The organism is Streptomyces sp. CNH287, from assembly GCF_000424825.1.
The window spans coordinates 1-112067 of the sequence record NZ_AUKQ01000006.1; the positions used below are offsets into that span (position 1 = coordinate 1).

General features: G+C 72.5%; 107 protein-coding genes, 3 tRNA genes, 1 other RNA gene and 6 pseudogenes (1 of these 117 running past the window's edge). 65 read left to right on the forward strand and 52 right to left on the reverse strand.

The window, feature by feature from the left end; genetic code table 11:
- From H299_RS40345 to H299_RS37485, 3 genes are all read left to right on the forward strand, one after another.
- Positions 1-158, forward strand: a 158-nt coding sequence (locus H299_RS40345) for a DUF6415 family natural product biosynthesis protein (RefSeq protein ID WP_486587234.1), incomplete at its 5' end; no start/stop codon positions are given.
- Positions 155-592 carry a DUF7848 domain-containing protein gene (locus H299_RS40350; protein WP_486587211.1) on the forward strand — a complete coding sequence of 146 codons (438 nt, stop codon included), beginning with the start codon at positions 155-157 and terminating at the stop codon, positions 590-592. The genes H299_RS40345 and H299_RS40350, both read left to right, overlap by 4 nt.
- Positions 589-999 carry an NUDIX domain-containing protein gene (locus H299_RS37485; RefSeq protein ID WP_051262276.1) on the forward strand — a complete coding sequence of 137 codons (411 nt, stop codon included), beginning with the start codon at positions 589-591 and terminating at the stop codon, positions 997-999. The genes H299_RS40350 and H299_RS37485 overlap by 4 nt, the downstream gene beginning before the upstream one ends.
- Positions 1000-1501: 502 nt before the next feature.
- On the opposite strand, the gene H299_RS0109305 is transcribed toward H299_RS37485, so the two are convergent.
- A complete protein-coding gene (locus H299_RS0109305; RefSeq protein ID WP_158692307.1) occupies positions 1502-2551 on the reverse strand; it encodes a hypothetical protein in 1050 nt (349 codons plus the stop codon).
- 434 nt (positions 2552-2985) lie between these two features.
- On the opposite strand from H299_RS0109305, the gene H299_RS0109310 reads away from it, so the two are divergent.
- Positions 2986-3477, forward strand: coding sequence for a DinB family protein (locus tag H299_RS0109310; protein WP_027748198.1), 492 nt, complete (start codon positions 2986-2988; stop codon positions 3475-3477).
- A 4-nt stretch (positions 3478-3481) separates the two neighbouring features.
- Here the strand turns inward: H299_RS0109310 and H299_RS0109315 are convergent, their stop codons facing one another.
- Complete coding sequence (locus H299_RS0109315) at positions 3482-4426, reverse strand: LysR family transcriptional regulator (protein ID WP_027748199.1); 945 nt, start codon at positions 4424-4426, stop codon at positions 3482-3484.
- Positions 4427-4578: 152 nt separating this feature from the next.
- Between H299_RS0109315 and H299_RS33075 the strand changes: the two genes are divergently transcribed.
- The 4 genes from H299_RS33075 (at position 4579) to H299_RS0109335 (ending at position 8795) form a co-directional block, all read left to right on the forward strand.
- Complete coding sequence (locus H299_RS33075; RefSeq protein WP_078512638.1) at positions 4579-6075, forward strand: MFS transporter; 1497 nt, start codon at positions 4579-4581, stop codon at positions 6073-6075.
- Between the two features lie 52 nt (positions 6076-6127).
- Entirely contained in the window at positions 6128-6673 is a 546-nt protein-coding gene (locus tag H299_RS33080) for a pyridoxamine 5'-phosphate oxidase family protein (RefSeq protein ID WP_051262277.1), read from the forward strand.
- A 114-nt stretch (positions 6674-6787) separates the two neighbouring features.
- Entirely contained in the window at positions 6788-7846 is a 1059-nt protein-coding gene (locus H299_RS0109330; protein WP_027748200.1) for an aldo/keto reductase, read from the forward strand.
- An 82-nt stretch (positions 7847-7928) separates the two neighbouring features.
- A complete protein-coding gene (locus tag H299_RS0109335; RefSeq protein ID WP_486587212.1) occupies positions 7929-8795 on the forward strand; it encodes a sulfurtransferase in 867 nt (288 codons plus the stop codon).
- Positions 8796-8847: 52 nt separating this feature from the next.
- On the opposite strand, the gene H299_RS33085 is transcribed toward H299_RS0109335, so the two are convergent.
- The 5 genes and pseudogenes from H299_RS33085 to H299_RS40355 all read right to left on the reverse strand — a co-directional run.
- Positions 8848-9507, reverse strand: coding sequence for a beta-eliminating lyase-related protein (locus H299_RS33085; protein ID WP_051262278.1), 660 nt, complete (start codon positions 9505-9507; stop codon positions 8848-8850).
- On the reverse strand, positions 9504-11024 hold the full coding sequence (locus tag H299_RS33090) for an aldehyde dehydrogenase family protein (protein ID WP_051262279.1): 1521 nt from the start codon (positions 11022-11024) through the stop codon (positions 9504-9506). Before H299_RS33090 ends, H299_RS33085 begins: the two co-directional genes overlap by 4 nt.
- Positions 11021-12166, reverse strand: a complete 1146-nt coding sequence (locus H299_RS39560) for a hypothetical protein (protein ID WP_027748202.1) — start codon at positions 12164-12166, stop codon at positions 11021-11023. The genes H299_RS33090 and H299_RS39560 overlap by 4 nt, the downstream gene beginning before the upstream one ends.
- Before the next feature lie 11 nt (positions 12167-12177).
- Complete coding sequence (locus H299_RS0109355) at positions 12178-13293, reverse strand: asparagine synthase C-terminal domain-containing protein (RefSeq protein WP_078512596.1); 1116 nt, start codon at positions 13291-13293, stop codon at positions 12178-12180.
- A 17-nt stretch (positions 13294-13310) separates the two neighbouring features.
- Positions 13311-13637: pseudogene (locus H299_RS40355) on the reverse strand (DUF5753 domain-containing protein); the annotation flags it as partial.
- A 313-nt stretch (positions 13638-13950) separates the two neighbouring features.
- On the opposite strand from H299_RS40355, the gene H299_RS0109360 reads away from it, so the two are divergent.
- From H299_RS0109360 to phzG, 6 genes are all read left to right on the forward strand, one after another.
- Entirely contained in the window at positions 13951-14505 is a 555-nt protein-coding gene (locus H299_RS0109360; RefSeq protein WP_027748204.1) for a hypothetical protein, read from the forward strand.
- 520 nt (positions 14506-15025) lie between these two features.
- Positions 15026-16192, forward strand: a complete 1167-nt coding sequence (locus H299_RS33095) for a streptomycin biosynthesis protein (protein WP_486587213.1) — start codon at positions 15026-15028, stop codon at positions 16190-16192.
- 12 nt (positions 16193-16204) lie between these two features.
- Positions 16205-16828 (forward strand): isochorismatase family protein, encoded by a 624-nt coding sequence (locus H299_RS0109370; protein ID WP_027748205.1) that lies wholly within the window; start codon positions 16205-16207, stop codon positions 16826-16828.
- Positions 16825-18858, forward strand: coding sequence for an anthranilate synthase family protein (locus tag H299_RS0109375; protein ID WP_078512597.1), 2034 nt, complete (start codon positions 16825-16827; stop codon positions 18856-18858). Before H299_RS0109370 ends, H299_RS0109375 begins: the two co-directional genes overlap by 4 nt.
- Entirely contained in the window at positions 18855-19190 is a 336-nt protein-coding gene (locus tag H299_RS0109380; RefSeq protein ID WP_027748207.1) for a hypothetical protein, read from the forward strand. The genes H299_RS0109375 and H299_RS0109380 overlap by 4 nt, the downstream gene beginning before the upstream one ends.
- 6 nt (positions 19191-19196) lie before the next feature.
- Positions 19197-19856, forward strand: a complete 660-nt coding sequence (gene phzG / locus H299_RS0109385) for a phenazine biosynthesis FMN-dependent oxidase PhzG (protein ID WP_027748208.1) — start codon at positions 19197-19199, stop codon at positions 19854-19856.
- Between the two features lie 254 nt (positions 19857-20110).
- Here phzG and H299_RS0109390 read toward each other — a convergent pair whose 3' ends face one another.
- A complete protein-coding gene (locus H299_RS0109390) occupies positions 20111-20950 on the reverse strand; it encodes a PhzF family phenazine biosynthesis protein (RefSeq protein ID WP_027748209.1) in 840 nt (279 codons plus the stop codon).
- 179 nt (positions 20951-21129) lie between these two features.
- On the opposite strand from H299_RS0109390, the gene H299_RS0109395 reads away from it, so the two are divergent.
- From H299_RS0109395 to H299_RS39010, 7 genes are all read left to right on the forward strand, one after another.
- Positions 21130-21621 carry a PhzA/PhzB family protein gene (locus H299_RS0109395; RefSeq protein WP_027748210.1) on the forward strand — a complete coding sequence of 164 codons (492 nt, stop codon included), beginning with the start codon at positions 21130-21132 and terminating at the stop codon, positions 21619-21621.
- Positions 21618-22631 carry a methyltransferase gene (locus H299_RS0109400; protein ID WP_027748211.1) on the forward strand — a complete coding sequence of 338 codons (1014 nt, stop codon included), beginning with the start codon at positions 21618-21620 and terminating at the stop codon, positions 22629-22631. Before H299_RS0109395 ends, H299_RS0109400 begins: the two co-directional genes overlap by 4 nt.
- 477 nt (positions 22632-23108) lie before the next feature.
- Positions 23109-24542: a family 2B encapsulin nanocompartment shell protein gene (locus H299_RS0109405; protein ID WP_051262280.1), complete on the forward strand. Its 1434-nt coding sequence runs from the start codon at positions 23109-23111 to the stop codon at positions 24540-24542.
- Positions 24543-24592: 50 nt separating this feature from the next.
- On the forward strand, positions 24593-25939 hold the full coding sequence (locus tag H299_RS0109410) for a family 2 encapsulin nanocompartment cargo protein terpene cyclase (protein WP_027748213.1): 1347 nt from the start codon (positions 24593-24595) through the stop codon (positions 25937-25939).
- 113 nt (positions 25940-26052) lie between these two features.
- The gene (locus tag H299_RS0109415; RefSeq protein ID WP_027748214.1) at positions 26053-26913 is read left to right on the forward strand and encodes a geranyl diphosphate 2-C-methyltransferase; all 861 of its coding nucleotides are present in this window, start codon (positions 26053-26055) and stop codon (positions 26911-26913) included.
- A gap of 133 nt (positions 26914-27046) precedes the next feature.
- On the forward strand, positions 27047-27529 hold the full coding sequence (locus H299_RS0109420) for a VOC family protein (RefSeq protein WP_027748215.1): 483 nt from the start codon (positions 27047-27049) through the stop codon (positions 27527-27529).
- Between the two features lie 189 nt (positions 27530-27718).
- Positions 27719-28120 (forward strand): ArsR/SmtB family transcription factor, encoded by a 402-nt coding sequence (locus H299_RS39010; RefSeq protein WP_486587214.1) that lies wholly within the window; start codon positions 27719-27721, stop codon positions 28118-28120.
- A 210-nt stretch (positions 28121-28330) separates the two neighbouring features.
- On the opposite strand, the pseudogene H299_RS39015 reads toward H299_RS39010, so the two are convergent.
- Both H299_RS39015 and H299_RS33100 read right to left on the reverse strand, forming a co-directional pair.
- Positions 28331-28984, reverse strand: a pseudogene (locus H299_RS39015) (isocitrate lyase/PEP mutase family protein); the annotation flags it as partial.
- Entirely contained in the window at positions 28981-29925 is a 945-nt protein-coding gene (locus tag H299_RS33100; protein ID WP_051262281.1) for a cytochrome P450, read from the reverse strand. The gene H299_RS33100 and the pseudogene H299_RS39015, both read right to left, overlap by 4 nt.
- A 165-nt stretch (positions 29926-30090) precedes the next feature.
- Here H299_RS33100 and H299_RS33105 point away from each other — a divergent pair, with 165 nt between their 5' ends.
- Positions 30091-31389 carry an APC family permease gene (locus tag H299_RS33105; protein WP_051262339.1) on the forward strand — a complete coding sequence of 433 codons (1299 nt, stop codon included), beginning with the start codon at positions 30091-30093 and terminating at the stop codon, positions 31387-31389.
- Positions 31390-31409: 20 nt separating this feature from the next.
- Here H299_RS33105 and H299_RS0109445 read toward each other — a convergent pair whose 3' ends face one another.
- Positions 31410-31778 (reverse strand): DUF4180 domain-containing protein, encoded by a 369-nt coding sequence (locus tag H299_RS0109445; RefSeq protein ID WP_027748217.1) that lies wholly within the window; start codon positions 31776-31778, stop codon positions 31410-31412.
- A 217-nt stretch (positions 31779-31995) separates the two neighbouring features.
- Between H299_RS0109445 and H299_RS0109450 the strand changes: the two genes are divergently transcribed.
- Entirely contained in the window at positions 31996-32847 is an 852-nt protein-coding gene (locus tag H299_RS0109450; RefSeq protein ID WP_027748218.1) for an NAD(P)H-binding protein, read from the forward strand.
- A 620-nt stretch (positions 32848-33467) separates the two neighbouring features.
- On the opposite strand, the gene H299_RS0109455 is transcribed toward H299_RS0109450, so the two are convergent.
- From H299_RS0109455 to H299_RS0109465, 3 genes are all read right to left on the reverse strand, one after another.
- The gene (locus H299_RS0109455) at positions 33468-33971 is read right to left on the reverse strand and encodes a potassium channel family protein (RefSeq protein ID WP_486587235.1); all 504 of its coding nucleotides are present in this window, start codon (positions 33969-33971) and stop codon (positions 33468-33470) included.
- A gap of 199 nt (positions 33972-34170) precedes the next feature.
- Complete coding sequence (locus tag H299_RS0109460; RefSeq protein ID WP_027748220.1) at positions 34171-34887, reverse strand: sensor domain-containing protein; 717 nt, start codon at positions 34885-34887, stop codon at positions 34171-34173.
- A 175-nt stretch (positions 34888-35062) separates the two neighbouring features.
- Positions 35063-35677: a helix-turn-helix domain-containing protein gene (locus H299_RS0109465; RefSeq protein WP_037758434.1), complete on the reverse strand. Its 615-nt coding sequence runs from the start codon at positions 35675-35677 to the stop codon at positions 35063-35065.
- Between the two features lie 82 nt (positions 35678-35759).
- Between H299_RS0109465 and H299_RS0109470 the strand changes: the two genes are divergently transcribed.
- On the forward strand, positions 35760-36725 hold the full coding sequence (locus H299_RS0109470; RefSeq protein WP_027748222.1) for an NAD(P)/FAD-dependent oxidoreductase: 966 nt from the start codon (positions 35760-35762) through the stop codon (positions 36723-36725).
- Positions 36726-36760: 35 nt separating this feature from the next.
- Here the strand turns inward: H299_RS0109470 and H299_RS0109475 are convergent, their stop codons facing one another.
- The 3 genes from H299_RS0109475 to H299_RS40360 are packed head-to-tail and all read right to left on the reverse strand — an operon-like array spanning position 36761 to position 39104.
- Entirely contained in the window at positions 36761-37486 is a 726-nt protein-coding gene (locus H299_RS0109475; protein ID WP_027748223.1) for a maltokinase N-terminal cap-like domain-containing protein, read from the reverse strand.
- Positions 37474-38139, reverse strand: a complete 666-nt coding sequence (locus H299_RS33110; protein WP_078512640.1) for a TetR/AcrR family transcriptional regulator — start codon at positions 38137-38139, stop codon at positions 37474-37476. The genes H299_RS0109475 and H299_RS33110 overlap by 13 nt, the downstream gene beginning before the upstream one ends.
- The gene (locus H299_RS40360; protein ID WP_486587215.1) at positions 38049-39104 is read right to left on the reverse strand and encodes a nitroreductase/quinone reductase family protein; all 1056 of its coding nucleotides are present in this window, start codon (positions 39102-39104) and stop codon (positions 38049-38051) included. The genes H299_RS33110 and H299_RS40360 overlap by 91 nt, the downstream gene beginning before the upstream one ends.
- On the opposite strand from H299_RS40360, the gene H299_RS0109490 reads away from it, so the two are divergent.
- Entirely contained in the window at positions 39103-41502 is a 2400-nt protein-coding gene (locus tag H299_RS0109490; protein ID WP_027748225.1) for an excinuclease ABC subunit UvrA, read from the forward strand. The genes H299_RS40360 and H299_RS0109490 overlap by 2 nt on opposite strands.
- A 47-nt stretch (positions 41503-41549) precedes the next feature.
- Here the strand turns inward: H299_RS0109490 and H299_RS0109495 are convergent, their stop codons facing one another.
- Positions 41550-42071: a DinB family protein gene (locus H299_RS0109495; RefSeq protein WP_051262282.1), complete on the reverse strand. Its 522-nt coding sequence runs from the start codon at positions 42069-42071 to the stop codon at positions 41550-41552.
- Between the two features lie 168 nt (positions 42072-42239).
- Entirely contained in the window at positions 42240-42698 is a 459-nt protein-coding gene (locus tag H299_RS0109500; RefSeq protein WP_051262283.1) for an Lrp/AsnC family transcriptional regulator, read from the reverse strand.
- 272 nt (positions 42699-42970) lie between these two features.
- Here H299_RS0109500 and H299_RS33115 point away from each other — a divergent pair, with 272 nt between their 5' ends.
- The 3 genes from H299_RS33115 to H299_RS0109510 all read left to right on the forward strand — a co-directional run bounded on the left by H299_RS33115 (position 42971) and on the right by H299_RS0109510 (position 44616).
- The gene (locus H299_RS33115; protein WP_027748228.1) at positions 42971-43480 is read left to right on the forward strand and encodes a stealth conserved region 3 domain-containing protein; all 510 of its coding nucleotides are present in this window, start codon (positions 42971-42973) and stop codon (positions 43478-43480) included.
- A 265-nt stretch (positions 43481-43745) separates the two neighbouring features.
- Complete coding sequence (locus tag H299_RS39565; RefSeq protein ID WP_158692308.1) at positions 43746-44276, forward strand: hypothetical protein; 531 nt, start codon at positions 43746-43748, stop codon at positions 44274-44276.
- The gene (locus H299_RS0109510) at positions 44254-44616 is read left to right on the forward strand and encodes an antibiotic biosynthesis monooxygenase family protein (RefSeq protein ID WP_037758436.1); all 363 of its coding nucleotides are present in this window, start codon (positions 44254-44256) and stop codon (positions 44614-44616) included. Before H299_RS39565 ends, H299_RS0109510 begins: the two co-directional genes overlap by 23 nt.
- Positions 44617-44669: 53 nt before the next feature.
- Here H299_RS0109510 and H299_RS33120 read toward each other — a convergent pair.
- Positions 44670-45412, reverse strand: a pseudogene (locus H299_RS33120) (IS256 family transposase); the annotation flags it as partial.
- On the opposite strand from H299_RS33120, the pseudogene H299_RS38200 reads away from it, so the two are divergent.
- Positions 45407-45622: pseudogene (locus H299_RS38200) on the forward strand (site-specific integrase); the annotation flags it as partial. The pseudogenes H299_RS33120 and H299_RS38200 overlap by 6 nt on opposite strands.
- A gap of 66 nt (positions 45623-45688) precedes the next feature.
- Here the strand turns inward: H299_RS38200 and H299_RS0109525 are convergent.
- Positions 45689-45773, reverse strand: a tRNA-Ser gene (locus H299_RS0109525).
- Positions 45774-45846: 73 nt separating this feature from the next.
- On the opposite strand from H299_RS0109525, the gene ffs reads away from it, so the two are divergent.
- From ffs to H299_RS0109545, 5 genes are all read left to right on the forward strand, one after another.
- Positions 45847-45941, forward strand: an RNA gene (ffs, locus tag H299_RS38205) — signal recognition particle sRNA small type.
- Between the two features lie 68 nt (positions 45942-46009).
- Positions 46010-48391: a DNA polymerase III subunit gamma and tau gene (locus tag H299_RS0109530; RefSeq protein ID WP_027748230.1), complete on the forward strand. Its 2382-nt coding sequence runs from the start codon at positions 46010-46012 to the stop codon at positions 48389-48391.
- A 266-nt stretch (positions 48392-48657) separates the two neighbouring features.
- Positions 48658-49011, forward strand: a complete 354-nt coding sequence (locus tag H299_RS0109535; protein ID WP_078512599.1) for a YbaB/EbfC family nucleoid-associated protein — start codon at positions 48658-48660, stop codon at positions 49009-49011.
- Between the two features lie 84 nt (positions 49012-49095).
- Positions 49096-49695 (forward strand): recombination mediator RecR, encoded by a 600-nt coding sequence (gene recR / locus H299_RS0109540; protein WP_027748232.1) that lies wholly within the window; start codon positions 49096-49098, stop codon positions 49693-49695.
- Positions 49688-50365 carry a DUF5063 domain-containing protein gene (locus tag H299_RS0109545; RefSeq protein WP_027748233.1) on the forward strand — a complete coding sequence of 226 codons (678 nt, stop codon included), beginning with the start codon at positions 49688-49690 and terminating at the stop codon, positions 50363-50365. The genes recR and H299_RS0109545 overlap by 8 nt, the downstream gene beginning before the upstream one ends.
- Before the next feature lie 116 nt (positions 50366-50481).
- Here the strand turns inward: H299_RS0109545 and H299_RS33125 are convergent, their stop codons facing one another.
- Positions 50482-51816, reverse strand: a complete 1335-nt coding sequence (locus H299_RS33125; RefSeq protein ID WP_078512600.1) for an ROK family protein — start codon at positions 51814-51816, stop codon at positions 50482-50484.
- A gap of 42 nt (positions 51817-51858) precedes the next feature.
- Here H299_RS33125 and H299_RS33130 point away from each other — a divergent pair, with 42 nt between their 5' ends.
- Entirely contained in the window at positions 51859-53214 is a 1356-nt protein-coding gene (locus H299_RS33130) for an MFS transporter (protein ID WP_199782420.1), read from the forward strand.
- Positions 53215-53269: 55 nt separating this feature from the next.
- Here the strand turns inward: H299_RS33130 and H299_RS0109560 are convergent, their stop codons facing one another.
- Complete coding sequence (locus tag H299_RS0109560; protein WP_027748234.1) at positions 53270-54133, reverse strand: MmyB family transcriptional regulator; 864 nt, start codon at positions 54131-54133, stop codon at positions 53270-53272.
- A gap of 141 nt (positions 54134-54274) precedes the next feature.
- Between H299_RS0109560 and H299_RS0109565 the strand changes: the two genes are divergently transcribed.
- Positions 54275-54898, forward strand: a complete 624-nt coding sequence (locus H299_RS0109565; RefSeq protein WP_027748235.1) for an NAD(P)H-dependent oxidoreductase — start codon at positions 54275-54277, stop codon at positions 54896-54898.
- Between the two features lie 13 nt (positions 54899-54911).
- A complete protein-coding gene (locus tag H299_RS0109570) occupies positions 54912-55913 on the forward strand; it encodes an aldo/keto reductase (protein ID WP_027748236.1) in 1002 nt (333 codons plus the stop codon).
- A gap of 79 nt (positions 55914-55992) precedes the next feature.
- Here the strand turns inward: H299_RS0109570 and H299_RS0109575 are convergent, their stop codons facing one another.
- Positions 55993-56949 (reverse strand): oxidoreductase, encoded by a 957-nt coding sequence (locus H299_RS0109575; RefSeq protein WP_051262284.1) that lies wholly within the window; start codon positions 56947-56949, stop codon positions 55993-55995.
- A 120-nt stretch (positions 56950-57069) separates the two neighbouring features.
- On the opposite strand from H299_RS0109575, the gene H299_RS0109585 reads away from it, so the two are divergent.
- The 3 genes from H299_RS0109585 (at position 57070) to pspAB (ending at position 59468) form a co-directional block, all read left to right on the forward strand.
- On the forward strand, positions 57070-57795 hold the full coding sequence (locus H299_RS0109585) for a helix-turn-helix transcriptional regulator (RefSeq protein ID WP_486587216.1): 726 nt from the start codon (positions 57070-57072) through the stop codon (positions 57793-57795).
- 137 nt (positions 57796-57932) lie between these two features.
- Positions 57933-58847 (forward strand): zinc metalloprotease HtpX, encoded by a 915-nt coding sequence (gene htpX, locus H299_RS0109590; protein ID WP_027748239.1) that lies wholly within the window; start codon positions 57933-57935, stop codon positions 58845-58847.
- A 33-nt stretch (positions 58848-58880) separates the two neighbouring features.
- Positions 58881-59468 carry a PspA-associated protein PspAB gene (gene pspAB / locus H299_RS0109595; protein WP_027748240.1) on the forward strand — a complete coding sequence of 196 codons (588 nt, stop codon included), beginning with the start codon at positions 58881-58883 and terminating at the stop codon, positions 59466-59468.
- A gap of 28 nt (positions 59469-59496) precedes the next feature.
- Here pspAB and H299_RS0109600 read toward each other — a convergent pair whose 3' ends face one another.
- A complete protein-coding gene (locus H299_RS0109600) occupies positions 59497-59802 on the reverse strand; it encodes a hypothetical protein (protein ID WP_027748241.1) in 306 nt (101 codons plus the stop codon).
- A gap of 470 nt (positions 59803-60272) precedes the next feature.
- Here H299_RS0109600 and H299_RS39570 point away from each other — a divergent pair, with 470 nt between their 5' ends.
- The 11 genes from H299_RS39570 to H299_RS0109655 all read left to right on the forward strand — a co-directional run bounded on the left by H299_RS39570 (position 60273) and on the right by H299_RS0109655 (position 69546).
- The gene (locus H299_RS39570; RefSeq protein WP_027748242.1) at positions 60273-60695 is read left to right on the forward strand and encodes a hypothetical protein; all 423 of its coding nucleotides are present in this window, start codon (positions 60273-60275) and stop codon (positions 60693-60695) included.
- Between the two features lie 251 nt (positions 60696-60946).
- Positions 60947-61219, forward strand: coding sequence for a hypothetical protein (locus H299_RS0109610; protein WP_027748243.1), 273 nt, complete (start codon positions 60947-60949; stop codon positions 61217-61219).
- Positions 61220-61475: 256 nt separating this feature from the next.
- Entirely contained in the window at positions 61476-61694 is a 219-nt protein-coding gene (locus H299_RS0109615) for a hypothetical protein (protein ID WP_027748244.1), read from the forward strand.
- Positions 61695-62020: 326 nt separating this feature from the next.
- On the forward strand, positions 62021-62299 hold the full coding sequence (locus tag H299_RS0109620) for a hypothetical protein (RefSeq protein ID WP_486587217.1): 279 nt from the start codon (positions 62021-62023) through the stop codon (positions 62297-62299).
- Between the two features lie 96 nt (positions 62300-62395).
- Complete coding sequence (locus H299_RS0109625; RefSeq protein WP_027748246.1) at positions 62396-62701, forward strand: hypothetical protein; 306 nt, start codon at positions 62396-62398, stop codon at positions 62699-62701.
- Positions 62702-62974: 273 nt separating this feature from the next.
- Positions 62975-63514 carry a Uma2 family endonuclease gene (locus H299_RS33135; RefSeq protein WP_037758439.1) on the forward strand — a complete coding sequence of 180 codons (540 nt, stop codon included), beginning with the start codon at positions 62975-62977 and terminating at the stop codon, positions 63512-63514.
- Between the two features lie 364 nt (positions 63515-63878).
- Positions 63879-65168: an aspartate kinase gene (locus H299_RS0109635; protein WP_027748247.1), complete on the forward strand. Its 1290-nt coding sequence runs from the start codon at positions 63879-63881 to the stop codon at positions 65166-65168.
- The gene (locus tag H299_RS0109640; protein WP_027748248.1) at positions 65165-66217 is read left to right on the forward strand and encodes an aspartate-semialdehyde dehydrogenase; all 1053 of its coding nucleotides are present in this window, start codon (positions 65165-65167) and stop codon (positions 66215-66217) included. The genes H299_RS0109635 and H299_RS0109640 overlap by 4 nt, the downstream gene beginning before the upstream one ends.
- 391 nt (positions 66218-66608) lie before the next feature.
- Entirely contained in the window at positions 66609-67211 is a 603-nt protein-coding gene (locus H299_RS0109645) for a SigE family RNA polymerase sigma factor (protein ID WP_027748249.1), read from the forward strand.
- Positions 67208-68593, forward strand: coding sequence for a hypothetical protein (locus H299_RS33140; protein ID WP_158692309.1), 1386 nt, complete (start codon positions 67208-67210; stop codon positions 68591-68593). Before H299_RS0109645 ends, H299_RS33140 begins: the two co-directional genes overlap by 4 nt.
- Before the next feature lie 122 nt (positions 68594-68715).
- Positions 68716-69546: an SURF1 family protein gene (locus tag H299_RS0109655; RefSeq protein WP_027748250.1), complete on the forward strand. Its 831-nt coding sequence runs from the start codon at positions 68716-68718 to the stop codon at positions 69544-69546.
- Here the strand turns inward: H299_RS0109655 and H299_RS33145 are convergent.
- Positions 69467-71344: a prolyl oligopeptidase family serine peptidase gene (locus H299_RS33145; RefSeq protein WP_051262287.1), complete on the reverse strand. Its 1878-nt coding sequence runs from the start codon at positions 71342-71344 to the stop codon at positions 69467-69469. The two genes, H299_RS0109655 and H299_RS33145, sit on opposite strands and share 80 nt — an antisense overlap.
- A 519-nt stretch (positions 71345-71863) precedes the next feature.
- On the opposite strand from H299_RS33145, the gene H299_RS0109670 reads away from it, so the two are divergent.
- Positions 71864-72319: a carboxymuconolactone decarboxylase family protein gene (locus tag H299_RS0109670; RefSeq protein ID WP_027748251.1), complete on the forward strand. Its 456-nt coding sequence runs from the start codon at positions 71864-71866 to the stop codon at positions 72317-72319.
- An 83-nt stretch (positions 72320-72402) separates the two neighbouring features.
- Here the strand turns inward: H299_RS0109670 and H299_RS0109675 are convergent, their stop codons facing one another.
- Complete coding sequence (locus H299_RS0109675) at positions 72403-73566, reverse strand: ROK family transcriptional regulator (protein WP_027748252.1); 1164 nt, start codon at positions 73564-73566, stop codon at positions 72403-72405.
- Between the two features lie 120 nt (positions 73567-73686).
- Here H299_RS0109675 and H299_RS33150 point away from each other — a divergent pair, with 120 nt between their 5' ends.
- Entirely contained in the window at positions 73687-74958 is a 1272-nt protein-coding gene (locus H299_RS33150; RefSeq protein ID WP_078512601.1) for an MFS transporter, read from the forward strand.
- Between the two features lie 97 nt (positions 74959-75055).
- Here the strand turns inward: H299_RS33150 and argG are convergent, their stop codons facing one another.
- Complete coding sequence (gene argG / locus H299_RS0109685; protein WP_027748253.1) at positions 75056-76501, reverse strand: argininosuccinate synthase; 1446 nt, start codon at positions 76499-76501, stop codon at positions 75056-75058.
- Positions 76502-76588: 87 nt separating this feature from the next.
- Positions 76589-77521: an RNA polymerase sigma factor SigJ gene (gene sigJ, locus H299_RS0109690; protein ID WP_027748254.1), complete on the reverse strand. Its 933-nt coding sequence runs from the start codon at positions 77519-77521 to the stop codon at positions 76589-76591.
- Between the two features lie 275 nt (positions 77522-77796).
- Between sigJ and H299_RS38210 the strand changes: the two genes are divergently transcribed.
- On the forward strand, positions 77797-78921 hold the full coding sequence (locus H299_RS38210; RefSeq protein ID WP_078512602.1) for an LUD domain-containing protein: 1125 nt from the start codon (positions 77797-77799) through the stop codon (positions 78919-78921).
- 124 nt (positions 78922-79045) lie between these two features.
- Here H299_RS38210 and H299_RS0109705 read toward each other — a convergent pair whose 3' ends face one another.
- Together H299_RS0109705 and H299_RS33160 are read right to left on the reverse strand one after the other, a co-directional pair.
- The gene (locus H299_RS0109705; protein WP_486587218.1) at positions 79046-79927 is read right to left on the reverse strand and encodes an aminoglycoside phosphotransferase family protein; all 882 of its coding nucleotides are present in this window, start codon (positions 79925-79927) and stop codon (positions 79046-79048) included.
- A gap of 225 nt (positions 79928-80152) precedes the next feature.
- Complete coding sequence (locus H299_RS33160) at positions 80153-80581, reverse strand: hypothetical protein (RefSeq protein WP_051262340.1); 429 nt, start codon at positions 80579-80581, stop codon at positions 80153-80155.
- 158 nt (positions 80582-80739) lie between these two features.
- Here H299_RS33160 and H299_RS0109715 point away from each other — a divergent pair, with 158 nt between their 5' ends.
- Positions 80740-81501, forward strand: coding sequence for an alpha/beta hydrolase (locus H299_RS0109715; RefSeq protein ID WP_027748256.1), 762 nt, complete (start codon positions 80740-80742; stop codon positions 81499-81501).
- A 17-nt stretch (positions 81502-81518) separates the two neighbouring features.
- On the opposite strand, the gene H299_RS0109720 is transcribed toward H299_RS0109715, so the two are convergent.
- The 5 genes from H299_RS0109720 to H299_RS0109740 all read right to left on the reverse strand — a co-directional run bounded on the left by H299_RS0109720 (position 81519) and on the right by H299_RS0109740 (position 87739).
- Positions 81519-82415, reverse strand: coding sequence for an RNA polymerase sigma-70 factor (locus tag H299_RS0109720; protein ID WP_027748257.1), 897 nt, complete (start codon positions 82413-82415; stop codon positions 81519-81521).
- A gap of 206 nt (positions 82416-82621) precedes the next feature.
- Entirely contained in the window at positions 82622-83842 is a 1221-nt protein-coding gene (locus H299_RS33165; protein WP_051262288.1) for an FAD-dependent oxidoreductase, read from the reverse strand.
- Positions 83843-83948: 106 nt separating this feature from the next.
- Positions 83949-86186, reverse strand: coding sequence for a DUF6571 family protein (locus tag H299_RS0109730; RefSeq protein WP_027748258.1), 2238 nt, complete (start codon positions 86184-86186; stop codon positions 83949-83951).
- A gap of 11 nt (positions 86187-86197) precedes the next feature.
- The gene (locus tag H299_RS0109735; protein WP_027748259.1) at positions 86198-86680 is read right to left on the reverse strand and encodes a hypothetical protein; all 483 of its coding nucleotides are present in this window, start codon (positions 86678-86680) and stop codon (positions 86198-86200) included.
- Positions 86681-86845: 165 nt separating this feature from the next.
- Positions 86846-87739, reverse strand: a complete 894-nt coding sequence (locus H299_RS0109740; RefSeq protein WP_078512603.1) for a hypothetical protein — start codon at positions 87737-87739, stop codon at positions 86846-86848.
- 122 nt (positions 87740-87861) lie between these two features.
- Between H299_RS0109740 and H299_RS0109745 the strand changes: the two genes are divergently transcribed.
- The 6 genes from H299_RS0109745 (at position 87862) to H299_RS0109770 (ending at position 96267) form a co-directional block, all read left to right on the forward strand.
- Complete coding sequence (locus H299_RS0109745) at positions 87862-89031, forward strand: CapA family protein (protein WP_027748261.1); 1170 nt, start codon at positions 87862-87864, stop codon at positions 89029-89031.
- A gap of 208 nt (positions 89032-89239) precedes the next feature.
- Positions 89240-91501 carry a HAMP domain-containing protein gene (locus H299_RS0109750; RefSeq protein WP_027748262.1) on the forward strand — a complete coding sequence of 754 codons (2262 nt, stop codon included), beginning with the start codon at positions 89240-89242 and terminating at the stop codon, positions 91499-91501.
- A gap of 6 nt (positions 91502-91507) precedes the next feature.
- On the forward strand, positions 91508-93022 hold the full coding sequence (gene pgsB / locus H299_RS0109755) for a poly-gamma-glutamate synthase PgsB (RefSeq protein ID WP_027748263.1): 1515 nt from the start codon (positions 91508-91510) through the stop codon (positions 93020-93022).
- Positions 93019-93501 (forward strand): poly-gamma-glutamate biosynthesis protein PgsC/CapC, encoded by a 483-nt coding sequence (locus H299_RS0109760; RefSeq protein ID WP_027748264.1) that lies wholly within the window; start codon positions 93019-93021, stop codon positions 93499-93501. The genes pgsB and H299_RS0109760 overlap by 4 nt, the downstream gene beginning before the upstream one ends.
- A 46-nt stretch (positions 93502-93547) precedes the next feature.
- Positions 93548-94615: an NlpC/P60 family protein gene (locus H299_RS0109765; RefSeq protein WP_027748265.1), complete on the forward strand. Its 1068-nt coding sequence runs from the start codon at positions 93548-93550 to the stop codon at positions 94613-94615.
- A gap of 395 nt (positions 94616-95010) precedes the next feature.
- Positions 95011-96267, forward strand: coding sequence for a Cmx/CmrA family chloramphenicol efflux MFS transporter (locus tag H299_RS0109770; RefSeq protein WP_027748266.1), 1257 nt, complete (start codon positions 95011-95013; stop codon positions 96265-96267).
- Positions 96268-96438: 171 nt separating this feature from the next.
- On the opposite strand, the gene H299_RS0109775 is transcribed toward H299_RS0109770, so the two are convergent.
- The 9 genes and pseudogenes from H299_RS0109775 to H299_RS0109815 form a co-directional block, all read right to left on the reverse strand.
- Complete coding sequence (locus tag H299_RS0109775; protein ID WP_027748267.1) at positions 96439-96912, reverse strand: hypothetical protein; 474 nt, start codon at positions 96910-96912, stop codon at positions 96439-96441.
- Positions 96913-97289: 377 nt separating this feature from the next.
- Positions 97290-97521: pseudogene (locus H299_RS40365) on the reverse strand (NUDIX hydrolase).
- A 405-nt stretch (positions 97522-97926) separates the two neighbouring features.
- Positions 97927-98544: an NAD(P)H-dependent oxidoreductase gene (locus tag H299_RS0109785; protein ID WP_027748269.1), complete on the reverse strand. Its 618-nt coding sequence runs from the start codon at positions 98542-98544 to the stop codon at positions 97927-97929.
- A 584-nt stretch (positions 98545-99128) separates the two neighbouring features.
- A complete protein-coding gene (locus H299_RS0109790; RefSeq protein ID WP_486587219.1) occupies positions 99129-99752 on the reverse strand; it encodes a TetR/AcrR family transcriptional regulator in 624 nt (207 codons plus the stop codon).
- A 148-nt stretch (positions 99753-99900) separates the two neighbouring features.
- Positions 99901-100251, reverse strand: a complete 351-nt coding sequence (locus H299_RS0109795) for a DoxX family protein (RefSeq protein ID WP_027748271.1) — start codon at positions 100249-100251, stop codon at positions 99901-99903.
- A gap of 87 nt (positions 100252-100338) precedes the next feature.
- Positions 100339-101256: an aldo/keto reductase gene (locus tag H299_RS0109800; RefSeq protein ID WP_027748272.1), complete on the reverse strand. Its 918-nt coding sequence runs from the start codon at positions 101254-101256 to the stop codon at positions 100339-100341.
- A 5-nt stretch (positions 101257-101261) separates the two neighbouring features.
- Positions 101262-102815 carry an MFS transporter gene (locus tag H299_RS0109805; protein ID WP_027748273.1) on the reverse strand — a complete coding sequence of 518 codons (1554 nt, stop codon included), beginning with the start codon at positions 102813-102815 and terminating at the stop codon, positions 101262-101264.
- A gap of 748 nt (positions 102816-103563) precedes the next feature.
- A tRNA-Ile gene (locus tag H299_RS0109810) sits at positions 103564-103637 on the reverse strand.
- 166 nt (positions 103638-103803) lie between these two features.
- A tRNA-Asn gene (locus H299_RS0109815) sits at positions 103804-103876 on the reverse strand.
- A gap of 142 nt (positions 103877-104018) precedes the next feature.
- Between H299_RS0109815 and H299_RS0109820 the strand changes: the two genes are divergently transcribed.
- Positions 104019-104318 carry a YtxH domain-containing protein gene (locus tag H299_RS0109820; RefSeq protein WP_027748274.1) on the forward strand — a complete coding sequence of 100 codons (300 nt, stop codon included), beginning with the start codon at positions 104019-104021 and terminating at the stop codon, positions 104316-104318.
- A 15-nt stretch (positions 104319-104333) separates the two neighbouring features.
- Here H299_RS0109820 and ligD read toward each other — a convergent pair whose 3' ends face one another.
- A complete protein-coding gene (gene ligD, locus H299_RS0109825) occupies positions 104334-105221 on the reverse strand; it encodes a non-homologous end-joining DNA ligase (protein ID WP_027748275.1) in 888 nt (295 codons plus the stop codon).
- A gap of 30 nt (positions 105222-105251) precedes the next feature.
- Here ligD and ku point away from each other — a divergent pair, with 30 nt between their 5' ends.
- On the forward strand, positions 105252-106397 hold the full coding sequence (gene ku, locus H299_RS0109830) for a non-homologous end joining protein Ku (protein WP_027748276.1): 1146 nt from the start codon (positions 105252-105254) through the stop codon (positions 106395-106397).
- 202 nt (positions 106398-106599) lie between these two features.
- Here ku and H299_RS33170 read toward each other — a convergent pair.
- A pseudogene (locus tag H299_RS33170) lies at positions 106600-107429 on the reverse strand (hypothetical protein).
- 129 nt (positions 107430-107558) lie between these two features.
- Positions 107559-107996, reverse strand: coding sequence for an Rrf2 family transcriptional regulator (locus tag H299_RS33175; RefSeq protein WP_037758445.1), 438 nt, complete (start codon positions 107994-107996; stop codon positions 107559-107561).
- A 194-nt stretch (positions 107997-108190) separates the two neighbouring features.
- On the opposite strand from H299_RS33175, the gene H299_RS0109845 reads away from it, so the two are divergent.
- A complete protein-coding gene (locus H299_RS0109845; RefSeq protein ID WP_027748277.1) occupies positions 108191-108568 on the forward strand; it encodes a nuclear transport factor 2 family protein in 378 nt (125 codons plus the stop codon).
- Positions 108569-108630: 62 nt separating this feature from the next.
- Positions 108631-108876, forward strand: coding sequence for a hypothetical protein (locus H299_RS39910; protein ID WP_037758447.1), 246 nt, complete (start codon positions 108631-108633; stop codon positions 108874-108876).
- A gap of 26 nt (positions 108877-108902) precedes the next feature.
- Here the strand turns inward: H299_RS39910 and H299_RS0109855 are convergent, their stop codons facing one another.
- The 4 genes in view from H299_RS0109855 to H299_RS0109870 are tightly spaced (at most 40 nt apart) and all read right to left on the reverse strand, a layout consistent with a single transcriptional unit that may run on beyond the window.
- The gene (locus H299_RS0109855) at positions 108903-109667 is read right to left on the reverse strand and encodes an FkbM family methyltransferase (protein WP_027748278.1); all 765 of its coding nucleotides are present in this window, start codon (positions 109665-109667) and stop codon (positions 108903-108905) included.
- A complete protein-coding gene (locus H299_RS0109860) occupies positions 109664-109891 on the reverse strand; it encodes a Trm112 family protein (protein WP_027748279.1) in 228 nt (75 codons plus the stop codon). Before H299_RS0109860 ends, H299_RS0109855 begins: the two co-directional genes overlap by 4 nt.
- Complete coding sequence (locus H299_RS33185) at positions 109878-111188, reverse strand: DMT family transporter (protein ID WP_078512604.1); 1311 nt, start codon at positions 111186-111188, stop codon at positions 109878-109880. Before H299_RS33185 ends, H299_RS0109860 begins: the two co-directional genes overlap by 14 nt.
- A 40-nt stretch (positions 111189-111228) precedes the next feature.
- Positions 111229-112067, reverse strand: partial view of a class I SAM-dependent methyltransferase gene (locus tag H299_RS0109870; protein ID WP_078512605.1) — the 3' portion only. 16 nt of this gene lie beyond the right edge of the window; only the last 839 of its 855 coding nucleotides appear in the window; its start codon lies off the right edge, out of view — the gene reads right to left on this strand; it ends in the stop codon at positions 111229-111231.

Consider the following 112067-nt stretch of genomic DNA (forward strand, 5'->3'; position numbering starts at 1 on the left):
GTTCGCCCGATTGGTGGCAGCGGCGTACCCGGCTGGAGATGATCCGCCAGCAGCTCGCGCAGCCTCCCGCGCGGGGGCCGCTGGCGGCGCATGTGCGGGTGCAGCTGCTGGCGCGGGACTGCGCCTGGCTCCTGGCCTGCGCGCAGGAGGCACGGTGACCCGCCGCTACAACCGGGTGGAGGCGGTGGTGACCGCGCAGACCGTCCACATCGGAGACACCGTCCGCGTCTACGGCGCCCCGCGCGTCGTGCGGAATCTGCGAGCCCTGCCGGGCGGGGACAAGCTGCTCTTCTTCGAGGGCGGCATCACCTACCGCCTGCTGGTCAACGTCCCCCTGGACAGTCCCGCGCCGCCAGCCGAGCCGCCGCGCGAGTGGCGCTGCACGCCCGATCACCACCCGGACGCGGAGCCGGTCACGCACGCGATGCAGTGCGCCGTGTGTGCGAAGTCCTCGGCGGCGTACACGGACTTCGCCGCAGCGCAGCGCTGGGCCGTGGAGCACAGCGGACGCCTGCCCACCCACACCCTCTTCCGGGAGGTCATCCGCCGCCCCTGGCACACCACGCCTCTCGCGGGGGAGGCGGGGCCGTGAAAGCGCGCGACACTTTCTGGCGCGTCGGCGTGCTCGTCATCGTGCGCGACCCCGCCGGGGCCATGCTCATGGTCGACCGCGACGGATGGCAGCTGCCCGGCGGCGAGGTACTCCCCGCAGAACCCGTCACCCGCACCGCCGCACGGCAACTGAAGGAGCAGACCGGGCTCACGCAGCCGCTGACCCACGTCATCGGGCTCGCGCAGAACCCGGCAGGAGCGCTCCTCCTCATCCTGGACGGCGGCACCCTCACCACCGGCCAAATCACAGCCCTGCGCGACGCACCCACGCGCCACACCTGGATGCCATCCCACCAACTCCCCCACCGGCAACCCCACATCGCCGCCGCACTCCACGCCATCGACCACGGAAACGAACTCCCCGTGCTGCGGGCAGGGGTGGGGTAGGAGGACGGCGGAGGTACGCACGGAAGGGGCCACTTGTCGACGGAGAGTCACCGAGTGATCGCGGGAGCACCTCACGCAGTGTGAGACCCGGTGCGGCGTTGCGATCATGATTCTTCCGTGTGTGACGTCGGGGCTGTGGTCTCGCACCGCGTACCGGCGGTTCAAGCGGTTGATCTCGACCCGGGAACTGGCGGAGTTCTGCCACCCGTCGGTGGACGAGGCTGTATCGAGGCGGTCGCGGCCCACGCGGGCGGGAACCGCACAGTGTTGGCGGAGTGGTTCTGGGCACGAAGCTCACCTTCACCGCGACCTCCGCCGCCCTCGCGGTCCTCAGCCCTTACCGGCGAGAGACGATCCGGCGCTTCGGCGACTACGACACCGACGGACTCCCTATCTCACCCGCAGCCGTCGACCGCCACCTCGACATCACCATCCCGCCGAAAGCCCAACCCCCGCCGGTGTCACGGAACGTGAGGAAGAATCACGCCGCAGGGTTGCAAGGTCACGAATCTGCGGGCCCGGCGAGTGTCCAGCGACGGATGCGTCCCTCGTCCGGGCGTGCGTATCCAGGGATGTCCATGGTCAGCCAGGTACCGTCGCCGTGACCGCGAACGGAATCGATGTTCTGCTCTTCCGGGAACAGCGTGGGATACACGATGTGGCCTATCGGTTCCAAGGTGTCGGCGCGGAACACCAGATGCTGGTGCTTCTTGTCGTCGCGGCGAGCGACGGCGAGCACCTGGGCCGGGCTCAAGAAGCAGGTGCTGGAAGTGAAATTCCAGTGGTCCCAGTGTCCGTCCTCGTTCAGCCGGGTTCGGGTGCCAGTGAAGTCGCCCACGACGATGTCGTGCCGGGTGCCCCCGAGCCAGTGGTGACCGTCGGAGGATACGTCCAGGGGGAACCAGGCACCTTGGATGGGAGCGCTCTCGGTGCTGTCGCACCAGGTGGTCCAGGTGCCGTCCACTTCGTGCCCGTTGGAGTAGGCGAATCCCAGTCGGCTCCCGTCGGGGTGGACGGTGATGCCCGTGATCCCTCGATAGCGGGTTTCGGCCCGGTCGGTGACCTGCCAGTCCGAGACCCTGACCACCCATCGCTCAGCGTCGTCCACCCAGTCCTCGTCGGAGGACGGGCCGAGAGTCGGTATGAAGGCCCACAGTTCGGAGCCGTCCGGGCTGAACACCGCACAGGCCGGGACCGCGTCGCCACCGGCGTCGCCGAACGCTGGGTAGGAGGTCCGCCAGACCACCCGTCCCGTCGAGTCCACGACCACCATGCGGTCGGTGCCCGCGAGTACCAACCATCGATGGTCCGGACCGACATCGATCCGGATGTCCCCGTCCGACTCCCGATATCGGTGCGCCAACTCCTCGGGGATCGGGAATCGGGCAACGACGCGCAATTCCGGGTCCAGCACCAGGACTTCGCGAGCACAAGGAGCCGCCAGGAAGCCACTGCTCAGCGGCCGCACCGGGTCACGAAGTGGTACGACCGCCTCCGTGACCAGCGTCGCACGCAGCGCGGGACCCGGGGATGAGTCTTGATCGTCAGACATGCGGGCGACGATACTTGCTCCCCCCGACAGGGTGCCTTGCCACCCGGACCACGATCGCCGAACTCCTCGGCAGCACGAGCTCGACATGCTCTTCAACGTGTCCTCCGTCGCGGGTGGGCCAAGGTGGACGGTGTCCTGGGTCGGACCGCGCGAGCGTGCCTATGGCGCCGGCGACACGGAAGTGAGGAAGAAACAGGCCGCAGGGGCAACACCTCGTAACCTCCGGTAAAGTCGTGTGCGACGCGACCTCTGCGGCTGCAAGCCGGTCCCGTTCTTCTCTCTCGCCTGACGACGGCTCGTCGGCGACACCTCTCCGCCGGGCACTCTCGCGGCCTCCCCTCCGGGTTCGACACCCGACCGACCGACGTGCGCTCGCCGCCCGCCGGCGGCGGAGCCGTGGGCTCCGGCACCCTCGACGAAAGGACACCGACGCCATGCGCAACCCGACCCGCACCACCACCGGAACCGAGCGGCAGCTGCTCGAATACCTGCTGGACCACAACCGCGCCGAGCTGATCGACACCTTGCGCGGCCTGTCGGAGGCGGAGGCCCGCCGCCCGCTCGTCCCGTCCATGACCACGTCGATCTCGGTCGTCAAGCATGCCGCGTTCGCCGAACGGAACTGGTTCCAGCGGGTCTTGGCGGGCCTGCCGGACTCCGCGTGCGATGGTGCGATGGTGGGGGAGGAGAGCTTCGTGGTCGGTGACGACGAGACCGTGGCCGACGTGATCGCGGAGTTCGAGCGGGCCGGCGCCCGCGCGCGGACGATCGCCGCCGAGTTCGACCTCGACGTCCTGCGGGAGCACTCCCTCTTCGGCACCGTCAGCCTGCGCTGGATCTACCTGCTCATGATCCAGGAGTTCGCCCGCCACGCGGGCCACGGCGACATCCTGCGCGAGCAGACCGACGCCGCCCGCCCCAGGTGACCGCTCAGCTCGCCGTGACCTCGGGCTGGGGCGGAGCGGATCTGCGCGGGTCGGCGAGCATCAGCGAGGCGGCGACCTCGCTGACCGTACGGGTGAAGGCGCGGACCGCGCTGGTGTGGTCGGCCGCGCGCCAGATCAGGCCGTAGCCGAGCGGGTCCGCGTCCTCGAAGGGGACGTAGGCGATGCCCGGCCGGGCGTGGTAGGTGGCGGTGTGCGCGGGGGCTAGGAACGCGCCCTGGCCGCCCGCGACCAGCATCAGTGCTTCCTGCATGCTGGTGATCCCCGGTCCCCGGCCGACGGGGCGGCCGCTGGGCGTGTGCGTCGGGAGGTGGTACTCCCGCCAGTAGTCGGGCAGTTCGCCGTCGATGACCAGCAGCGGGACGTCCGCGAGGTCCTCCAGCGAGACCGAGTCGCGCGTGGAGAGCGGGTGCCGGGTGGAGATCGCCAGGACGCGTTCCTCCAGCAGGACGGGCGGGCCGCCCCCGAGGTCGTCCTCGTGCGCCGGGAACTCCATGAGCTGTACGTCGAACTCGCCCCTGCGCAGTTTCCCGTACGGGTCGGCGAGCGGCACCTCGCAGATCTCCACCTCCAGACCCGGGTGCCCGGTGCGCAGTTCCTCCGCCGCCTTCATCACGATCTCCCCGGCCAGCGGGTTGGCGAAGCCGACGTGCAGTACCTCGCCGACGCCGCGCGCGGTCTCGCGGGCGCGGGTGAGCGCGGCGTCGATCGCCGTATGGTGGGGTGCGATCTCGTCGCGCAGCTGGACGCCCAGTGTGGTGAGGGTGACGCGGCGGCTGGTCCGGACGAACAGCGGGGCGCCGACGCGGCGCTCCAGGCGCTGGACGAGTTGGCTGATCCGGGCGCGGGAGAGCCGCATGCGGTCGGCGGTGCGGCCGAAGTGCAGCTCCTCGGCCAGGATGAGAAAGCAGTCCAGCTCGTCACGTTCCACGCGGTCCGTCCCAGGTGTGTGAGCGGTGGGGCCGATCGGTAAGCCCGGGTTAATGAACGTTGCGATGTTCGCCGTTGTTCCGTCGTGCGCGCTGAACGAGGCTGAAGGAGTCAACAAAACTCCCCGTCTCGTGAGGAAGCGGCATGAAAGGCATGAAACCCCGCGAATGGGGCGTTCTGCTGGTCCTGAGCGGTGCGATCTTCCTGGAGGGGATCGACATCGCCATGCTCAACGTGGCGATGCCGTCCATCCGCGCCGACCTGGGGCTGGCCACCGGCGAACTGCAGTGGGTGATGAGCGCCTACGTCCTGGGTTACGGCGGTTTCATGCTGCTGGGCGGCCGGGCCGCCGACCTGTTCGGGCGGCGCCGGATGTTCGTCTTCTGGCTCACCGTCTTCCTGCTCTTCTCCGGTCTCGGCGGCTTCGCGTCCGAGGGCTGGATGCTGATCGTCGCGCGGTTCGTCACCGGTGTGGCCGCCGCGTTCATGACCCCGGCGGGCCTCTCGCTGCTCACCACGAACTTCCCGGAGGGGCCGCAGCGCAACAGGGCGCTGCTGATCTACTCCGGCACGGCCGCGGGCGGCTTCTCCGTCGGGCTGGTCGTCGGCGGTCTGCTCACCTCGCTGGGCTGGCGGTGGGTGTTCTTCGCGCCGGTGCTGCTCTCCTTCGTGCTCCTGCTCGCCGCGCTCGCGCTCCTCCCGAAGGTGCCGCGCCCGGACCGGACCGGGCAGCCCGTCGACCTGGCGGGCGGCCTGACCATCACGGCGGCCATCGTGCTGCTGGTCCTGGGCGTCGAGCGGGCCAGCCACACCACGCTCGCCTGGACGGCCGGCACGTTCGCGGCGGGGCTGGCCTTCCTGGCCGCCTTCGTCGCGGTGGAGCGGCACGCGGCGCAGCCGCTGGTGCGGCTGGGCATCTTCCGGAACGGGCCGCTGGTCCGCGCCAACCTGGCCGGACTCTTCCTCTTCGCGGGCTTCTTCGGCTTCCAGTTCCTGCTGGTGCTCTACCTCCAGGAGCTGCGCGGCTGGTCGACGCTGGAGACCAGCTTCGCGCTGATGGTCCTCGGCCTGGACGCGGTGCTCTCGCCGACGCTGACGCCCAAGCTGGTCGAACGGTTCGGCAACGCCCGGGTGATCTTCGGCGGGCTGGTGCTGGCGGCGCTCGCGTACGCCCTGTTCGTGCCGGTCGGCGCCGACTGGACGTATCTGGTGATGCTGCCGAGCCTGCTCATGCTCGGGATCAGCTTCGCGCTGGCGTACGGGCCGCTGACCATCGTGGCGACCGAGGGCATCGAGGAGTCCGAGCAGGGGCTCGCGGGCGGCCTGCTCTACACCTCCTTCCAGTTCGGCGCCGCGCTCGGGCTGTCGTCGGCGACGGCGGTCAACGTCGCCGCCACGCACGGCACTTCGCCCGCCGCGCTGCTGGAGGGACACCAGGCCGCGTTCCTGGTGCCGCTGGCCGCCGCGCTGGCCGGGTCGGTCGCGACCGGGTTCGGGCTGCGTACGGGGCGGCGCCGGGGGGCCGTTCGGGAAGCCGTCCCGGAGGCGGCCTCGGAGGCGGCCTCGGAGGCGGCCTCGGAGGCGGCCCCGGAGGCGGCCCCGGAGCGCGCGGCGGCGAACGCCGCGGTCGCCGAACAGGCCGCGCCGTGAAGGCTGTTCGACAGCCCGGCCCGGCATCCACCCCATCCGTCAGGAGCCCCGCATGAGTGCCGCGAAGGTCACCGCGTTCACCGACATCGAGGAAGACTTCAACCGCTACGTCAGCGACATCAAGTACGCCACGATGGTCACCGTCGACAGCCGCAACCGGCCGCGCGCCCGCGTGCTGCTGCCCGTCTGGGAGGTCGTCGACGGCCGCCCGGTCGGCTGGCTCGCCGCCTACCGGACCCCGGTCAAGGTGGCGCACCTGGCCGCCAACCCGCACACCACGTACGCGTACTGGAACCCCCGCCAGAACGCCGTCTTCGTCGACAGCGTCTCCACCTGGGTGGCGCCCGGCGACGGGAAGACCCGGGAGCACGCCTGGGACCTGTACGTCAGGGGCGGCCCGCGGGGGGTCGGGTACGACCCGGTGCACTACTGGCGCGGCGGCCCGCAGGACCCGGAGTACGACGTGATCCGCATCGACCCGTGGCGCATCCAGCTGGTGCGCGGCTCCGACCTGCGCAGCACGATCTGGCAGCCGGAGGCGGAACAGGGCCGGGAGCCGGGGCAGGGCTCGGGGCGGGAGGAGCCGCTGTCCGCGTAGTAATGGGTCTATGGTTCCGTTAGGCGTCGGGTCCGTGGTACGTTGATCCCGCCTTAATGGTTCTATGGAACCGTTAAGGCGGGATCGGCTTCGACTCGACACAGGAGGAACCCCATGGAATACCGACGGTTGGGCGCATCCGGGCTGATGGTCCCCGCACTGAGCCTCGGCACCGGCACCTTCGGCGGCTCCGGCCCGCTCTTCGGCGCCTGGGGCACCACCGACGCCCAGGACGCCCGGCGGCTGCTGGACATCAGCCTGGATGCGGGGATCACCATGTTCGACACCGCCGACGTCTACTCGGGCGGCGCCTCGGAGGAGGTGCTCGGTGCGGCGGTCAAGGGCCGCCGGGACCAGGTGATCCTGTCCACCAAGACCAGCCTGCCGATGGGCGACGGGCCGCAGGACGCGGGCTCCTCGCGCTCCCGCCTGATCAGGGCGACCGAGGACGCGCTGCGCCGCCTGGGCACCGACTACATAGACCTCTTCCAGCTGCACGCCTTCGACGCGGGCACGCCCGTGGAGGAGGTGCTGTCCGCGCTCGACCAGCTGGTGCGGCAGGGCAAGATCCGCTACACCGGGGTCTCCAACTTCGCGGGCTGGCAGCTGATGAAGTCCCTGGGAGTGGCCGGGGAGCGCGGCTACCCACGCTATGTCGCCCACCAGGTCTACTACTCCCTGGTCGGCCGGGACTACGAGTGGGAACTGCTGCCGCTCGGCCTCGACCAGGGCGTCGGCGCGATCGTCTGGAGCCCGCTGGGCTGGGGGCGGCTCACCGGCAAGGTGCGGCGCGGCCGGCCGCTCCCGGCGGGCAGCAGGCTGCACGAGACGGCCGAGTTCGGCCCGCCCGTCGCCGACGAGCACCTCTTCACCGTGGTGGACGCGCTGGACGAGGTCGCCGAGGAGACCGGCCGCACGGTGCCGCAGATCGCCCTCAACTGGCTGCTGCGGCGGCCCACGGTGGCCTCCGTCATCATCGGCGCGCGCAACGAGGAGCAGCTCCGGCAGAACATCGGCGCGGTCGGCTGGACGCTGAGCCCCGAGCAGGTCGCGAAGCTGGACGCCGCGAGCGGCAAGCCCGCGCCGTACCCGTACTTCCCGTACGAGCGGCAGGAGGGCTTCGCCCGCCTCAACCCGCCGGTGGCCGGGCTCACCGGCGCGCCCGGCCGGTGACACCCCTCCGGCGTGCGGCCCGCGAGCGCTACGTTGGGTCCCTCCAGCCCGACCACGTCGCACACCCAAGAGGCGGTCCGCAGTGCCCGACCAGCAGGACACCCTGATCACCGTTCCCGAACTGCGCGCGCTCCTGACCCCTGGGTCCGCCCGGGCGGCCGGGCCGCCGCCGGTCACCGTGCTGGACGTGCGCTGGAGCCACCAGGGCCCGCCCGCGCCGGAGGTCTTCCGCGCCGGGCACCTGCCGGGCGCGGGCCGCGCCGACCTGGGCGCGGACCTGGCGGCGCCGCCGGGCGCGGGCGGACGGCACCCGCTGCCGGAGGCGGCCGTCTTCCAGGCGGCCATGCGCCGCCTCGGCGTCCGTACGGGGCAGCCGGTCGTCGTGCACGACCAGCGGGACGCCACCGTCGCGGCCCGACTGTGGTGGCTGCTGCGCTACTTCGGGCACTCGGACGTACGCGTGCTGGACGGCGGCTACGAGGCGTGGGAGCGCGCCGGCGCGCCGGTCGTCCGCGACACCGACGAAGAGCCGCCCGCACCAGGCGACTTCACCGCCGCACCGGGCGGCATGCCCCGGCTGACGGTGGAGGAGGTGCCCGGCTTCGCCGCCGAGGGGGTCCTGCTCGATGCGCGGCTGGGCGAGCGCTTCCGGGGCGAGATGGAGCCGCTGGACCCGGTCGCCGGTCACATCCCGGGCGCGGTCAGCGCCCCCACCTTCGAGAACAGCGACGCGGACGGCCGCTTCCGTACGCCCGGCGAACTGCGCGCCCGCTTCGCCGCCCTGGGCGTCACGCCCGGCACCCGTGCGGCGGCCTACTGCGGCTCGGGCGTGACGGCCGCGCACCAGGTGCTGGCGCTGCGGCTGGCGGGGGTGGAGGCGGCGCTGTACGTCGGCTCCTGGAGCGAGTGGATCGCGGACCCGGCGCGGGAGGTGGCGACCGGCCCGTGAGGGGCGGGCGGTGCGTTCGGGCGTGCGGTGCGGCGGTGCGGCGGTGTCGCTGTCACGGTTCCGGGCGGGTGGTGGCCCTGTCGCGGGCCCGGGCCAGCGCGGCGACGGGCAGGCCCAGGGCCACCGCGGCGTTGGCCAGCCGGGCGCCGTCGAGGTGGACGTGCGCGCCGTGCCGCCGGGTGGTGGCGGCGAGGGTGTGCAGGGTGGCCGCGTCGAGCGCGTTGCCCGCGTGGAGCATGCAGGTGTTCTCCAGCGACACGACCACCATGCCGCCGGTGCCCGCGCGCAGCGCCGCCGCGAGGGCGGCCGGGTCCGGGCTGCCGTCGGCGCGCTGGGCCAGCGGCACCAGTTCGGCGGCGGCGAAGCGGCGTACGGCCTCCGCCTCGAAGCGGGCGATGTGGGTGTCCGCGCCGGTCAGCAGCCGGGCGGGGCCTGCACGGTCCTGGGCTGTGCCGTCCTGGGCCGGGCCGCCCTCGGCGGCGGCCAGCACCGCGACCAGGTTGGACATGGTGCTGCTCGGCAGGAAGAGCGCCGCCTCGGTGCCCAGCAGCCGCGCGCCCGCCGCCTCCAGCTCCAGCACGGCGGGGTCGTCCCCGTACGCGTCGTCCCCCACCTCGGCCCCGGCCATCGCGGCGCGCATCTCCGCGTCCGGTGAAGTGCGGGTGTCGCTGCGGAAGTCGAGGGCGGGGGCAGCGCCGGCGGCGGGGTTCACCGGAGGCCGGCCTCGCCCGCGCCGCCCGGGTCCGGCTGCGCGCGGTGGCCGATCCACACGGCGCGGGTGTGCGTGTACTGCTCCGCCGCGTGCACCCCCAACTCCCGCCCGTACCCGCTCTGCCCGATCCCGCCCACGCTCACCGTCTCCTCCGTGTCTCCCCAGGTGTTCAGCCACAGCATGCCCACGCGCAGCCGCCGCGCGAGCCGCTCCAGCCGTCCGCCGTCCGAGGTCCACACCGAGGCGGCGAGGCCGTACGCCGTGTCGTGCGCCAGCGCCACCGCCTCCTCCTCCGTACGGAAGGAGCGCACCGCGATCACCGGCCCGGACAGCTCCTCCCGCCAGGCGCGGTACGCGGTGGACGTGCCGTCCAGGATGACGGGGTGCACGTAGTACCCGTCGGCGCACGCGCCCGGCAGCCGCGCCCGTACGCCGCCGCTCCCCTCGGGCAGCAGCGCCGTGGCGCCGTGCGCGACCGCCTCGTCGACGGCCGAGGCGATCCGGTCGACGGCCTGCCGGGTGATCAGCGGCCCCAGTTCGGTGGCCGGATCGGACGTCGGCCCCAGCTTCCGCGCCCCCGCCCGCACCGCCAACTCCCGTACGAAGTCGGCGTGCACGCTCTCGTGCACCACCAGCCGTGAGGCGGCGACGCACATCTGCCCCGAGTTGCCGGTGAACGCCTCCACGGCCGAGGCGGCGGCGGCCTCCAGGTCGGCGTCCGGGAAGACGACCAGCGGGTTCTTGCCGCCCAGCTCCAGCGACACCCGCTTGACCCCGGCCGAGCAGCGCCGCGCCACGTCCCGCCCGGCCGCCGTCGAGCCGGTGAAGGAGACGGCCGCGACCTCGGGCAGCGCACACAGCAGCCGCCCCACCCGGGTACCGCCGTAGACCGCGCTCAGCACTCCCGGCGGCAGCACGCCCGCCGCCGTCGCCACCAGCAGCCGCACGCTGAACGGCGTCTCGGGTGAGGGCTTGACCACCACCGTGTTGCCGTACGCCAGAGCGGCGGCCGTCTTCCACGCGGCTATCAGCAGCGGGTAGTTGGACGGGCAGACGGCGACGCACACACCCAGCGGGATGCGGTCGGTGTAGGCACGGCTGCCCGGCTCGGCGGGGTGCACCTCGCCCGACGGGCGCAGCGCCGCGTCCGCGAACCAGCGGAAGGCGCGCACGGCGAAGTCCACCTCGCCGCCCGCCCGGCCGACGGGCTTGCCCGCGTCGCGCCGCTCCAGTTCCGCGAACTCCGAGCGCCGCGACACCAGTTCGTCCGCCAGCCGGTGCAGGGCGGTGGCGCGGTGGCGCGGCCCGGCGTCGCTCCAGCCGGGGAACGCCTCGGCGGCCCGGCGGACGGTACGCGCGCACTCCTGCTCCCCGGTGTCCGGCAGGTGGGCGAAGCACTCGCCGGTGGCGGGGTCGTACTGCGCCCGTCCGGTGCCCTCGTGCCCGCCCGCACCTGACGCGCCGGGGTCCGGGCCCCCGCCGGGTACGGGCGCCGCCTGTGCCGCTCCGGCGGTCACAGCGCCGCCCCCTCCCCGGTCAGCGGCGTGCCCGCCAGCACCGCGCGGACGCAGCCGAGTACGAACTCGCGGTCCATGCCCACCCGCGCGCTGGTCAGCAGCTTGCCCTCCACACCGCTCGACGTGTCCCGCCACTGCGCGTCAAAGGCGCCGAACTCGCGGTCCACGTAGGCGAGATGCACCGGGATGCCGGCGACCTCCACCACCTCCGTACGTGCCGGGTGCTTCTCGCGCTGCGGTGGGTACGGCATCCGGCCCGCGCCGCCGCGCTGGAGGACGAGGCGCAGCTCGGCGCCGTCCGCCGTCGCCGCGTCCCCGGTGTAGAGCACCTCCAGCTCCCGGCGGCCCTCCGCGTCGGTGAAGCGAGCGGCGCTGTCGTGTGCGAACCCGCCGAGGGTGGCGGGCAGTCGCTGGGCGGTCAGGAACCCGGGCAGTTCGGCCGTCGGCACCCAGTCGCCCTCGTGCGGGCGGGTGCGGCGCTGGAAGACGAACAGGCCGGTGGGCACCGACACCATGCCGACCGGGTGCCGCGCCCAGTAGCTCAGCTCCCGGAAGGGCGTGCCGATGACGCGCTCGGCCACCCCAGGGACGGCCGGACGCAGCGACCGGAACAGTCCGGCCAGCTCCTCGTCCGAGAACTCGCCCTCAAGTACGGAGAGTTCGACCGTGCTGCGGCTCATCCGGGCGGACGCGGCCGGGTTCCCGAGGTAGTCGGTGCCGAGCCAGCACACCCGCCCGCCGCCGATCTCGACGGCGCGGGTCGCGCTGCCCCACAGGGCGGGGTGGTCGGCGGCGGGGAACGCCCAGTCGTACAGGAACTGCTTGAGCCGCAGGCGCCGCCCGCCCCCGCCGATCTCGCTGCGGTAGGCGGACGAGTTCGCGTCCGACCAGGGGGAGCGGCCCGACTCCGGCCCCGTACGGCCCGGCGGGGCCTCGCGGCGCAGCGTGCCGTCGGCCGCCGTGCAGCCCGCCGGGACGTGCTGCGGCTGCCACAGGGTGAAGTTGCACCACTGCTGGGCCTCGGCCGGGGTCAGGCGGGGCGGGGACTCCTCCAGTTCGGCCGCGTCGCGGGCCAGCTGCCAGCGCCAGGGCTCCGGGCGTGCCATCGGGTCGTTGGGCGGGTCGTGGGGCGAGGACGCCATCTGGTGTGCTCCTACCTGCCGGTGACGGGTGCCGGTGCCGGTGCGTTCGGCACGGGGCCCGGGTGGGTACGGCCGGAATCCAGGCCCCGCACGTGGTCGAGCCAGGCGGTGCCGGAGGCGAGGTACAGCAGTTCACCGGCCCCCAGGGCCCGCCACAGGTGCGATGGTAGACCGGTCAGCCCGAAGGGCAGCCCCCGTTCCTCCGACAGGTCCCGCAGAGCCGCGCGGTAGGACGGTTCGGACGGCGCCGGGAACCCCTGCTTCCGGCGCCGGACGACGGACAGCGGCAGCAGTCCGTCGAGCGCCGACTTGAGCAGGTCCTTGTGATTGCCGGGCGCGGCACGGCTCTTGAGGTACTCGGGTCCGCGGAAGGCCAACTCGGCGAGCGTGACGTCCTGGAAGACCGGCCTGTCCTCCAGCGTGAACGCCGACGAGGTGAGGTCCACCATGCCGTTGACGTAGACGAGGAAGCGGCGCATCAGGTGGTGCCTGCCCCGCTTCAGCGGGTCGGGCGTCTCCAGCGACCGGTACTCGCGCAGCACCCGCTCCCACACCTGCTCGTGTATCCCGCCCATGTCCACCCCGAGTTCACCGGCGAGCCAGCCCACCAGCTCGGCCCACACCGGGCGTTCGTCCGGATGGAGCCGGTGGGTGAGGTAGTGGCGGCCGTGCAGGTGGGTGGGGGCGGCCGGATCGACCACGGGGAAGTAGCCGCCGTCCTGGTAGCCCCACATCTCGTCGGCACCGTGCCCCGAGTAGACGACCGTCTGCCCCTCGGCGGCGATCCGCCGGTAGAGCTGGTGCATGGCCAGTTCGGCGCCGTGCAGCAGCGGCCGGTTGAGCAGCGCGGCCACCTTGGGGACCAGCCGCACCGCGTCCGTGCGGGACAGCTCGCACACCGTCAGCGGCACCCCGTACATCTCGGCGACCGTACGGGCGTGCGCGACGTCGCTGCCGGAGCCGCCGCCGCCGTCCTCGTAGCGCAGCACGTACGGCCGCATCGGCACGCCCCGGGTGTGCAGCGCCGCGAAGATCGCCGAGCTGTCCACGCCGCCGCTGAGCACCGCCGCGCGCGGCACGTCGGAGGTGGCGCGCAGGTCCACGGCGCGGTCGAACGCGGCCCGGATCTCGGCGGGTTCGACCGGTGCGTCATCAGCGTCAAGGTGCCGCCCATCAGTGCGTGCCCACCGTGCGAGAACGGCAAGAGCTGGATCGTGCTGTGCGGGGTCAACGTCAACTCGACCAGCCGCGCCAACTGCTCACGCATGACCGCTGGACCCCCGAAGCTACGCCGTATCACGGCTTCGTCGAGGATGAACGACAAGTCGGGGCGGGGGTCGGCGGTCAGCAGTCTCTGACGACTCATACGCCCGGTGAGCAGTTCATCGATTTGCGACGCCGTTGCCTTGGGGTTGTGCATCTCGAACTGAGCGCGTGCGTAGTCCTCGGTTTGCAAGAGACCCGGGACCAACTGACCCGCTTACTCCTGCACGAGAGTGGCCCGCGCTTCCAAGTCCATTCGACGTCGGAATTGGTCGGGGTGAACCTCCCGTGCCGCGAGACCGTACAGCCTGCCGAAGATGCGGGGTGCGGCTGCGTGCTGCGGTGGTGTGCTGCCGGTGTGCGCGGCCGATGTGTGCGGGGGTTGTGGTGGCGCGGGTGGAGTCGGGGCGGGGGCCGGTGGAGTCGGTGTACGCCTGCCCGCCGTGCCTGCCGAAGCTGGCAGCCTCCCCGCACGCTCCGGAGTGGGTAGCCCACTCGGTCACGGAACGGGAGGCGCAGCGGTGACCGCGTCCCGCCCGGGCGCCTGGCGCATCGAATGCATCCCGGACAGGCCGGTGCGGCCCGCGCCAGGCGGCGGGTGTGTGCTGCCGCTGTGGGTGCTGCGGGATGGCGAGTGGTTCGCGGACCTTGAGCTGTCGCTGTCTTCGGGGGAAGCCGAGATGCTGCACGCGCAGTTCTCCCGCGCGCTGAACGGCCAGGGGGAGCCGGTGGGCACACCGGTCGCGCGGCGCGGCGCGCAGCGGCGCGCGGCCCGGCCTGATGGGTGGGGTGTGGAGTGTGTCCCGGGCGAGCCGCTGCGGGGCGAGCGGGCGGGGCGGTGCGCGCTGGCGCTGCGGCTGTCCCGCGACGGCGTGCCGCGCGCGGCACGGTACGAGGTGGGCTGGGTCGTCGCCGGTACGGACTCGGGGGTGATGCTCGCCGCCGCGCTCGGACCGCCCCACCACAACGCGCCCGCCACCTCGCAGGACCCGGCGGTGGTGGCGGCCGACCACGCCGCCATCCGGCGCTGGGAACGGGACGGCTTCTACGACATCGAGCGAGCTGCGAAGAGCTGACGAAGAATTGTCTCCGGAGCCCAAGAATTGTCTCTGCGGGCCGGGAATTGTCATGCCTCGGGAAATTCTTGGATGTGAGCCACGCAACAGCGGATTCCAGACAGCTGCATAGTCTCGGGGAGTTTGCCCGCATCTCGCCGGAAGCGCCACGGCCAGCGCTGCGAATGATCGCCGATCATCTGGTGCATGCCGTCAAGACCGCTGATCCGGCCATTCCTTCGGAAGTTAAATAATTTCGCTGTTGACGTGATCGCACCTGAGCTCCAACCATGCATTGAGTCGGGCGGGAAATTCCGGCTGACGGGGCTGCGGCAGGAATCACGCGAACCATCGGGCAAGGGCGCCCGGCCGCAGAGTTTATGTGAACACGCAACGACGAACAGGTACGCCCGCCGACACCACCACCCGCCACCAGCACCCGTACCCCGCACCGCCGCCGCTTTCGCTCCGGACGGCGGCAGTTGAACAGCGCGCTGCTTGATTCACGTTCGGTATGCACGGCGACTGAAGGGCGTAACAGGTGGTCAATTTCGCTGCGAGCCCGCCGCGGGAAGCACCGGAATACCCCGGAGCGGGAACGGGCGGGAGCGAGGTCCCCGGGCAGCTGCTGACGGCACCGGGCCCGGTGGTCACCGTCCCGATCGGCGCGCTGCGGAGCGCGGTCTCGCCCCGTACGGCAGGCGCGGACCTGGAGCACGTCCGGGCGCTCGCCGGTACGTCCGACGCGCTGCCGCCCATAGTGGTCCACCGCGCGACCATGCGGGTCCTGGACGGCCTGCACCGGCTCCAGGCGGCCCGGCTGCGCCACCAGCGCGAGATCGCCGTCCGCTTCTTCGACGGCGACGACGCCGACGCGTTCGTCTTCGCCGTACGCGCCAACGTCGTGCACGGGCTGCCGCTCTCCACGGCCGACCGCAAGGCGGCCGGGCGCCGTATCGTCGCCTCCCATCCGCAGTGGTCCGACCGGCTCATCGCCTCGGTGACCGGGCTCTCCCCGCGTACGGTCGCCGGCATCCGCCGACGGGCCGCCGCACCCGGCACCCCGGCGGGCGGACGGATCGGCCGGGACGGCCGGGTCCGCCCGGTCAACAGCCTCGAACAGCGCAGGCTGGCCAGCGACATGCTCCGCGCGAACCCCGAACTCTCGCTGCGCCAGGTGGCCGCGGCGGTGGGGATCTCGCCGGAGACGGTGCGGACGGTGCGTGCGCGGCTGCGGGTCGGCGAGGACCCGGTGCTGCCCCGCCCGCGTCCGGGCAGTCCGGCCGGTCCGGGAAGTCCGGGCGGTCCCGGCCGCCCCGGCAGCTCCGGAACCCCGGCAGCCACCGCCCCCACAGCCCCGCCCGCCGGGCGGTCCCCGGCCCCCGACCTGACCCGCGCGGTCCGCCGGCTGCGCGCCGACCCCTCCCTGCGGTTCACCGACACCGGCCGAGCCCTGCTCCGGCTGCTCGACGCCCACACGCTGAGCAGCGAGAAGTGGACCGCGCTCGTGCACGAAGTCCCCCCGCACACCCGGCATGTGATCGCGAAGCTGGCGACGGAGTACGCCGACGGCTGGCGGCTGCTCGCCGAGCAACTCCGACAGCACGAACCGGACGGCCACGACCGGAGACAGCTCCCCCCACGAAGTGCGGCCTCGGCCGCGGGAGAAGGACAGCCCCGCGCCCGGCCGCTCCCGGACACACGCTGAGGACGGACGGACATGGTTGGTATCCCGACGATAGAGCCCTACACGCTGCCGACACCGGACGACCTGCCGGGAAACACCGCGCGCTGGGTGGCCGACCCCGCCCGTGCCGTGCTGCTCATCCACGACATGCAGCGCTTCTTCCTGCGGCCCTTCCCCGAGAGCGTCTCGGAGCAGGTCATCCGCAACGCCGCCGCACTGCGGGACGAGTGCCGCGCGCTGGGCGTCCCGGTCGCGTACACCCAGCAGCCCGGCGGCATGACGCGGGAGCAGCGCGGCCTGCTCAACGACTTCTGGGGGCCGGGCATGCGGATGGAAGAGGCGGACCGTGAGGTGGTGCCGCCCCTTGAACCGCGCCCGGAGGACTGGGTGTTCACCAAGTGGCGCTACAGCGCCTTCTTCCGCTCCGGGCTGCTGGCGCGGCTGCGTGAACACGGCCGCGACCAGCTGATCATCTGCGGTGTGTACGCGCACGTGGGCGTGCTCATGAGCGCCGTCGAGGCGTTCAGCAACGACATACAGCCCTTCATGGTCGTCGACGCGATGGCCGACTTCTCCGCCGACTACCACCGGCTGGCCGTGGAGTACGCGGCCGAGCGCTGCGCGCGGGTCGTCACGACCTCGGAGGTCTTCGTATGACCGGGAAGGGCGAGAGCCGGGGAGACGGCCGCCGGGACGGGCGGAGGGACGGCCGCCAGGCCCGTCCGGACGCCGGGCGCGTGTGCCGCTCGGCCGCCACCGACGGCCCGCAGCACGCGGCGGGACAACCGGGTCGCGCGGGGGGCGGCCCGGCCACAGCGGTGCGGGGCGACCCGCTGGAGCGGATACTGGCGGGCCGCACCGCACCGTTCGCCCTGCTGCACCGACCGGAGGCCGCCGGCGCGGATGCGGGCCCCGACCAAGTGGACGTCCTGCTCGGCAAGATGACCACCCCGCGCACGCTCGCCGACATCCCGCTGCCCGACGACCCGGGGGGCGCGGGCCACGACGTGCTGGTCGCCGTCCCCTACCGGCAGATCACCGAGCGCGGCTACGCCTGCACCGACGACGGCTCCCCGCTGCTGGCGATGTGCGTCACCGAGCAGACCGTGCTGCCGCTCCGGGAGACGCTGGAGCGCATACCCCCGGCGCCGCTGCGGCTCTCCGGCGGGCACTTCGACGTGGACGACGAGGCGTACGCGGCCATCGTGCGCCGCATCGTGCGGGACGAGATCGGGCGCGGCACCGGCGCCAACTTCGTACTCAAGCGCTCCTACGTCGTGGACATCGAGGACTACTCCACGGCCAGCGCCCTGACCCTCTTCCGGCGTCTGTGCGAGCTGGAGTCGGGCGCGTACTGGACCTTCCTCCTGCACACCGGCACCCGTACCTTCGTCGGCGCCACCCCCGAGCGGCACGTGAGCCTGCACGGCGGCGAGGCGGTGATGAACCCGATCAGCGGCACCTACCGCTATCCGCCGGACGGGCCGACCATGTCCGGCCTGATGGAGTTCCTCGGGGACGGCAAGGAGAGCGACGAACTGCACATGGTCGTCGACGAGGAACTCAAGATGATGGCGCGGATCTGCGAGGACGGCGGCCGGGTCGTCGGCCCCTTCCTCAAGGAGATGGCCCGCCTCGCGCACACCGAGTACTTCATCGAGGGCCGCTCCCGGCAGGGCCCCCGCGAGATCCTGCGGGAGACGATGTTCGCGCCGACGGTGACGGGCAGCCCGCTGGAGTCCGCGTGCCGGGTGATCAGCCGCTACGAGCCCGCCAGCCGTGGCTACTACAGCGGCGTCCTGGCGCTGATCGGCCGGGACGGGCGGGGCGGGCGGTTCATGGACTCCACCATCCTCATCCGCACCACGGACATCGACGCCACCGGACGCGTCACGCTCGGTGTCGGCTCCACCCTCGTACGCCACTCCGACCCCGATTCCGAGGCGGCCGAGACCCGCGCGAAGGCGGCCGGGCTGCTCAGCGCGCTGGACACCGGACGCGCCCGCCCGTTCAGCGAAGAGGCCGACGTACGCGACGCGTTGCGCAGACGCAGCACCCAACTGGCGGGATTCTGGATGGCCGAGCGCACCTCGGCGACGGCGGACACGGCAGGGCAGCGGGTGCTCGTCGTCGACGCCGAGGACACCTTCACGGGCATGATCGGACACCAACTCCGCTCACTGGGACTGGAGGTGACGGTTCGTCGCTTCGACGAGCCGTACTCCTGGGACGAACACGACCTGGTCGTCATGGGCCCCGGGCCCGGCGACCCGCGCGATACCGCGCACCCGCGCATCGCCCACCTCTACGGAGCCGTCGGCCGGCTGCTGGCGGAGCGGCGGCCCTTCCTCGCCGTCTGCCTCAGCCACCAGGTGCTCAGCCGCACCCTCGGCCTGGAGATCGTCCGCTGCGAGGTGCCGCACCAGGGCGCGCAGCGCACGATAGACCTCTTCGGCGACCGCGAGCGCGTCGGTTTCTACAACACCTTCGCCGCGCACAGCGACGACGGGAAGGCGGACGTGCCCGGCGTCGGGCTCGTGGAGATCAGCCGCGACGTGGACACCGGCGAGGTGCACGCGCTGCGCGGGCCGCACTTCGCCTCGCTCCAGTTCCACGCCGAGTCCGTACTCACCCAGGAGGGCCCCCGCATCTTCGCCGACCGGATCAGGGAGGTGCTGGGCGGATGAGGGCGACCATCGCCTGGTGGGACCTGACCGACTCCGAGCAGACCATCGACACCCTGCGCGCCTACCTGCGGGACGGGGGAGTGGAGCCCTGGGAGGCGGTCAGGGGCCTGCGGCTGAAGTTCTGGATCTCCGACCGGGCGAGCAACCGCTGGGGGGCCGTGATGCTGTGGGAGACGGCGGACACCGGTGACCAGCCGCTGCCGCGGCACCGGGCCATGGAACTGATCGGATACCCGCCCACGGAGCGGATGAGCCTTGAGGTCGAGGCCACCGTCGAGGGCATCTTTTCCCATACGCAACTGGCCGGGCACGGACTTGCCCTGGAGAAATGAGCAGCGATGACCGGGACGACCGACAACACCACGACCAAGGAAGGCACTTCGGGAGCAGAGCCCGCCGAGCCGATGCCGCCCGAGTTCGACAAGCCGCCGGAGAATCCGATCGCGCTCTTCCGCGAATGGTTCGACGCGGCGGTCGAACGCGGCGTACGGGAGCCGGGCGTGGTCGCGCTGGCTACCGCCGACAGCAGTGGACGCCCCTCGAACCGCATCATCCAGACCGTGTCGATCACGGACGTGGGCCTGATCTTCACCAGCCACACCAACAGCGTCAAGGGCCGCGAGATCGAGGCCAACGGGTGGGGCTCCGGGCTGCTCTACTGGCGGGAGACCAAGCAGCAGGTCCAGCTCGCGGGCCCGGTGGTGCAGTTGCCGGACCACCGCTCCGACGAACTGTGGGCCGCGCGGCCCACGTTCACCCACGCCATGTCCGTGGCCTCGCGGCAGAGCGAGCCGCTGGAGGACGAGGAGGCGCTGCGCGCCGAAGCCGTACGCCTCGCGGCGTCCGACGCACCGCTGCCCCGGCCCGAACGCTGGGTGGGGTACCAACTCGTGCCGTCGACCGTGGAGTTCTGGCACTCACGGCCGGACCGCCTCTATGGCAGGCTCCGCTACGAACGCACGGCAGAGGGCTGGACCAGCACCCGCCTCCAGCCCTGACGCCCCGGCGGCGGCGTCGGCGGCCCGGCGTCGCACCTCCGGCTCGGCGCCGTGGCGCCGTGCCGGGCTGGGGTGCTGCCGCGCTGTGCTTCAGGCCGGTGCGCTGTGCCTCGGGCTGGTGCGCCGTTCTGCTGACCGTGTGCCGCCCGCCGCGCGGGCGGGACGCCACTGCCGCAGCGCGGCAACCCGCGGCAACCCGCAGCTGCGACGGTCGCGGGCCGGCAGGCCCCGCGACCCGTCGCGCGCCGCCCGCTTCAGACGCGGAGGCTGCCGCGGGCCACCACCACCGCCGAGCCGCCCACCTCGACGTCCTCGATCCGCTCCGCGTCACCCGTCACCCGCGCGTACATCCGGGAGGGGCGCCCCATCTCGACACCTTGCAGTATCTCGATCTCCTCCCCGAACGGTGCGAGCCCGTGCCGTCCGAGGTGGATGGCCAGCGGCCCCGCCGCCGACCCGGTGGCCGCGTCCTCCGCGACGCCGTACGCCGGTGAGAACATCCGCATCCGCCAGTGCGCGCCCTCCCCGGCGAAGCAGTTGGCGGCCATGTCGAGGTGTTCGGCCAGGGCCAGCAGGTCGGGGCGTACCCGCGAGAGCGCGTCGATGCTCTCCAGCCCGACGTAGACGTGCCGGGGCCCGTTGCGGTAGATCTCCACCGGCAGTACGGAGTCCTCCAGCCCGAGCGCCGCGAGCAGCGCGTCCGCCTGGGCGTAGGGCTCCCAGGTCGGGACCGGCTGCCGCATCCGGGCGGCGGTGACCGTGCCGTCGGCCGCGCGCCGGAACTCGAAGGGGATGGTGCCCATGGCCGTCTCCAGCCGGATGCCCTCCCGTGCGGTGTGCTCGCCGAGCACGATCGCCGTGCCGAGCGTCGGATGCCCGGCGAAGGGCAGCTCGTTGACCGGGGTGAAGATGCGGACCCGTACGTCCCCGTCCTGGGTCGGGGGCAGTACGAACGTCGTCTCCGAGAGGTTCATCTCGCGCGCGATGCGCTGCATCAGCGACGCCGGAATGGTGTCCGCGTTCACGAAGACGGCTACCGGATTGCCTTCCAGCGCGGTTTCGGTGAACACGTCGGCTATCACGTAGTCGGGCATTCCCCAACGGTAGCCTCCGTGGCCGAGGCCGCCAAGAAAGGACGTGTGGGTGCGGGCACTTCCGCAGAGTTTTCGGGGGGTGTCCAAGTGTGGTGTGTCCGAGGTTGGACACGTCTTCTGCGGTGCCGTGTCCAACTGGGCGCTTGAGGACGGCATTACCGAACTGCTAAGAAATCGGCATGACCGATGCCACCGCGAACACATCCGGATTCCAGGACGCCGTGGAGCTGCGCCGCCGCCACCGTGCCGTGGTCGAGGACTACATGAACCGGAAGGGCGAGACGCGCCTGACCCGGTATCTTCTCTTCACCGAGGACGGCAGCGCCGGCCTGTACACGGGCGACACCCCCGAGCCGATCGTGTCGCGCGGCCACGAGAAACTGGAGGCTCACGGTCGCTGGTCGCTCCAGATATTCCCGGACTGGGTCTGGTACAACATCGAGATCTCCGAGACGCAGGACCCGAACCGGTTCTGGGTGGAATGCGACGGAAAGGGGGAAATCCACTACCCCGACTACCCGTCCGGTGAGTACCGCAATCATTTCATCCACCACTTTCTCCTGAAGGACGGCAAGATCGTCACGCAGCGGGAGTTCCACAACCCGTACAACCAGATGCGCGCGCTCAACATCGACATTCCGGTGATCAAGCGCGCGGGAATCCCGACATGAGCGAGGACCTGCGAGCCTCGCAGGACGCCATCGACATGATCACCGGCGGCTGGCGGGCGCAGGCGGTCTACACCGCCGTCAAGCTCGGCCTGCCCGACCACATCGAGGCGGGCCGCACCTCCAGCGCCGATCTGGCCGGGGTGACGGGCGCCAAGGAGGAGGGCATCCACCGGCTGCTGCGGCTGCTGGTCGCGATGGGCCTCTTCGAGGGTTCGCCGGACGCGGGCTACCGCAACACCCCGGTCAGCCGCGCCCTGCTGGACCGCCCCGGCACGCTGCGCGACATGTGTCTGCTGTACGGCGAGGAGTTCTACACCGCCTGGGGCCACGCGCCGGAGGCCATCAGCACCGTCAGCGCGGGATTCGAGGTCGCGTACGGCAAGCCGCTGTACGCCTACCTCAGCGAGGACAAGGACGCCTCGGTGCGGTTCCAGCGGGCGATGAAGGCGGGCAACCTCTTCTTCGACCACGTGCCCGGGATCTTCGACTTCGCGGGCAAGCACGTCGTGGACGTCGGCGGCGGCAACGGCTCGCTGCTGGCCGCGCTGCTCGGCGCCACACCCGACGCCCGCGGCACCCTGCTGGACCGCGAGCACGTGATGCCCGCCGCCCGGGAGAACCTCACGGCCACCATCGGCCTGGACCGGGTCGAACTGGTGGGCGGCAGCATGTTCGACGCGGTGCCGCAGGGCGGTGACGTCTACACGCTGTGCCGGGTGCTGGCCGGCTGGGAGGACGACGACGTCGTCGGCGTGTTCGCGAACTGCCGCCGTGGCATGGCCGACTCCTCGTCCCGGCTGCTGATCCTGGAGCGGGTCGTGGTGGACGAGGGTTCGACGGTGTTGCCCGCGCTCTGGGACCTCCACCTGCTCATGACGAACGGCGGACGCCACCGTACCGTCGAGCGCTTCCGCGGCATGCTGGACCGCGCGGGTCTGGACCTGGTGGAGATCAAGGAACTGCCCGCGGAGACCACGGCGTTGATCGCGGCGCCCCGGCCACAGGGGTAACCGGGGGCGCAGGTCCGGCGCATACGCGCACAGCGCCCCGCGCGCCGGTCCGCCCCGTACGCGCCGACAGCTCAGGCCCAGGTCACTCCGACCTGGGCCTGAGGGCTTACCGGGCGACCTGGGCGGGCCGCCGTGGCAGCACACCCCCGGACCGCACGCCCCCGGACCGCACACCACAGGCCGCACCCGCCGACCGGCCCCCGGGCCGCCCGACAGGACCCGAACGCCCGTCGGGCTGCGGCCGATTCCGGCACCCGGCGCCCAGGGCGCGCGCCGCGCGCGCACGGCGCGGGCGGTGGGCGTGAGTTGGGTGCACAAGGCGGCGAGTGCTGCTGCGCGCCCTCCGTTCGGGGGCGAAGTGGATGATCGCTACGTGTTATTAATTGCCACGGAAAGTGATCACGCCTGGTGGGTCGGTCGGTTGTCATACCTCTCGGACGCCTCGCGGATCAGGCGCGCCCAGCGAGAGAGGGACCGATGGCACCAGAGACACGTCCGGCCGCCCCGGCAGCGAGCATTCCGGTTCAGGGGCAGGACCACGAGCGGCTCAGCCTCAGCACGGAGGCGGCCCGCAATCTCGCGACGACCACCAAGTCCGAGCCCCAGATGCAGGGGATCAGCTCGCGGTGGCTGCTGCGCAAGCTGCCCTGGGTGCATGTGCCGGGCGCCACCTACCGGGTCAACCGGCGGTTGACCTACACGGTCGGCGACGGCCGGCTGAGCTTCGTGCAGCACGGCTCGAAGGTGACCGTCGTGCCCGCGGAGCTGGCCGAACTGCCCCTGCTGCGCGGCTTCGAGGACCCGGCGGCGCTGGGTGCCCTGGCCGCCAAGTTCACGCAGAAGGAGTTCGAGCCGGGCCAGCTCATCGTGCAGGCGGGCCGGAAGGCAGACCGCGTCTTCCTCGTCGCGCACGGCAAGGTGGAGAAGGTCGGCGAGGGCAAGTACGACGGGCAGGAGACGATCCTGGGCCGCCTGGCCGACGGCGACTCCTTCGGCGGCCAGGTCCTGGCGGACGGCGACGGCAAGTGGGAGTTCACCGCCCGCGCCGTGACGACGACGACGGTGCTGGTGCTGCCGTACTCCGCGTACAAGGCGGTGGCGGACCAGCACGAGGGGCTGCGGGCCCATGTCGAGCTGCTCAGCGCCGACGGCCACCGGCCGACGAACAAGCACGGCGAGACCGAGGTCGCCTTCCTCTCCGGCCACGCCGGCGAGCAGGCCCTGCCCGGCACCTTCGTGGACTACGAACTCAAGCCGCGCGAGTACGAGTTGAGCGTGGCGCAGACGGTGCTCAAGGTGCACAGCCGGGTCGCCGACCTCTACAACCAGCCGATGAACCAGACCCAGCAGCAGTTGCGGCTCACCATCGAGGCGCTGCGCGAGCGCCAGGAGCTGGAACTGGTCAACAACCCCGAGTTCGGCCTGCTGAGCAACACCGACTTCGACCGGCGCATCCAGACCCACTCCGGCCCGCCCACACCGGACGACCTCGACGACCTGCTGAGCATGCGCCGCGGCACCCAGTACCTCTTCGCCCACCCGCGCGCCGTCGCCGCCTTCGGCAAGGAGTGCAACAAGCGGGGTATCGCGCTGGGCAGCGTCGACGTCGACGGGCACCATATCCCCGCCTGGCGCGGCGTGCCGATCCTCCCGTGCGGCAAGATCCCCGTCACCGCGCAGCAGACCTCGACGATCATGGCGGTCCGCACCGGCGAGGACAACGAGGGCGTCATCGGCCTCTACCAGACGGGGATTCCCGATGAGGTCGAGCCCGGTCTGAACGTCCGGTTCATGGGCATCGACGAGAAGGCCGTCATCTCCTACCTCGTGAGCACCTACTACTCGGCCGCGGTGCTCGTGCCGGACGCCATCGGGCTCCTGGAGAACGTCGAGGTCCGGCCCCGTGGCTGAGACCCCTCTGGCTGAGTACGTGTCGGCGCCGGAGAAGGAGGGCTGAGGCGGTGTCACTGCTGTCCAGGATGTCCGCCTCGGCGGCCGTCCACGACGTGGCGGGCCTGGTCGGCGCGCTGCTGCGCGATCCCGCCCGCCCCGGTACGCCGGACCTGCTGGCGGCGGCGCGGCCGGAGGCGGAGGCTTCCCCCGAGGCGCGGCCGGAGGCGGCGGCGCCATCCGAGGCGGTGAGCGGGCCGCGGGCCCCCGCCGGGCCCACCGGGCTGGGCACCTCGGCGGCCCGGGTGCTGCTCCCCGAGCCGTCCGCCGCCCGTCCGGTGCTCGTTCCGCCGCCGCGTCCGCCGGCGTCCGCCGTCCCCCCGCTCCCCGCCGGGCCCACGGGCCTGGGCACCTCGGCCACCCGGCTCGGCGTCGGCGGGCAGGCGCCGGTCGGCAGGCCGCCGGGTCCGGTGCTGTACTGCCCGCCCGCCGTCCGCGACGACCGCGCCCTGGGCGAGGAGGTCAACGAACGGCTGGTCGAGTGGGCGGCGGAGACCGGGATCTACCCCGGCCAGCTCGACATGGTCCGCTCGGCCGGTTTCGGCCGCCTCATCATGCTCGCCCACCCCGACACGGACGACCCGGACCGGCTGCTGGCGGCGGCCAGGTGCGCGCTGGCCGAATGGTCCGTCGACGACCACTACGTGGACGGCGAGGCGGACGAGGCGCACCCGGAGCTGCTGGGCCAGCGGCTGGCCATTGCCCACTCGGTGATCGACCAGGCCCACCTGCCGCTGCACTACGCGCCCCGGCTGGAGCGCGTCGTCCAGCAGGACCCGGTCATGGTCGCCCTCCGCTCCAGCCTGGACCACCTCGCCCGCTACGCGACGACGACCCAGGTGCGACGGCTCCGCCACGAGCTGGCGATCATGTTCGTGGCCTACAACCAGGAGGCGGTCTGGGCCACGACGGGGCAGACCCCGCCCGTCTGGGAGTTCCTGATGCACCGCCACGAGAACAGCTTCGTGCCGTGCATGGTGCTCATCGACGCCCTCGGCGGCTACGAGGTCCCGATGGCCGAGTTCTCCGACCCGAAGGTGCGCCGCGCCTTCACCATGGCCGGGACCGCCAGCGTGATCGTGAACGACCTGTACTCGATGGCCAAGGAAGACCCGGGCGACACCAGCCTGCCCCGGCTGATCGCCGCCGAGGAGGGCTGCTCGCTTCAGGAGGCGGTCGAGAGCAGCGTCCGCGTCCACGACGAACTGATGCACACCTACGAGGCCGAGGCCGCAGCCCTCGCCCTCACCGGCTCCCCGCAGCTGCGCCGCTTCCTGGCCGGGGTGTGGGCGTGGCTCGGCGGCAGCCGCGAGTGGCACGCCGACAGCGGCCGCTACCACGGCGCGTCCGCCGCCTGACCGCCCCGCGTGCCCCGCACCCACCACCCGCACCCGCACCCGTACGTCATCCGCACTTCACCCGTACCCACACCCGTACCTACACCTGCACTCTCACCTGTGAAGGAGTCCTCATGACCACCACCGCTCCCAGCCCGGCCGATGTCCTGCGCACGGCGTACCAGCAGTCCGTCGCCGCGTACTGGAACACCGAGAAGGACCCGGTCAACCTGCGGCTCGGCGACATCGACGGGCTCTACCACCACCACTACGGGATCGGCGACTACGACCCGGCCGTCCTGGAGGGCCCGGAGGAGGGCCGGGACGACCGCATCATCGAGGAGATGCACCGGCTGGAGACGGCCCAGGCCGAACTGCTCCTGAGCCACCTGGGGCCCGTCGGCGCCGGTGACCGGCTGCTGGACGCGGGCTCGGGCCGGGGCGGCACGAGCTTCATGGCCAACCAGCGCTTCGGCGCCCAGGTGGACGGCGTCTCGATCTCCCAGACCCAGGTCGACTTCGCCAACGCCCAGGCCGAGCAGCGGGGCGTCGCCGACCAGGTGCGGTTCCACTTCCGCAACATGCTGGGCACCGGCTTCGAGACCGGCTCCCGCCGCGGCATCTGGACCAACGAGACCACCATGTACGTGGACCTCTTCGAGCTGTTCGGCGAGTTCTCGCGGCTGCTGGCCTACGGCGGGCGTTACGTGTGCATCACCGGCTGCTACAACGACGTGACCGGTGGCCGGTCCAAGGCGGTCAGCCGCATCGACGAGCACTACACCTGCAACATCCACCCCAGGAGCGACTACTTCAAGGCGCTCGCGGCGCACAGCCTGGTGCCGATCGACGTCGTCGACCTCACCGCCGCGACGATCCCGTACTGGGAGCTGCGGGCGAAGTCCTCGGTGGCGACCGGCATCGAGAAGCCGTTCCTCGACGCGTACAAGGAAGGCAGCTTCCACTACCTGCTCATCGTGGCCGACCGCGTCTGACCTGGGGCGGGCCCCGGCACCCGGCCGGGGCCCGCGCGCCAAAGAAGTCGTCGGCGCGCAGCGATGAGTTTTCGGGGCGGGGGCGGTCTGTACCGGTGACGGCAGACAGCACGTCCACGTCCAGGAGGCAGCGATGAGCACCGACGGATTCACCACGTGTCTGTGGTTCGACGGCAGGGCCGAGGAGGCCGCGCAGTTCTACACCGCGCTCTTCAAGAACTCCCACCTCGGCAACGTCATGCGCTACACGGAGGCGGGCCCCGGCCCCGCCGGTTCGGTCGTCACGGTCGACTTCGTGGCCAACGGCCAGAAGTTCGTGGCGCTCAACGGCGGCCCGGAGTTCACCTTCAGCGAGGCGGTCTCCTTCCAGATCGACTGCGACGACCAGGCGGAGGTGGACCACTACTGGGCGGAGCTGGTGAAGGACGGCGGCGAGGAGGGTCCGTGCGGTTGGCTCAAGGACAAGTTCGGGGTGTCCTGGCAGGTCGTCCCGACCGTGCTGTTCGAGCTGGTCAGCGACCCGGACCAGGCGAAGGCCGCCCGGGCCACCAAGGCGATGCTCTCGATGGGCAAGCTGGACGTCGCGCAGCTGAAGAAGGCGCACGCGGGGGAGTAGGCGCCCCGTACGCCCGGCCGGCCCGCCCCTGCGGCTGCGGCCCGCCCGTTCGGCGGCCTCCCGGCTCCGCCCCATGAACCCCCCTCCCGGTGGCGTCACGCGGCTTCGGCCGCCCGCCGCCGGGAGGCGAGGACCTGTGCATGAAGTACGATCGAACTCGTACAGGGAACGGGTGACGAGGAGCTGCCAGTGCCACCGACCACGCCCCCGGCGACCCTCCGGCGGGGCCCGGCCGCCCGGCCCGAGCCGCCGCCTGCCGTGCTGCCCGACCCGCTTCCCGAGCCCGCCGTGGACGAGCTGCGGCTGGAGGCGGTGCTCGGCGCGCTGAGCGATCCGCTGCGCCTGCGCATCGTGCGCAAACTCCTGCTGGACTCCGAGGAGTTCGACCACACCTGCGGCTGGTTCGGCCTGGACCGCCCCAAGTCCTCGCTGACACACCACTTCCGGGCGCTGCGGCTGGCGGGCGTCACCCGGCAGCGGCAGTACGGGCTGGAGCGCCGCAGCCAGGTCCGGGTGGACGACCTGGACGCCCGCTTCCCCGGCCTCCTCGCCCTGGTCGCCGCGTGGGAGCCGGAGGCGGACGGCTCCTGAGCGGTGGCGGGGCAGGGCGGGGCGGTGGCGGGCCCAGCACTGCGCGCCGCCCCCGCCGTCCCCGTACGCCTCGGCGAACGCCTGCGCCCGGGCGTAGGTCGGGACGGCCGCCGCCCCGGCCGTGCTCAGTGGCGGCGGCGCGTCCTGCGCCACCGCGACGGCGGTCGCCACGGCCGCCCCCAGCGCCGTCCGGAAGAGCAGCGAGCCGCAGCTGACGCGTCGTACGCCCAGCTCGGCGAGGGTGTGGAAGGGCAGCCCGGTGGGCGAGTGGAGGATGTTCAGCGGCACTGCCAGCTCGGCGACGAGCCCCGCGACGGCGGCGGCGTCCTGGAGACCGGGTACGAACAGCCCGTCCGCACCGGCCCGTTGGTAGGCCGCCGCGCGGTCTGCGGTTTGCGCGGCGTGGCCGGGTAGCCAGTAGGTGTCCGTGCGCGCGTTGACGAACAGCGCGGGGGCGGCCTCCCGCACCGCCGCGATCAGCGCGCACTGCCGTGCCGTGTCGGTCAGGGTGCCGTCCGGGCGGCCATCCTCCAGGTTGATGCCGACGATCCCCGCATCCGCCAACTCAACCGCCAGCGCCGCCACTTCCTCCGGCTCCTCGCTGAAGCCGCCTTCGACGTCCACGCTGATCAGCGCGTCCAGCCGGGCCAGCCCGAGTGCGAGCCGTACGGTCTCCGCGCGGGTGCCGCCCGTCGCGTCCGGTTTCCCCGCCGCCGCCGCGACGCCCAGGCTGGTGGTCCCCACCGCGCGGAACCCGGCACCGGCCAGGGCGGCTGCCGAGGCGTGGTCCCAGGCGTTGGGCAGCAGCAGCGGGCCGCCGGCGGAGGGGGCGTGCAGCGCGCGGAATTCATCGGACCGGTTCATCCGGGGTTTCCTTCCGGGGTCGGGGTCGGGGTCGGGATGGGGGGTGTGGCCGGGTCCGGCACCGGCACCGCGTCGAGTACACCGCAGGCCAGCGCCCGCGCGTGCACCTCACCGGGGCACGGGCGGAGGCCGTACCCGAAGGTGAGCGACGGGGACGTACGGCGTCCCGGGGCGAAGTCGTCCGGGTCGGCGAAGACCGCCGGGTCGCGGTTGGCGGCGGCGAAATCCAGCAGCACCGCGGCGCCCTCCGGCACCGTCCGCCCCGCGAGCGCCGCCCCGGCGAGGGCCACGCGTCGCGTCGCGGGCACCGGCGGCTCCAGCCGCAGCGTCTCGGCCACCAGGTCCTCCGTACGCACCCGCCTCCGCCTCCCGTACGGCGGTACGGCGGCCGACCGGGCGAGCACGGCGCGGATGAGCCCCGCCGTCGCGTCGCACGTCTGCACCAGCAGCGCGATGCGCTGGGCGGCCTCCTCGGGATCGCCGCCGGGCAGCGCGGCGAGCAGCGTCCGTACGCCCTCCTCGGCCCGTGCCGCCCGTTCGGCGTCGGCCCCCGGCTGGTACGCCCCGGCGACCGCGCGCACCGCCGGTACGACCCCGCCCGCCGCCCCGAACCCGAGGCGTTCGGCCAGCTCCGCCACCGGCGCGTACGGCACCTGCTCCGGCGCGAGGCGCGCGGCCCGGGCGCCCCCCGCCGCCCGCAACGCGGCGGGGTCCAGGCCGCTCAGCAACTCCACGACCAGCGCCCGGCGCCGCTGATGGTCCGGCCCCTCGCAGAACCGGACGACGGTCCGCCGCAGCCACCCCAGCGGGCCGGGCGCCGGGGAAGCGCGCGGCACCGCGAAGCGGGGGTCGTTCAGCACGGCGCACACCTCGGCGTGGCGGCGCACCCGGGCATGGACGGGTGCGCCGGGGGACGCGGTGCGGGGGACGGGTGAGGTCATGCGGCGACCGTAGCCGCGGGACGCTTCGGCACCGGCCGAAGAGCCGCGCACCGTAGCGTCATCTTGCTCCGCTACGGTGCGCGGGGCCGGAGCGTGGCGGAGGACCACCCGGCCGCACGGCTGACGGACGTACGGACGTACGGACGGTACGAAGAGGGAGCGGGCGTGGGAGCAGTACCGGCACCGGCCGACCCGGCCGACCCGCCAGGTCTGAGGCGACGGCTCGGCGTGACCGACGCCGTCGTGCTCGGGCTCGGCGCCATGATCGGCGCGGGCGTCTTCGCCGCGCTCGCCCCGGCCGCCCGTGCGGCGGGCTCCGGGCTGCTCCTCGGGCTGGCCCTCGCCGCCGTCGTCGCCTACTGCAACGCGACCTCCTCCGCCCGGCTGGCCGCCCGCTACCCTGCCTCCGGCGGCACCTACGTCTACGCGCGCGAACGGCTCGGTGACGTCTGGGGCTACCTCGCGGGCTGGGCCTTCGTCACCGGCAAGACCGCCTCCTGCGCGGCCATGGCGCTCACGGTCGGGCACTACGCCTGGCCGGAGCAGTCCCACGCCGTAGCCGTCGCCGCCGTGCTGGCACTGACCGCGCTCAACCTCACCGGCGTACAGAAGTCGGCGCTGCTGACCCGCGTCATCGTCACCCTCGTACTGGCCGTCCTCGCCGCCGTCGTCACCGCCTGCCTCACCGGCGGCACGGCCGGGGCCGCCCGCCTGGACCTCGGCACGGACGCCACGGCGGGCGGTGTGCTGGAGGCTGCCGGACTCCTCTTCTTCGCCTTCGCCGGGTACGCGCGCATCGCCACCCTCGGTGAGGAGGTACGCGATCCGCAGCGCACCCTCCGCCGCGCGATCCCGCTCGCGCTCGGCCTCACGCTGGTGGTGTACGCGGCGGTGGCCGTCGCGGTGCTGGCCGTCCTGGGGCCCGAGCGCCTCGCGGACGCCACCGCTCCGCTGAGCGACGCGGTACGGGCGGCGGGCGCGCCGTGGCTGGCCCCTGTCGTACGGGCGGGCGCCGCCGTCGCCGCGCTGGGCGCGCTGCTCGCGCTGATCCTGGGCGTCTCCCGCACCACGCTGGCGATGGCCCGCGACCGCCATCTGCCCCACGCGCTCTCCGCCGTGCACCCGCGCTACGGCGTGCCGCACCGCGCGGAGGCGGCCGTCGGCGTGGTCGTCGCGCTGCTCGCGGCGACGGTGGACGTGCGCGGCGCGATCGGCTTCTCGTCCTTCGGCGTGCTGGCCTACTACGCCCTCGCCAACGCCGCCGCCTGGACGCTCACCCCCGCCGAAGGCCGCCCGCCGCGCGCCGTGGTCCTGCTCGGGCTGACCGGCTGCGCGCTCCTCGCCTTCGCGCTCCCGCCGTCCTCCGTGCTGCTGGGCACCGCCGTCCTCCTGGCGGGCGCGCTCCGCTACGCCCTGCGCCGCGCCCGCAAACGCCGTGGAGCGCGGCGGCCCGACGGATCGTAGGGGTCCGCAGGGGGTTCCGGTCAGCGGCTGCCGCTGAGGCGCTCCCGCAACTCCCCGGCGTCCGCGAGGAACCAGGCCTGCCACCCCCGGTTGGACTCCCGTACGAAGTCCCGGAGCGCCGAACTGCCCTCCGTGTGCCGGGATATGTCTCCGAGGACGACGAGCCCCACCCGGTACTGGACGAACTTCTGCACGATCTCCCCGGCGACCTGCGTCCGCAACTGGAAGAACGCCTCGCCGAGCCGCTCGGCCGGCACCACCACCCACCGGGCGCCCTGGTACGAGGCGTTGCCGACGAGATCCAGCACCTCGTGTCCGCCGTCGATGACCTCGCCCTCTGCGTCGCACATCAGGACGGGAACGTCACGGATCATCTCCAGGGTGCTCATAGGGCGAGGCTAATTCCGCGTGCGCGTGCCGTCGACGGAATTCCCCCGGCGCTCCCGTCCGGGCCCTCCGCCTGCGCAGCAGCACGCCGTTGCCGTGGACGTCGCCACAGGCCGACGAAATGCGTGACGACCACCGTGCCTGCCCGGGGCAGCTTGACTTGAACCTTGGTTGATGTACGAGAGTCGAGTCATCGAACGGCGAGATACGGAGTTGGCGATGACACAGCCCAGGATTCTGGTGACCGGCGCGACGGGGAAGGTCGGCGGCTCGGTGGTCGCCCAGCTGCACGCGGCGGGCGTGCCCGTGCGGGCGCTGGTGAGGGGCGAGGCGGACTTCCCGGAGGGTGTGCAGGCGGTACGCGGCGATCTCGGTGATCCCGCGTCCTTGGACGCCGCTTTGGACGGTGTCGATTCGGTCTTGCTGGTGTGGCCGTTCCTGAGTGCCGAGGGCGCGCCCGAGGTGATCGAGGCGATCGGGAAGCGCGCACGACGGGTGGTGTACCTGTCATCCGCCGGGGTGAAAGGCGAGGAGGAGGTGCCGGCCGACGCGATCACCATGTTCCACACGGAGCTGGAGCGGCTGATCGCGGCCTCGGGACTGGAGTGGACGGCGCTGCGGCCCACCGGGTTCGCGAGCAACACGCTGGGCTGGGCGGAGGAGGTCCGCACCACCGGTGCGGTACGGGCGCCGATGGCAAGGCTGGCCCGCCCGCTGATCCACGAGGCGGACATGGCCGCGGTCGCCGTTCAGGCGCTGACGACCGACGCCCTGCTCGGCGCCCGCCCCCTGATCACCGGTCCCGAACTGGTCACCCAGGAACGGCAGGTGGCGCTGATCGGCGAGGCGATCGGGCGGCCGGTGCGGTTCGAGGAGGTCACGCTGGAGGAGGCCATCGAGCAGATGAAGGCCGCGGGCTACCCGGCAGAGCTGGCGGAGGGCGTGTTCCCGGCCCAGGCGGAGATGCTCGACAACCCGGAGCCGGTCAACGACGAGGTGGAGCGCATCACGGGCACCCCGGCCCGATCCTTCCGCGAGTGGGCGGTGGACCACGCGGCGGACTTCCGCTGAGAGGGCCGACCATCACGCTGCTGCGGACCGTGGCCGTCCTCCTGCCGGACTCGGACACCAGCCGTCGTGAGGCCGCGGCCGAGCAGGTGCTCGACCTGCTCGGAGGACCACTGCGAGAAGGTTACGTACACCACTGGCGGGCCTGATTCGCCAGAGTGCGTTGGTTCAGCTCCGAGCTTGGGCTTCCCGTCGGCGCTGTGTTGCTGGTCGTAGCGGAAGAGGAGCGCCGCCACCGGCCTGTCGTCGGCGTTGACCAGGGACCGGCAGGCGAAAGGGCTGTCGGTGTACACCAGCTGGCTCTGGGATTCCAGGTTTCCGTCGAGGGCGTCCACGACGAAGTGCCCCGCCCCCTGGTGGGTGATGTCGAGGATGACCGGATTCGCTCCGGTCGTCAGACGTGTGACCTGGCCGCCGTCACCGCTCATCCACTGCAGCACCGCACCGCCCGCGGTGCGCAGCGGCGGAGCCTGCTCAGGAGTGCCCCTGGTCTTGGCGATCCCGGCGAGCGGCACCACATCCGGGTGCTGCCTCACCTGGTCCCGACGGAACCACTTCACCGACTGCCCCCCGCTTGTCGTCCATGCACAGCTTGTCGCCCGTGCGCAGTGTTCCACCCGTGCTCATCGCCGTGCTTCGTGCCTCGTGCGGGCGGCGAGCTGGCCGCGCAGGTGGCGGGCGAGGGCGGTGGCGGCGGCGGTGAGGAAGACGAGGCCGTAGAGGATCTGGAGGACGGCGACGGCGCGGGCGGTCTGGCCGCGCGGCGCCACGTCCCCGTAGCCGACGGTCGCCAGCGTGACGACGGTGAAGTACACGGCGTCGATCCGGGTCCGCAGGCCCGTGAACTCGCCCGGCTGCCGCGCCAGCGCGTAGTACGTCGCGGCGAAGACCAGTACGGAGAGGTACATCAGGAGCGGGATGACCAGTCCGGGCCGGGTGTGCGGCTTGTCCTGGAGGACGTCGCTGATCTGGCGCAGCAGGAGCGCGGCGATGGCGGCGACCACCGCGGCGAAGACGCTCCACGCCAGCTGGGGGCGCCGCGCGAGATCGTCCAGCGGGAGCAGGACGTACGCGGCGGTCAGCGCGGCGATCAGGCACGCGAGGAGCAGCCCGAGCCGTACCGCCACCGCGTGCGGCACGGGCTCCGGCCCCGGCTGCGGTCCGGGCTCCGGTTCAGGTGTGCGCGGCAACGGTGGCCTCCCGACGGCGCACGCGTCCCTGCGCGCGCCTGCCTCCATGGCACCCTCACCCCGCGCTCCCCGCCACCGGGCGGCACCCGAACGGCGCTCCGCGCTCGCGGGGGCGGCGGGGGCGGTGGCGCGGCGGTCAGCCCAGGAGGCCGCGGACGGCGGCGCGGTCGACGCGGGTCAGAGCGCGGACGAGGCGGGGGGTGAGGAAGAGGACCACGAGCCCGAGGAGGGAGGTTCCGGCGATCTCGGGCACGGAGTCGAGGTACAGCTCGTGGTGCGTGCCGCCCGAGGAGAAGTCGTACACGCGGTAGCCGGGCCAGTCCACGTACTCCGGGAAGACCCAGGCGTACGCGGGGTAGAGCGCGACGACCCAGCCGGTGAGCACGGCGGTCACCGTCAGCGCGAAGCTCGCCACCCGCCAGGGGAAGATGACGACCTGGAAGAGCAGTGCCTTCCAGCCCGCCGCGTCGGTGAGCCGGGCGGCCATGGCGGGCCACCAGCCCCGGCCGCGCGGGGCTGGTACGGGCGCCGGCCCGGCGACGTGCAGCCCGAGCATGGCGCGGGCCCGGCCGCGCTCGGCGGCGCCGAGCCCGCGCGCTCCGGCCAGCATCGCCGCCAGGACGGGCAGTCCGGCGAGGGTGACGGCCAGGCCCGTGCCCAGCGAGAAGAGCGTCACCGAGAAGACGAATCCGGCGAGGGCGACCGGCAGGGACAGCAGCGTGTACCCGATCTCGCGGTAGGTGACCGCCGCGAACGGCGCCCGCCAGAAGCCCACCGCGAACGGCGCGGCGTGGGCCGCAGGGGTGGCGGGGGCGGCGTACGGCAGGGTGCCGGCGCTGGTGCTCGTGCTCATGGCGGGACTCGCTTCCTCGCGGCGGGCGCGTGGGACGGGGGACGCGGGACGTGCGGCGTGCCGTGCTGACGTCCTCAACGATCCCGTTTCCGGCGCCCGAGGGGCATGGTGCGCCCCGCCGTCCCCGGGGTGGTGCCAGCCCCCCTCCGGGAGGGCGGCGCGCCCCCGTCCGGCGTCAGCCGCGGTGGCCGTCCCGCTCCGCGCCGCGCGGCCGGGCCCGTACGTGCATCCGCTCGCCCTGGCTGCCGAAGATGCTCAGGATCTCGACGGGCCCCTCCCCGGTGCTGCCGAACCAGTGCGGCAGGCGCGTGTCGAACTCGGCGACCTCGCCCATGCCCAGCACCAGATCGCGCTCGGACAGCACCACGCGCAGCCGCCCGGCCAGGACGTAGAGCCACTCGTACCCCTCGTGGGTGCACGGATCGGGTGTGCTGCGGCTGGCCGGGAGGACCATTTTGAAGCTCTGGAGGGGGCCGGGCTGCCGGGTCAGCGGCAGCACCGTGTTGCCGTGCACGCGGCGGGGCTTGAGGCGCACCCGCGGGTCGCCGACCTCGGGGGCGCCGACCAGCTCGTCCAGCGGCACCTGGTGGGCCTGGGCGATCGGCAGCAGCAGCTCCAGGCTGGGGCGGCGCTGGCCGGACTCCAGCCGGGAGAGGGTGCTCTTGGAGATGCCGGTGGCCTCGGCCAGCGCCGCCAGGGTGACGGCGCGCTGCGTGCGCAGGTGCCTGAGCCGGGGGCCGACCTCGGTGAGGGCGCGGGCGATGGCGGGGGAGTGGTCCACGCCTCCCATTGCACCGCACGCTTCCCGGAAACGGCAACAGCAATTGCCGCAGCGGAGTGGTCGGCGCACTCTGGTGGCGGAGGTGATCGCGATGAGCGAGGCGACAGACGCGACGGCGGGTGACCTGACCCGGGGGGACGGCGACCGGGAGTACGACGCGGTGGTGGTGGGCGGCGGCGCGGCCGGGCTGAGCGCGGCGCTGGTGCTGGCCCGCGCCCGACGCCGGGTGGCGGTGGTGGACGGCGGCGAGCCGCGCAACGCCCCGGCCGCCCACCTGCAGGGCTTCCTGTCCCGCGACGGCACGCCCCCGGCGGCGCTGCTGGCGGTGGGCCGGGCGGAACTACAGGGATACGGCGTCGAGTTGACGTCCGGACGGGTCGCCCGCATCGACCCCGGATTCACCGTGACGCTCTCCGGTGGCCGGGTGCTGACCGCCCGTCAGATCGTGGTGGCCACCGGCCTGCGGGACGAGCTGCCGGAGCTGCCCGGGGTGCGTGAGCGCTGGGGCAGGGACGTACTGCACTGCCCGCACTGCCACGGCTACGAGGTACGCGACCGCCCCCTCGGCGTCCTCGGCACCCAACCGGGCTCGGTGGAACAGGCATTGCTGATCCGGCAGTGGTCGCCCGACCTCGTCTTCTTCCCGCACGCCCTGGATCTGGCCGACGAGCAGCGCGCACGGCTGGCGGCGCGCGGGGTGCGCGTCGCGGAAGGCGCGGTCTCCCGGCTGGTGGTGGCGGAAGACCGGCTGCACGGCGTGGAGTTGGCGTCGGGCGAGGTGGTGCCGCGCGAGGCGGTGTTCCTGGCCGCGCGCATGGTGCCGCAGGACGACCTGCTGACCCGGCTGGGCTGCGTGCGGGGCGAGGACGGCTGGGTGGCCACGGACGCGGCGGGCCGTACGGAGGTGCCCGGGGTGTGGGCGGTCGGCAATGTCACGGACCCGCGCGCCCAGGTGATCGTGGCGGCCGGACGGGGTGCGACGGCCGCGATGGCCCTCAACCAGGACCTGGTGACCGAGGACACCGCCCGCGCACTCGCTCTCGCCCGCGCGGAGTAGGGCGCCCGGCCGGTCCCGGCGTCGGCCCGCCGCTGCTACGGAGCGTCGCTGACGACGGCGAACCGGCCGCGTGCCCGGCTCCCGTCCGGCAGCCGCCAGGTGGCGCTGACCTGGCCCAGCGCCGGACGCTCGCCGTCGTCGGGCCGCAGGAGGCGGTTCAGCCGGATGGTCAGCCGGCGCGGCGGCTGAGCGTCCGCGCCGTCGCCGTCGCCGCTGTCGCTGCCGTCGCCGCCGTCCCCGCCTTCGTCCCTGCCGCCGGTGAGGACGTGCAGGTCGGTGCCGTGCGGCCCGTCGGCCACGGTGCTGGAGCGGATCGTCGCCGGGTGGCCGGGCTCCGCGAAGGAGCCGACCACGGACGGGTCGGCGGTGTCGCTCTCCGACTGGGACTGCGGCTCCGCCCGGCCCAGGACCAGCGCGAACAGCTGGCTGACGAGCACCGGATCGTGCGCGCCGTCGTACACCCAGCGCTCGCCCAGCACGCCGTGCGTCAGCGTGCCGATGAGCGCGTGGCCGGCGCCGTCCAGCGGGGCGCCCCGGTAGGTGCAGGGCACCTGGTAGGTCAGCGGCTGCTCGCGGGACCCGTCGGTGACCACCAGGAACTCCATGCCGACCTCACCCGCCGGGTCGTCGAGCCGGAAGCCGCCGACGCCGGTCAGCCGGGGGCCGGACCCCGTGCCGCGGTACCAGGGCTGGGCCGGGAGCCACGAGGTGAGCAGCTCCAGCTTGGTGGGTGTCAGCGTCGTACGGGTCACGATTGCCATGGGTGCACTCTTCCGGTCGGGTCTTCTCCGGCCGGGGAGGACACCCGGTCGGCGACGTCGAACAACTGGTCCAGATGGGAGCGCAGTACGGCGCTCGCGGCGTCCGGGCTGTGCCGGCCGACCAGGACGCCGGTGCCCAGCCCGTGGCTGAGGGCGAGCAGCCGGGCCGCCTCCGCCGGGCAGTCCAGCGACGGGTCCAGCGCGCCGTCCTCCCGCGCCTGCCCGAGAAGGTCGGCGAGCTGCCGCTCCAGCCGGTCGGGGCCCTCCACGAAGGGCTGCCGGGCCAGCTCGGGATCGGTCATCGCGAGCACCGCGTACGAGGTCCACACCAGGTGGAAGGCGTGGCTCGGGCCGTCGGACGGGAGCGCCTCGGCGAGGAACGCCTCGACGAACGCCCGCGGCGCGACCGGCCTCGCCAGCCCGGCCAGCCGGTCCGCCCACCGCTCGCGGCTCTGCTGCTCCAGCCTGCTCAGCGCGGCGTACATCAGCTCCGCCTTGGTGCCGAAGTAGTACTGCACCAGCCGCACGGAGACGCCCGCCTCGGCGGCGACGGACCGCATCGTCACGGTGTGCAGGCCCTCCCGGGCGGCCACCGCGACCAGCGCGTCGGTGATCTGCGCGCGCCGCCCGGCGTGGTCCGCCCGCTTCGGCACCGTCGCCACCTCCCTGCTCCGGCCGTCGGGGTGAGGGTACCGGGGCGCGCGGCACACCCCGGGCCCCGCGTCAGGACCCCGCCGCCGTCGCCCGTACGGGTTCGAGGACCACCACCGGAATCGTCCGCCGGCTCCGGGCCGCGTACGTGCGGTACACCGGCGCCAGCCCGGCCATCAGCGCCCACAGCCGCTCCCGCTCGTCCCCCTCGGCGGTGCGGGGCGCGGGCGGTGAACCGCTCGCCGAGGATCTGCACCCGCACCTCGGGTTCGGCCACCAGGTTGAGGTACCACTGCGGGTGGGTGTGCGTGATGCCCGAGCCGGAGGCGACCAGCACGTAGCGGCCGTCGTCCTCGCCGAAGAAGAGGCCGTCCGGTAGCTCCGGCCGGTGCTGCGCCCCCGGTGGGTGAGGACGAGGTTCGTCATCCCCCCTTCCCGGTAGCCGCTGGCCCCGTCGGTCGCGAGGTAGCGGCGTACGTGCTCCGCGACGGAGGGGTCGGGGCTGTCGGCCGCCTCCGCGGGCAGCGGACGGCGTGGCGGGTTCGCGGTCCCGTGGACTGACAGGAGCTTTCGGTCGGCCTTCGCTCCGCTGTCGGCGCCCCGCCGCCGGTGCAGGCCGGCGGCACAGCGTCCGCACGGCGGCGGGGAGGGTGCCAGTACTCTTCCCCGGCAGGCTTCCGTGCCACGGGGGTGCACGGAACGATGCGGCGGCCCGGGGGCTCCCGGGCCGCCGCGTCCTTTGCCGCCCGCCTGCCCCGGCGACTCGGCGACCCCGAGACCCGGAGACTCCGAGACCCGGGCTGACCTGGGAGAACCGGGAATTGTCAGACCCCGGGTCTAGCGTGTGTATGAGTGCCCTGGACGACGGTGCCCTGGAGGCACCGCCCCCGGTGGGCTTTCTCGCGCACACGGCGTCGGCGGACCGCGAAGGCGGCTCCGCGGCAGAGAACGGGAGTACGAGCAGCATGGCCAAGACCGCGCACACGAAGGCGCCTGCCCCGCACGACGCCGACAGCCACGACCTGATCCGGGTGCACGGCGCCCGGGTCAACAACCTGAAGGACGTCAGCGTCGAGCTGCCCAAGCGCCGGCTGACGGTGTTCACCGGGGTGTCCGGCTCAGGCAAGAGCTCGCTTGTGTTCGGCACGATCGCCGCGGAGTCGCAGCGGATGATCAACGAGACCTACAGCGCCTTCGTGCAGGGCTTCATGCCGACGCTGGCGCGGCCCGAGGTGGACGTCCTGGACGGGCTGACGACGGCGATCATCGTCGACCAGCAGCGCCTGGGCGCCGACCCGCGCTCCACCGTCGGCACCGCCACCGACGCCAACGCCATGCTGCGCATCCTCTTCAGCCGCCTCGGGCGCCCGCACATCGGCTCACCCAACGCGTTCGCGTTCAACGTCGCCTCCGTCAAGGCGAGCGGCGCGATTACCGTCGAGCGCGGCAACAAGAAGGCCGTGAAGGCGACCTTCACCCGTACCGGCGGCATGTGCACGCGCTGCGAGGGCCGGGGCTCGGTCTCCGACATCGACCTCACCCAGCTCTACGACGACACCAAGTCGATCTCCGAGGGCGCGTTCACGATCCCCGGCTGGAAGTCCGACAGCTTCTGGACGGTGCGGACGTACGCCGAGTCGGGCCTCCTCGACCCGGACAAGCCGATCCGCGAGTACACCGAGCGGGAGATGCGCGACTTCCTCTACGGGGAGCCGACCAAGGTCAAGGTCGAGGGCGTCAACCTCACCTACGAGGGGCTGATCCCCAAGGTCCAGAAGTCGTTCCTGTCCAAGGACAAGGAGGCGCTGCAACCGCACATCCGGGCGTTCGTGGAGCGCGCGGTCACCTTCACCGCCTGCCCCGAGTGCGAGGGCACCCGGCTGAGCGAGGCGGCCCGTTCGTCGAAGATCGGGGGCGTCAGCATCGCCGACGCCTGCGCGATGCAGATCAGCGACCTGGCCGCCTGGGTGGGCGGCCTGGAGGAGCCCTCGGTCGCGCCGCTGCTCGCCAAGCTCGGGCAGACCCTCGACTCGTTCGTGGAGATCGGCCTCGGCTACCTCTCGCTGGAGCGGCCCTCGGGCACGCTCTCCGGCGGTGAGGCGCAGCGCGTGAAGATGATCCGGCACCTGGGCTCCAGTCTCACCGATGTCACCTACGTCTTCGACGAGCCGACGATCGGCCTGCACCCGCACGACATCCAGCGGATGAACAAGCTGCTGCTGCGCCTGCGCGACAAGGGCAACACCGTGCTCGTGGTCGAGCACAAGCCCGAGGTCATCGCCATCGCCGACCACGTCGTCGACCTCGGCCCCGGCGCCGGCACCGCCGGCGGCACCGTCTGCTTCGAGGGCGCCGTCGAGGGGCTGCGGGCCGGTGACACCGTCACCGGCCGCCACCTGGACGACCGGGCCGTCGTCAAGGAGACCGTGCGCGAGCCCACCGGCGCGCTGGAGATCCGCGGGGCGACGACGCACAACCTGCGCAAGGTCGACGTCGACATCCCGCTCGGGGTGCTGGCCGTGGTCACCGGCGTCGCGGGCTCCGGGAAGAGTTCGCTGGTGCACGGGTCGCTGGTCAGGGGGTCGGCCGCCGCCGACGAGGGCGTGGTGTCGATCGACCAGAGCGCGATCAAGGGCTCGCGCCGGAGCAACCCGGCCACCTACACCGGGCTGCTCGACCCGATCCGCAAGGCGTTCGCCAAGGCCAACGGCGTCAAGCCCGCCCTCTTCAGCGCCAACTCCGAGGGCGCCTGCCCCCACTGCAACGGCGCCGGAGTCATCTACACCGACCTGGCCATGATGGCCGGGGTCGCCACGCCCTGCGAGGAGTGCGAGGGCAAGCGGTTCGAGGCGTCCGTCCTGGACCACCACCTCGGCGGCCGGGACATCAGCGAGGTGCTCGCGATGTCGGTGGCCCAGGCCGAGGAGTTCTTCGGCGCGGGCGAGGCGCGTACGCCGGCCGCGCACCGCATCCTCGAGCGGCTCGCCGACGTCGGGCTCGGCTACCTCACGCTCGGCCAGCCGCTCACCACGCTCTCCGGCGGCGAGCGCCAGCGGCTGAAGCTGGCCGTCCACATGGCCGAGAAGGGCGGCGTCTACGTCCTCGACGAGCCGACGACCGGCCTGCACCTCGCCGACGTCGAGCAGTTGCTCGGCCTGCTGGACCGGCTCGTCGACTCCGGCAAGTCGGTCATCGTGGTCGAGCACCACCAGGCCGTCATGGCGCACGCCGACTGGATCATCGACCTCGGCCCCGGCGCGGGCCACGACGGCGGCCGGGTCGTCTTCGAGGGCACGCCCGCCGACCTCGTCGCCGACCGCTCCACCCTCACCGGCGAGCACCTCGCGGCGTACGTCGGCGCCTGAGACGAGGGAGAGCACCGGCAGCGAAGCCCGCGCCGCCGACCTGCCCGCTACCAGCCGCGTGCGCCGTCGAGGAGTTCGCGGAGCACGTCCGCGTGCCCGGCGTGGCGGCTGGTGTCCATCGTCACGTGCACCATCGCCCATCGCAGGGTGTAGTCGTCCGCCGTCTGGGCGCCCATGCTGTCCAGGGCGAGGGAGCCGATGACCTCGTCACTTGCGTCGCACGCCGCGCGGTAGCGGCGGAGCAGGCTGTCGGGGTCGTCGGCTTCGGTGATCCTCCAGTCACCATCCGGATCGTCCGCACCGAACGGCATCGGGTGCTCCCGCCCGCCGAGTACGTTGCCGAACCAGTGGTGCTCCACGGTGACCAGATGGGTCAAAACTCCGCCCAGGCTGGTCGCGGACGGCACCAGCCTGCTGCGCAGCTGTGCGCCGGACAGCCCGGTCGCCTTCGCCACCACCGTCCCTCTGGCGAAGCGCAGCCAGGCCCAGAGCATGTCCTTCTCGCCGAGCCGGTGGGCGGGGATGCGGCGCTCCTCGGTGTGAGCGGCGACCGGGACGTGGTGCGCCATCAGGGGGCGTCCTTTCGCTGAGCGGGGCGGGCATCCCGAACGGTAGGCGGCGCGCGGCACCGGCCCCAAGCCGCACCGGCGCACGCGGACGTTCCGTCGGCCCGCCACCGGCACGGCCACCGCGCCGCCGCCGCCGCGCCGACGAATCGTCGGCCCGGCGGCCGGAGTTCAGGCCCGGTCGGCCGCCTCGACCGACGTCAGCACGATGGTGGTGACGACCTGGCGCACGCCCTCGACCGACATGATGTCGTCGAGCAGCTGCTGCAGGGCGAGCGTGGTGGCGGCCCGCACCTTCAGCAGGGCGCACCAGGGGCCGGTCACCCGGTGGCACTCCTCGACCAGCGCGTCCGCCGTGCGCACCTCGAACAGCCCGTCCACCACCTGGGCCATCCGGTCATGGTCGACCTGCACCGAGAGGAAGGCGCACAGCCCCAGATCGACGGCCGACCAGTCGACCACCGCCCGGTACCCCCGGATCACGCCGTCCCGCTCCAGGCGCTTGACCCGCTCGTGCACGGCCGGACGGGACACGTGCAGCCGCCGCGCGATCTCCTCGTGGCTGATCCGCCCCTGGGCGGAGACCAGCCTGACGATCTCCCGGTCCACCCGGTCCAGCTCCTTGGGCATCCGCTTCCGTCCGTCCGTTCGCGCGTCGAGGGCCTGGCCCCATCATCCCGATCATCCCGGGGGCGCACGCGCCCGCCCGACCAGCTCCCGGTCCGTTCCGGAGCGGACCGTGTCCGTTCGCTGACCCACCGCACGGCCCGCACTCCGTTCGTCGAATTTCGGACAGCATCTACAACCTTCCACCACGTACGTCTGTCTGGTGAACAAGCTCGGCGTCGGCCCCCGCATCCGCTGGAGTCGGCCCCAACTCCGGGGGCAAGAACGCCCGCGAGGTGATCCGGCGCTTCCACGGCCGGCAGGTCAGCCACAAGTCGCTGCACACCCCGCACCCCCAACTCCTCTCGGTCATGCGGGAGATGGAGAACCTCGAGATCGAGGAACTCGAGCGGACCTCCTACTCGCGCTTCCGCTCCACTTCCGACGTCGCCCCCGCGTCCACGCTCCACCACCACTGGGCGATCGCGACCGGTCGGGCCGTCCCGGCCGAATACCGCTTCCGCTACGTCCAGTTGGGCACACCGGACATGCCGCGTCGCCTGGCCCGCCTCGCGGCCGGCGAGGACGTCGACTTCTTCTGCCTCAACGACGTCGACACCGCCCCGGCGGCCAGACCGGCGTCCCAGGCGGCCATCCGCGCCTTCCTGGAGCGGAAGTACCCGTTCCCGAGCCGCTTCGAGGGGGCGCCCCGGTCCACCGCGCGCCCCGTCGCGCCGCTGCGGAGCGTCGTGGCACCGATCCCGCGCCGCCGCGCCACCCGCCGTACGAATACACCGACCGGATGAGCTGACCGCCTCGCCGAGGTCCGGCGGGCTCCGGCTTCCGCGACGGAGGCAAACCGGCCCGGGGGCTCGCACCGTGGGAACCGCCTCGGCCAGAATGGGCTGTCGCTGGTCCTGGGGTGGCCTGCTTCGTGCGGGACTGCACACCCTCACGAGGAGGAGATCACATGCGGGATTCTGCGGACTCGACGGAGCCCGATGAGCCGGCGGGGCAAGACCGCAGCGGCGCCGCAGCGGCAGCGTCGACCGTCCTGGTGGAGGTACGGCCATGCGTCGCCGTCGCCATCGGGGAAGTGCCCCGGCGCTGATCGCCGAACTGCAGCTCCAGCCGGTCGACTTGGGTCTCGTGTCCGCCGACGACCGCACGCGCATCTCGGCGGCCCTCGCCTCGATCGGCAACACGGCGACCGTGGGCGGCAACCTCGCACACGCAGCCGCCGGCATGGAGGGGATCTACCGGCTCAGCGACGCCACGCGGGCGTACCTGGCCGCTGGCGGGGCGCTGGCAGCCAAGGACGGCGCGCATCTCGGCTCGGTGTTCGCCAACGGCCGGATCGTCCACCAGGCGCGCCTGGTCCCGGTGGCCGCGGTGAGCGCGGCGGAGGTCGCTCTCGCAATCACCAGATCAACAACCGCGGACCGGCAGATTCCGCCCGCCGCCACACCATCAGGCGACAGCAGATCAGCTCAAAGACTCACGAACCGTCCGCTCAGGGCGTGTCCGGTGGATCAGGGGCGGCCAAAGCCCAGTTGGGGTGCGCCGTTAGGCTGCCGACATGACCACAGAAGCCCAGCGTAACGAGTCCCCCGATTCATCAGACTCGTTCGTCACATTCATCAACGTCTTCGAGATCGACGCCGCCGACCTCGACGAGTTCGTCGTGAAGTGGGAGGAGCGGGCCAGGCTCATGCGGGACAAGCCGGGCTTCATCGGTTCCCGTATGCACAGGGCCCGTTCCTCCGGCGCCCGCTTCCAGCTCGTCAACGTCTCCCACTGGAAGAGCCATGAGGCGTGGGAGGCCGCCACTGCCGACCCCGACTTCGCGTGGCGCACGCAGGCGGCATGGGAGCAGAGCAAGCAGCCGATTACGCCGAACCCCGGAGTGTACGACGTCGTCGTTGATCTCACCGCTCCCTAAGGGCTGTCCGGCGAGTCCTCACCGCAGCCATAGCCGGATCACGGGAGGGTGGGTCAAAAGAGCGGTGTAGCTGGGGTTGTTGAGGGTTGCTGGGGTGCTGCGGAGAGTCGGGCGTCGAGGGTGGTGTCGAAGGCGTTCAGGGCGGTCTTCCAGCGCATGGTTCAGCGGGCCTGGCTCTTGCCGGTCGGGTCCAGTGGCGTGATCGCCATGTAGACGCACTTCAAGGCGGCCTGCTCGTTCGGGAAGTGCCCGCGAGCCTTGACTGCCTGCCGAATCCGGGCGTTCACCGGCTCGATGGCGTTCGTCGTGCAGACGATGCGGCGGATCTCGGTGTCGAACCGGAGGAAGGGAGTGAACTCCTCCCAGGCGTTCTCCCAGAGCCGGACGATCGCCGGGTGCTTCTTGCCCCACACGTCGGCGAACCCCGCGAACCGCTCGAGGGCCGCTTCCCCGGTCGCCGCGGTATAGACGGGCTTGAGGAGCTTGGCGATCTTGTCCCAGTCCTGGCGGGCGGCATGGCGGAAGGAGTTCCGCAGCAGGTGGACCACGCAGGTCTGCACGACGGTGCGGGGCCAGACGGTCTCCACCGCGTCGGGCAGGCCCTTGGGTCCGTCGCAGACCAGCATGAGGCGTCGTTCACGCCGCGGTTCTTGATCTCGGTGAGGATGTGCATCCAGTGCTTGGCGCCCTCGCCGCCGTCGCCGGCCCACAGCCCGGGAATCTCCCGTCGGCCCTCGACGGTGACGGCCAGGGCAACGTAGATGGGCCGGTTCGCCACCGCGCCGTCGCGCACACGGCCGCCACCGTGCTCATGCTGCTCGGTGTCCCGGCCCGGGTCATTGATCAGATCATGGAGTGGGAGCCGGATACCTCCGCAGGCATGCGGGCCCGATATTTCCACGTGCCGGACGCCATGCTCAAGGACGTGGCCCGGAAGATCACCGAAGCCATCTGGGGAACCCCGGAGACACCCGCTGTGGACAAAAACCAGGACAACGAGGGCTGAAGAACCGCCGAAGGGCCCCACTGCTCGCAGCGGGGCCCTTCGACGTTGTGCCCGGTGAGGCACGGGCGGAGGATAGGGGATTCGAACCCCTGAGGAGTTGCCCCCAACACGCTTTCCAAGCGTGCGCCCTAGGCCACTAGGCGAATCCTCCGCCGCAAACCATACAAGACCGGGAAGGGTGCTCGCGAACTCGATACCTGGTCGGGACATCAGGTACGGTGGGCGCAGCCCCTCACGTGGCGCTATCTCTCTGAACTCCCCCAGGGCCGGAAGGCAGCAAGGGTAGGGGGGCTCTGGCGGGTGCGTGGGGGGCGTCAGCGTGCCTGGGGTCCGGTGGGCGGGTGCGGGCGGTCCCGGTTGTCGGTGGCGGCCTATATCGTCGTGTCTGTGTCGTCCCTCGCCCTGTACCGCCGCTACCGCCCCGAGACCTTCGCCGAGGTCATCGGGCAGGCGCATGTCACCGACCCGTTGCAGCAGGCTCTGCGCAACAACCGGGTCAACCACGCGTACCTCTTCAGCGGACCGCGCGGCTGCGGCAAGACGACCAGTGCCCGCATCCTCGCCCGCTGCCTGAACTGCGAGCAGGGGCCCACGCCGACGCCCTGCGGCGAATGCCAGTCCTGCCGTGACCTCGCGCGGTCCGGGCCGGGCTCGATCGACGTGATCGAGATCGACGCCGCCTCGCACGGCGGTGTGGACGACGCGCGTGAGCTGAGGGAGAAGGCGTTCTTCGGTCCGGCCGCCAGCCGGTACAAGATCTACATCATCGACGAGGCGCACATGGTCACCCCGGCGGGCTTCAACGCCCTGCTGAAGGTGGTCGAGGAGCCGCCGGAGCACCTGAAGTTCATCTTCGCGACGACCGAGCCGGAGAAGGTCATCGGCACGATCCGTTCGCGGACGCACCACTACCCGTTCCGGCTCGTACCGCCGGGCACGCTGCGCGACTACCTCTCGGAGGTGTGTGAGCGCGAGGCGATCCCGGTCGACGAGGCGGTGCTGCCGCTCGCCGTCCGTGCCGGTGCGGGCTCCGTGCGTGACGCGATGTCCGTCATGGACCAGCTGCTCGCCGGTGCGGCCGAGGAGGGCGTGACGTACGCCATGGCGACCGCCCTGCTCGGTTACACGGACAGCGCGCTGCTCGACTCCGTGGTGGACGCCTTCGCGGCGGGGGACGGGGCGGCGGCCTTCGAGATCGTCGACCGGGTGATCGAGGGCGGGCACGAGCCGCGCCGCTTCGTGGCCGACCTGCTGGAGCGGCTGCGTGACCTGGTGATCCTGGCCGCCGTGCCGGAGGCGATGGAGAAGGGCCTGATCGACGCGCCCGCCGATGTGGTGGAGCGCATGCTCGCCCAGGCGTCGGTCTTCGGCGCGGCTGAGCTGAGCCGTGCGGCGGATCTGGTCAACACCGGTCTGACGGAGATGCGGGGCGCGACCTCGCCCCGGCTCCAGCTGGAGCTGATCTGTGCCCGGGTGCTGCTTCCCGCGGCGTACGCGGACGAGCGGTCACTCCAGGCGCGGCTGGACCGCCTGGAGCGGGGCGCCGGCGGCGTCGGCATGGGCGGCGCGGTTGCGGGTGGGGACTTGAGCCGGGATGCCGGCGGGGGGCACGGACCGGCCGTCGTACGGGCGGCTCTGCCCGACGCGGGCCCCGGGCCGGATGCCGCGCCCGCCGCGGCGCCGGTGCCGACGAGTGCGCCGCCCCAGCAGGTGAGGGCACCGGCGCCGCCGCAGGAGCAGGCCGGGGAAGCGGCCCCGGAGCGGCGGCCGGGCGCCTGGCCGGGCGCAGCCGCGGGTACGGGCGCCGGGCCGGACGCGGGCGGTACGGGCGGTGCGGAGGCGGCCGGGCGTCGGCCCGGCGCGTGGCCGGGTGCCGGGCGGGACACCGCCGGGCCGGTGGCCCCGGCCCGTGCCGACGACCCGCCGCGCCAGAGCGAGCCGCCCCCGCCCCCGCCGGACACCGGGCCGCGAGCTGTCGGTCAGGGCGGTCAGGGTGGTCAGGACAGCGCGCAGGGCGCGGCGCAGGTGCGGCAGATGTGGCCGCAGATCCTGGAGGCGGTGAAGAACCGCCGCCGTTTCACCTGGATTCTGCTCAGCCAGAACGCCCAGGTGGCGGGCTTCGACGGGACGACGCTCCAGGTCGGCTTCTCCAACGCGGGCGCGCGGGACAGCTTCGCGAACGGCGGCAGTGAGGACGTGTTGCGGCAGGCGCTCACCGACGCGCTCCAGGTGCAGTGGAGGGTCGAGGCGATCGTCGACCCGTCGGGCGGCGCGGGGCACGGCCAGTCCGAGGGCGGCCGGGGCGGCGGCGGTGCGCCTGGCGGTTCCGGCGCGCCTGGGAGCCCCGCTGCCTCCGGCGGCGGCTTCGGCGGCGGGTCGGGCCCGGGTACGGGTCCGCCGCCGGGCGCGGACGGCGGGCCGGGTCCCGGCGGCGGTGCGGGCGGCGGCCCTCCGGCGGCCCAGGCGCAGAGCCAGGGCCAAGGGCAGCCCCAGGCCCAGGCCCAGGGTTACGGGTCGGCTGCGGCCGGAGCCCGGCAGGCCCTGGCCTCGGCCCAGACCGCCGCGCCTCCGTCGGCCGGGCACGGGGGCGGTACGGCGACGTCCACCGCCCCGCCCCCGGCTGCGTCGGCCCCCGCGCCCGCTGACCCGTTCGAGGGCGACATGCCCGCCGAGGACGATCCGGATCTCGACGAGACCGCGCTGTCCGGCCATGACCTGATCGTCCGTGAGCTGGGCGCGACGGTGATAGACGAGTTCCCGCACGACTGAGGGCGTTCCGTCGCCTCTGCGCCGGGGTCTCCCCAGGCGTGCAGGGGCAAGGGGGTGCGTGGATGAGGCCCCCGGAGCCCCGCGGGAGCGGGGTGCGAGAGCAGGTGCGAGAGCGCGAGCGGGAGCCAGGCGCCCGCGACAGCCTCAGTCCGGGCGGCCCGCCCGGAGCCCGTACGGGCGGAAACACCCCGGAACAGGCCACGGCAGCGGGTGACCACGTAGGCTCGGGCCAGCACATCCGTCGTCGACGAGCCAGGAGCCAACTCGTGATTCCCGGTGGTGGCCAGCCTGACATGCAGCAGTTGCTGCAGCAGGCCCAGCAGATGCAGCAGGACCTCGCCGCGGCCCAGCAGGAGCTGGCCGAGACGCCCGTCGAGGGGACCGCGGGCGGTGGCCTGGTGAAGGTGACCGTGACCGGGTCGGGGGAGCTTCGGGATCTGGTGATCGACCCCCGGGCGCTGGACCCGGAGGCCGCGTCGCCCCAGGAGACGGCCGAGACCCTCGCGGATCTCGTCGTCGCCGCGGTCCGCGACGCGAACAACGCCGCTCAGGAACTCCAGCAGCAGAAGCTCGGCCCGCTCGCCCAGGGGCTCGGCGGGATGCCGGGGCTGCCCTTCTAGCAGCGGGTACATCCGGCCAACTACGGTACGGAGACCGGGCGCGGGAGAGCGGGCGGGCAGGATCAGAGGAAGTAGGAAGAGTCCGTGTACGAAGGCGTGGTCCAGGACCTCATCGACGAGTTGGGCAGGCTGCCCGGCGTCGGTCCGAAGAGCGCGCAGCGGATCGCCTTCCACATTCTCCAGGCCGAGCCCGCCGACGTGCGCAGGCTGGCGCACGCGCTGGCCGAGGTGAAGGAGAAGGTCCGGTTCTGCGCGGTGTGCGGCAATGTCGCGCAGGAGGAGCAGTGCCGGGTCTGTGTCGATCCGCGCCGTGATCCGTCGGTCATCTGCGTGGTCGAGGAGCCGAAGGACGTGGTCGCGGTCGAGCGGACGCGCGAGTTCCGCGGCCGGTACCACGTGCTGGGCGGCGCGATCAGCCCGATCGAGGGCGTCGGCCCGGACGACCTGCGCATACGTGAACTGCTGACCCGGTTGGCGGACGGCTCCGTCACGGAGCTGATCCTCGCCACCGACCCGAATCTGGAGGGGGAGGCCACGGCGACGTATCTCGCGCGACTGGTCTCCGCCATGGGCCTGAAGGTCACCCGCCTGGCCAGCGGACTCCCTGTCGGGGGAGATTTGGAATACGCCGACGAGGTCACGCTTGGGCGGGCCTTCGAGGGGAGGCGAACGCTGGATGTCTGACGCCACGCTGAACTCGATCATGGATGACCCGGACGACTTCGCCGTGCAGATCTCCGACCAGGTCCAGAGCTTCCTGGTCTCGGTCGCGGAGGTCGCGAAGGGCGACGACCCGGACAGCGCCGTGCCCTACCTGCTGCTGGAGCTGTCGCAGCTCCTCCTTGCCGGGGGGCGGCTGGGCGCGCACGAGGACATCGTGCCGGACGAGAGGTACGAGCCCGACGTCGGGCCGGAGCCGGACGTGGACGAGTTGCGGCTGCGTCTTGCCGCGCTGCTGGAGCCGGTCGACGTCTACTCGGAGGTCTTCGACCCCTACCAGCCGCGCAGCGCGCCGGTCGCCTGCCGCATCTCGGACGACCTGGCCGACGTGGTCACCGACCTGCGGCACGGCATGGCGCACTACCGGGCCGGGCGGGTGAGCGAGGGCCTGTGGTGGTGGCAGTTCTCGTACCTGTCCAACTGGGGTCCGACCGCCTCCGCGGCCCTGCGCGCGCTCCAGTCCCTGGTGGCGCACGTACGGCTGGACACGCCGCTGGACGAGCTGGACGGGCTGGACACGGACAGCAGCGCGGGGAGCGACGACGGCGAGCTGGAGGCGGCGGCCGGTGCGGTGATGGCGGCGGAGATCGCGGCGCCGCTGGGCATCAAGCCGGGCGGTGGTTCGGCGCCGTAGCGGCGGCGGGGGCGGGCTGGAGCCGGGGTCTGCGCGGATCACCCGCGGCGTAGGACCCCTGGGGCGCGCCTCCCGGCGAAGCCGAGGGGGGAAGGGCGCGGGCGTCGGGACAGCCCTCAGGCACCACCGACGGCCGTCGGCGTCGCAGCGTACGGTGCGCGGCGCGCGCGTTCCCGTGCCGTGCGCCAGGCGGCGAGGCCCTCGGGGTTGAGGAAGGCGTCGAAGACCGACTCCATCGCGCCCGTCAGCGGCCCCTGGTGGCCGAGCGCGGACGCGGTGATCGGGACGGGCCGCCGTCGGCCGCGCCGGAAGGACATCAGCCTGTCCGTGCAGGCGGCGTGCAGGGTCCGGGGGGCGAGCGCGTACAGCTCGACGCCCAGGCCGGAGAGGGTGACGGCGGCCGGGTCGAGGCCGTTGACCAGCGCGCCGATGCCGGTGCCGAGCGCGTGCGCGGTGACGGTGACGGCGGCTGTCGCCTCACCCGTCGCGCCTTCCCTTGTCGTGCCTTCCCCTGTCCTGAATTCCTCCTCCGTCCTGTCTTCCTCCGTCCCGTCTTCCCCCGCCTCGCCCGCTCCGGCCAGCTCGGCCGCCGCCTGCGCGAGGATGCCCTGTGCCGCGTCCCAGCCCCGGCCGCCGCCCGCCGCCAGGCCCATGTGCCGCAGCAGGGCGTTCCCGCCGACGTCGAGGCCCCAGCAGCCGGTGGCCCCGCAGCGGCACGGTTCGGTGCTGCCCGTCAGCGGCAGGTGGCCGAACTCGCCCGCCGTACCGGAGGCGCCGTGCAGCAGTGCGCCGTCGATGAGCAGCGCCCCGCCCAGGTCGAACGCGACGTGCAGGTGCAGGCCCACGCTCACCCCGTGCAGCCCGCCGCGCCGGGCTTCGGCGAGTCCGGCGAGCCGGGCGTCGTTGCCGACGTGCAGCGGGGTGGCACCGAGCGCCATGCGTGCCGCGACGTCGATGTCGCGCCAGCCGAGGTGGGCGATGTCCAGCAGGGTCCCGTCCCGTACGGGGCCCGCGACCGACATGCCGACGCCGACCGCGCGTGACCCCGCGCGCCCGAGCCGCTCCCGGACGGCGGCGGCCAGCGGCAGCAGCGCGCCGTCCGGGGTGCCGTCGTGCGGCCGGGTCTCGACGATCCGCGCCGGGCCGCCGAGCGCGCAGACGGCCAGGTCCCAGGAGTCCTCGCGCAGGTCCACGGCGAGGGCGAGCGGGCCGTGCGGATGGGGGCCGGGCACCTGGGTGGGGCGTCCGCGAGCCGGTGCGGGCGCGGGGGCCTCGCCCAGCAGCGCGTCCTCGCCGAGCCCGGCGACGAGCACCGAGGCGGTGCCCCTGGCGAGCCCGAGATCCCGGGTGAGCTGCGATCTCGTACGCGTCGCCGCGCAGTCGTGCACGGCGCGCAGCAGCCGTACGCGGTTGTGTTCGCGCAGTTCCCCGCTCGTCCTCGCGCTGTCCATGGCGCCATTGTGGCAGCCGGTCGGGGCATTTATGCTCTCGCCGTGAACATAATTGGCGGGAAGCGCCCACCCCCACCCGACGCGACCGCTCAGCGGGCCCGTGGAGCCGTCTTCGCGTTTTTCTTCCTCAACGGACTGGTGATGGGCGTGTGGGCCACCGGCCTGCCCGCCCTCGACGACCGGCTCGACCTCGGGCCCGCCCGGCTGGGCTCCGTGCTGCTGCTGGTCGCGGGCAGCGCCCTGGTCTCCATGCTCGTCGCGGGGCACCTGAGCGACCTGTGGTCGAGCGCCCGCGTGTGCCGGGTTGCCGGGCCCGTGTCCGCGCTGCTGCTGCTCGCGCCCGCGCTGGCGGACTCGTACGGCGGGCTGGCGGTGCTGGCCGTGGTGTTCGGGCTGGGGGTGGGGACCGTCGAGGTGTCCATGAACACGCACTCGGTGGAGGTCGAGCGCCGCTACGGGCGGCCGATCGTCTCCGCCTTCCACGGCGTGTGGAGCCTCGGGGGAGCGGCGGCGGGCGGGCTGACGGCGGCCGGGCTGCGGCTCGGCCTGGACGGCCGGGCGCTGCTGGTGGGGGTGGCGCTGCTGGTGCCGTTCGGGTTCCTGGCCGCAGGGCGCAGGCTGCTGCCCGCACCGTCGGCCGGTGAGGGGGACGCGGTGGCGGACGCCGCACCGGAGACCAGCGCCGCCGGCGCGCCGGGGGCGCGGCCGGGCGCGCCCGCCGTGCCGCTGCGCTGGGCCCTCGTCGTGCTGCTCGGCCTCACCGCCTTCGCGGGCCATCTGAGCGAGGGCGCCGCCATGGACTGGGCCGCCGTGCACGCCCGTTGGGTGCTGGATGTCGACCCGGCCGCCGCCCCGCTCGCGTACACGATCTTCTCGGTGGCCATGACGACCGTACGGCTGCTGGGCGACCCGCTGCGCGCCTATTTCGGGCCCGTACGCACGATCCAGCTCGCCGGAGTCCACGCCACCGCCGGATACGTGCTGATCCTGGCCGCGCCGCTCGCGGACGGTGCGCTGAGCGTCGTGTGCGCCTGGTCGGGCTGGGCACTGGCGGGGGTCGGGCTGGCGACGGTCGTGCCGGTGGTCTTCAGCGCGGTCGGCGCGTCCGGCAACGCGGTGGGGCGGGCGCTTTCGCTGGTCACCGCGTTCGGCTACACGGGGCTGCTGCTGGGCCCGGCGGTGCTCGGGTACGTCGCCGAGCACTCCTCCCTGCCGGTCGCCCTGGTGATCCCCGCCGTGATGGCCGCGGCGGTCACGCTCGTCGGCGCGCCCGCGATCCGCGGCCTCACGGCGGGGGGCGCCGGGCGGCCGGACCAGGGCGGCCCGGACCCAGGCCCGGACCCAGGCCCGGGAGGCCCGGACCCGGACCCGGGCGTACGGGCGGCGGAGCAGGCGTGACCGCGGGCCGGGTCGCCGCGCTGGCCGCGCCGCTCCGAGGCCGCCCGACAGCCGCTCAGCCGCGCACCGCGTGCAGCGCCCCGGGACGGCGCCCCGTGAGCCGGTCCAGCGCGGCCGAAGTGGCCTCGTCGGCGGGGAGGTGGACGAGCAGCCGCTGATCGTGGTCGCCGGGCAGCTCCAGCGTCTCGTACGACAGCCGCAGCTCGCCCGCCTCCGGGTGCACCAGCCGTTCGGCGCCCGCGGGGCGGGGCAGGCTGGTCACCGAGGTCAGCCGGTCGGTGAAGGGTGCTCCGGCGGCCCGGCCCAGCACCTCGCAGAGCGCCGCCACGGACGGGTCGGTGAGCATCGCCTCGCTCTTGAGCAGCGCGATCTGGCCGTCGGCCACGCGCTCCCAGTCCGGGTAGACGTGCCGGGCGCGGTCGTCGGTGAAGACGAAGCGCAGGAGGCTGGGCGGCCGTCCGTCCAGCAGGCCCAGCGGGCCCGCCAGGCGTTCGTACCCGCTGGTGTACGCGAGCACCTCGCTCAGCCGGTTGACCAGCACGGCGGGGCCGGGCTCCAGCCGGGTCAGCAGCGCGCGCACCGTGGGCCGTACCGCACGGCTCGGCGGTGCGGCGGCGGACGGGCACAGCCCGGCGGCGTCGTCGCCGCTCGCCTTGGACAGGCGCAGCAGGTGGAACCGCTCGTCCGGGCCGAGGCGCAGCGCCTCGGCGAGGGCGGCCAGCACCTGCGTGGACGGGTGCCGGTCCCGGCCCTGCTCCAGCCGGGACAGGTATTCGACGCTGACCCCGGCCAGCGTCGCCAGCTCGGCACGGCGCAGGCCGGGCGTACGGCGGCGGGCGCTGCCGGGGAGGCCCGCGTCGGCGGGGGTGAGGGCTTCCCGGCACGCGCGCAGATAGCGGCCCAGCTCGTTGTCGCTCACCGTGTCAACGTACCCGGTCGGCGCAGCCGCGAGGGTGGCCCTGCCAGTGCCCGTCTGAGCCCGGCCTTCCCCGGGGGGCGCGGGATCGCGCAGCGTGTGGGGCATCGCAGCAACCCCCGTCACCCTCCGAGGAGCCCCGCCATGCCCGCACAGTCCGACACGTCCCCCGAGCCCCTCCGGCTCGCCGTCATCCTCGGCAGCGTCCGGGACTCCCGCTACGGTCCGACCGTCTCCCGGTGGTTCCTCCAGGAGGCCCGGCAGCACGGCGGGTTCCAGGTGGACGGGATCGACCTGGCCGACACCCCGCTGCCCGCCGCCCTGCCGCCCGGCTTCGACGACCCGGCCGCGCCGGACCGCCGTACGGACGCGCAGCGCGCGCTGGCCGCGCGGGTGGGCGAGGCGGAGGCGTTCGTCGTCGTGACGCCGGAGTACAACCACAGCTTCCCGGCCTCCGTGAAGCACTTCGTCGACTGGCACTTCACCGAGTGGCAGGCCAAGCCGGTGGGCTTCGTCTCGTACGGCGGCGCCGCCTCGGGGCTGCGCGCGGTGGAGGCGCTGCGGCTGGTCTTCGCCGAGCTGCACGCGGTGACCATGCGCGACGCCGTCAGCTTCGACCGCTTCACCGCCCCGTTCGACGCCGACGGCCGCCCGCCCGCTCCCGAGGAGGCGAGCGGCGCGGCCAAGACCCTGCTCGACCAGCTCGGTTGGTGGGGTGACGCGCTCCGGCACGCGCGCCGCACGCACCCGTACGATGTCGCCGACTGAAGGAGCCGAACCTGTGCGCTACCGACTGCTGGGCCGGACCGGGCTGCGCGTGTCCGAGGTGTTCCTCGGGGCGATGGCCTTCGGGGACGGAGGCGCCTCGCCCGACGAGTGCCGCCGCATCCTCGATCTGTACGCGGACGCCGGCGGAAACGCCGTCGACACGGCCGTCAACTACCGGGGCGGCCAGAGCGAGAGCATCCTCGGCGAGCTGCTCGAGGGGCGGCGCGACCGCTTCGTCCTGTCGACGAAGTACACCATGTCGCGGGACGGCAGCGATCCGAACGCGGGCGGCAACCACCGCAAGAACATGCGGCGTTCGCTGGAGCGGAGCCTGCGCCAGCTGCGTACGGACCACATCGACCTCTACTGGGTGCACATGTGGGACCGGCACACCCCGGTGGAGGAGACGATGCGCGCGCTGGACGACGCCGTGCGCGCCGGCCAGATCCTCTACGCCGGCATCTCGGACGCCCCCGCGTGGGTCGTCGCGCACGCCAACACCCTGGCGGAATGGCGGGGCTGGACCCCCTTCGCGGGCCTCCAGGTGCCGTACAACCTCCTCAACCGCGACATCGAGCGGGAACTGCTGCCGATGGCGGAGTCGTTCGGCATGACGGTCACCACCTGGGCACCGCTGGCGCACGGGCTGCTGTCCGGCCGTGAACCCGTCCGCGCGGCGGGCCCGCCCGGCCGGTCGGACAAGCTCAGCGAGCGCGAGCTGACCGGCGTACGGGTGCTGGCGGAGGTCGCGGACGAGCTGGGGCACACGCCCGCGCAGGTGGCCATCGCCTGGGTGCGGTCGCGTTCGCGCGCCGTCCACCCCATCCTGGGCGCCAGTTCGGCCGAGCAGCTGCGCGACAACCTGGGTGCGCTGGACGTCGTACTGCCGCGCGAGGCGGCCGACCGCCTCACCTCGGCGGTGGACTTCGCGCTCGGCTTCCCGGGCGACTTCATCGGCGGCACGGAGCCGGTGGCGCTGGGGGAGGCGGAGACCCGGCTGGAGGGGCGCCGCTGACGGGGGCGCCGCTGGAGGGGCGGAGGGCGCGGTGCCAGGGCACGCGCGCCCGGCCTCATCCGAACGGCAGACCCTGGCCTTAGGCTCGTCCGCCGCGGGGCGCGTCCAGTTCGGCGAGGTCCGCGGCGGTGAGCCGCAGCCGGGCCGCCGCGACGTTCTCCTCCAGATGGCTCAGGGAGGAGGTGCCGGGGATGGCCAGCGTGGCGGGCGAGAAGGCGAGCAGCCACGCGAGCATGACCTGGGCGGGGGTGGCCGAGTGCCGTGCGGCCACGCGCCTGAGCGGGCCGGTGTCCGGTACGCCCAGGCCGCCGAGTGGGAAGTACGGCACCCAGGCGATGCCCGCCCGGACGCACGTCGCGACGATCGAGGCGCTGTCGGCGTCGGTGTCCGTGCCGGTGCCGGCGGCCCCCGCCTCGTCGGCGGCCCGGCCGTACAGGCTGAACCTGTTCTGCACGGCGGCCACCGGCGCGATCCGCCGCGCCTCCGCGAGCTGAGCGGCGCTGACGTTGCTGAGCCCGATTTCCCGTACGAGGCCCCGCTCGCGCAGTTCCGCCAGTGCCGCGAACCGGTCCGCGACCGAGGTGTCGTCCGGGCCGCTGATGCCGCCGACCCGCAGATAGACCAGGTCGAGCCGGTCCAGCCGCAGCTCGCGCAGGTTCTGCTCGACGGCGGGCCGCAGCTCGTCCGGGCCCGCCTGGGGCAGCCAGCCGCCGTCCTGCCGCCTGCGGGCCGGGCCGACCTTGGTGGCGATCACCAGCCCCGCCGGATACGGCCGCAGGGCGGTGCGGATCAGGTCGTTGGCCGAGGTGTCCCCGTAGAAGTAGAAGGCGGCGGTGTCGAGGTGGTCGACGCCCAGTTCGACGGCCCGGCGCAGTACGGCGGCGCCCTGCGCCGGGTCGTGCGCGGGCCCGTCGATCCCGCCGGCGGGCAGCCGCATGGTGCCGAAGCCCATACGGGCCACCGACAGGTGACCGCCCAGCTTCCCTCGCCCCGCAGCCGCAGTCGCAGTGGGTGCGGCTTTCTCGTTCGTCGTCATGGGGCGATCCTGCGACGGCCGTGCCGCCGTCCGCCCGTGCTGGCACCAAACTGCCAGGGTCACGGCGCGGCGTTGACCGTGCCGGGGCGGGCGTCGCAGACTGCCCTCACGATGTCCTCGGTGAACCCCGCACACTCCGCACACACCGCACACACCGCACACACCGCGACCGACCGGAACGTGACCCTGACCGGCGAGCGCGAGCTGGTCCGCAGGACGGGCCACCTGTTCACCGGAGTGCGCCGGGAGTTCCTGTGCGCGGCCGACGACCCGGCCGTCTGGTCGGCCGGCGCGCGGGCCACCGTCATGGCGGGCCGGTCGCCGGCCCGGTCGCCGGAGGTCGTGGTGCGCAAGCTGTACACGCCCCGGGCGCTCGCCGATGCCGCGACCGAGCGCCGGTTGCTGGCCCTGGCCGAGTCGGGCGCGCAGGTGCGGATCTGCACGGCGCCGCTGACGCAGGAGGCGATCGTCATCGACCGGCGGATCGTGATCCTGGCCGGGCCCCCGCCCGCGGGCGGCAGCCGTACGTACACGGTGGTGCGCTCGCCCGGCGTGGTCGAAGGCGTGCGGTCGCTCTTCCACGCCACCTGGGACACCGCCACCGACCTGGCCGAGTTCCGGCGCCGACAGGCCGCGCGGCAGGCCGGACCGCCCGCGCTCGACGCGCGGGACCGGCGCGTCCTCGGCCTGCTGGGCGCGGGACTCACCGACGAGACGGCGGCCCGGCGGCTGGGCGTCTCCCTGCGCACCTACCGCAGGCGGGTCGCCGAGCTGATGGCGCGCCTCGGCGCCACGTCGCGCTTCCAGGCGGGCACCCGCGCGCGCGAGCTGGACAGCGGGGGGTGACGGTTCCGGTTCGGCGCGTGCCTTTTGTCACGTACGAGGGCAAATCGCCCGTGGCCGCACAAGGCGTACAGTCCGAAGAGGGGAGACGTATGCCGCGCCAGTGAGCGGTGCGAAGCGACGCGAGAGCGGAGGGCTCCATGGCCGCACGGACCCGATTCGCCCCGGACCGGGGGCTGACCAGCCGCATGGCGGTGACCATGTTCCTGATCGGGCTGCTCTACGTGGTCTTCGTGGGCGTGCTGATCGTGCTGATGAAGGGGGCCTGGCCGCTGATCCTGGTGCTGGCGGGCGGGCTGTTCGTCATGCAGTTCTGGTTCAGCGACAAGATCGCGGCCTACAGCATGGGAGCCCGCGAGGTCACCCCCGAGCAGGCACCCGAGCTGCACGGGGCGGTAGACCGGCTGTGCGCGCTGGCGGACATGCCGAAACCGAGGGTGGCCATCGCCGACTCCGACATCCCCAATGCCTTCGCCACCGGCCGCAACCAGAAGAACTCGCTGGTGTGCGCCACCACGGGCCTGCTGCGGCGGCTGGAGCCCGCCGAACTGGAGGGGGTGCTCGCGCACGAGCTGTCGCACGTGGCGCACCGCGACGTGGCGGTGATGACCATCGCCTCGTTCCTCGGCGTGCTGGCGGGCACGATCACCCGGGTCGCGCTGTGGAGCGGCATGATGCGCGGCGGCCGGGGCAACGGCAACAACAACGCGGCGATCCTGGCCCTCATCGTGCCCCTGGTCAGCGCCGTGGTCTACGTGATCAGCTTCCTGCTCACCCGGCTGCTCTCCCGCTACCGCGAACTCACCGCCGACCGCGCCGCCGCCCTGCTGACCGGCCGCCCCTCGGCGCTCGCCGCCGCCCTGACCAAGGTCAGCGGCGACATGGCCCGCATCCCGACCCGCGACCTGCGCCAGGCCGAGCCGTTCAACGCGTTCTACTTCGCTCCCGCCTTCTCCGGCCGCCAGAGCCTGAGCAGGCTGCTCTCCTCGCACCCGACCCTGGAGCAGCGCCTCGACCAGCTCAGCCGCATCTCGTCCCAGCTGGGACGCCCGTAACGCCGTCTGTCCCTGCCGCGAGAGGAGCGCCCCGTGGGCTTCCTGGACACCCTGCTCGGCCGGTCCAAGCCGGTCCGCCCCGACCTCGACCAGCTCTTCGCCCTGCCGTCGGCGGCGATCACTCTGCGCGCGGCGGCCGGCTTCGCCCCGACCGGCCTCGGCTCCGTGTGCTTCGCCAGCGTCGAGGGCGGCGCCTTCGGCCAGATCCAGCAGGACGTACGCGCGCTGCTGGACGCGGACACCGGCCGCGGCGGCATCCCGGTCGAGTTCAGTCGGGACGCCTACGGCTACACCTGGCTGCTCTCCCAGCACCCGGCCGACGAACCGGAGTCCACGGTCAACGACCTGCACGCGGTCAACACCGCGCTGCAGGACGGCGGTTTCGGACCGCAGCTGCTGTGCTCGCTGATGGGCTTCCGGTCCACCGCCGACCAGCGGCCGCTGGCTCTGGTCTACCTCTACAAGCGCGGCGCGTTCTATCCCTTCGCCCCGCTGCCGGGAGGCGGGGAGAAGCGGGACAACGCCCTGGAGCTGGAAGTACGCGCCGCGCTGGCGAACGACCTCCGCATCGAGCAGGACCTCTCGCGCTGGTTCCCGGTCTGGGGCGCACCGGGACTGTAGCGGAGAGCCGCCGCGGGCCGTCCGGGCCTCAGTCGCGGCTGTAGAGGCCCAGCGGGATGTCCGCCACCGTCACGCCGGTGCGCTTGGGGCTGCCCTCGACGAGGGTCTCGCGCTCGCGGGTGAGAGTCCCTCCGTCGCGCGCGAACTCGTACAGCGTTCCGGCGGCGGCGACCGCCTGACCGGCGGGCTGCACGAGCGTGGCCGCGGCGTCCGGGGCCGCGGCCGGTGCGCTGCGCGGGGCCGAGGTGTCGGCTGCCGAAGCGGACGCGGAGGAGCCCACGCCCAGGGTGACGAGGGCGCCCGCGAGCGCGGCCACGGTCTTCTTGTGATCCATGTTCCCTACTTCCCGCAGCGGCGTTACGGCGGCACGGCCTTCGTGCGCCGTCCGCGTACTCGACAGAGAGCCGCCTTTCACGCAGCTGGCATCGTGTGTAACGGCTCCGGGCGCGGCGGGAAACCCCGGCGGCGCGCGATACTTCGCCCGTCACCCGAATGCGTCAGCGGCGGAAGAATGATCCGTTGAACTTCCCGGGCGGGCTGGCGCGGTGGCGGTTGAAGGGTTCCGCGGGCGAGCAACACCGGTGCGGGGAAAGCTGTTTGGGGTATGCGGAGGCGAATGCGCGAAGAAGGCTCCGGATAGTGGCCGGATAATCAGCCCAGTTCGCTGCGGGGGCGCCGCTCCAGGTCTGCGGCACCGGTGACTTGGGGCTCGGGAATCCTGTTAGTGTGCGGTGACTCGCGGTGTTCCCGCCATCGCGATGCGTCACCAAGCCAGTGCAATTGCACGAAAGGACATGGGATTCCATGCGCAAGTTCCGTCAGGTCGCGATCGTTGTCGCCGCCGTAGGCAGTCTCACCTCCATCGGCGCCGCCAGCGCGGTCGCCTGCCCCCAGCACGAGGGCCATGCCGCCGGTCAGCAGCAGCCCGACCAGGCGCCGGCCCAGCAGCAGGCGCCGCGCCAGCAGGCCCCGCTGCCGACGCTCGTCGAGGGCGGCAGCCAGCAGCAGGCCCCGCAGCAGGCGAGCGCCCCGCAGCAGGCCCCGCGCCAGCAGGCTGCCCCGCAGGGCCAGACGCAGTCCGGTCCCACCTACAACGTCAACCGTCCGGCGCAGGAGTGCAGCCCGCAGACGCTGGTCGAGCTGAGCGCGCCCATCGGTGTGCTCAGCCCGGCCGAGACGCACGGCTTCAGCTGCGTGCAGAGTAATCCCGCTTTCAACCAGGCGTAGTACTGGAGAAGCGCGGTGCGTAAAAGGCCCCCAAGGCAGTGACTTTGGGGGCCTGTCCGCGTGCACGCCATTTCCGCGAAGGCACGGACGAAAGGGCCTCCATTCGCCCGGAGTGCCTCCGGAAGAGTGAAGCTGGGCATGCTCGCCGACGCTACGGCGAGCCTCCCCTAGGTTCTGCGGAATGCGCATCATTGTCCTCCCTGTCGGAGATCCACAAGGGATCTTCGGAGATAACGAAGGCAGGGAGAATAATGCGTAAGCTTCGCAAGCTTGCAGTTGTCGCCGCCATGGTCGGCAGCGTTGGCATCGTCGGTGCGGGCACCGCTGTCGCCGGTGGGGGCGGCCCCGACATCAGGGTCGGGCAGTCCAGCAACTGCAAGTCGCACGACCTGAACGCCTCGGTGCTCTCCAACATCGGCGTTCTCAACGGTGTGCTCGGCAACGCGGTCAACGGCGAGGGCAACCCGGGTCAGACGACCTTCGACCAGGGCTCGAGCATGGGCTGCAACAACTCGGCGTTCTGACCGAACCCTGAGTGAAGCGGAACGGTCCCCGCAGTCCGGCGCCGAGCCGGGCAGGGCCGTGCTCCTCAAGATCGTGAACGGCCGGGTCCCGCCGCGGGACCCGGCCGTTCGGCTGTCCGCCCGCGCGCCCCGCCAGCCGCCGATGGGCCGATCAGGGGGTCTCGGCCCCGCGCCCGTTTCGTGCCCCGCCCCCTCCCGTTAGACCTGCTGCGGGCGACGCGACGGCGTCGCCCACATCGCCAGGGGAGGCGGAAAGTTGAAGAACCGCACACATGCGAAGACGGTGCTCCTGCTGCTCGGCGCGGCGGGCGCCGGCCTGCTGGCACCGGGCCAGGCCCACGCGGGGATGATCGGAGTCGTCGGCAGCCCCCCGCTCGACGACGAGTGCGCCAACCGCGGCCAGGCCAGGCTCGCGCCGATCACGAACGCGGACGTCGACCTCGGCGACGAGGTGGTGCGGTCCTGTCGGCCGTGACGGCGCACCGGCCGGCCTCCGACCCCGAACTGATCAAGCGTGCCCTGCCACCCGTGGCGCCGCGAGCCGACAAGGCTTCCGACGCCGCGGCAATGGCGGGGCATTTCGTTTTCACAGCCCTGATGCGCCGCTGTCCGGAATCCGTTGAACCGATCAATGGGCCCGTACTACCGGCGTGTTGTGGCGAATATCGGAGCCGTCGAAATCAATCTTCGACAAACGGGTGATGCAGGCGGCGTGTCGCCTCTTCCCGTGAAATCGGTGATTTAGCATCACTCGTGAAATGCGGCTCGGAGTGAGCTGTAATCGTGATGGGAAACGGAGAAATGATGCGCAAGCTTCAGAAGGCTGCCGTGGTGGCCGCCATGGTGGGTTCCGTCGGCTTCTTCGGTGTCGGCACGGCCGTCGCCGGTGGCGGTCCGGAGATCGACGTGCAGCAGACCACCAACTGCAAGTCGCACGACCTGAACCTGAGCGTGCTGAGCAACATCGGCGTGCTGAACGGCCTGGCCGGCAACCTGCTCAACGGTGAGGGCAACCCGGGTCAGACGACTCAGGACCAGGGCTCCACCATGGGCTGCTCGAACGAGGCCTTCGGGGGCTGATCCCCCATGACGGGAACAGGCCCCGACGGCCAAGGCTCGGGGTGCCACCGTCGGGGCCTGTTCCCGTCCGCCGAACCACCGCGGAGGAAGAAACAAATGCTGAATTCGAAGAAGACGCTGGCGCTGGCCGGAATTCTGGGCGGTCTCGCGCTTTCCGCCGGCGGTGTCGGCCAGGCGTACGGGGAATCCGCTCCCACGGTGTGCAAGTACACCAGCAACGGCAGCGTTCACTGCACCCAGGAGAGCGAGCGGCGCTACGTCGCCGAGGACGGTTCCAAAGTCAGCGTCCAGCAGTCCAAGAGCTGCACGAGCTACGAGCGGAACCGCCGTGTGGGTCCCCTCTCCGGTGACGGCCGGATCTCGCAGGGCGCCACCATGAGCTGCTCCAACAGCGCCCCCTGATCCCAGCCTGATCTCAGCGCCCCCGCCCCACAGCCGCTCCGGTGCCTGCGGCTCTCGCAGCGCAGGCCCCCGGGGCGTTCGTGTGTCCGGCGTCAGTCCCCGCCCTTCGCCAGGGCGAGAGCGGCGCGCTCGATCAGGGCGGCGCCGTCGACTGTCCCCCGTGTGGGTGAAGGATGTGACATTCGTGGCCGAGTAGGCTGGTGCGGTCGGCAGTATCCGGCTCATGGGAGCAGTGATGAGTGTCGAGCCGAGTACGAGTGGCCGCAGCCGCCGGTGGGCGGGTACACCGCCGATGACCTGGAGCGACTCCCCAATCTGCCTCCGCACACGGAGCTGATCGACGGCAGCCTCGTCCTCGTGAGTCCGCAGTCCAATTTCCACATGCGCGCTATGCGTGTGCTGGAGCACAACCTGCTTCAGGCGGCACCACCCGAGATCGAGGTCATCCGAAAGATGACCATCACGCTCGGACCTCGCAACCGACCCGAGCCGGATGTGATGCTCGTGCGCGCGGACGCCGTGACCGGCCTCAAGCAGACGAGCTACCAGCCCGAGGACGTGCTGCTCGCGGTGGAGGTCGTCTCGCCCGACTCCGTGGAGCGCGACCGGGACGCCAAGCCGCGCAAGTACGCGGCGGCGGGCATCGCGCACTACTGGCGGGTGGAGGAGGACGACGGCCGTCCCGTCGTGTACGTCTTCGAGTTGGAGCCCGCCACGCGTACCTACGCGGTGACCGGCATCCACCATGACCGGCTGAAGGTGAGTGTGCCCTTCACCGTGGACATCGACCTGTCGGCGGTCGGCCGCCGCTAGTGCCGCGTCAGGCGCCCGTCACTCCTCCGGCCCAATCCTGCCCGCGGTTTACGTACGTGCGGAGCCCGCCCCGCCCGCGCCACCCGTGCCGGGCAGCCGGAGGCCGGGCGTCCGCATCGTGTGAGGTGCCGCACGTTTCCGTGTGGCGAGCCGGGCAGCGGGCAGGGGTTTTTGCTGGGTGGGTGCGACGTGGCGCCCGTCAACCGCGCTGCGAGCGGGTGTCCGCCGAGCGATGACGGGTCGGCGCCACCGTGCGTCTCGCGGCGCGTGAGCGGACGGGGCGAATCCCGCCCGCTCGGTAAACTGTGCCGAAGCGGGGCCCCGGCCGATACGGGCCCCGGTGAGTTACGAGGAGCGAGCACACGTGGGCCTTGTCGTGCAGAAGTACGGCGGCTCCTCCGTTGCCGATGCCGAGGGCATCAAGCGCGTTGCCAAGCGGATCGTCGAAGCCAAGAAGAACGGCCACCAGGTGGTCGTCGTGGTCTCGGCGATGGGCGACACGACGGACGAGCTGATCGATCTCGCTGGAGAGGTGTCCCCGGTGGCGTCCGGGCGCGAGTTCGACATGCTGCTGACCGCCGGAGAGCGCATCTCCATGGCACTGCTGGCGATGGCGATCAAATCGCTGGGCCACGAGGCGCAGTCGTTCACCGGCAGCCAGGCCGGCCTGATCACCGACTCCGTGCACAACAAGGCGCGGATTCTCGATGTGACGCCGGGCCGCATCCAGAGTTCGGTGGACGAGGGGAACATCGCGATCGTCGCGGGCTTCCAGGGCGTCTCCCAGGAGAGCAAGGACATCACCACGCTCGGCCGGGGTGGCTCGGACACCACCGCCGTGGCGCTGGCCGCCGCGCTGGGCGCCGAGGTGTGCGAGATCTACACCGATGTCGACGGTGTCTTCACCGCGGACCCGCGGGTCGTGAAGAAGGCCCGGAAGATCGAGTGGATCTCGTTCGAGGACATGCTGGAGCTGGCGAGTTCCGGTTCGAAGGTGCTCCTGCATCGTTGCGTGGAGTACGCGCGCCGGTACAACATGCCCATCCATGTACGGTCGTCCTTCTCCGGTCTGCCGGGCACCTGGGTCAGCGGACGGCCACGAGACGAACAGAGCGGACAAGGGGAACAGTCGATGGAACAGGCGCTCATCTCCGGTGTCGCGCATGACGCGTCCGAGGCGAAAGTCACGGTCGTCGGAGTGCCCGACAAGCCGGGCGAGGCCGCGATGATCTTCCGGGTGATCGCCAACGCCGAGATCAACATCGACATGGTCGTGCAGAACGTCTCCGCCGCGACGACCGGGCTGACGGACATCTCCTTCACGCTCCCCAAGGCGGAGGGCCGCAAGGCGATCGCCGCGCTGGAGAAGTCCCGTGCGGAGATCGGCTTCGAGTCGCTGCGCTACGACGACCAGGTCGCGAAGATCTCCCTCGTCGGCGCGGGCATGAAGACGAACCCGGGTGTCACGGCGACCTTCTTCGAGGCGCTGTCCAACTCCGGGGTCAACATCGAGCTGATCTCGACCTCCGAGATCCGCATCTCCGTCGTCACACGCGAGGACGACGTCAACGACGCGGTGCGCGCGGTGCACACGGCCTTCGGTCTCGACAGTGAGACCGACGAGGCCGTGGTCTATGGCGGCACCGGCCGGTGACGCCCGTCAGCAGGCCGACCCTGGCGGTCGTCGGGGCGACCGGTGCCGTCGGGTCGGTGCTGTGCGGGCTGCTCTCCGAGCGGCGGGACGTCTGGGGTGAGATCCGGCTGATCGCGTCGCCGCGTTCGGCCGGCCGGAAGCTGGCCGTACGGGGTGCGCAGGTGGAGGTCCTCCCGCTGAGCGAGGAGGCCCTCGACGGCGCCGACGTGGTGCTCTTCCAGGTCCCGGACGAGGTCGCGGCCTGGTGGGCGCCGGTCGCCGTCGCGCAGGGCGCGGTGGTGGTGGACAGCTCGGCGGCCTTCCGCCAGGACCCCGAGGTGCCGCTCGTGGTCCCCGAGATCAACGCGCACGCGGCGCGGGTCCGGCCCCGCGGGATCGTCGCCAGCCCGGACTGCACCACGCTCTCGATGATCGTCGCGGTCGGGGCGCTGCACTCGGAGTGGGGCCTGGAGGAGCTGGTCGTCTCCAGCTACCAGGCGGTCTCCGGCTCCGGCCGCGCGGGCGTGGCGCGGCTGCGGGAGCAGCTCGCGCTCGTCGCCGACACGGAGCTGGGGACGAAGCCGGGCGACGTACGGCGGGCGCTGGGCGACACCGTGCCGTACCCGGCGCCGATCGCGCTGAACGTCGTGCCGTTCGCGGGCACGCTCGCGGCGGACGGCTGGACGTCGGAGGAGCTGAAGGTCCGCGACGAGACCCGGAAGATCCTTAGCATGCCGGATCTGCGGGTGACCGCGACCTGTGTGCGGGTGCCGGTGATCACCGGGCACTCGATGTCCGTGCACGCCCGCTTCGAGCGGGAGGTGTCGGTCGAGGGAGCGCACGAGATCCTGGCGAACGCCCCCGGCGTCGTGTTGTGCGACGACCCGGCCGAGGGGGAGTTCCCCACCCCGGCCGACGTGGTCGGCACCGACCCGACCTGGGCCGGGCGGGTGCGGCGCTCGCTCGACGACCCGCGCGGGCTCGAACTCTTCGTGTGCGGCGACAACCTGCGCAAAGGCGCGGCGCTGAACGCCGCCCAGATCGCGGAGGCGATCGCGGACGGGCGCTGACGCGCACGTTGTCCGGGTCGCCCGAGTGGGTGGGGTTTCTGCCGCGCCATCTGTGAAGATATGGTGATCAGCTTACGGACTCGGACAACTGGTCTGTACCACTGGCCCGGTACCTGCTTCTGGCATGAGAATTTCCACCCCCGTCCGCGGAACCGATGGCGGCTCGGGAGCGTCTTCCGTACCGCCAAGTCTCTGCTGTCAGGGCATGAAGTCGCTGGAAAAACTGGGACATTGGGGAAGAGCTGGTACGCATGAGGTCTTTCGGGGCGGTACCGAGAAGGCTTGCTCATGCGTACAACCCTGACAGGGGGATGGGTGTCCAACAGGCGTGGCAGAAGTACTGGGAGTTGCGACAGCTTCGGGGCGCGGTCTCCGCGTCAGCACCGGAGGCATGCCGGTGATCGCGCCGTGGCCCACCGCACGCCCCGCGCCGGCGCAGCCTCCGTCCACGGCCCCCACGCGCGGGGGCGCTGACGACGCGATGACAGCGGGCACCACTGCGGGCACCACGGTCGACCACCTCACCGAGACCTACCGCACCCACTACCGATCGCTGCTGGGGCTGGCGGCGCTGCTGCTGGACGACACCGCCTCCTGTGAGGACGTGGTCCAGGAGGCGTTCATCCGGGTGCACTCCGCCCGCAAGCGGGTCCGCGATCCGGAGAAGACCCTCGCGTACCTGCGGCAGACCGTCGTCAACCTCTCCCGCTCCACCCTGCGCCGCCGCATCCTCGGCATGAAGCTGCTGTCGAAGCCGATGCCGGACATGGCGAGCGCGGAAGAGGGCGCGTACGACCGGATCGAGCGGGACGAACTGAAGAAGGCGCTGGGCGGGCTCCAGCGCCGGCAGCGCGAAGTGCTGGTGCTACGCTACTTCGCCGACATGACAGAATCGCAGGTCGCAGAGGTGCTGGGGCTGTCGCTCGGTTCCGTGAAGGCGTACGGCTCGCGAGGGATCGCCGCGCTCAGAATCGCCATGGAGGCCGTGTCGTGAGCGGTCGTGGCGAGGAGCCGGACAGGCATGGCCGCGAGCCGGACACCTCCGGCGCCCCGGACGGGCCGGGTGGACCGGACAGGCCGGGTGGTTCGGACGCATTGAGCGAGCGGGTGGACGGGGCGGGTGCCGCCAGCCCCGACCCGCCCGACGGCGAGGACGGGGCGGGGGCGGACGGCCCGAAGGCGGGTGCGGACACCCCGGATTCGGCGGATGCCGCGGGCACCCCGGACTCCGTGCCGGATGACGACGGCGCCCGCGAGGAGCCCCCCGGATCCGCCGCCCCCGCCGAACTGGACGAGGCAGGCCTGCGGCTGCTGCTGCGCGACACCGTCCGCGACCTGGAGCCTTCCCCCGCCAGCCTGGAACGCCTGCGCAAGGCCGTCCCCGCCCGCCGTACGCACCGCCGCCGGGCGCTGGTCGGCGCCGCCGCGGCCGTGCTGCTCGGTGGGGCGGCCATCCCCGGACTCCTGCACGTGGACATCGTGCCCGGCGGGGAGAAGCCCATGCACGCGGCGAGCCACTCGGAGTCGCGGGGCCCCGACGAGGAACCGCGGGAGGGCACCGGGGAGCGGAGCGAAGAGGCCCGCAAGAAGCAGCAGGAGAAGGAGAAGAAGGACAAGAAGGCCGACGGCGCGTCCGGCGAGCCCACCACGGGCGCCACCCGCGTCCCCGACCCCAGCAGCACCCTGGAGGCCATGGCCCCCAGTTGCGGGCGCGACCAGCTGGGCGCGGCGACCGCGAACGTCGGCGAGCCGGACGCGCAGGGGCGCACCCACGGCTCCTTCCGGGTGGAGAACACCTCCGGCCAGATCTGCACGGTCGAGGGCGAGGGCATCGTCGGCGTCAGCGCGCTGGGCCGGGCGAACAGCGACCGCATACAGGTCGTCGACCACACCTCGGGCGACAGCGCCACCAGCCTGCTCCCTGACCCGGCCGCCAGCCCCGAACAGCTGGTGCTGGAGCCGGGCGCCGCCTATGTCGTGGAGTTCGCGTGGATTCCGCTCGAGGGCGGCGGCACCACGGGCTGCGCTGCCTCCACCACCCCGCCCCCGGCCACCGGAGGCACGGCGGAGGGCGGCGACGGCTCGCCCAGCACCGGAGAGGGCGCCGAACCGGTCGAGGGCGGTGAGGGCGCCGAGGGCACGCCCGACACGGACACCGGCGGGACGACGGAGACCACAGGCGGCGGCGAGGCCGGCGCGTCCGGCGGGACGGACGCGGGCACCGGCGACGTCGACGGTGGCGGCGGAGGCAGCCCCGAGGCGGGCGTGTCCGTGAGCCACACGCCGGACGTCGGCGACACCGCCGTGGCGGGCACGGTCGTCCAAGGCGCCTGCGCGGGCACCGTGTACCGCACGGGAGTGCTCGCGGGGTCCTGACGCCTGCCCACTTGACGCCTGCCGCCTGCCCCCCCCCGCCGCCTGACCGTGGCCCGGCTGCGCCACGGCGGCCGGGCCACCCTGGCGACGGAGCCCGCGCGCACGCGCCGTACCGTGGGGGTGTGTACCGGTTCCTGCTGACCCCGCGGTGGTGGGGGATCAACCTCTTCGTCGTGCTGGCCATCCCGGTCTGCCTGTTCATGGGCAGCTGGCAGCTCACCCGCTTCGAGGCCCGCGTCGAGAACCACCAGCAGCAGGAGCGCTCGGCCGCCGACGCCGCCGAGGCGAGGACCGTGCCGCTGGCCGCGCTGCTGCCCGTCACGCAGGAGACCAGCGGGCGCGCCGCCCGCGTCACCGGCCGCTACGACACCGCGCACCCGCTGCTCGTACCGGAGCGGCGGCTGGACGGCGAGCGCGGCTTCTACGTGCTGAACCTGCTGCGCACCGGCTCCGGCAAGGCCCTCCCCGTCGTACGCGGCTGGCTGCCCGGCAGCCCGGACGCGAGCCGGGTGCCGAAGGTCCCGGGCGGCGAGGTGACCGTCACCGGGGCGCTCCAGTCCACCGAGTCGCCGACCACCGCCGGAGCGGAGGCGGGCGCGCTGCCCGAGGGGCAACTCGGCATCATCAGCGACGCGACGCTGGTGAACCTGGTGCCGTACGAGGTGCACGCCGCCTGGATCACGGTGCAGCGTACGGAGGGCCCGCTGCGGCCGGTGCCGCCGGTCGCGCCCGCCAACACCGGCCTGGACATGAAGGCGTTCCAGAACCTCGGCTACACCGCCGAGTGGTTCGTCTTCGCGGGCTTCGTCCTGTTCATGTGGTTCCGCCTCTTCCGCCGCGAGGCGGAGCTGGCGAAGGACGCGGAGCTGGGCCTCAGCCCGCCTGACCCGCCCGGTCCGCAGGCGAGTCCAGATGACGCGACGCGAACTCGATCTCCAAGCGGAGCTGCTTGATCCGCTCCTCCACCACGAGCGAGCCGTGCCCCGCGTCGTAGCGGTACACCTCGTGCGGGTGGCCGCGCTCCGCGAGCCGCCGCACGTAGTTCTCGACCTGCTGGATCGGGCAGCGCGGGTCGTTCACCCCGGCGGAGATGTAGACGGGCGCCCGCACCGCGTCGACGTAGCTGATCGGGGACGACGCCGCGTAGCGCTCCGGCACCTCCTCCGGGGTGCCGCCCAGCAGGGTGCGGTCCATCGACTTCAGCGCCTCCATCTCGTCGTGGTACGCCGTGACGTAGTCCGCGACGGGCACCGACGCCAGGCCCAGCGCCCACGACTCGGGCTGGGTGCCCAGCCCGAGCAGCGTCAGGTAGCCGCCCCACGAACCGCCGGCCAGCACGAGCCGCGCCGGATCGGCGAGGCCGGAGGTGACGGCCCACTCCCGGACGGCCGCGATGTCCTCCAGCTCGATCAGGCCCACCCGGTGCTTGAGCGCGTCCGTCCAGGCGCGGCCGTAGCCGGTGGAGCCGCGGTAGTTCACCCGTACGACCGCGTAGCCGTGGTCCACCCAGGCGGCGGGCTGGCCCGCGAACGCGTCGCTGTCGTGCCAGGTCGGGCCGCCGTGCACGTCGAAGACGGTGGGGAACGGGCCCGGCCCGGCGGGCTTCTGCACCAGCGCGTGCACGGTGCCGCCCGGCCCCTCCACCCAGACGTCCTCGACGGGCACCGACTCCGGCGCCTTCGCCCCCGGCGGGTCGAGTACCACCGCGCCCGTGGTCGAACGCACCTGCGGGGGCTGCGCGGCGGAGGACCACAGGTACTCCACCGTCCCGTCCGGCCGGGCCGTGGCACCGGAGACCGAACCGCCGGGGGTCTCCACCCGTACGAGGGCGCCGGTGGCGATCTCGTACCGCCACATCTCGCTGCGCGCCTGGTGGCTGTGGACGACCAGCAGCGCGCTGCCGTCCGGATACCACTCCGCGCCGACGTCGCCGGGCAGCTCGATCGCCAGGTCCGTCGCCTCGCCGCTGACCGGGTCCCAGATCATCGGCTCCCACCGGCCGCGCCGCTGGTGCCCGACGAGCAGCCGGGCATCGCCCGCGACCGGGGCGAAGCCGAGCGTGGTCAGCCCCAGCTCCTTGGTGCCGCCCTCGGAGTCGTCCAGCTCGGCGACCGTGCCGCCGTCGGGGCGGATCACGCGCAGCGCCGAGTGCATCGCGTCGCCGTGCTCGGTGTGCTCGACGGCGATCAGGCTGCTGTCGTGCGAGAGGTCGCCGACCCCGGCGGACTCGGGGTGCCGGTAGATCTCGACGGGCTCCGCACCCGGGCGTACGACGTGCAGGGTGGAGCCCTCCTCGTCCGTCGACCGGCCGATCACCGCCGTGCCGTCGCGGCCGAGTGCCAGCCCGGCCGGGTACGAGGGCGCCAGGCCGGGGGCCGCGGGCTCGTCCGGGCCGCCGCCGAAGGGCTGGCGCAGCCAGACGCCGAACTCGTCGCCGTCCTTGTCCGCGAACCACCAGACCGACTCGCCGTCCGGGGTCAGCGCGCCGTCGGTGGTGCCGTTGGGGCGGTCGGTGACCTGCCGCTGGGTGCCGGTGGCCCGGTCCCAGGCGTACAGCTCGAAGGTGCCGGTCGCGTTGGAGACGAACAGCGCGCGGTCGGGGGCGTCCACGGCCCACTCCGGCAGGCCGACGCGGGGGGCGCGGAAGCGCTGCTCCCAGACGGGGACGGTGTCGGCGCCGGGGGCGACGGTGCTGGCGGCGGAGTTCTCGGGGGTGCCGGGGCCGGGGGCGGCGGTGGGGTTCGTCGTCATGGGCCCATTGTCTCCGGCTCCTGATCTCCGGCCGCGCCCTCCCTCCCGGAGGCGGCCGGGGCGCCGGATTGGGCGTCGGCCGAAGCGCCGGGCGTGCTCGAAAAGGTGCAGAAACCCAGCCGTTCGGGTGAAGCCCGAGAACCTTCCGCGTGCCCGGCAGTTGTACAGGGTGCTCCGGAAGCGCGGGGCCGCCGTCCTTCTCCGGGAGCGGCGCCGCCCGCTTCCGCCGCTCATGGACCCCGGGCCGCCGACCCCCCTCGGCGGTCCGGGCACCCGACCTGTACGCACCAGCCGCCAGCCGTGGGCCCGGACTCTCCCTCCTTCTGACCGGTGCCCCCCTCCGCAGCCCTCTTCGCGGGCCCCCCTTGTACCGCGAAGGGGGCTGCGACCTGCGTACGACAGGTGTGCGACCCGTCCACCCCGCGGGCGTACGGGAGCGATTCTCCGGCCGCGCCGGTCACACTCTTCCGTCGGCATCCGTCGAAGTAGTGAACCGTCTCCCAGGAAGGGGAAGCACTCATGCAGGCACGGATGAAGAACCCGGCAGTGATCATCCCGGCTGCCATGCCGGCCATCCAGAACTTGTACAAGGCCACCCGGCAGAGCGGCGTACCGGAGGCCACGCTCGAACTGGTGCACCTGCGGGTGAGCCAGATCAACGGCTGCGGTCCCTGCATCGACTCGGGCACCCGCTCGGCCAAGAAGAACGGCGAGACCGACGAGCGGCTGCACGCGGTGGCCGCCTGGCGCGACGCCCCCTACTTCACGGAGGCCGAGCGCGCCGCGCTCGCGCTCGCCGAGGCCGTCACCCGCCTGAGCGACCGTCCGGACCCGGTGCCGGATGCGATCTGGGACGAGGCCGCCCGCCACCACAACGAGGAGCAGCTGTCCGGGCTCCTGCTGGCCGTCGCCGTCACCAACGTCTTCAACCGGCTCAACGTGCCCACCAGGCAGGTCGTGGGCGCGGGCTGGTAGACCGCCGGTACGTCCGCTTCCCCGCACGGCGGCCCGCCTGTACGGCCGGCGGGGGAGCGGCCGGGCCGCGGCGGGGAGCGCGGTCAGGCCAGAGCCGGGAACAGCGCCTGCTCGGCCGCGTCCCGGGCGGCGAGCAGCGCGCCGCGCAGCACGCCCGCGCCGCCCAGCTCGCCGGGACGCACCCGCGTACCCAGCGGGGAGAGCGTCGCGAGCTGCTCCTCGACGAGACCGGCCAGCACCGTCCCGCCCGCCCGGCCCACCTCGCCGCCCAGCACGACGCACCCGGGGTCGAGGATGGCGGTGACCGCGGAGGCGCCGAGGCTGACGCGGAAGGCGAGCGCGGTGAGGAACGGCTCGCCGTCCGCACCGGCCGCCACGGCTGCCCGGACGGCCTCCTCGGCCGTGGGCGCGGCGTCGAGGCCGTGCTCGACGCCCAGTGCGCGGATGGCCGTGCCGCTGGTGAGCGAGTGCAGGCCTCCCTCGCAGCTCACGGCCGACGGCAGTGCCCGGGTGCCCGGCACCGGCAGGAAGCCGATCTCCCCCGCGCCGCCGGAAGCGCCGCGCCGCAGCTTGCCGTCGAGCACGACGGCCGCGCCGATGCCGTCGCCGAGCCAGAGCAGGACGAAGGAGTCGCGGTCCTGCGCCGCGCCCTGGCGCTGCTCGGCGATGGCGGCGAGGTTGGTCTCGTTCTCCACCCGCACGGTCGCGGGCAGCCGCCGGTGGAGCAGCGCGATCAGTTCGTGGTGCCAGGCGCGCCCGGTCATCCTGCGCAGTTCGCCGGTGGCCGGGTCGATCAGGCCGGGCGCCCCGATGGCGACGGTGTGCAGCGCTTCCGCGCCCGCTTCGGCGACCGTGTGTTCGAGCAGGTCGGCGGAGCGGGCCGTGGCCTCCTCGGCGGGGGTGTCCGGGGCGATGCGCAGCTCGGCCTCGGCGAGCGTGGTGCCGAGCAGGTCGGCGACGAGCACGCGGACGCTGTCCGTCCGTACGTCCATGGCGGCGAGGTGCGCCCGGTCGGCGGCGATGCCGTAGAGGCGGGCGTTGGGGCCGCGGCGCTTGGCCGAGGACTCGCCGGCGAGCCTGATCAGGCCGGTGTCCTGAAGCCGCTGGACCAGGTCGGCGACGGTCGGGCGGGCGAGCCCGGTGAGGGTCTTCAGCTCGGCGGCCGAGAGCGGTCCCCGCTCCAGGAGCAGCCGTAGCGCGAGCCGGTCGTTCAGGGCCCGGGCGGTGCTCGGCGAGGCGGGAGACATGTGCGCATCCTCTCAGACGGCGCTCGTTCGCGGGGCATTTCTTTCAGGAAGGGTCCCTGATAGTTTACGTCCTCGAACGCCGCCGACAGGGCGGACCGATGAGGGGAGGGCTGGTCGGCGATGACAGCGGCAGCGAAGACGGCGGACGCGGACGGCGGGGACCGCGTGGAGGGCGCGGACGGCGGGGACGGCGGCTGCGACGCCGGTACCGCCGCCCAGGCGCGGCTGCGGCGGGCCAGGTTCGCCGTGGCCACCGTCTTCTGCGTGCACGGCGCGGTGACCGGCAGCTTCGCCACCCGCATCCCGTGGATTCAGGAGCATGCCGGGGTGTCGGCGGGCCAGCTGGGCTTCGCCCTCGCCTTCCCGGCCGTCGGCGGCCTGCTGGCGATGCCCACGGCCGGGGCCGTCAGCCACCGCTTCGGCGAGGGCACCGCCCTGCGGGTCCTGATGGTCCTGTGGTCCCTGGCGCTGATCCTCCCCAGCCTCGCGCCGAACCTCGTGGCGCTGTGCGGCGGGCTCTTCTTCTACGGGGCCGCCGCGGGCGTGTCCGCCGTGGTGATGAACGCCCTCGCGGTGGAGACGGAGAGGCGCCTCGGCCGGTCAATCATGTCCGGGCTGCACGGCATGTGGAGCATCGGGGTGCTGATCGGCTCCGTCGGCGGCACCCTCGCGGCCCACGCCGGCACCGACGCGCGGCTGCACCACGGTCTGGCCGCAGCGGTGCTGACCGTACTGGGGCTGATCGCCTGCCAGGGTCTGCGCGGCATGCGCAGCGAGCCGGAGGAGGAGGCGCCGCCGCGCTTCGCGCTGCCGCCCAGGTCGGCGGTGCTCATCGGGGCGGTGGGCTTCTGCGCGGTGTTCGCGGAGGGTGCCAGCCTGGACTGGTCGGCGGTCTACCTGCGCGACGTCCTGGACGCGTCACCCGGCCTCGCCGCCGCCACGACCACCGCGTTCGTCCTGACGATGGCCCTCGCCAGGCTGGCCGGCGACAAGGTGATCGACCGCTTCGGCGCGGTGCGCACCGTGCGCGGGGGCGGGGTGCTGGCCACCGTGGGCGGGCTGATGGTCGTCACCACGCCCTCGGTCGCGGTGACGATGGCGGGCTTCGGGCTGATCGGCCTCGGGGTGGCGGTCGTCGTGCCCGTCGCCTACGCGGCGGCGGCGCGCAGCGGCCCGGCCCCGGCCCGCGCCATCGCGGGCGTCGCCACCCTCAGCTACGTGTCGGGGCTGATCGCCCCGTCCGCGATCGGCGGGATCGCGGATCTGACCTCGCTGATGGTGTCGTTCGGGCTGGTGACGGCGCTGGCCTTCGGGCTGGTCCTGGGCGCGGGCATGCTGCGGGCGGGGGACCGTACGGCCGGGGCGGGCGCGGGGAGCGCGGGCGAGCGCTGAGCCGGGCGTCCCCGCGCCGGTGCTCCGCCGCGGGTGACCCCGCCGGTGCCCCCGGTGACCCCCGCCACCCGGCGCGGGCCACCGGCGGCGGCACGCTTCAGTCCGTGCCGAACTCCATCGCGGCGCGGTCCAGCATCTCCTCGTCGGCGGAGACCTCGCCGCTGGAGGCGATGGCTTCGGCGCCGCCCTCCGGCATCGTGCCGATCAGCCCCGTCGCGGCGGCCTGGGCGGCGCCGACGGCGGGACCGGCGGCGCCGATCAGGCCGAGTCCGGCGTACTGCTCCAGCTTGGCGCGCGAGTCGGCGATGTCCAGGTTGCGCATGGTGAGCTGGCCGATCCGGTCCACCGGGCCGAACGCTGAGTCCTCGGTGCGCTCCATGGACAGCTTGTCCGGGTGGTAGCTGAACGCCGGGCCGGTGGTGTCGAGGATCGAGTAGTCCTCACCGCGGCGCAGCCGCAGCGTCACCTCGCCGGTGACGGCCGCGCCGACCCAGCGCTGGAGCGACTCGCGCACCATCAGCGCCTGCGGGTCCAGCCAGCGGCCCTCGTACATCAGCCGGCCCAGACGGCGTCCCTCGTTGTGGTACTGGGCGAGGGTGTCCTCGTTGTGGATCGCGTTGACCAGGCGCTCGTACGCCGCGTGCAGCAGGGCCATGCCGGGGGCCTCGTAGATGCCGCGGCTCTTGGCCTCGATGATCCGGTTCTCGATCTGGTCCGACATGCCCATGCCGTGCCGGCCGCCCACCGCGTTCGCCTCGGTCACCAGGTCGACGGCGGAGGCGAACTCCTTGCCGTTGATCGACACCGGGCGGCCCTGGTCGAAGCCGATCGTCACGTCCTCGGCGGGGATCTCGACCGAGGGGTCCCAGAACCGCACGCCCATGATCGGCTCCACGGTCTCCACGCCGGTGTCCAGGTGCTCCAGGGTCTTGGCCTCGTGCGTGGCACCCCAGATGTTGGCGTCGGTGGAGTACGCCTTCTCCGTGCTGTCGCGGTAGGGCAGGTCGTGCGCGACCAGCCACTCCGACATCTCCTTGCGCCCGCCCAGCTCGGTCACGAAGTCCGCGTCCAGCCAGGGCTTGTAGATCCGCAGCTGCGGGTTGGCGAGCAGGCCGTAGCGGTAGAACCGCTCGATGTCGTTGCCCTTGAAGGTGGAGCCGTCGCCCCAGATCTGCACGTCGTCCTCGAGCATCGCGCGTACCAGCAGGGTGCCCGTGACGGCGCGGCCGAGCGGCGTGGTGTTGAAGTACGCACGGCCGCCCGAGCGGATGTGGAACGCGCCGCAGGTCAGCGCGGCCAGCCCCTCCTCGACCAGCGCCGCGCGGCAGTCGACCAGGCGCGCGATCTCGGCGCCGTAGGTCTTCGCGCGGCCGGGGACGGAGGCGATGTCGGGCTCGTCGTACTGGCCGATGTCGGCGGTGTAGGTGCACGGGACGGCGCCCTTGTCACGCATCCACGCGACCGCGACGGAGGTGTCGAGGCCGCCCGAGAAGGCGATGCCGACGCGCTCGCCGGCGGGCAGGGAGGTGAGAACCTTAGACATAGGAAGATTATGCATGACTCCGCATGATCATGCAATGTGCTCCCGGTACGGTCCCCCGTGCGGCCCCCGCTGCGGCCCCGGCGCGGGTCAGCCCACCGTCCAGGGGCGGAGCTTCTCGGGGTTGCGTACGGCCCAGATGCGCGTGATCCGGTCCCCGACCACGTCGAACGCCAGCACCGAGCGGGTGACCCCGTCCTGCTGGACCACCAGGCCGGGCTGGCCGTTGACGGTGCGCTCCAGGATCGTCTGCGCGGGCACCCGCTCGACGGTGGCCAGGAGGTAGCGCGCGATCTCCTCGCCGCCACGGGTGATCCGGGTCGCCGCGGTGACGAGGCCGCCGCCGTCCGCGAGCCCCGTCGCGTCGGGGTCGAGGAGGTTGATGAGGGCGTGGATGTCTTTGGCTTCCCAGGCTTGTTTGAAGTGGCGGACGGTTTGGGTGCGTTGGGCGGGGGGTGGTGCTGGGGTCTGGGCGGTGCGCAGGCGGCGGCGGGCGGAGGAGGCGAGTTGGCGGCAGGCGGCGGGGCTGCGGCCGACGATGGTGGCGACTTCGGCGAAGGGGTAGCGGAAGACGTCGTGGAGGATGAAGGCGACGCGTTCGGCGGGGGTCATGGAGTCGAGGACGACGAGGAAGGCCATGTTGACGGATTCGTCGAGGGTGACGTGGTCGGCGGGGTCGGTGGTGGTGCTGCCGGGGGTGGGGGTGCGTTCGGTGTGGTCGGGGAGGGGTTCGGGAATCCAGTCGCCGACGTAGCTTTCGCGGCGGGCGCGTGCGGAGCGCAGCAGGTCGAAGCAGATGCGGCTGGTGACGGTGGTGAGCCAGCCGCCGGGGGAGGTGATGGCCTCGCGTTCGGTGGGGGTCATGGCGTACCAGCGGGTGCAGGCTTCCTGGACGACGTCCTCGGCGTCGGTCAGGGAGCCCAGCAGGCGGTAGGCGAGATTGATCAGCTGCCGCCGCTCACCCATGATCGCGTTCAGGCTCGCATCAGGCCGGACGTTCCCCTGCTCGGTCCTGGTCTCCATCGTGTCGCCGGCTCCCTCGGTCGCGTCTGCCTCACCTGTCCGACACGACAGGGCACCGATCTGTGAGGCGGGGCGCCCACCTCACATTCCACCGGGCCGCGCTGTCGTACGGCTGAGACGCACACCCACCACGGCGAACAGGAACCCGGTGATCGCATGCCCCGCCTCCCCGTCCCGCGAGCGTGCCCGGACGGGCACGGACGCCTCCCGCAGCACCGTCCCATGGCGGCCCGGCCGCACCGCGTACCGGCCCCGGCACGAGGCGGCGTGAACCGGTGAGCGACTTTCAGGCCCTCGCCGACCGCGTCGGGATCGAGGCGCTGCGCGGCGAGTTCACCGACGCGGTGATGATGCGCGACCGGGCACGCCTGGCGTCGCTGTTCACCCCGGACGGCGTGCTGCGGATGCCCGACATCCCCGTCGAGCAGATCGGCCGCGAGGCGATCCGCACCGGGGGCGAGCAGCTCCAGGCGCGGTGGGACTTCTTCGTACAGACCACACACCCGGGCGTGATCCGGCTCGACGGCGACACCGCGACCGGCCGCGCCTACCTCCAGGAACTGGGGCGCGACCTCGACGGCCGCCAAGGGCTGAACTACGCCCTCTACCACGACCGCTACCAGCGCACTCCGGACGGCTGGCGGTTCGCCGAACGGGTCTACGAGATCAGGTACGCGGACACCAGCCCCCTGACGGGATCGGCGCCCCAGCGAACCGACCCCGCCCGCCCCACACCGCACCACCCCGTCCCGAGCAGCCCAGGAGAAGCCATGACCACCTCGACTTCCGCGCCGGTGTTCACCGAACCGGCCTCTGAGCGGAGCCTGGAGCGGACCGCCGCCGCGCTGACGGCCCGCGGCTTCGCCGTAGAAATCCTCGACGACGCCGCTGCCGCCCGTACCCGTGTGGGCGAGCTGCTGGACGAGGGCACCAGCGTGTTCACCTCGGCCAGCGAGACCCTCCGCCTCTCCGGCATCGAGGAGGACGTCAACACCGGCGGTCGCTACCAGGCCCTCAAACCAAAGGTGCTGGCGATGGACCGCGCCACCCGCGCCGACGACATCCGACGGCTGCTCGCCAGCCCCGACGTCGTCCTGGGCAGCGTCGCCGCCGTCACCGAGACCGGCTCCCTCGTGGTCGCCTCCGGCAGCGGAAGCCAGCTTCCCGCCTACGCGGGCGGCGCGGCCCGGGCGATCTGGATCGTCGGGGCGCAGAAGGTGGTGCCTGATCTGGAGACCGCGCTGCGGCGCGTCGAGGACCACTGCCTCCCGCTGGAGAGCGCCCGCACCCAGGAGGCGTACGGGGCGCCCAGCGCCGTCAACCGCCTGCTCCTCCTCCACGCGGAACACCGGCCGGGGCGCGGCACGGTCCTGTTGCTCCGCGAAGCCGTCGGATTCTGACGCCGCGAAGAGCCGTGCCGGTCGCACCCGACCGGCACGCCGTCGTCGCTCGCACGTGCCAGGCGTCGCACAGCAGCCGACATGTGACGCCAGGCCCCAGGGGGCGTGGCTGACGGCACAGCGCTCAGCCGAGCAGGGCCGCGGTGATCTGCCGGGTGGTCTGCGCGGCGACGCGGGGGCTGACGGCGGCGTAGCAGGTGTAGGCGTTCAGACCGGTGGCCAGGGCCCAGCCGCGGCCCCGCAGCCAGGTGGCGTCGTCCACGCCGAGCGTGTCGCGGAAGACGGCCCGGCTGGTAGGGGTCATCAGGGTGAAGGCGATCGTCAGGTCGGGGGCCGGGTCGCCGATGCCGAGTTCGCCGAAGTCGAGGACGGCGCTGAGGCGGCCGTCGACCGTCAGCAGGTTGCCGGTGTGGAAGTCGCCGTGAAACCAGACCGGCGGGCGGTGCCACCCGGGCGCGCTCAGCGCCGCCTCCCACAGGCGGATCATCGCCTCGGCGTCGAAGACGCCGCCCAACTCGGCGATCGCGGCCCGCGTCTCACCGTCCCGGTCGGACAGCGGCGCTCCGGTGAGGTCCTCGCCGGTCTCCCCGGGCGTGAGCCGCTGGAGGGCGGCCAGGAACTGCGCCAGTCCGACAGCGGCGTCGGTGGAGTCCGCCAACGCCTCGACGGTCGCCACCTCGCCGTCCATCCAGCGGGACACCGCCCATGGCCACGGATAGCCGGACCCGGGCTCACCCACCCCCTCCAGCACCGGGACGGCCAGGGGCAGGTGCGGGGAGAGCCGCGGCAGCCACCGGGACTCCTTCCTCGCCTGCCCGATCGCTCCCGCGTGGCGGGGGAGCCGCACGGACAGCTCTCCGCCCAGCCGGTAGATCACATGATCGGAGCCGGCCGGTTCGAGCAGCCGCAGCGGAAGCCCCGCCCACTGCGGGAACTGGGTGTCGACCAGGCGCCTGACCAGTGCGGCATCGATGTCGGGACGGGTGTCCGAGGTGTTCGGGGTCATCACGTGCGATTCCTGTGCTCGGCCCGCTCCGTGCGGCGGGCGGCCGGGGCCATCACACTCTGCCGCGCCCCCCTCTGTCGAGCGCATTCCGCACCGCACGCACGCTCCGCGGCGCCCGGCGGGCCGCCCTCAGCGCCACGGGTCGAGGCCGTGCGTGCTCGGCGTGGCGTCAGCCGCAGGCGGCACCGGCACTCGCGCCGCTCACCCTGGCGGCATCGCTGATCCTCACGCCGGACGGCAACGCCCGGGCGCCGCACGCTCTTCCGCCGATGCGCCGCGATCCTCGTCCGCGCCCGCCACCGCGTAACCCGGTACGGACGGCCAGCGAACCGTCAACACCACCGATTCCTCCGCCGCGTACCACGAGTGGTCCACTCCGCGACCCCACACGACGTAGTCGCCCCGCTGCTCCAGGACGACGCTGCGGCCCGGGAGTTCGACGTGGAAGCGACCGCTGATGAGGACCAGCAGGGCAGTGCGTTCCTCGCCCTTGACCCACTCCGCCCGCTCGTCGCCGCGCGGGTGGACGCCCCACTTGATCTCCACGGCCTCGCTGTGCCGCGGGTCGCCGGGGTCCTTGAAGTGCCCGAGGAGCCATCCGCGGTCCAGGGCCGCGTCCTCGCCCGCGTTGCCCACGTACACACCGTTGTTCACGCTCTCCTCCACACGCTCGCCACCATGGTACTTTCGGCGGCGCCGTACGCCGCGCACCGAGGAGGTGAGACCGATCCACGCTCTGACAGGTCGGGACTCCCTCTCTCACACGGCTCGGGGAGTGCCCGCACAAGGCATCCCGAAAGGCCGGACACGCCATGCGCCTCACTTCTCCCTCTCCCTCGTCCTCCTCCGACGGCGTCCGCGAACAGCTCTTCACCCTCGATGAGATTCCCGGGGCACTGTGGACGCCGGAAGGTGCCACAGGTCCGCGACCCCTGGTCCTGCTGGGACACGGCGGCGGCCGGCACAAGAAGTCCCCGGACATCGCGACCCGCGCGCGCCGTCTCGTACTCGACGGCGGCTTCGCGGTGGTGGCGGTCGACGTGCCCGGCCACGGCGACCGTCCCACGGACGAGGAGTACGACCGGATCGCCGCGAAGAACCAGGCACGCGTGGCAGCCGGCGAGGAACTGGCCCCGCTGATCGCCGGGTTCCAGGCGCTCGTGGCCCGCCGCTCCGTCCCGGAGTGGCGGGCTGTTCTGGCGGCGGTCCGGGAACTCGCGCACGTCGGCACCGGCCCGGTGGGCTACTGGGGGGTGTCGCTGGGGTGCGGGCTCGGCGTTCCCTTCGTCGCCGCCGAGCCCCGGGTCCGCGCGGCGGTGCTGGGCCTGGGCGGGGCGGCGGCGGGCTCGGGCTCGGGCTCGGCGTTGGCTTCGGCCGCAGCCAGGATCACCGTGCCGGTGGAGTTCCTGCTGCAATGGGACGACGAGCGGGTACCGCGGGCCGACGCCTTGGCCCTGTTCGACGCCCTGGCCTCCGAAGAGAAGACGCTCCACGCCTACCCCGGCACGCACGGACAGCTCCCCGCCCGCGAACTGGACAGCACGGTGCGGTTCTTCACCCGGCAACTCGGCTGAGCCCGCCGAGGCCGTGCTCACCGCAGGGTGAGCGCGGTCTCGGCGGCGAGGCGGGTCAGCTTCTCGGGGTTGCGGACGTAGTAGACGCCCGTGATGAGGCCGTCCTCGACGCGCATCGCCATGATGCCGTCGATCTCGTCGTCCAGGCGCAGGACCAGTCCGGGGTTGCCGTTGACCACGGTGGACGTGCAGGTGATCGTCGCCTCGACCTTGCTGGAGCCGCCGAGGTAGAAGCGGACCAGCGTGTCGGCGCCGTGCACCGGGCGCGGTGTGGCCTGCCGCAGCCCGCCGCCGTCGCTGACCACGACGACGTCGGGGGCCAGTACGTCCAGGAGGGCCTGGGGGTCCCGTGACTCCAGCGCGCGGCGGAAGGACTCCACCACCGCCCGCGCCTCGCCCGGGGAGACCTTCCGGCGGGGGCGCCGGGCGTCGACGTGTCTGCGGGCGCGGTGCGCGATCTGCCGTACGGCTGCCGGGCTCTTGCCGACGGCCGCCGCGATCTCGTCGTAGGCCACGTCGAAGACCTCGCGCAGCACGAACACCGCCCGCTCGGTCGGCGCCAGCGTCTCCAGGACGAGCATCAGCGCCATCGAGACGCTCTCGGCGAGTTCGACGTCCTCGGCCACGTCCGGCGTGGTGAGCAGCGGCTCGGGCAGCCAGGAGCCGACGTAAGACTCCCGGCGGCGCTTGACCGTGCGCAGCCGGTTGAGCGCCTGGCGGGTCGTGATCCGGACCAGGTAGGCGCGCTGGTCGTGCACCTGGTTCAGGTCGACCTCGACCCAGCGCAGCCAGGTCTCCTGGAGGACGTCCTCGGAGTCGGCGGCCGAGCCGAGCATCTCGTAGGCGACGGTGAAGAGCAGGTTGCGGTAGGCGACAAAGGTCGCGGTCGCCGGGTCGGCGGCGTGCTCGGTCATGGCGTGGTGCCCTCTTCTCCTCGCTCGGTTCGGTCGCCTGACGGGCGCGCGGCGTCAGCTGCGGCACCTCCCGCCCCGGCTTCGCCGGGAGGCGCCCCCTGCGTGGCCGGAACCTCCGCATACACCCAGTATGCGGACGTTCCCTCGCCTTGCGGGGCACCGCGGCTGACGCCGCGCGCTGATCCACCACGCATCATGGGCAGCCCTCAGTCCCGCCCGGCGGCGGCCGACGGCTCGTTGTGCCTGCCGTGGCCGTCGTGCCCGTCGCGCCTCTCGCGCAGCACCTTCCGGCGCAGCTCGCCCTTGGGCCAGGAGTGCGAGCCGGGCTTGCGTGCCTCGTCCACCAGATGCTTGACGCTGGCCCGGCAGGACAGCTCCTTGAGCTTCGTGCCCACGGGCCCTCCGAGGTAGAACCTCATGGCGGTGTCGTCCTTGTGGGCGAGTTGGAAGATGCCGCCGTGGCGGCCCAGGCTGACGCACATGGCGGGGAACGACAGGTTGACGGGCGCGGGCCGCTCGCCCGCGATCCGGTGGAGCACCGTGTCGGCGGCGTGTGCGCCCAGGCAGCCCGCGGCGTACGCGCTCATCCGGAACGGCAGGTCGGAGGGCGCCGCGCAGTCCCCGGCCGCCACGATGCGCTCGTCGTCCACGCTGGTCAGCGTCTCGTCGGTGAGCAGGCGGCCCGCGGCGTCGGTGCTCAGCCCGCTGTGCGCGGCCAGTTGGGGCACGCCGAAGCCGACGGTCCACACGGTCAGCGCGCTCGGCACCTCGCGGCCGTCACCGAGGCGCACGGCGTCCTGGGTCACGGCCGTGACCTTCGTGCCGGGGCCGTCGAGCACGGTCAGACCGAGTCCGGCGAGCCGTCTGGCGGCCGTGCGCCGAGCCCGGGGGTGCAGGTACGGGCCGAGGTCGCCGCCGCAGACCAGGGTCACCCGGCGGCCCCCTTCGGCCAGTTCGGCTGCGGTCTCGATGCCGGTCGGTCCCGCGCCGACGACCGTCACCGGGGCCGGTGCGGGCGTGGCGTCCAGGAGCGACCGCAGGTGCCGCGCCGCCTCCAGGGTCGCGACCGGGTGGGCGTACTCGGCCGCCCCGGGCACGTCTCGTACGGCGCCGTGGCTGCCCACCGCGTAGATCAGGCGGTCGTAGCCGAGGGTGCGCCCGCTCGCCAGGGCGACCGCGCGGCCGGCCGCGTCGATCCGGGTGGCGGTGTCGAGTTCCAGGCCCACCCTCTGGGCCAGGACCTCGCGGTAGTCGACGACCGCGTCGTGCGAGCCGCCCACCAGCTGGTGGAGGCGGAGCCGCGGGACGAAGGCCGGGCGCGGGTTGAGCACGGTCACGGTCACGTCGTCGCGGCGCGTCAGCCGGTTCGCGGCCATGACGCCCGCGTATCCGCCGCCGACCACGACCACCTCGGTGTTCTCGGGCATGGTGCCTCCTCCGTTCAGGGGGTTCGGTCTGGAGACACCGGGCGGCCGGTTGCTGTGACAGTTCGCGCCTCGGATCACCCGGCGTGAACCGTTCGGGACGGTCTGGTCACTCTGTGTCGCCCGTCTCGCGTTCCGCCCGGCCGAGGCCGCTGTTGTAGCCCGTGTCGGCTGCGCCGAAGACCTCCTGGGGCCGCCCGCCCGTGGTGCGCCCCTCTTCCTGGGAGATGCCGAGTTCGTCGGCCCGGGCACGGAGCAGAGTCTGAGTGGTCTTCTTCTCGTCCCCGGCGAACAGGTCGATGAGCTGGTCGGAGGTTCTGCCGGACAGTTCGGCGTTCGCGTCGTTCGCCTGGTCGCTCGTCCAGACGTCGACCAGGCGCTGTGCCGCGTCGCCGACATAGGGGAAGCCCGTGATCGGAGCACCGATCTCGTGGTATTTGAGCTTGGCGTCCCAGTTGTTCTGGAATTCCTCGTCGCTCCGGTGATCTCCGAGCACGTCCGCGCGGACCCGGTCGATCACCCCCAGCGTCCGGCCGCTCTCCTCGGCGGTGCCGACGGCGCTGTCGGGGCTCTGGCCGGAGGGACGGGCGGTGAAATCACCGCGGTCCAGTTCGCTGATGCGGCGGGCGGATTCGGAGACCTGCGAGTCGTGGATCACCTTGAAGGCGTCGGCGTCCTCGGAGGCGCCCCGGATGAACTGGGTCAGCGCCTTGTGCTCGATGTCCAGACCGTTCGCACCGGTGGGATAGTCCCCCCGCTTTCCGAGGATCTCGTGCACGTCCTCCGGATAGGCGGAGAGAGCCGCCGCCATGTTCCCCCGGACGCCCTCGGGCATCGCCCCCTGGTCGACGCGGGTGACCTCGGCGTACTCGGTCACCATCGCCTCCATCACCCGGATTTCCGCCGGATCGTGCGGGCCGATCGACTCCGGCGGCGCAGCGCCGGGCACCCGGCCCGTACTGGCCGCCTCCAGCGCGGCCCCGAATCCCTCGTGCGTGAACTCCGGGCCGCCGATGAAGCCGAATCCGTCGAACTGGGAGCGCTTGACGAGGTGCGCGAGACGGTTGTTCTGCCCGCCCTCCTCGCCTTCCAGACCGGGCAGGGAGGCGTGCGGCGCGGCGGCGGGGTCGAGATACGACGTGGCCGCGCCCGGCTGCCGGCTCATCACCTCCAGCAGGGTGTCCACCGGGTCGTGCGCGACCCAGTCGTTCCCGTCGGGGTCGCCCCAGGCACCCAGGTCCTGGTGCTGGGCGGCCAGCACGTCGTCCGTCATGTCGTGCAGGAACCGCTCCGAGAAGCCGTCACCCCGGCGCATGAGGGTCGCCAGGCTCTGATAGCCGTGTACCTGCTCCTGGAGCAGGAACCGCTTCGGCCCCTGCGGGAGGACGCCCTGTTCCCGCACGTCCGTGCGCCAGTCCTGGTAGAACGTTTCCCAGCGGGCCCGCGCGCGGTCGTACGACGGCCCGCTGAGGTAGTCCGCGCGGCGCGGCTCGCGGGTGGCCGAGTCCAGCGAGGTGGCGAGCGCCTTGGACAGCTCCAGGTACTGGCTCCTGCGCTGGGGGTCGCCCTTGTGGGAGAACGGGTCGTTCAGGGAGTTGGTGAGGGTGAAGACACCGTCGGCGCCCAGGGAGTTGAGCAGCGTCCGGCTGTAGGCGGAGTTCCCGGAGTTGTCGCGCATGAGCCGCCGGAACTCCGTGACCTCCTGCGCGGAGAGTTTCTCGCCGGAATTCAGCTTCGTGCCCAGGTCCGCGCCGCGCTCTCCCTCGTACTGCTCGACGTCGCCCTTGGCCTGGCTGTTGAAGCCGCGGGAGGAGCCCTTTCCGTCGCGGTCCACGGTGACGGATCTGAGGGCGAGTTTCACGCCGTGGTCCGCGTCCGAGACCGCCTGGACGGCGTCCTTGACGTGCGCGGTCCAGCGCTGCTCCAGCTCCTGCCGGGCGCGGGGGTGAGCCGTCAGCCACTCCGACTCCTCCTCGCTCACCTTGGTGAGGTCGCAGGCGCAGCTGCCGTCCGAGCTGACCTTCATGTGCGCCTCGGCGGCGGCGTCCCGTGCCTCCACGACCTTCCTCTTGAGGGCGCTCAGCTGGGTGTGGGCGTCGTCGAGCAGCCGGCCGATCGCCTTCGCCTGGTTCCTGGCACCCAGGAACTCGTGGAAGGTGACGGTGGAGGACCGCTCGAACTCCTGCGCCGTCAGCCCGCCCCAGGCGCTGGAGACCGGATTCTTGACATGGGTCTCGTAGTCGGTCCGCAGTTCGCCGAAACGGGTCCCCATGGCCTTCCACGCTTTGGCCGCCTCCGCCAGGGTGGCGAGATCGGCGTGCATGACGTCGTAGTAGGTGAGTGCCATGTCGCCGCTCCTCACAGATCCGCGAGGGGACTGCGCGCGAAGGCGCCGCCGTGGCGGGTGTCGAAGTCCGCCTTCAGGCCGTGTTCGTGGGCGGCGAAGACCACGAAGCTGGACCGTATGGACCTCCGTTCCCCGTTCAGCCGGTCGCTGAGCGCTTTCAACTGCCGCTCCCATTCCTTCAGGCAGTGCGTGAGCCCGGCCGGGGTCTCCCAGCCGACGAGCGCCCCCGCGCCCGAGGCGCTGGCGTGGTGGCCGCCGCCGGCCACGGCCTCGGACGACGTGTCCGCGCCGGTCCCGGCCCGGGTCACGGCCGGGCCGAGGGTCTCCTCGATGTAGGTGGACGCCGTCCGCTCGTCGCGCAGCAGGAACAGGTCGCCGTCACGGCCGCTGCCACTGCCGGCGGCGCCTCCGGCCGCAGGCGCCTGGTCGAGCTGGGCGGGCCGCCGGGCGGTGGCGGCGGCGGTGTGCTGGGCCCAGACATCGTCGAAGGACATGGGGTCTCCCCTCCGGTCTCCTGGTCGGGTGTCGGCCCTGCGGAGGGGCGCCGCGCCGGACGTACGGCGTGGCGCGAGGTGCGGGGCTCGTGCATGGGATGCCACGAGCGGGCCGGAATGTGACATGGGCGCCCCGGCACCGCGTGTGAGCCGCGTCTCTACCGCTCAGTCCTCGTTCCACGCCGCCACCAGCCCGGCGAGCGCGTCGACGGCCTCTTGGGTGTCGCGGCCGTCGTCCGCGCGGGCGTGCCGGGCCAGTTCGAGGTGGACGAAGCCGGCGTGTTCGCGCTGGGCCGTGCGGCCCTGGACGTTGGTCGTGCCCTCCAGCGGGCAGCGTGCCGCCCACGCCCGGCAGACCCGCAGCCCGTCGTCGTCCATGCGGTCGGCCATGGCGGCGACTTCGGCGGGCGCGGCCTCGACGGCGCCGGTGGAGACGACGGCGTCGTAGGGGCGGTCGGCGGAGTCGGCGAAACCGTGCAGCTGGACACCGGGCACGCCGCGCTTCTGCAACTCCACGACGACCGTGTGGAAGGCGCTGTCCTCGCGGTGGGCCGCGTCGGCGGCGCCCTCGTCCTGGCCGGCCCGGCGGTGCGCGCCGGCCAGGACGAGGGCGCCGCCGGGATGGCCCTCCAGGAGCCGGACGCCGAGGGCCTCGGTGGAACGGTCGGAGACGGGGTGCGGGACCTGGGCGTTCCACCGGACGGCGGAGTCGGCGTTCAGGTACAGGCGGCCCCAGCGGGTGCTCTCGCCGTTGCCGGTGGCGGCGATCTCGTCGTAGCGGCGGCCGGAGTCGGTGTCGGTGAGGCGCGTGAGTCCCAGGCCGAGCGGCGCGAGCTGCCGTTCCGCCTCCTTGGCGTCGCCCGCAAGGAGGCTCCCGACGGCGTTCGCCAGCCGCGCGCGCTGCGCCTGGCTGGGCGGAGTGTAGGGAGAGTCGGCGCGGAACGTCGCCGTCCAGCCGAGGATGCGGCTGCGCAGGTCGACCAGTTCCCCCGCGCGCGAGGCGGAGTCCTCCGACGTCGGGGACGTGTCGGCCTGGCAGCCGAACAAAGTCAGGAGCAAACCTATTTGCGCGGAAATGCGTAGAAAAAGTGACCGTCTCGTGATGGCAATCCGGCGATCGCTTGTTAGGGGCATGCAAATATTACGTGGTGACATTCCGTAAGTCTCTCCATAGAGGTCGCTTGCTCGCGGCACTGGCGATAGCCACCGGCCTGATCGTGTCGTGCGGCTCCGGGAACGCACAGACGCGCTCCAAGGCCGACGGCCGCAGCTTCACCGTCGCTGCGGGCGGTGATGTCCTGATCCATCCGGAACTGGTCGAGCAGGCCGCCGCGGACGCCGAGGAGACCGGGCGCGGAGAGGCTGGACTGGACTTCGGGCCGCTGCTCGCCGGGCTCAAGCCCGTGATCAGCAAGGCCGACCTGGCGATCTGCCACCTGGAGACGCCCGTCGGGAAGCCCGAAGGGCCGTTCGAGGGGTACCCGGAGTTCCTGGTCCCGCCGCAGATTCTGACCAGCCTGAAGGACGTGGGGTACGACACCTGCTCGACGGCCTCCAACCACACCTTCGACCACGGGCTCAAAGCGGTGCGCCGCACGCTGGACGCCATGGACGAAGAGGGTCTCGGGCACACCGGGTCGGCGCGTACGCCGAAGGAGGCGGCGCAGGCCAACATCCGCGAAGTCAACGGCGTCAAGGTCGCCCACCTCTCCTACTCCTGGGAGTCCTTCCTCAACCCGACGCCCGAGAAGGAGAGCTGGGCCTTCAACCGCTCCAGTGCGGACGAGGTCAAGAAGGCCGAGCAACGGGCCCTCGACAAAGGTGCCGAGGTGGTGATCCTCTCCCTGCACTGGGGCCTGGAGCACTACAACGAGCCGAGCGTCCCGCAGTTGCGCCTGGCCCAGCGGATCACCGAGGAGACCGGGGTCGACCTGGTGATCGGGCACCACTCCCACGTGGTCCAGCCGATCCAGAAGGTCAACGGCACCTGGGTCGCCTACAGCCTCGGCAACCAGGTGGCCCGGCATTCCTCACCGACCGGGCTCACCGAGGAGGGGGCCGTCGGCTGGTTCGAGTTCCGTGAGACCGCCGACGGCTGGGACGTCTCCGCCCGCTACCGCACCACGCTGATGGACATCCCGCCCGAACTCGAGGCCGGGGAGAAGGCGCCCGCGGGCGCGGTCGAGGACCTGCGGGTGGTGGACGTCCAGCGGGTGCTGGAGGACCCCGAAGGGCTGTCCGACGACCGGATCGCCCGCTACCGGCTGGCCGAGGACCGCACCCGCGGCTTCCTCTACAACCGCGGCGCGCCCGGCGGCGACGGCCTGAAGCGGTTGGCGCCGCAGGAGTGATCAGGACCACACCTCCGCCCATGCCGACGGATGCAACCTTGCCGGCGTTCGTCAGTCCTCTCTGTGACGCTGTCCCGCCGCCTCGCGGCCACGGTGCTTCCCGCGAGCGCTGAGCATCCGCAGTGACCAAGGAAGAAGACCGGTGACCTCGACTCCTGCCATGCGCCCCGTGCCGAAGGGCCGACGGCGCAGCCGCAGACGCGCGGACATGCCGCTGCTGGGCGGTGTCCGGCCGCCGATCGCGCTGCTGTTCGTGCTGGTCCTCGCCCTCGCGGGACTCACGGCCAAGGTGCTGGGACCGAGCGCGGACCCGGTCGTACCGAAGGCGGTGCTCACCTCTCAGGAGTACTTCGCCCAGGACGGGGCCATCGCCCTGCGCGCCTCGATCGACGAGCGGGTCACGGACCTCGAACGCACCGCCACCGCGCTGAACGCGGGCGGCGGGACGGCCCCCGAGCGCGTGCTGTCGGACCTGGGCAAGGCGTACCAGAAGTGGACCGGCACCACCGTCCTGGACCTGGAGAGCGGCAAGGTGCTGGCCGCCCGCGGGGAGCGCATCCCGCTCGCCTGGCTGGACGAGGACGTCCTCACCGGCGATCAGGCGCTCACCCCGCGCATGGTGCGGCTGGAGACCGGTGACGTGCGCCTGATGACGATGGCTGTGCTGGAGGGGAAGGAGGGGAAGGAAGGCAACGGGGGAGCGCAGCAGCTGCTGATCGCCTCCAACAGCCTGTCCGTGCCCGCCATCAACCTGGGCCCCTTCCGGAGCATGGCCGTCGTCGCACGGGGCGGCGAGGTCCTCGCCACCGCGGGCTTCGAGCAGTCCGAGACGCTCAACTCGGACGCGGAGCGCGAGGAACTCGCCTTCCTCCAGAAGCAGATGACCCGCCTGTCCGACCGGGCAGCCAAGGAGAGCGAGCAGAATCCCCTCAGCGCCCGGGAGCCAGGCTCCCGCGGCTATCCCGGCGTCAGCGGAACCCTGCTGGGCGAGGACTACAACGGCCGCGTCGCCACGGCCGGATACGCCTCCCTCGCCGCCTCCGACCCGGAGGACGGGGAGAGCGTCGCGGCCGGCCTCGGCCTCACGGTCGTTGCCATGCTCCCCGTGGTGCAGGAGCAGGCCGGTACCGAGGACAGCCGGCAGCTCTTCGGCCTGCTGGCGGCGGGCGGCCTGGTCCTGCTCGGCCTGCTCGCGGTCACCGTGCTGTGGGTGACCGTGCAGCGTCCGCTGATCGCCCTGTTCCTGGAGTCCCGACGGCTCGCCCGCGGCGACCTGGTCCGCCCCGTCACGGTGCCCCGCTGGGGTGAGGCCGCCCGCATCGGCGCGGCGCTGGAACGCACCCGCGGCCAGCTCGGCGGCGCGAGCGCCACCCCGGCCCGCCCGGCAGGCAGGCTCCGGGGCGGCGTGCGCGGGCCGCTGGCGCTGACGGCGGTGCTCCTGCTGCTGTGGTGCGTCCCGGTCGGTCTGCTGCTCAACCGTACGGACGGGACCGTCAGCATCCCCGCCACCATGGTCAACGACCAGCGCGACCGTACCGACCTGGTCGCCGACCGGGTCCGCCGGGCGCTGAACGAGGCCCAGGCCGACCTCGTCGCCACCTCACGCCTGCTCGACCCCGACGACCGCGCCGCCACCGAGACGCTGCTGACGGACGCCCTGCGCGAGCACACCCGCTACCAGGCGCTGTACGTCGTGGGCGAGGGCGGCGACCTCGTCGCCCGGGTCGGCGGCGACCCCCACGAGTGGAGCGCGAGGAAGGACCGGGCACTGGTGCGCGTCTCGGGCAAGGGCGGGAAGAGGCCCGTCGTCCAGGTCGGGGCGCCCGTGCCGGAGGAGTCGGACCTCACCCTCGTCGGCGAGGTGCGGGTGGAGTTCCTCAACTCGCTGCTGAAGCGGCCCGGCCTCGGCGAGGTCCGGATCGTCGACGCCGACGTGCGGACCCTCGCCGCCAACGACGGCTTCCTCGCCTTCGAAGGGCTGCCCGACGACGCGCTGCCCGACCTGGTGCGCGCCGGCAACGTGCGCGTGGGCACCGGGCCCGTGGAGAACGGCCTGCTCCTGCGGGACAGCGGCTCCGTCACCGTCGCCGCCGCGGCGCCGTTCACCGGCGGCGGCGTCGCCTCCGAACTCGGCTGGACCGTCGTGAGCTGGCAGAACGCCGACGACTTCGAGATCACCGCCTACGAGCGCGAGGACCGCAGCGTGCTCGCCGGTCTGCTCGGCCTCGCGCTGATCGTGGTCTGCCTGGGCTGGACACACCTCGTCGTCGTACGCCCCCTGCGGGCCCTGGCGGCCAACGCCGAGAAGCTCGCCGACGGCGACCTCAAGAGCGTGCACTACCCCATCTACCAGGACGAGGTGGGCGCCGTCGTCCGGAGCCTCGAACTGATTCGCCAGCAGTTGCAGGCCCGCCGGCTCCACCAGGCGCGCAGGCCCGCCGAGTCCCGGCCCGGCGCCGGAGGAAGGTGACCAGGCGTGCTCTATCTCTACTTCGTCGTGCTGACCGGCAGTCTGTTCCTGTTCGTCGCGGGCATCGTGGAGCAGCGCCGGCACTACGCCGCGCTGCACACCATCCCCTCGCGGGTGCTCGTCAACGGCATCCGCGGCAAGTCCTCCATCACCCGCCTGTGCGCGGGCGCGCTTCGCGGCGGTGACCTGGTCACCGTCGCCAAGACGACCGGGACGGCGGCCCGCTTCATCCACCCCGACGCCACCGAGGAGCCGGTCTACCGCAAGTTCGGCATCGCCAACGTGGTGGAGCAGATCGGCATCGTCCGCCGGGCCGCCACCTACCGGCCCGACGCGCTCGTCATCGAGTGCATGGCCGTGATGCCGGCGCTCCAGGAGGTCAACCAGAGCAAACTGATCCGCTCCACCATCGGTGTGCTGTGCAACGTCCGCGAGGACCACCTCGCCGAGATGGGCCCCACCCTCGACGACGTGGCCCGCTCGCTGTGCCGCTCGATGCCCCATGACGGCATCTGCGTCACCGCCGAGAAGGAGCGCTTCTCCATCCTCCAGGAGGAGGCGGACGCCCGGAACTGCCAGTTGATCTACGCCGACCCGGAGACCGTCAGCGGCGAGGAGCTGCGCGGATTCAGCTGGTTCACCTTCAAGGAGAACGTGGCGATCGCCCTGGTCGTCGCCGCCCTGCTCGGGGTGGAGCGCGAGGTCGCCCTCCAGGGAATGTACGACGCCCCGCCGGACCCGGGCGTGCTCTCCGTGGAGCGCTACGTGGCCCCCGACGGCAAGCGGCTCGCCTTCGCCAACGTCTTCGCGGCCAACGACCCCGAGTCGACGCTGATGAACATCAACCAGCTCCTCGACCTCGGTGCCGTCCGCCGCCCCCTGAACGTGGTGATCAACTGTCGCCCCGACCGCGTCGAGCGCAACGGGCAGATGGGCGAGATCATCCCTGACCTCCAGCCCGACCACGTCTTCGTCATCGGGCACCCGGCCAAGAGCGCCATCGACGCCGTCCCCGCCGAGTGGCGGGACCGGACGGTCGACCTGGGCGGCGAGAAGCGGCCCGCCGAGGAGTTCATGCCGGCCCTGCTCGGCCGCATGTCCGACGGCTCCTCCCTGGTGGCCATCGGCAACATCCACGGCCAGGGCGAGGAGTTGCTGGAATACCTCGCCGACCTCCCCGCCGACGAGAGCGGCGCGGACGAGGCCACCCCTGGCCCCGCCGCTGCGGCGACCCCCGCCCATGCCTCCCGCCTGGACCCGTTCGCCTCCTACCCCCCGGCGTACGAGGAGCGCTACCAGGCTTCGCAGACCCAGGAGATCCCGGTGATCCGCGACCCGGCCTGGACAGCGCAGCAGTACGAGCAGCACGGGCGGCACCAGCCCCAGCAGCAGTACCAGCAGTACCAGCAGTACGCCGACGCGCCGCGGCAGCAGCCGTACGAATCCGCCCAGCACACCTGGCCGCCCTACGAAGAGCCGCCCCACGAAGAGCCGTACGACGACGCCCGGAGACCCCGTTGACCACCGCCGCACTGACCCCCGAGATGGCCGCCCTGGGTATCGCCGTGGGGCTGTTCTTCTCGCTGGTGTGCTACCTCACCACCAACCTCTCGCCCGGCGGGATGATCACCCCGGGCTGGCTCGCCCTGACGCTGATCGAGGACGTCCAGCGCGCGGCCATGGTGGTCGGCGTCACCGCCCTCACCTACGGCGGCACCAAAATCATGCAGCGCCTGGTGATCCTCTACGGCAAGCGGCTGTTCGCCTCGGTGGTGCTGCTCGGCGTGCTGCTCCAGGCAACGGTGATGATCCTGCTCTCCCTGGAGTTCCCGCTGCTCTACGGCAACCAGACCCTCGGCTTCATCGTGCCGGGCCTGATCGCCTACCAGATGGTGCGCCAGCCCAAGGGCGCCACCCTCCTGGCCACCGGCACGGTCACGCTCCTCGCCTACATCGTCGTCGCCGCCGGGCTGCTGCTCGGCATCATGCCCACCGTCTGAGCCCGCCGCCCGACCGGCGGCCCCCAGAACAACCGAGGAGTAACCGATGGCAGGGAAGAAGAAGTCACGGCCCGTCGTCTCGGGTCTCGTGGTGCTGGCGCTCGTCGCGACCTCCGGCTACCTCACCCTGGAACTGCGCAAGCAGGAGGCCCCCGGGGTGACGGAGGTCCGCAACGTCGGCGTCCTGGAGGGCGAGAAGGGCGGCGGCGACAAGGGCGAGGCCAAGTGGTCCCGGCTGGAGAACCCCGCGCGCTCGGTGCTGCGCGGCGGCGACGGCAAGATCCGGGCGGTCCTCACCGACGGGGCGCGCCTGGCCACCCTCACCGGCCCGGCCCGCACCTTCGTCGAACCCGCCTCGACCGCCTCCAAGGTCTCCACCACGGACTGGGTGCGGCTGATGCCCGAGCCCTGGAAGAAGGGCGCCGAGAAGACGAAGTGGTTCAAAAACTGGTACCGCGAGTTCGAGGACAGCAAGAAGGCCGACCTCTTCGCCATCGCCTTCCAGTACGTGGCCGGCGCCCCGGCGAAGAAGGACGAGCAGGGCGTCACCTACGCCGGCGACGCCGACTTCGGGCCGCTGAACACCTCCGGCAAGGAGGGCGACGACCTGCGCCTTGAGCAGTCCGATTTCTACGACTACCTGAGCCAGGCCTACCCCTTCCGCGACGGCCGGACAGGTAACCCCGAGGCCATGCGGGCCAAGGCCCTGGACTGCTCGGGCTTCATACGCATGGTGCTCGGCTACCGCGCCCGCTACCCGCTGATGTCCTCCGACACCTCCGGCGACGGACTGCCGCGCACCGCCAACGGCATGGCCCGCTCCGACGAGGGCGTGGACGTACTCCCGCTGACCGGGGTGACCGCCGACGACCGGCCCTCCGCCATCGACCAACTCCAGCCCGGCGACCTCGTCTTCTTCAAGCTGGACACCCGCACCAAGGAGCGGCTCGACCACGTCGGTGTGGTGCTCGGCTACGATACCGAGGGCCACCTGATCTTCGTCTCCAGCCGCGAGGAGGTCAACGGGCCGACCATCGGCGACGTCGGCGGCGTCTCCCGGCTTGACGGCAACGGCTATTACGCCAAGACACTGCGCAGCGCCAAGCGGCTGTGACCCCGGCGCGGCTCGCCGGCTGCTGCCGCCGCTCGCCTCACGGCGACGGTGTCCCGGTGCGCCTGATTCCCTGTGCGCACCGACGCCACCTTCCGTCCGTACGTCCTGCGGCTGCGCCGCCGCCGTGTCGACGGCGAGCCGCCCCTCGGCCCGAACAGCGAACTCCTCGGCGAGATCACCAGCGGGAAGCTGTCACGGCGTCCCGGTATCAGCAACGAATGTTGCTCCTCCGTCCCGCTCGATTTCAGCATGGCGACCAGTGATGAGCGGCGCACACCCGCTCTGACCGGTCCTCCAGCCATCCGAGCAAGGAGTTCGCCCATGTGTCTTTCCCCTCCGCGTCCGCCGCGGTCCGCCCGGCAGCCGTCCGTCCGGCCCTCGGGAGGTGTCAGCCGATGAGTGCCGAGGCCGAAGTCCACGACGCGGGTTCCGGGCAGGCGGGTTCCGGCGAGACTGGTCCCGGGAAGGCGGGCGCCAGGCTGCCGTTCGCGGTCTATCTGCTCGCGTTCAGCCTGTTCGCGATGGGCAGCGCCGAGTTCCTGCTCGCCGGCGTACTGCCGGACATCGCCGACGACCTGGACATCTCCCTGTCCGCCGCGGGCGCGCTGATCTCGGCGTTCGCCATCGGCGTGGTGATCGGCGGCCCGCCGCTCGCCGTGCTGACCCTGCGCTGGCCGCGCCGGACCACCTTGGTGGTCTCGCAGCTGGTGTTCGCCGTCGCCGTGGCCGTCGGCATCCTGACGGACAACTTCACCGTGCTGCTGGTCACCCGCTTCCTGGCAGGTCTGGCCTACGCCGGATTCTGGGCGGTCGCCGCGGTCACCGCGATCGGGCTGGTCACCCCGGACCGTACCGCGCGGGCCTCCGGCGTGGTCGTCAGCGGGCTCAGCATCGCCATGGTCGGCGGTGGCCCGGCCGGTGCGCTGCTCAGCCACTTCACGGGCTGGCGGGGCGGGTTCTGGGCCGTGGTCGCCCTGACCGTTCTCGGCGCGATCTCGACGGCCGTCGCCGTGCCCGCGACCCGCGCCGCCGAGGAACCCAGCGTGCGGCGGGAACTGCGCACGATGCGGCAGCCGCAGTTGTGGGTGGTGTACGCGGCCACCCTGCTCAGCACGGCCGCCTACATGATCACCTACAACTACCTCGCGGCGTTCCTGACGGACACCACCGGAATCGACTCCGTCTGGGTGCCCCCGATCCTCGTCCTGTTCGGCGTCGGCGCCTTCGTCGGCATCTCCGTCGGCGGCCGGATCGCCGACGGACGACCACACCACGCACTGCTGATCGGGGCCGTGGGCATCCTCGTCACGTCCATACTGCTCGCCCTGCTCGCCGAGTCGGCTGTCTCGGTCGTCGTCCTCGTCCTGCTCCTGGGCGTCGCCGGATTCGTGCTCAACCCGGCCATCTACGGGCGGGTGTTCACCGTGGCGGCGGAGGCGCCCACCCTCGCCGGAGCCACCGCCGTCTCCATGTTCCAACTCGGCATCAGCGTCGTCCCCGTACTCGCGGGCGTCGCACTGGGGGCCGGTGCCGGTCTCGCGTCGATCCCCTGGCTGGGCGCCGTCCTGGCCGCCGTCACCGTCGCGGTCGTCCTGCTCGACCGGACGATGGCCCGCGACCGGCCTCGCGACCCTGCTGCACACACCCCGTGAACACCCGCTCCGGGGCCGGTGCGTGGTCGGATGCGGGAACGTACGGGCGGTGGCGCCGTCGAGGGCCACCCGCGGTTGCGATCCTGATCAACTGGCGGACGGTCAGCAGCGCGTAGGCCTCCTGGGCGCTGCCGGACCGCATGGTCCGAGCTTCGTCCATGTCACAAGGAGTCACCCTGGAAGGAAGCGCAGGCCGGTCGGAGTGAGGGTGACGCGGCCTCCCAGGGGGTGGTCGGCGAGGTCCTCGACAGCCTGGCGGAGCGCGGCGAGGTCACCGGGCATCCATCCGTACGTACTGCTGTCCTGGCCGGCGCCCAACCGGATGCCGTCCTCGTCGTCGGCAAGCCCGAGCTCCGGCCGGTTTCGGATCAGCGCGTCGAGGAACAGGCCGCGGATTCGGTCGCCGTACCGGCCGGGCAGCACCGGATTCGCGGCGAGCAGTGCGAGGTGTGCGGCTGTGACGTGCGTCAGCGGCCCGGAATGGTGAACGAACCGCATGGCGTCCTGGAGACCCAGCCCGGTGGCGTCGCGAAGCGCGGCGATGCGGTGGATGGTGGAGAGCCCGGTCTCCTCGAACATGGCGAGCACGGCGTCGAGGCCGCGTCCTTCGAGGAGAAGGGCGGCGGACTCAGCTGCGGGGGGCATGGCGGGGAGCGTACCCGTGCATCTCCACCCTCCCCGCCTCGGCCCTCCTGTATACGCGGAACCCGGGGCAGCACCAGGAGACGCCAGGGCCGGTGACACCGCAGCGGGATGTCACCAATAAGTCCTCGGGCGATTCCTCGGCAAGACCCTCCTCCGTCCTCGTCGTCGAAGGGCTCGTGCTCACACGTCCCGGTACGTGGTGTCGTCGGACCGCCGTGCAGAGTCCTTGGGTGCTCGCTGTGACAGACATCGTGGAGAGGGGTGCTGGTCATCAGACTGCCGCCACCCACCTGACCCCCGCATCACCAAGCCCCGCTGCTGCCCTTCCGGGTGGCGGCGGGGGCACCTTGGTCGTGTCAGGGGCCGGGAGTGTTGTTCTACACGTTGCCGCGTTGCCGGTGGAGCATGAGTAGCGCGGTCAAGGCGTTGGCCGACCTCACTTCGCCGCGCTCGATCATGTCGGGCACGGTGTCCAGCGGTACCCATTTCCGGCGTGCTGACTCGATGGCGTCCGCTGGGATTTCCCGTACCTGCTCGGCTGTGTCGGACCAGTACACGCGGTGGTGAGAGGTCGAGGTGGCGTCCGTCGGGCAGGGCGACGTCCGCCATGTTCACGCGCACCCACCGGTTCTCGTAGACAGTGTGCTCCCCAAGGTTCTGCCACACGGACACTGGGAGCTGCGGCCCTGCTTCCCCTTCTGAGACGGATCGCCGCCTACTTGGTCCGGTGGCTGCGCCGGAAGTACCGTGGGCTGCGGCGGCGTTGGACAGCGACTATCCGGACGCGGTGGTCCGGGGCTGATCGACATCCCCGCTTCTTTGCGCACTGGGTCTGAATGTCCAAGCCCGCCCGGGTCTGGTGACCAGGACGAACGAACGGCCAATCGTCACAGGGGAGGTCTCTTGAGCTGGCCGATTCGGCAGGCCTCCTATCCTGCCCGAGGAGGGGCCCCGGAGGCCGGGGCCCCTCAGGGGCATGGGTTCGCCGTCAGGGGCGAACCGGAGCGGCCGGTGTCAGACCTCGGTCGCGGCCCTCTGCGCGACCGTCGCTCGGACCTGCTCGAAGGACTCGGCCCAAAGGACGAGGTCGTCGAGCAGCTCGTGGAGGGTGGCCTCCTGGTGCTCGCCGGGGGTGATGTCGCCGGGGAGGGCGGGGTCGGTGATGGCGAAGTCGGTGAAGGCGGAGAGGGCGACCTGGCTGCTGACCGTGGCGACCTTCAGCTCGGCCAGGACACCGCGCAGGTGCTCGACGGCACGGGTGCCGCCGTGGACGCCGTGGCCGACGAAGCCGGCCGCCTTGTGCGCCCACTCGCCGTGCAGGAAGTCGATGGCGTTCTTCAGTGAACCGGGAACGGAGGCGTTGTACTCGGGGGTGACGAAGACGAAGCCGTCGAACCCGGCGATGGCATCCGCCCAGCGCTTGGTGTGCTCGTGGGTATACACACCGAAGGCCGCCGGCGCGGGCTCGTCCAGGTGAGGAAGGTCGAAGTCGACCAGGTCCACCAGTTCGACGGTGACGTCCTTGTTCTTGACGGCCGGATGGCGTTCTGCGGCTTCGAGAACCCACTGAGCGGCGACGGCGGTGCGGCGCGTGGGACGAGTGCTTCCGACGATGACGGCGATCCGGGTCATAGGTCCTGCCTTCTTTGCATTGACTGACGCGATATCATGTGCCCTGAATGTACAACAGTCATGGCAATCATTGCAACAATCGTTGCTCATGTCGGGGATGGACGACGGCGGCGAAAGACAGGAGAGTTCGGCCTCCCACCGCAGCCTCACCGCCGGTCGAGGTCCGCCGGGTCGACGTCGATGTGCCGGACGCCGCCGGCCCGCTCGGGAGGCGGGCTCATGCGGTAGGCGCCGAAGTCGGTGGTGTCCCGGAAGCGGGCAGGCGGTCCAGGTCGCGTGCGTCGCCCACAGGTGCGGGAAGGCCCGGAGATTGCCCGCGACGCGCAGCGTCTCGGCAGGTTGGTGACGTTGACGGCACCGGTGAGGTGGGAGGTGCTGCCGAGGACGGCGTACGCGCGAACCCGACTTGGCTGCCCCTCTGTGCCCAACACCGGTGCGCGTGCGAGGAGGTGGTCGACCTTCGCGGTGTTCGTAAGCCTTGTCGCTGCCGGGATGCGACTCAGAAGAGGGCGATGCACATGTTGACCCGGTTACGTCAGGTGAACGTCATCCGGCGTCGGGCACGCCCGGCCTCGACGATCCGGTCAGTGCGGCAGGTAGCCGCGCAGGAAGGCCCGGACGCCGGAGCGGATGAGGCTGCTCACCTCTTCGGGAGGCAACGGCAGCGCTCCGTAGTAGGAGCGGTCGATGATCTCTCCCGAGATCAGCTGGAGGAAGTGCACCGCGGTCTGGCGCGCGTCGTCGGTCTGCAGCATGCCGTCGTCCGCCAGGCCTTGGAAGCGCTCCCCGAGGGCGCGCTCGACACGCAGCGGCCCGGCCTTCTCCCATGCCTTCAGGAGCTCGGGTGGCAGGTGCCCCACCTCCGCCCGCAACTGCCTCACCAGTGCGAAGTGATCGGGGAAGGTGCCGAGCGGCTCGACCCAGGCCCGTCCGAAGTCGACGAGGTCGTCCTCCAGGTCGGTGACCTTGCGCAGCCAGCGGTCGATCACGTCGAGCTGCGCATCGTGGATCTGGATCGCGCCCTCCACGACGATGATGCGGAACAGCTCGGCCTTGCCGTTCTCGAAGTGGTTGTAGATCGTCCGGGTGGAGACCCCTGCCTCCTTGGCGATCGCGTCGACGCTGGTACGCGTGTACCCGTCACGACCGAAGACCGTGCGGGCCCCGCGAATGATCGACTCCCGCTTCTCCACCATCCTGCCTGCCACGAAGCATCCTTTCCCAAGCCCTTGTGTCCACGTGTCCACGGCGGCCGTGACAACGGGACACCACCCGCATCGTATGCAATGGCCGAGCCCGCTCAGGACCGCACGGCGTCCCCGTGCGGGCCTGAGGAGCACGGCACTCCGCGCACCGTCACACCGTGCCGAGTCCGAGGACCACCGGGGCCGTCGCCAGCAGGACGAGGAGGACCGGCACCGGAGCGCCCTTGACGTCCTTGACCCGCAGGTGGGAGATGACCGCGCCGATGAAGAAGAGCACCACACCGAGCGCGGCGGCGATGCCCAGCGGCCGGTAGAAGATGCCGATCAGCAGGCCCACGGCGCCCGTGAACTTCAGCAGGGCCAGCACGGGGAGCCATCTCTTCGGCACGGCCGGCCGGTCAAGTGTCTCCATGATGTCCTTGTCCTTGACCAGCATGCTGCGGCCGGAGAAGACCAGCAGGATCGACAGCAGGACGGCGACGACGACGTAGGCGATGAACACGGTTCCTCCAGGAAGCGGATGAGCGGGCGGGTACGGGTACGGGTACGGGTACGGGTCGAGGGGATCTCGCGGTGGAGCTGTCGCAGATCAGGCGGGGGGCAGTGACGCCGCGTCGAGCCGGTTCAGCTCGTCGGCGCCGAGCAGGATCGAGGCGGCGGCCACGTTCTCCTCCAGATGCGGCACCCGGCGGGTGCCGGGGATCGGGACGACCGGGGTGCCCCACACCTGCGCGCGGTGGTGCACCCAGGCCAGGGCGATCTGGACGGGCCTGACGCCGTGTTCCGCAGCGATCTCCCGCAGGGCGGCGGGGAGGTCCTCACGGCCGGGAAAGGTGTGGGCGAACTGCGCCGTCGTGTCCGGCCGGCCGCTGAACAGCCCGCGGCCGTTGGGCGAGAACGGCACCACTCCGACGCCGAGTTCGGCGCAGACAGACACCATCGACTCGATGCGCCGGGCGCCCAGCGACCATTCGGACTGCACCGCGGAGATGGGAGCCACGGCGTGGGCACGGCGCAGCTCGTCGCCGCTGACCTCCGAGAGCCCCAGGTGGCGCACCTTGCCCTGGGCGACCAGCTCGGCCATCGCACCGACGGTTTCCTCCAGGGGAACGTCCACGTGCGGCCGGGCCAGGTAGTAGAGGTCGATGACGTCGGTGCCGAGACGGCGCAGACTGGCCTCGCAGGAGGAGCGGACGAAAGCGGCGTCGCCCCGCATCCGCCACCCTCCGTCGGGGGTGAAGACCACGCCGAACCGGGTGCACAGCACCGCTTCGCCGCGTCGACTGCCCAGAGCCTGGCCGACCATCTCCTCGTTGCGGCCGCGGCCGTACATGTCGGAGGTGTCGATCATGGTGGCACCGAGGTCCAGCGCGTGGCTGACGATGGTGCTCGCCTCGGCCCGGCCGGCCGCGGCGGCCGATTCGGTCATCCGCATGCAGCCCAGGCCCTGGAGGGGAACCACGAGGCCGGTGCCGCCCATGGATGTCGTCGGCAGTTTCGTGAGCACAGCTGTCACTCCTTCTCGTTCGCGGCGGTGCCGGCCGGCTGCGGGGCGGGCGCCGGGTCCTCGCGGGGCGCGGGTCGGGGGCCGATCAGACGGTGGACCACCAGGGCCGACACCGCGCACAGGGCGGCGACTGCCCACAGCACGTCATGCCAGGCTTCGGTGTACTTCGCGGTCAGGAACTCGGTGCGGCCCTCGTCCAGGTCGCCCGCGGCGATCCGGCCGGCCACCTCGCGTCCGCCCACGGACGACTCCATCAGGGTGATCAGGAGGGCACCGAAGATCGCGAGAACCAGGGCGTTGGCGCCGCCGCGCATGGTGTTCAACAGCCCCGACGCCATGCCGACCCGGTCGGGGGCGACGTGCTCCATCGCCTGCGCGTCGATGAGGGCGGCGGCCAGACCGTTGCCGACGCCGATCAGCACCAGCGGCCCGACCAGGTTGGCGACGCCCGAACCGGGGGCGAGAACGGTGAGCCAGGCGTTGCCGCCGGCGATCAGCCCGATCGCCAGGATGATCAGCAGCCGGGGCGGCGCGCCCTGGTTGACCAGCTTTCCAGCCAGGGGTGGCACCAACAGGACCGGCAGGGTCATCGCCAGCATCATGGTGCCGGCGTCTCCGGCGGAGTAGCCGCCCGCACCCTGCAGGTACGTCGGCAGGTAGACCAGGACGCCGACCGTGCCGACGGCCGTGGTGAGCGCGGCCAGCAGCCAGCCCGTGAACGGACCGCCACGGAGCAGGTCCAGGTCGAGGACCGGCGTATGGACGCGCCGCTCGACGACGACGAACAGCACGAACAGCAGCAGACCGGCGCCGACGCAGCCCAGCACCTTCGGGCTGGCCCAGCCGGACGAGGCCACCAGGTTGGTGCCGTACATCAGGCTGATGACGCCGAGCATGAAGGTCAGGCTGCCGGCCAGGTCGAACCGGGAGCGCTGCTCGGCCGCGGACTCGGACATGAACAGCGTGCCCGCCACGAGCAGCACGCCCGCGGCAGCAAACGCGGCGAACATCTCACGCCAGCCGACGGTGCTGACCAGCCAGCCCGCGAAGGTCGGTCCGAAGGCGAGGCCGACCCCCACGGTGGTTCCGACCATGGCGAAGGCCCTGATCCGGGCGGCGCCCTGGAAGGTGCTCGCCAGGATGGCGCCCCCGCCCGCCATCACCCCCGCGGCCCCCACCCCTGACAGGGTGCGGGCCGCGTCGAGGACGAACACGTGCGGGGCCAGAGCGGCGCCGAAGGTGCTGAGCGCGTAGAGCGCGGCCCCGGCCCGGAAGATCCGGCGCCGGCCGAAGAGGTCACCGAGTGATCCCGCGACGAGCATCAGGCACGAGGCCGCGAGGAAGTAGCCCGTGACCACCCACTGCAGGGCACCACCGCTGCCGCCGAGGTCGGCGGCGATGCGGGGCAGCGCGACGCTGGTGCCGGACATGGCCATCGGGACGATCAGATAACCGAGGAGGACGGACCCGAGGGTCAGCCCGGCCTTGACCCTCCCGATGGGAGGAGGGGGCGCCCCTGGGGGCAGCTCGGTGCCGTCGAGCTTCCGTGATTGGACCATCTAGGTACAGTACAACCTGTATGAGATTCAGTAAAATACTCGTTGTAATATCAGGGAGTTGACGTAGAGGCTCACAAGGGGGTGCCACGACGTCCCTCCCCTGACGCCAGAAGGATTTGGCATGGCTCGGCGCACCCTCGAAGAGCGCTCCCTGCTCAAGGAGTGAGGGCTCTGGCAAGCACAGCCACTCCGAGGCAGGGAAGGCTCTCGACGCGCGTGCACAGATGCCGTGTCCCGGAACGCGGCGCCGGGGTGAGCACGCGCTTCCGCCTGGGCGGAACTCCGGCCGGTGATGGGCGCGGGCGGCCGCCAGCAGCGGCCGGGACCAGCCCGGAACCGCGTACGGGGGCGCAGTACCGAGGTGCGGTGCCGGGGATCTGAATGACAGTAATGTCGCCTGTGATGTCGAGGTCGCGTGTGCTCCGCAATCTGCAGAGGTCGTCCCGGACGAAGGCCAGAACGCTCGGGGCCCCGGCGATGAGTGGATGCGCGAGAGCATCCAGAACCACTGTGCCCTGCGGAGAGGCATGGACCGCGAGTGCGGCATGCACCAGATGTGCCGCCGCACGCACCCGGGCAAGTGCGACGTGGCGGATTGTGGACGGAGCGAGAAGCCTCCCTGCAACGGTGCGCTGACACGTCGCGGCAACGGATCAGTACCGCACGGTGCGCGGCTGGTACCGCACGGAAAAGCGCCACCAAATCCACGTTTCCCCAGGTCAGAACGATCCTGCCTGGGGCTACTGAGTGGGGCGGGTGGGACTCGAACCCACGGCCGACGGATTATGAGTCCGCTGCTCTAACCGGCTGAGCTACCGCCCCGAAACGGCGTGCCGCGCACAGGTGTGCGCGCCGTCTGCCGCAGCATAGCTGCTCATACGATCTCCCGCCCGTGCCGGGTGGAGACCACCGCTGAACAGGACATCGTTCCTGCCCCGTGCGGTTCCCGGCAACGAGAAAGGGCCCCTCGCGGGGCCCTTCTGGTCTGCTCCCCCGACTGGATTCGAACCAGTAACCTGCCGGTTAACAGCCGGCTGCTCTGCCGATTGAGCTACAGGGGACTGCTCTGCCGAGATCTGCCCACCCGTCTCCGGGGGCGCTCCCTCGCTGCGAGCAATACATTAGCGCATGCCCGGGGCTCCGCCGAAATCGGTTTGCGACGCGCGCGCGGGCCCCCTGACAGGACAAGGAAAGGGTTGCACCATGCGGTACCGCCTGACGTTCGTCGTCGGACTGGCCATCGGATACGTGCTCGGCACGCGCTCCGGCAGGGAGCGATACGAACAGATGCGCAAGGGTGCGGAGCAGTTCGCCCAGAACCCGGCCGTCCGCAACGCCGCCGAGACCGCCGCGCACAGCGGGCGGGACATGGCGACGAAGGCGTTCGACTCGGTCAACGACCGGGTCGGGCACCGGCTGCCCGAGTCGGTCAGCGAGAAGGTGCACGCTCTGCGGGACCGTCGTACGCCCGTGGACGACGACTGGGGCACCAGCAACACCTGAGCGTCGTGACGGCTGTCACGACGGCAGTGGCCGGGCCTCCGAGGTGTTGAGCAGGGGGTCCAGAAGATCGCCGTGACGCTGGAGCCGGTCGGGCATGTCGGACGCGAGGAAGATCAGATCGTCCGGCTTCCTGGCCGCCTCCAGCTCGTCCCAGGTGACGGGTGCGGACACGGTGGGGCGGGCCTTGGCGCGCAGGGTGTAGGGGGTGGCGGTGGTCTTGGCCCAGGAGTTCTGGGAGTGGTCCACGAAGACTTTCCCGGTGCGCAGCGCCCTGGCCATCCGGTGCAGGGCCAGGTCGGGCAGCGCGCTCTCGGCCTCCTTCGCGAGCGTCCTGGCGTAGGCGGAGACTTCGGAGCACTCGGTGGGGACGAGCGGTGCCAGCAGGTGCAGGCCCTTGGAACCGGAGGTCTTGGGCAGGGCGGTGAGTCCGTCGTCGGCGAGCCGGTCGCGCAGCCAGCGGGCGACGCGGCGGCAGTCGAGGACGGTCGCGCCCTCGCCGGGGTCGAGGTCGAGCACGAGGCGGTCGGCGTGGCGTTCGGAGCCGGTCCGCCATTGGGGGGTGTGCAGTTCCAGTGCGGCCAGGTTGGCCGCCCACACCAGGCTGGCCAGGTCCTGGATCAGCACCTGATGCCCCGTCTTGCCGCCGCTGCGGCTGACTTCGCAGGTGGTCACCCAGTCGGGGGTGCCCGGAGGCACGTGTTTGGCGAAGAAGCGCTCTGCGTCCACCCCGTCCGGGAAGCGCAGGAAGGAGACGGGGCGGTCGGCCAGGTGGGGGAGGACGGCGTCGGCCACGGAGGCGTAGTAGTGCACCGCCTCGCCCTTGGTGAATCCGGCCTCCGGATACAGGACCTTGTCGAGATTGCTCAGCGCCACTCGGTGGCCCTCGATCTCCGCTATGGGCATACCCTGAGAGTCCCATAGAAGGGACAAAAGATGCGTTCCATCTGGAAAGGGTCCATTTCCTTCGGTCTGGTCTCCATCCCGATCAAGGTCGTCTCCGCCACCGAGAGCCACAGCGTCTCCTTCCGTCAGGTGCACACCACCGACGGCGGCCGTATCCGCTACCGCAAGGTGTGCGAGCTGGGCGAGCACGAGGTACCCGCTGAGGAGATCGGCAAGGCCTACGAGACCGCCGACGGGACGACCGTGCAGCTCACGGACGAGGACCTGGCCTCGCTGCCCCTCCCGACGGCGAAGACCGTGGAGATCCTGGCCTTCGTGCCCGCCGAGGAGATCGACCCCATCCGCCTGGACCGCACTTACTTCCTCACCGGTGACGGGCAGAGCGCGAGCAAGCCGTACGTGCTGCTCAGGGAGGCGCTGACGCGCTCGGGGAAGGTCGCGATCGCCAAGCTGGCGCTGCGCGGCCGGGAGAGCCTCGCGATGCTGCGCGTGTACGAGGACACCCTCACGCTGCACATGATGCTCTGGCCGGACGAGATCCGATCGGCAAACGGCATGGCGCCCAGCGGCGACGTGTCCGTGCGGGACGCGGAGCTGGACCTGGCGGACACGCTGATGGACACGCTGGGTGAGCTGGACATGGCCGACCTGCACGACGAGTACCGCGAGGCGATGGAGGAGCTGGTCGCCGCGAAGGAGCGGGGCGGTGCGCCCGAGGGGGAGGAGGAGCGGGCTCCCGCGGCGTCGCGGAAGGGGAAGGTGCTGGACCTGATGTCGGTGCTGGAGAGTTCGGTCCAGGCGGCGAAGGAGTCGCGGGGCGGCGGGACGGCCGGGGCGGAGGGGGAGCCGGCGCCGAAGGACGCGGAGGAGTCCGGCGGGACGGTGCACCAGCTGCGCCGGAAGGGCACGGCCGGGCGTGCCGCGTCGACCGCCCGGCGGACGGGGACCGCGAAGGCGGGCGGCGGGCGCGGCGGCACCGGGGAGAAGGCGGCGGGGAAGAAGGCCGCCGCCAAGAAGAGCACCGCGAAGACCGGCACGGCCAAGACGAGCGGCGCGAAGGCCGGCACCGCGAAGACCGGCACCGCCAAGAAGAGCACCGCCGCGGCGGGCACCGCCAAGAAGACCGCCGCCAAGAAGACTGCCGCGCAGAAGCGGGCGTCGCGCAAGTCCGCCTGAGGGCTGTCCCGTAATCCGCGGTGGATCAGCGCACGGCGTCAGATGCGGTGCCCTGCAAGGCGGAGGGTCGTCCTCATACCGGGCCGTATTCGGACGATCCGACAACGCGGCAGGGGACCGTAGCTGGCGTCGTGCGCCCGCCGGGGATTACGGGACGGCCCTTAGGCTCAACCTGGTCCGCGCCCGCGCTCCGCGGCCCGGCTCAGAGATCCAGGCCGGGGCCGAACGACTCGTGGCGGATGCGTGCCGCCGGTATCCCCGCTGCCAGCAGTTGTGCCCGTACCGCCGTCATGAAGCCGGTCGGGCCGCATACGTACGCCGTGGTGCCGTCCGGGATGTCCAGCGCGCTCAGGTCCATCAGCCCGCTCCGGGCGGACGCGGGCAGTTCGCCGTCCGGTGCCGGATGTTCGTACCAGAGGGCGAAGGTGGCGTGCGGCAGCTTGGCGGCGAACTGTGCCAGGTCCGCCCGGAGCGCGTGCGTCGCGGGGCTGCGGTCGGCGTGGGCGACGAGCACGCGGCGCGGTGATGCCTCGGCGGCGAGGCGGGAGAGCATGCCGGTCAGCGGGGTGCAGCCGATGCCCGCCGAGGCGAGCAGCAGCGGCCCGTCTCCCCGGTCGAGGGTGACGTCCCCGCGCGGCGCACTCAGCTCGACGGCGGCGCCCTCACGCAGGTGTGCGTGCAGGTGCTGGGAGACCTCGCCGGGGTGCTCGCCGCGCACCCGCCGCACGGTGAAGCGGAGGGCGTCGACCGGGAGGCCGGAGAGGCTGTACTGCCTGATCTGCCGGGCGCCGTCGGCCAGTTCGACCCGTACGGACACGTACTGGCCGGGCAGCGCGGGGGGGCGACGGAGGCCGCCAGGGCGCGCTGCTGGCTGCCGCCTGCCTGGTTGCCCCGGTTGAACAGGTCCCGCAGCAGTTCGGGGCGGGCGGCGAACATCCGCTCGTAGAAGCGCGACGCGATCTCGCCGACGGCCGCGCCGACGAGCGGGAGGGTGGTGCGGACGGTCTCGGTGGAATGCGGTGACAGCGGCATCGGCAACTCCTCGGGTGGCGGGTCTCTGCTAGGTATTGAATATGCATGTGAGATTCGTATTTTGTGGCAGGCGTGACCGGCGGCCGGCCTCGGCAGGCTCAGTGCGAAGAGGGCGGCGGAGGCCCTGGTTCAGCCGCTGGGGCGCGGGGCGAGGGAGAGCAGCACGGGCCCGGTCGGGGACGCCGTGAGATCGTCGATGGTGAGCGGGTCGAGGGTGGCGTAGAACGCCTCCTGCGCCTTCCGCAGCGCCGCCCGCAGCAGGCACGCGGCTCGCAGGGGGCAGGGGTGCGCGCCGTCGCACTCGACCACGTCCGACACCCCTTCCAGCTCCCGGACCAGGCTCCCGACCGATCCGGTCCGCCCCGCCACGGTCAGGGCGAGCCCGCCGCCCCGGCCGCGCCGCGCCTCGAGGACGCCGAGGTGCTGAAGCCTGCTGACCACCTTCGCGGCGTGCGTGTACGGCACCTCGACGGCCGCCGCCACCTCGCGGGTCGTCGGCGCCTTGTCGAGTACGGCGAGCCGCATGGCGATGCGGAGGGCGATGTCGGTGCTCTTGGTGAGTCGCACGCGAGGAGCGTAGCTAATCTGCATATGAGAATCCAATTAAGGGTGGAGGGGAGTACTCCCGGTGGCGTACCCGGTGCGGGGGAGGGGTGACGCCGGGAGTACGGGCATCACCTTCCGTCGAGTGATGTATACGCGCGTACCCACGGCGGAGCCTGGGGTCACACCTGAACCGGGCAGGCCAAGGAGGCCATCACATGGACGAGGAACTCGCGGAGTTCGGTCGGCGCTGGGCCGAGGCGGAGCTTCGCGGAGACACCGGTGTCCTGAACGCGCTGCTCGCCGACGACTTCCACGGCATCGGGCCGCGCGGCTTCATGATCGACCGTCAGCAGTGGCTGGAGCGCTACGAGTCGGGCAGCCTGATCCACGACTCGTTCGACTGGGAGCGCGTCGAGCTGCGCCGCTACGCGAACGCGGCGGTGGCCAACGGGGTGCAGAGCCAGCAGAGCATCTACGAGGGCCGCGACATGGACGGCCACTTCCGCGTCACGCAGCTCCTGGTGTGCGACAGCGGCCGGTGGCAGCTCGCCTGCATCCACCTCAGCCCGATCTCCGAGGTTCCGCCGGGCTGACGCCCGCTGCGGGGCTGGGCGTGGGGGCCGGTGCCTGGGCGGGCGCGGTCTATGCTGAACACGTGGAAGACGCACGGGGCGAGCGTGCGGTGCAGGCCGCCGTCGACGCGGACCCGTCCGACGGTCCCGCTCCGGCACCGATCGCGGTCACCGGCATGGCGGGCGTGCTGCTGGCGCCCGGTCTCGTGCACCTGACGTACGTCTCGGACGACAACGGCCGTCGCGCGTGGCGCAGTTCGCTGTGGCGGTTCGGCCCGGCGGACGCGCGGTGGCGGCTGTACTTCCACCAGGCGACGGCCCTGGACTGACCCGCCGTACGCGGCGGCGGGCCGGATCAGGCGGCGCCCGGGGCGCGCCCGTCGGCGAGGAACAGCGCGGAGTTGACGTAGCGGCGGTGCGGTGCCAGCGAGCGGCGCAGCAGGCCGTCGTCCGCCACGTGCCCCGTACGCTGCTGGTGGCCCGCGAGGTCGAAGCCCGCGAGCGGGACCCAGTCGCGCCCCGGGAGTACCCAGCCGGTGTACCCGTGCGCCGCCAGGAAGTCGAGCACCGGCTCCAACGGCTGGATGCGCACCTCGAGTTCGATGAAGAGGGCGGGCCGCTCGCGCCGGATCGTCTCCTCCGCGCCGCGCAGCATGGCCAGTTCGCTGCCGTCGACGTCCACCTTGAGCAGCGAGACCTCGGTGAGCGCCAGTTCGTCCAAGGCGAGGCACGGCACGTCCAGCGTGGTGCCGTGCACCTCGCGGCGCACCAGGGAGGACACGCCGCGGTCGCCGCGGCCGTTCGCGGGCAGCCACAGCCTGGCCGTGCCGCTGTGGTCGGTGGCGGCGGCCTGGAGGACCTCGACGTGGGAGGGCGTGGTGGCGCGCAGCCTACGGGCGAGGTGCGGCACCGGCTCGACGGTCACCACCCGGTCCGCCCGCGCCGCCATCCTGCGGGTCCACGGCCCGTACCAGCCGCCGACGTCCACGGCGGTCCCGCCGCGCGGGCAGAAGTCGGCGAGCCGCCGCAGCTCGGGCTCGAAGCGCGGGTAGAGGAGGTCGGTCGCCGAGGCGAGCACACGGGGCGGCAGATGGGGGGCGAGACGCGCGGCCAGGGTCACGACGGGGGCTCCTCGGGGACGGCGACGCGTGGCAGCAGCTGCTCGTGCTCCTCCTCGGTGACCTGCTCGCCGGAGGAGGGGAGGAGCTGCGGGATGCCGTCGACGACGGGGTAGCGGCGGCGCAGCCGGGGGTTGTAGAGGACGTCCTCGGGCTGGAGGAGGGTGAGCGGGCCCTTGTCGAGCGGGCACGCGAGGATCTTCAGGAGCGGGTCATCGAGCGACATGGGGACGGCCTTTCGTACGGTCCGGGGCGGCACGCGCGCCCGGTCTCGTGAGGGTGGCGGGCTCGGCGGCCGGGGCGGGCTGCGCGGGTGGAACAGGGCTGCGGGCTTCGGGAGGCGGGGCGGGCGAGGGGGGCTCGGCGGCGTCGCCGTCCGCGTCCCGGCGAGCCGGGCCGGGCTCGGGCCCGGTGTGCGGGAGAGGGTCCGGTTCCGGTTCCGGTTCCGGTTCCGGCTGTGGCCGTGGTCGGGGCGCGGCGGGCGGCGGCGGGTCGTGGGTGCCGTTGGGGCCTGCGGCGGAGATCGGCCTTCCCGCGGCGGGCAGAGCCGGGGCCACCGGGGCTCCGTCTCTCCGTTCCGCTCCGTCCTCCCGAACCGCCGCGTCCTCGGCGGTCACCCCGTCCGCCGGCGCCTCCGCGCCGTCGGCCGGCTCCTCGTGCCGCGGCAGCGCCAGCAGCACCGACACGGCCAGCGCCGCCCCGCCCACGCGCAGGGCCAGCCGCAGCGGTTCGTCCGGCAGCGGTTCGGAGAAGGCGACCGTGCCGCTCACGACGGTGTAGAGGAAGGTCACCGTCGTGCAGACCGGCACGATCAGCGAGGCGCGGCAGCGCTGGAGCGCCGTCTGCGAGAGCACCAGCCCCGTCGAGCCGGTGACCATCAGCAGGTAGGGATACGGCGAGGTCAGCACGTCGGCGGCCATGCCGCCCAGGTCGCCGGGGTCGAGCAGCCCGGCCACTCCCTTGATGGCCAGCGAGCTGACACCGTAGAGGAAGCCGACCGCGACGCCGTACGGCACGCCCGCCGTCGGCAGCCGGTGCCGTCGCCGTGCGCGCCGCTCCGCCGAGAAGAAGATGCCCAGGCCCAGCGCCAGCGACGGTACGCAGATCAGCAGCATCACCGGAGCGGGCGCCAGCCTGCTGATCTCCTCCGGGCTGCCGCGCAGCGAGAAGACGATCATCACGAGGGCCACCACGATCGCCACCATGCTCTGGCGCTCCCGCCCGGAGGTCCGCTCGCCGAGGAAGCGCGCCGAGAGCAGCAGCAGCATCACCAGGCCGGTGACGAAGAGCCCCTGGGCGGCGATCAGCGGCAGCGTCCGGTAGACCGCGAGCTGCGCGGCGAACCCCAGCAGCAGGGAGGCGGCCCCCAGTATCCACAGCGGGCTGCGCAGCAGGTGCACCACCAGCTTGCCCGGTGCTCCGGCGGACAGCGGCGGCAGGGCGGAGAGCGCCCGCTTCTCGATGACGAAGCCCGCGCTGAAGAGGAGGTTGGCCAGCAGCGCGGAGGCGACCCCCCAGATCATCAGTCACCCCGGCCTGTTCGCGGTGCCGTGGCGCGGGCCATCACAGGCGCCGCGCGTGGACGAGCAGGATCGAGGCCAGCGACGGAGCCCGGCAGGCCAGCCGGTCCAGCGGGCGCAGCGGGCGCGGCACGTCGTGGTACGGCGCGCCCGTCATCCGTACGACCTCGAAGCCGGAGGCGGGCAGCAGCGAACGCAGGGCGCGCGCGGTGTAGAGCCGCAGATGGCCCACGACCTGGGAGCCGGGACGGCCGTGGATGCCGCGCAGGCTCACCTCGGAGAAGACCGGCTGCACCCCGGCGAGGATCAGGCCGCGGTTGTACCAGGCGGCCAGGTTGGGGGTGGACAGCAGCAGGTGGCCGCCGGGGCGCAGCACGCGGCGCAGCTCGTCCAGCGCGGCGTCCGGGTCGACCAGGTGCTCGATGACCTCGCTGAAGAGGACCGCGTCGGCGACGCCGTCCGCGAACGGCAGCCCCGGGTCGGTGAGTTCGCCGCGTACTGCCGTCAGGTGACTGCTGGCCCGGCGCAGCGCGTCCTGCGACCAGTCGACGCCGACGATGCGGTGCCGGTTCAGGACGCGCGCGGCCGTGGCAGCCGCCGAGCCGTCGCCGCAGCCGACGTCCAGCACGGTCTGCGGTACGGGGCCCAGGGCACGCGCCAGGATCGCTGCCTGGCGGCGGCTGCGGTCGGCGCCGGAGGCGACCGGGGTGGCCGGGTCCTCGTAGAGGTCGCGCAGCTGGGACGGGCGCCGCGCCGTGGCGGTGCGCGCGCCGCCTGCCGCGTCCGTGGCCGCCGCGCCTGCGCCTGCCCGTGCCGCCCCTGCCCCTGCCCCTGCCGCCCCTGCCCCTGCCGCGCCCGCGCCACCCGCCGCGCCCGCTGCTT

Excerpts from the sequence above, each read along its gene's own strand:
- H299_RS0109370 (WP_027748205.1), top strand. The coding sequence starts at position 16,205 with ATGGTTGGTATCCCGACGATAGAGCCCTACACGCTGCCGACACCGGAC.
- H299_RS0109735 (WP_027748259.1), bottom strand. The coding sequence starts at position 86,680 with ATGTCCTTCGACGATGTCTGGGCCCAGCACACCGCCGCCGCCACCGCC.
- H299_RS0109620 (WP_486587217.1), top strand. The coding sequence starts at position 62,021 with ATGATGCGCAAGCTTCAGAAGGCTGCCGTGGTGGCCGCCATGGTGGGT.
- H299_RS39565 (WP_158692308.1), top strand. The coding sequence starts at position 43,746 with ATGCGTCGCCGTCGCCATCGGGGAAGTGCCCCGGCGCTGATCGCCGAA.
- H299_RS0109380 (WP_027748207.1), top strand. The coding sequence starts at position 18,855 with ATGAGGGCGACCATCGCCTGGTGGGACCTGACCGACTCCGAGCAGACC.
- H299_RS0109625 (WP_027748246.1), top strand. The coding sequence starts at position 62,396 with ATGCTGAATTCGAAGAAGACGCTGGCGCTGGCCGGAATTCTGGGCGGT.
- phzG (WP_027748208.1), top strand. The coding sequence starts at position 19,197 with ATGACCGGGACGACCGACAACACCACGACCAAGGAAGGCACTTCGGGA.
- H299_RS0109450 (WP_027748218.1), top strand. The coding sequence starts at position 31,996 with ATGACACAGCCCAGGATTCTGGTGACCGGCGCGACGGGGAAGGTCGGC.
- H299_RS0109565 (WP_027748235.1), top strand. The coding sequence starts at position 54,275 with ATGCCCGCACAGTCCGACACGTCCCCCGAGCCCCTCCGGCTCGCCGTC.
- H299_RS0109415 (WP_027748214.1), top strand. The coding sequence starts at position 26,053 with ATGACCACCACCGCTCCCAGCCCGGCCGATGTCCTGCGCACGGCGTAC.
- H299_RS0109610 (WP_027748243.1), top strand. The coding sequence starts at position 60,947 with ATGCGTAAGCTTCGCAAGCTTGCAGTTGTCGCCGCCATGGTCGGCAGC.
- H299_RS33075 (WP_078512638.1), top strand. The coding sequence starts at position 4,579 with ATGAAACCCCGCGAATGGGGCGTTCTGCTGGTCCTGAGCGGTGCGATC.
- H299_RS0109770 (WP_027748266.1), top strand. The coding sequence starts at position 95,011 with ATGAGTGCCGAGGCCGAAGTCCACGACGCGGGTTCCGGGCAGGCGGGT.
- H299_RS33145 (WP_051262287.1), bottom strand. The coding sequence starts at position 71,344 with ATGACGACGAACCCCACCGCCGCCCCCGGCCCCGGCACCCCCGAGAAC.
- H299_RS0109645 (WP_027748249.1), top strand. The coding sequence starts at position 66,609 with ATGCCGGTGATCGCGCCGTGGCCCACCGCACGCCCCGCGCCGGCGCAG.
- H299_RS0109545 (WP_027748233.1), top strand. The coding sequence starts at position 49,688 with ATGTCTGACGCCACGCTGAACTCGATCATGGATGACCCGGACGACTTC.
- H299_RS33080 (WP_051262277.1), top strand. The coding sequence starts at position 6,128 with ATGAGTGCCGCGAAGGTCACCGCGTTCACCGACATCGAGGAAGACTTC.
- H299_RS0109600 (WP_027748241.1), bottom strand. The coding sequence starts at position 59,802 with ATGGATCACAAGAAGACCGTGGCCGCGCTCGCGGGCGCCCTCGTCACC.
- H299_RS0109720 (WP_027748257.1), bottom strand. The coding sequence starts at position 82,415 with ATGACCGAGCACGCCGCCGACCCGGCGACCGCGACCTTTGTCGCCTAC.
- H299_RS0109390 (WP_027748209.1), bottom strand. The coding sequence starts at position 20,950 with ATGCCCGACTACGTGATAGCCGACGTGTTCACCGAAACCGCGCTGGAA.
- argG (WP_027748253.1), bottom strand. The coding sequence starts at position 76,501 with ATGTCTAAGGTTCTCACCTCCCTGCCCGCCGGCGAGCGCGTCGGCATC.
- H299_RS0109305 (WP_158692307.1), bottom strand. The coding sequence starts at position 2,551 with ATGTCTGACGATCAAGACTCATCCCCGGGTCCCGCGCTGCGTGCGACG.
- H299_RS33100 (WP_051262281.1), bottom strand. The coding sequence starts at position 29,925 with ATGACCTCACCCGTCCCCCGCACCGCGTCCCCCGGCGCACCCGTCCAT.
- H299_RS0109750 (WP_027748262.1), top strand. The coding sequence starts at position 89,240 with ATGCCGCTGCTGGGCGGTGTCCGGCCGCCGATCGCGCTGCTGTTCGTG.
- H299_RS0109705 (WP_486587218.1), bottom strand. The coding sequence starts at position 79,927 with ATGACCCCGAACACCTCGGACACCCGTCCCGACATCGATGCCGCACTG.
- H299_RS0109820 (WP_027748274.1), top strand. The coding sequence starts at position 104,019 with ATGCGGTACCGCCTGACGTTCGTCGTCGGACTGGCCATCGGATACGTG.
- H299_RS0109470 (WP_027748222.1), top strand. The coding sequence starts at position 35,760 with ATGAGCGAGGCGACAGACGCGACGGCGGGTGACCTGACCCGGGGGGAC.
- H299_RS0109730 (WP_027748258.1), bottom strand. The coding sequence starts at position 86,186 with ATGGCACTCACCTACTACGACGTCATGCACGCCGATCTCGCCACCCTG.
- htpX (WP_027748239.1), top strand. The coding sequence starts at position 57,933 with ATGGCCGCACGGACCCGATTCGCCCCGGACCGGGGGCTGACCAGCCGC.
- H299_RS0109495 (WP_051262282.1), bottom strand. The coding sequence starts at position 42,071 with ATGGCGCACCACGTCCCGGTCGCCGCTCACACCGAGGAGCGCCGCATC.
- H299_RS0109310 (WP_027748198.1), top strand. The coding sequence starts at position 2,986 with ATGCGCAACCCGACCCGCACCACCACCGGAACCGAGCGGCAGCTGCTC.
- H299_RS0109475 (WP_027748223.1), bottom strand. The coding sequence starts at position 37,486 with ATGGCAATCGTGACCCGTACGACGCTGACACCCACCAAGCTGGAGCTG.
- H299_RS33150 (WP_078512601.1), top strand. The coding sequence starts at position 73,687 with ATGACAGCGGCAGCGAAGACGGCGGACGCGGACGGCGGGGACCGCGTG.
- H299_RS0109405 (WP_051262280.1), top strand. The coding sequence starts at position 23,109 with ATGGCACCAGAGACACGTCCGGCCGCCCCGGCAGCGAGCATTCCGGTT.
- H299_RS0109500 (WP_051262283.1), bottom strand. The coding sequence starts at position 42,698 with ATGCCCAAGGAGCTGGACCGGGTGGACCGGGAGATCGTCAGGCTGGTC.
- H299_RS0109845 (WP_027748277.1), top strand. The coding sequence starts at position 108,191 with ATGGACGAGGAACTCGCGGAGTTCGGTCGGCGCTGGGCCGAGGCGGAG.
- H299_RS0109395 (WP_027748210.1), top strand. The coding sequence starts at position 21,130 with ATGACCGATGCCACCGCGAACACATCCGGATTCCAGGACGCCGTGGAG.
- H299_RS40360 (WP_486587215.1), bottom strand. The coding sequence starts at position 39,104 with ATGCTGCTCGTACTCCCGTTCTCTGCCGCGGAGCCGCCTTCGCGGTCC.
- H299_RS33125 (WP_078512600.1), bottom strand. The coding sequence starts at position 51,816 with ATGGACAGCGCGAGGACGAGCGGGGAACTGCGCGAACACAACCGCGTA.
- H299_RS39560 (WP_027748202.1), bottom strand. The coding sequence starts at position 12,166 with ATGGCGTCCTCGCCCCACGACCCGCCCAACGACCCGATGGCACGCCCG.
- H299_RS0109460 (WP_027748220.1), bottom strand. The coding sequence starts at position 34,887 with ATGAGCACGAGCACCAGCGCCGGCACCCTGCCGTACGCCGCCCCCGCC.
- H299_RS39570 (WP_027748242.1), top strand. The coding sequence starts at position 60,273 with ATGCGCAAGTTCCGTCAGGTCGCGATCGTTGTCGCCGCCGTAGGCAGT.
- H299_RS0109575 (WP_051262284.1), bottom strand. The coding sequence starts at position 56,949 with ATGACGACGAACGAGAAAGCCGCACCCACTGCGACTGCGGCTGCGGGG.
- H299_RS0109420 (WP_027748215.1), top strand. The coding sequence starts at position 27,047 with ATGAGCACCGACGGATTCACCACGTGTCTGTGGTTCGACGGCAGGGCC.
- H299_RS0109860 (WP_027748279.1), bottom strand. The coding sequence starts at position 109,891 with ATGTCGCTCGATGACCCGCTCCTGAAGATCCTCGCGTGCCCGCTCGAC.
- ku (WP_027748276.1), top strand. The coding sequence starts at position 105,252 with ATGCGTTCCATCTGGAAAGGGTCCATTTCCTTCGGTCTGGTCTCCATC.
- H299_RS0109805 (WP_027748273.1), bottom strand. The coding sequence starts at position 102,815 with ATGGTCCAATCACGGAAGCTCGACGGCACCGAGCTGCCCCCAGGGGCG.
- H299_RS0109670 (WP_027748251.1), top strand. The coding sequence starts at position 71,864 with ATGCAGGCACGGATGAAGAACCCGGCAGTGATCATCCCGGCTGCCATG.
- H299_RS0109785 (WP_027748269.1), bottom strand. The coding sequence starts at position 98,544 with ATGACCCGGATCGCCGTCATCGTCGGAAGCACTCGTCCCACGCGCCGC.
- H299_RS0109510 (WP_037758436.1), top strand. The coding sequence starts at position 44,254 with ATGACCACAGAAGCCCAGCGTAACGAGTCCCCCGATTCATCAGACTCG.
- H299_RS0109330 (WP_027748200.1), top strand. The coding sequence starts at position 6,788 with ATGGAATACCGACGGTTGGGCGCATCCGGGCTGATGGTCCCCGCACTG.
- H299_RS0109465 (WP_037758434.1), bottom strand. The coding sequence starts at position 35,677 with ATGGGAGGCGTGGACCACTCCCCCGCCATCGCCCGCGCCCTCACCGAG.
- H299_RS33165 (WP_051262288.1), bottom strand. The coding sequence starts at position 83,842 with ATGCCCGAGAACACCGAGGTGGTCGTGGTCGGCGGCGGATACGCGGGC.
- H299_RS0109445 (WP_027748217.1), bottom strand. The coding sequence starts at position 31,778 with ATGAGCACCCTGGAGATGATCCGTGACGTTCCCGTCCTGATGTGCGAC.
- sigJ (WP_027748254.1), bottom strand. The coding sequence starts at position 77,521 with ATGGAGACCAGGACCGAGCAGGGGAACGTCCGGCCTGATGCGAGCCTG.
- H299_RS0109375 (WP_078512597.1), top strand. The coding sequence starts at position 16,825 with ATGACCGGGAAGGGCGAGAGCCGGGGAGACGGCCGCCGGGACGGGCGG.
- H299_RS0109765 (WP_027748265.1), top strand. The coding sequence starts at position 93,548 with ATGGCAGGGAAGAAGAAGTCACGGCCCGTCGTCTCGGGTCTCGTGGTG.
- H299_RS0109775 (WP_027748267.1), bottom strand. The coding sequence starts at position 96,912 with ATGCCCCCCGCAGCTGAGTCCGCCGCCCTTCTCCTCGAAGGACGCGGC.
- H299_RS0109715 (WP_027748256.1), top strand. The coding sequence starts at position 80,740 with ATGCGCCTCACTTCTCCCTCTCCCTCGTCCTCCTCCGACGGCGTCCGC.
- H299_RS33185 (WP_078512604.1), bottom strand. The coding sequence starts at position 111,188 with ATGATCTGGGGGGTCGCCTCCGCGCTGCTGGCCAACCTCCTCTTCAGC.
- ligD (WP_027748275.1), bottom strand. The coding sequence starts at position 105,221 with ATGCCCATAGCGGAGATCGAGGGCCACCGAGTGGCGCTGAGCAATCTC.
- H299_RS0109490 (WP_027748225.1), top strand. The coding sequence starts at position 39,103 with ATGGCCAAGACCGCGCACACGAAGGCGCCTGCCCCGCACGACGCCGAC.
- H299_RS0109675 (WP_027748252.1), bottom strand. The coding sequence starts at position 73,566 with ATGTCTCCCGCCTCGCCGAGCACCGCCCGGGCCCTGAACGACCGGCTC.
- H299_RS0109400 (WP_027748211.1), top strand. The coding sequence starts at position 21,618 with ATGAGCGAGGACCTGCGAGCCTCGCAGGACGCCATCGACATGATCACC.